This is a genomic window from Paenibacillus sp. EB106-05-06-XG162, assembly GCF_058791655.1.
Window position 1 is genome coordinate 1 of record NZ_JBYTDT010000019.1, and the last position, 98,089, is coordinate 98,089.

Below are 98,089 nucleotides of genomic sequence, written 5' to 3' on the forward strand. Positions count from 1 at the left end.
AAAAAATGCACCCCCTAGAATTTCATCGGATAAACCAGGGGTTTATTCCAATGTCTATTCTAAGGGGTGCACTTCACTATTTGTGGGGGTTTTTGTATTGATGACTATCAGGTTAAAAAAGTACCTTATTCAGATGCGGAAAATTCCAATTTAGGTTCTAGTTTGAACGGCTAGCCCACTAAATGAAATCGGACCAACAACATCAGCTCTGGTATTTGCGGTCTGGTTTTGTGCGGTTACGGTGTAGACATGATTACCTGATCTTACATTTCGATCGATCGCCTGAAATGTGACAGCATAGTTTTGTTCCGAAGCAGCTGATTCAATACCTTGTAGTGTATTGAAGATCTCTACGCCGTCACGGAAGATTTTAAAGAGGATTTGTGCAATACCGGTAACCCCCCGTACACCAACGGTTGCTACTAGTTCAACTCGATTAGGTTGAGCATTCACAGCGGGTATTCTTAATCGAATGGTTGCTAGGCGAGATCTAGCCGGTGAACGTCTGATCGTAAATGACGTTGCTAAGTTGAATTTACGACGCGGTTGGACGGCAGCTTTATCGAGAATACGTACCAAAAAATCATCTCCTCTCGTTTGATATTCTCAAAGTATGTTGGACAAGAGGAGAGTGATTGGACGATTATTAAATAGTTTCGAAATAAGACAGATACATGAGATAAATGTCTTTTTTAATCATGTTAACGATTTGCTCCTCATGTTTCATTTCTCCCATCTCTTCTGTCTCTAGCATGTACTCTATCTATGTAACAATCTCAACTTCTTACATTGTGACATTGAAATAAATAACAGCCGAGGTTCATTCTCCGTTCACACGCGTGTGATATGCTCTCCCGAGAAGTCGAGAGATCACAAATATGCTGAATGGTGGGGACTTATCATGTCATCGTCTATAAGGAACATATCGTGCAAATTGGTTTTACTGGCGTTACTGGTCGTTACGATTGGGGCGAGTTGGATGCAATCCGCTAGAGCGGAGGGAGCGGCGGCGGATCTGAACGATGCAGCTGGGCTAACGGCATTCATGGATGGTATCATGAAAGTGCAAATGGATAATTTCAAAATACCAGGCGCGGTCATCTCGATCGTCAAGGATGGGAAAATTTTGTTCGGTAAAGGGTACGGCCATTCCAACATCGAAAAAGGTGCGTTAGTCGACCCCGAGACCAGCCTGTTCCGGATTGCTTCGACAACGAAGCTGTTTACGTGGACGGCCGTTATGCAATTGGTTGAGCAGGGTAAGATTGATCTCGACGCCGACGTCAATAGCTATTTAAAAACCGTAAAAATACCAAAAACCTATCCGCAGCCCGTTACGATGCGTCATCTGATGACCCATACTGCGGGATTTGAGGAGGGGGGGATCGGCTATCAAATCACCACGGATCCAAAGAAGCTGCCGGTGTCGATCTCAGACACACTCGCCAAGCATATGCCGGCACTGGTTCGGCCACCGGGCGAAATGATGTCTTATTCCAACTATGGCACCGCGCTCGCGGGGCTCATCGTCGAGGAGGTTAGCGGCCTCTCCTACAATGACTATATCCAGAACAACATCTTCGATCCGCTCGATATGAAATATGCTACGGTTCAGGAGCCTGTTCCGGCGTCATTAGAGCCTTATGCGGTGTTAGGCTATGCCAGGGAAAACGGTACATTCGTGGCCCAACCGCCTACCTTCGAGGGAGGCTTTCGCCCTGCGGGGTCTGGTGCCGTGTCAGCGATTGATATGGCCCATTTTATGATCGCACATCTTCAGGATGGACAGTATGGAGATGGGCGAATTCTCAAGGCGGAAACCGCCAGATTCATGCATTCGCCGGCTTTTCAATTTGACGAGCGTCTACCGGCGATGGACCTGGGCTTTATTGAGCAAAGGAAGAATGGGCTGCGCATCCTTTCCCACGGAGGAGCAGACACGCTATTCACGACGGAGCTGTATCTTGTACCCGATCAGAAAATTGGCATTTTTGTATCCCATAGCGGCGGGGATGGAGGAGCAGCAGCGGCAGGATTATTGCAAGCCTTCTTCAATCGTTACTTCCCGGCGCAAGCCATAGAGTCGCCACCCGTATCCGCCGAGCTTGAGAACACCGTGCAGAAATACGCCGGTTCCTATCAATTCACGCGCCGTAACCACACGGACATCGATAAGTTTTTCAGCTTCTTGTCCCAGATCAACGTTACAGCTGAGGGTAACCGACTATCCATAGGGAGCGGGGCCGAACAGCAAGTTTTCGCTCCGATCGGACCGAATTTATTTCAAGAAGTCGGAGGCTCGCATCAGATCGGATTCCGCACGGATGCGTCGGGGAAGGTTACACATCTGCTGCTGGATATTCTTCCTGATATGCCGCTCGAGCCCACGCCGCTGACCGATCAAACCACCTTCTGGTTTACCTTGCTGGGCATCTCGGCCGTGCTGTTCATCACATCATTGACGGGGTTCGCTTATCGCAGACGTGAAATGAAGGCGATGCCGACAGCGCAGAAGTGGGCAATCCGGTTGTCGGCGATTACCGCGGCATGGGCGTTAGCGACCTGTATCGCGACGTTCGTCGTGGTGTTGAACATGGATTTGCTGGATCGACTTAGCCGCATTCCGGTATCGTTACATCTCTATTTATTCATGCCGATAATCCTTGTCGGATTGACAGCAGCCATCGTGGCTTATAGCGTCATGGCATGGAAAAACAACTATTGGACGGTGCTGAAGCGCGTGCATTACACCCTCGTGGCGATCTCGGCGGTCGTGATGAGTCTGTTCTTCTATCACTGGAATCTGCTGGGATGGCAGTTCGGTTGAAGCAACAATCCACCCATTCGGGGGGAATTTCGACAGAGACTGGAGGCGTACATGCGCATGGCTAAAATCCTTATCGCGGATGACGATACGCATATTCGCGAGCTAATCACGTTATTTTTACGGAATGAAGGATTCGAGCTATTGGAGGCAAAGGATGGCGCGGAAGCGCTGGCGATCGTGGAAAATTCGCAAATCGACCTGGTGATCCTGGACATTATGATGCCCCACATCGACGGTTGGGAATTGTGCACGGAGATCAGGCGAATCGATCCAAATATTCCGATCTTGATGGTCACGGCCAAGGGAGAAGCGGGGCATAAGGTAAAAGGATTCCAACTTGGAACGGACGATTACTTAACGAAGCCGTTCAATCCGGTGGAGCTTGTGATGCGAGTCAAAGCATTGCTGAAACGTTATATGATTGTCGCTTCACAGACGATACAGCTAGGCGGCATTGTGCTGAATCGTCGTAACTATCAAGTGATTCGGGGGGATGAGACGCTCAATCTGCCTTTAAAGGAGTTCGAGCTCCTGTTCAAACTGGCTAGTCATCCAGGGCAGATCTTTACCCGGGACCAGTTGATCTTGCATATCTGGGGCAAAAATTATGATGGCGTTGATCGAACCGTCGATGTTCACATTAAACGGCTAAGGGAGAGGTTTGCCGGCGATTCGAAGCATTTCCAAATTGAAACGGCCCGCAGTCTGGGATACCGGCTAGTGATATCATGATCAAAACCTTATACGTCCGCATCATTTGCACGTTTCTTGCGGTCATTATCTTCAGCTTGCTATCCTCTTTCTTGATAGGGATCTTTCTCTTCCAGAAAGAGATAGACCATACAGGTCAGAACGATATGATTGCCGTCGGAGAGGAGATGATACGTCTCTATGAACAAACAAAACCCGATGATCAGGAGGCGTTCATGCAGCACATGGTGAAGATATCCGCTTATCCGATTCATCTGGTTGACGCTTCCGGTAACGTAACGTTCTATGGCTTGGACGATACGAGTAGCGTTGAAATCGCACCGGAAGCGGTCCGGCAGGTGCTCCAGGGACACGATTATCGTTCTCCCGGTGAGGCAGATCAAACGTTTATCGGTCTTCCTTTTTCATTCGCAGGGGAGCGTCATGCGATGTTTATGCAGTTCTCCTCGCAGAACGAAAACCTCATCAATCGGATGATGATGATCGTATTGCTGCTCGGCCTGTTGATTGGAAGCCTATGCATCTTCATTGCGGCCAGGTATTTGGTGAAACCGATCCAGGCCTTGACGCAAGCGACCAGAAGACTTGCGAAGGGCGACTTCGACGTGGTAATCAAGACGAATCGAGCGGACGAGATGGGAGCGCTAACGCAGAGCTTCAATGAGATGGCGAGCGAGCTGAAGCAATTGGAGCAGATGAGGCAGGATTTCGTATCGAACGTCTCGCATGAAATTCAAACCCCGCTCACGTCGATTTCAGGTTTTGCAATGGCGATGAAGCATAGTCATTTGGTCGCAGAAGGCGATCGAAGCTACTACCTCGATATTATTATCGCGGAGAGCGGGCGACTATCTAGGCTTAGCGATAATTTGTTGAAGCTCGCCTCCTTAGATTCGGAGCATCATCCATTCGAGGCGACGACGTATTACATCGACGAGCAAATCAGGCAAATTGTCGTGACTTGCGAGCCGCAATGGTTGGCGAAGAACATTCGCGTCGAGTTAGAACTTGCGGACGCAGTCAACATCACGGCAGATCCGGACCAGCTTAACCAAGTATGGATGAATTTACTCAGCAACAGCATCAAGTTTACCCATGAGGGCGGGTGTATCGAAATACGCATGACCCGCGCGGAGAAAGAAGTCTTCTTCTCCATAACCGATACAGGAGTTGGAATCGCGCCGGAGAAGCTCGAATATGTGTTCGAGCGGTTCTACAAAACGGATCGATCGCGGAACCGCAGCATCGGAGGGAATGGCCTAGGGCTTGCCATCGCGAAGAAAATCGTGACGCTTCATCAAGGGAGCATCGAAATAAAAAGTCAGGTCGGCCAAGGTACGACCGTGGATGTTCATTTGCCTATTTGATAACATTTCGAAAATGGTAAAGGAAAATACGGTTACGATCTGCCGAATTTGTGGTAGAATAACGAAGGACAATAACCCGTACACATTCAATTGGAGAAGTAGGGAACGTATGAGAGCCCTGCTTCTTTTTCATTTGAAGATGGTGGATACTGGATATAATAATAAGGAGAACAGGAATGCCAACGATTATTGCAAAGCCATTTGATCATGAAATGCAGAGATATCTAAGTGAAATCACATCTGCTTATCATGCAGGGGAATTGAGCACGAAGGAGCTATCTGAATTACCGGAAGAGATTTATATCATTGAGGCGGAAGATACGATGGTTGGGTACGGGGTCGTGTGGGAATACGATAACGGGAAACAGCTTATTCAGAAAGCCGAACAAGATTATTTTAGCGCCGATGAGCGGTATTTGGAGAAGGACTTCTATATTGATATCAAGAGCAAGAAGGACTTTATCTTCATCGAAGCCTTGGATGTGCTCAAAGAATTTGAAAACAAAGGGTACGCGGCTTCCTTCATGAACTGGCTCAAAGCGAAGTATCCAAGCAAAAGAATGTACGTCTATACCCTGGATAAATCACGGAATTTCTGGTTCAAGCAAAATTTCGAGGTTCTGGGAAGCACGGCATGGATGACCTTTAATTAAGGCATTCTGTGAGATCAAATTTAATCGAGGAGTGATCGTCTGAGAAAGCATAAGCCTATGTCGTTTGACGACCTGTTGAAAGAATTACAAGGACAAAAGTCGGTAGAAGAAGAGCAGAAGGAGGCGTCGCTTGAAGCATTGTTCAATGACGCTTTCATGAAAGAACATACCCGTTGCGAGAGCTTTGGGGAGTTTCTTGCGAAAGGGAACTTTCAAGAAGTAAGTACGCGGGAAGATATCGATAATCTGCCTGAAGAGCTGTTCGATCGGCATGTTGCTAGGGAGACGGATTTCCCGAATTGGACGTCCATGCTGAATGCAGCGAACTCGGAGCATCACGGTAAGTAGGATAAGGTCAGCCAGATATTTCTGGTTGGCTTTTTTCGTTATCATCGTTCATCTAGGTCTAACGTAGGGCACCTTCCGCAGGTGTCCTTTTTGCATTCGCTAAAATACATCATAAATCTACGACATTCGACGACAATCCAGAATATTTACTTAGTTCTTACAGCCGATGGTACGAAATATGCCTTGTGTGGCAAAGTATAACCAATCACATTCATGAAACCGCATTCATAAATCTAGTATTTCATCCAAATCGGGAGGGAAATGAATGAAACGAAACAGGAGACAAGGGATTGCCGCAGCAGTTGCACTACTGATGGTACTGTTATGGCTGCCGACGGCCGAGGCTGCCAAAGACCAGCCGGAATTACGAAATCTCGCAGCAGGCACCGGGTATACGTGGTCGGAGCAGCCGGAGCCGAGCTATGGGGATGCCGGCAATAAATTAACGGACGGGAAGTACGGTACGACGGTCTTCACGGATCCGGCATGGGCAGGACATCTACGTAAGTCAACGCGAAGTGTCGTATTTGACCTCGGGGAGAAGAAATCTATCGCACGAATTAGTGCGAACTTCCTGCAAGATTCATCGGTCGGTATCGCATTTCCGAATACGGTGTCCATGTACGCGTCGAATGATGGCATACAGTGGGGCAACCTGGCACATATTCCGAGCCGAGAAGTCAGATGGGCCGATATTCCTGCGAGCACCCAAGATTATGTCTGGGATGGCAGCAAGGATGGTTTAGCCAAGCATCATCCGAACGCCACGATGGCTTATGCCCAGTATGTGAAGGTTACGTTTACGACCGATGTGTTTGTGTTCGTGGATGAGATCGAGATCTGGGGGACGGACGGCAAATTGAACAAAGCCAAGCAGGTATCTGCGGATCGGCTTGCATTTCAAGAACCAGGGAAAGCAACTGGCGGCATGCGCAATCTCGTACTGCTGAATAACGGGAACGGTCCGAGCGGTTCCGGCAGCTGGACGAAGGATACCCTGATGCCGTATATCAGCTACATAAATAAACAAGGCGAACCGCAGGATTGGTTGTTCGACGGGGTACTGTTCCATAGTGTTCAGTCGCCGAGCGGGAAGGATTTCACGAAGGGCACCGCTACCCTTAGCGATTGGATAGGGTATCTGGACAAGATGTTCGCGGATCAAGGGGATCTGCAGCAGTTGAACGAAGCGGTGACCGAAGCGGGTACGAAGCTCGGTGAACGAGGACATAAGGAGAATGTCGTGTTGATGATACCAAATCCGGGCGATACATTAACGGATTTCGGCGATTTGGACGGCGATGGCGTGACGGAGAATTTCAACTCCGCTGCGATTGGCGTGGAAGCAGCTTACACGAACAAGCAAAAGGCGGTCACCTGGTGGATTCAGCAGATCAAGCAGCGGTGGAAAGAGGAGAAATATTCGAAATTAAAGCTGAACGGCATCTATTGGACCGGCAAAAGCATCAGCACCTCCGATTTACTGGAACCGGATCTGATTCAAGCGACGAGCAAGCAAGCGCATAAGAAGGATCTGAACTTCTACTGGATGCCGAGCTTCCAAGGCAACCGAAATTACGATGGGGAGGCGCTTGGCTTCGATGCAGCGCTGCTAGATTCGGGTGCATACAACGCTTCATCGGTGACACAGCGCTTGGAAGATGCCTCAGGTCTAGCGAAGCAGTATCAGATGGGGCTTGAGCTGGCGTTCGATGAGCAGATCAACACCGACACCGATCGACGTGAGCGGTATATCGATACACTGAACGGCGGTATCGACTATGGCTATATGGGTAACGCTTTTAAGGCCTATGATCAAGGCAAGGCGACATTACTCAGCAGCGCCAAGAGCTCGGACGCGATGGCACGGCAGAATTATGATCTTATGTATCAATTCGTGACAGGGACGTATGCGAAGCCAAGGCCTTGCATGAAGAATCCTGAAGGTCCAGTGGCGCCTAATGCGGCACAATATGTCGTGAAGTGCGGCACTGAAATTACGATTGCTCACAAATACAATGATCAGAGCGACATGTGGATCGTATTCGACCGGTTCGGCGCGAACAAGTTGGAGGGGCTCAAGGAATGGCGGATCGCACAAAATTCGGGAGCGAACGTCAATCCCGATATGTCGCGACCATCTACACTTCTCCAGGCGGATGTATCGGACTGGATCGGGCCTTACGTCGTGAGAGCGAATGCGAACGGCAACGGCAATCCGTGGGATTTCACGGGAGGCAATCACAATTATGATGGCGGCAGCACCAGCTCGCATACGGGCACGACGGAATCGTTCCGCGTGTGGGCGGACGGCGTGGAAGTCCAGGACGGCAGCGTGACGGCGAGCGTCTACACGAAGATCGAAGTGGTTAATTTGATCCAAGCCTATAACACGAAGGTAGCAGATGGTTCCGGAAGACCTGTGCTGAGGGAAACCGTCACGTATGAAATTTCGAACGGTCATGTGCAAGTCCATAACGAGATCGAAGCGCTGGAAGACATCACGTTCGACACGTATTACGGACTTCAGTCAGTGAATGGTGCATGGAACGATACGGTTCGCTACTTCGCAGGCGAGCAGGAGGTCGCTTCCAGCCCAGCAGGCATGTATAGCGATTCGGGCACCAAAGCCGTGAATCCGAACGTAGACAGCTACTTGCTCAGCTCCGCCGATCAGGGCGGATTCAAACATATGCTGCGCGTAAGGCTCGATCGGCAGTATGGTCTAGGCGCGTTAGCGAACCTCGCTGACCATATGCCTGTCATCTTCACACAAGAATACGGCAAAACCTATTTCTTGCAGATCAAAGGAACGACACCGGAGCTTAAGCAAGGGGAGAAGTTCGCATGGCGAGGCAGCTATGACTTCTATTCCAAGAATCTCTCCGCGTTACAATAATACGAAGCGCACGGCTCTCATGAGGAGCCGTGCGTTTTTTCATGTCTTACTGACCAAGTCTCTCTTCAACGCCTGCACGCATCCGCTCCTTCCTCCGTTCCGTAATCGGCTCGAACATGCGCTTACTCCATCGTGCGAGCACAGCAAGCGTGGTCGCATCCACCCATCGATAGAATAGATGGGCGCAAGCGAAGATGACGGGCGTCGTGATCAATACCGTAAGGACTACGCTAAAGGAATAAGGGAGCAGAGGCTGAAGCTGAAGGAATAGAAAGCTGCCGAAGGAGCAGAGGATCGTAAAATGGACGAGGTAGAGCGAAAAGGATATTTTGCCGAGATAAGAGAATAGTGTGCGGCTGAAGAGTTCTTTCAACCAGGGGGAATTTAGTAGAGCGATTAAGATCAGGAAGGAGCCGATGACATGATAGAACGGAAAGTATGCGAACCCCGACCCCGGCTGCCACACGAGTAGGGCATAGATCGTCCCTTCAACACCTAGATACGGGAAGGAGCCCAAGTAAAGCCCTGCAATGAGGAGCAAGAAGTTCACCCAAGGACGACGAATCAAATCCAACCAATTCCGACCGCTGTATACCAGATCACTCAGCAGCATGCCGAGCACGAATCCTAGATAATAGGAATCGATGAACAGCCAGCCGAGAACCAGATAGACGAGAAAACGCAGCTTAAGTCTACCGACGAGCAGCAGAAATGCGAAGATGAGGAAGGAACCGAACAGTTCATAGGTCATGGTCCATAGCACGGGATTATACGTCATGCCATACGTGAAGAAGGTATGATAGAAAGCTTCTTGGATCATGACGAGAAAGTTAGCATTGGCGATAAAGGGATCAGGCATCGAAGATAGGGTCATGCCGCGAATGTCATCATAGTATCCGAATCCGAAGACGATCACGAGATAGGCGAGTACAACGGAGAGCACGGCAGGTACAGCCAATCGAAAATATCTTCGTAAGGCGGAGGAGTAGACGGTAAGCGAATCCTTCGTACGAAAATACCGATAACTGAGCACGAACCCACTTAAGACGAAGAATAGGCAGACCGAGAAGTTGCCGTTGAACATCAAATTGATCGGTGTTATCGCAGCGAAGCGCTCGAAGGCGAAATGCTCAATCTCGGCTCTGCCTTCAAAGACAGACGGAGCAAATACTTGAAAATAGTGAGAGACAACGACGACACATGCTGCCAATCCTCGTAAACCGTCTAAATAAGCGATTTTGGATGTCATAGCAAGCTCAGCTCCTTTCGTAGGAATACGATGTTCTGCATATACATGGAATAGACTGTACACATTGTGAGTGTTGTATAGGATAATTATGGGAAGAGAAAGAAATGAATGACTTCGAAATTTCGATAAGGGGGTTCATCGCGCCTATGAGATCGATAGATATAGAGGAATTGACGCACTCTGGTGTTATTTATTTCAACTCGAGGCTCGAGATGCTGGAGGATCTGCATTGCAAGATGTACAAATTGGACAGGCTTCATAACCTGTCGACCCATTTCCATGATTACTTTCAGATTTGGTATGTGTCCAAAGGCGAATTCATCCATACGGTGGACAACCGACCCTATACGATCAGGAAAGGGGATCTATTCGTCGTAGCCCCTTTTACTTTACATAGCATCCATGTCGAGAGCGATCGAGAGATGGAGATCATCGGCTGCGAATTTATGCCGGGCTTCGTGAATGAACGGTTTGATGATCAGACGGCGGATCAGGCGTTTTTCGATGCCGGCTATTTGGAGCACTTCTGGCATAACGACTGTACCGCGCAATCGCAAATGACATTAGACGGCGTAACGGAAGGAAGAATTCGAAATCTGATGCTAGAAATGCTGAGCGAGTATGAGAGACGCACGCCTTTTTTTCAAATGGTGCTGAAATCGAATCTATTGGTTATGCTCTCGATCATTATTCGGCAAGTGAATGGCGACGTGGTCCGAGCAGGCTTCGAGAAATCCGAGAAGTATCGGGACATCATGACCCGCGTCGTAGACTATATTCATACGAACGTGCATGAAGATATTAAGCTGGAGCATGTCTGCACCATAGCGAACATGTCGAAGTCGACCTTCTGCAGCTTGTTCAAAGAGTGGACAGGCAAGACGTTCAACCGCTATCTGATTGATCTACGGATTCTAAATGCGATGACGTTGTTGCAGCGGCCGACCTTATCGGTCACGGATGTGTGTTATGCGACGGGGTTTAATGAGCTGTCTTACTTCTGCAGAATCTTCAAAAAGTACACGGGAATCTCTCCCAATCACTTTCGCAAGCAGGCGATTCGAAAATCGTGAGATCATACGATAATCCTATTTTTGAAGACGATAGTGAAATGAACTAAAACGCTTACATGATAACATGTGGGATATTGATAGCTTGTAGCGGATACGAGTCAGGTCGTTGCTATCAACCAAATGATGGGGTGAGGTTTCTACGGTTTTGCACGAAATTAGCAAGAATCAAAGGAGGAACGGGCATGCAAAGAAAACCATGGCTGTGGGGTCTAGTTCTTGTTCTTATGATTTCGGTTGCATCAGGCTGTACGGGAAAAGAAACTCAGAATGCTAACAATCAGACAGACGGTTCCAAGGGTGGTGAATCAACCAAAGGCGCTGTAGAACTCAGCTTCTGGTACGGCTGGACGGGGCCGGAAGCGGCGGCGCTCGAGAAGATCATTGCGAAGTGGAATGCGGCGAATCCGGACATCAAGGTCAAGGGGCTGTCACAGAGTGACTATCAGAAGCAGCTCACCGCGATTACGGGAGGCAATCCGCCGGACATTGCTTCGAATTTCGGGCAGGATGTTGTGCCTTGGGGCGAGCGCGGGGCGATGATGCCGCTCGACGATTACATCAAGAAGGACGGTGTCGATCTCAGCGATTATATTACAGCCGCACTCAGCACGTCACAAGGGAATGGCAAGACGTACGCACTGCCGATTGCGATGCACACCACGATGTTGTTCTACAACAAAGATATTTTGGCAAAAGCAGGATTCGATGGTCCGCCACAGACGATCAGCCAGTTGAAGGAGTATATCACGAAGCTCAGCGTCAAGCAGGACGGAGGACGGTTGCAACAGCTTGGATTGTGGCCTGGGGTAGATGCATTTACCTTCACGAATGCATTCGGGGGTTCTTATTATGATGCTGATGCGAAGCAAGTGACGCCTGACAATGCAGGTGTGAAATCCGCAATCCAGCTGGCCAAAGGCATATGGGATCAATTCGGATCGGAGGAGCTGGATCGCTTCGCATCCGGGCTTGGACAGTATATGTCCGCTCAGAACCCGTTCTTCACGGGCAAATATGCGATGACGATCGACGGGGAATGGCTGCCGACCTTTATCAAGCAATTCGCCCCGAACTTGAACTATGGCATTGCTCCGATTCCGTATGATGACAACAATCCGAATCTCAAGAATCCAGGCAACGTCACGACAAGCGTATTCTACATTCCGAAAGGCGTGAAGAACCCCGATGCATCTTGGAAATTCCTGAAGTGGCTGACCGAGCCGGAGCAGATGGGGGAATTCACTGCAGCGCTTGGGAACCTGCCAACGAGAGCATCGTTATTGGATGATCCGATCTATGCGAATGTCCCAGGGTTCAAAGAATTCCTAGCCTATTCGCAAAGCCCGAACCTGCACTCGTTCCCGGCCACAGCATTCGCGAATGAATATATGACGGAGTTCACGGACCAATATAACGCAATCCTGAGAGGAAAGATCGGTATCGATGAAGGGCTCAAGAAGGTGAAGGATAAGATACAGCCTTTGGTCAAATAGGAGCTTGTAAACCAGGCGGATCTAATTCAGCCGATCCATGTTGGTCGGAGTGCTGGATTAGATCCGAGACCTAAGAAAGGAGTACAAGTCGATGAGTGACTCCGCATCCATGAAGCTGTCTGCGAAGCGAAAGGGTTGGACGAGAAGGGAATGGCGCTACTTCTGGCTGGGACTCCTCTTTGCTTCCCCGTGGATTATCGGATTTCTGGTCTTTACGGTGTATCCCTTCTTCAGCTCCCTGTACTTCAGCTTGACGACATACGATTTGTTCAATCCGCCGCAGTGGGTAGGGCTGGATAATTACAAGCAAATTATGACCGATGAAAGGTTCTACAAATCGATCAATAACACCTTGTTTATGGCTTTCATCTCGGTGCCGATCTCGCTCGCCAGCTCCTTAATCATTGCGCTTATGCTGAACTTCAAGGTGAAGGGCATTAATTATTACCGTACGATTTTCTATCTTCCCGCCGTTATTCCCGTCGTGGCAAGTGCGCTGCTCTGGACATGGATGCTGAACCCGGATTTTGGCCTGATCAATATGTTCCTTCGGGCGGTAGGCCTTCCCGATCCGGCATGGCTGATGGACCCGCGATACACCAAGCCTTCCTTGGTTCTCATGGGGTTATGGGGTTCCGGAGCGGGAGCGTTGATATTCCTCGCAGCACTTCAGGGCGTGCCGCAGCAATATTACGAAGCCGCTCAGGTGGACGGTGCGAACGGGTGGCATCGCTTCTGGAGGATTACGATCCCGGCGCTATCGCCAATCATCTTATTTCAGCTCATCATGGGTCTTATTGGGGCATTTCAGATTTTTACGGAGTCTTATATTCTTGCCGGGGGCAAGTCGGTGAGCGGTTCGATCGGCGGGCCTGATCAATCGCTGCTGTTCTATGCGGTCAATCTATACCAAGAAGCGTTCATGAATCTGAAGATGGGTTACGCTTCCGCACTGGCTTGGATTCTATTTATCATCGTGATGGCCATTACCCTCGTGCTTCTGAAAACGTCCAGGCGATGGGTCTACTATGGAGGTGAATAGCGGATGACAGCTAAGCTGGTGCGAACTAAAATCCTGCCGCATATGGTGCTGATCTTGTTCTCCATTTTCTTTCTGTTTCCTTTCGTATGGCTCGTATTCACTTCGCTGAAGACGTCGAATGAAATCTTTGCTATGCCTCCGCGCATTTTGCCTGAGGCGTTCCACTTTGAGAATTACCGAGCGGCCTTAGAGACGGTGCCGTTCCCACGCTATATGTTGAATACGCTCGTCATCTGCGTGATCTGCATCGTGGGGCAATTGTTCGCCGCACCACTCGTTGCGTATTCGATCTCACGCATTCCATGGGTGGGGAGCAAAATTATTTTTGCGATCGTCCTCGCGACGATGATTCTACCATCTCAGGTGCAATTGATTCCACAGTATATTATTTTTACGAAGCTGGGCTGGGTCAATACGATTCTGCCGCTCACGATTGGGGCTTTCTTCGGGGCACCGTTCTATATTTTCCTGCTGCGGCAGTTCCTATTAGGCGTTCCGAAAGAGTTGTCGGAGGCGGCCAAAATTGATGGAGCATCCGAGTTTCGCATCTACAGGCAGATCATCCTGCCGACCTTAAAGCCTGCACTGGCCACAGTAGCGCTGTTCACCTTCGTCGGATCGTATACCGATTTCATGGGACCACTCATTTACCTGAATGATGCGGCGAAATGGACGATCACGGTCGGCTTGCAGGGCTTCCAGCAGGATCACGGCGCACAGTGGGAGCAGCTCATGGCGGCGTCGACGATTATGGCGATTCCTATGATTCTATTGTACTTTTTCGGACAAAAATATTTCATGCAATCCGGTTCGGCTTTCACTGGGTTCAAATAATTGGAGGGACGATTCAATGAGCAAGACCATTGTAGCAATTATCGGCTGTGGAACGATCGCGAATAGCGCGCATATTCCTGCGTATCTGGCGAATCCGGACGCGGAGATCAAATATTTCTGCGATATCCGCAAAGAAATGGCAGAGAAGGCGGTCGAGAAGCATGGCTGCGGCGAGGCGATCGAAGATTACCATATCATTCTGGAAGATCCGGAGGTCGAGGCGGTCTCGATCTGTACGCCAAACCATGTCCATGCATCCATTGCGATCGACTGCTTGCGTGCAGGGAAGCATGTCCTCTGCGAGAAGCCGGCTGCGAGAACATATGCGGAAGCGCTAGAAATGCAGAAGGTGCAGCATGAGACAGGGAAGACGCTGAACATCGGCGTCGTGAATCGGTTCAATAAAGGCGTCAATCTGATCAAGAACATGATCGACGATGGAGAATTAGGTGAGCTGTATCATGTGTACGCTAGTTTCCGTGCGCACCGTTCGATCCCTGGGCTCGGCGGAGACTTCACCACCAAAGCCGTTGCTGGCGGCGGAGCGTTGATCGATTGGGGCGTACATTTCCTTGATATCGTCATGTATTGTGCAGGCGATCCGCAGCCAAAGACAGTGACGGGGCAGGCATATTCCAAGCTCGGCAAAGACATGCAGAATTACGCGTACCTCAATATGTGGGCAGGACCTCCGAATTTCTCAGGAACCTATGATGTCGATGATTTCGTCACGGCGATGATTCGCACGGAAGGGCCTTCGATTACGATGAATGGCGCATGGGCACAAAATATCGGCGTCGATGAGATGTATATCGATTTCCTCGGCGACAAAGCAGGCATCCGGCTGCAGTACGGTTCAGACTTCACGATCTACAGCGCGAAGCATGGCGCTTTAATCGAGAGCACGCCGAAGTTCACGAAGAGCGATATGTTCCAGAACGAAATTGATAGCTTCCTGGCGTGCGTTAAGTCGGGTGAGAAATTGCCGGCGCACATTGACTATGTGATCCAATCCTCCAAGATTATTGAGGCGATCTATCAATCCTCCGACCAAGGGGAGGAAATCTCCTTCGTGAAGCAAGGAGTCGTCCAATGAAGAAGATCGGATTCATCGATTATTATCTGGATGAGTGGCATGCGAATAACTACCCGGAATGGATTCGGAGCGCCTCAGGTGGAAGCATGGAGGTCGCTTACGCCTACGGCATGAAGAATGCCGAGGGCGGTCTCAGCAATGCAGCGTGGTGTGAGCGCCATGGTGTGACGTTGCTGCCGACGATTGCAGAGGTCGTGGAGCATAGCGATTATCTGATCGTGTTGTCTCCCGATCACCCGGAGCAGCACGAAGCGCTCGCCCAGCTGCCGTTGGCCTCCGGGAAGCCGACGTATATCGATAAGACGTTTGCCCCGGATCGGGCGACGGCACTCCGATTGTTCGAACGTGCTACGCAGCATGACACGCCGCTCTATTCCTCATCGGCGCTTCGGTTCGCAACGGAGTATGTCGAAGCGGAACGTCAGGGAATCCGAGTTGTCTCCAGCTGGGGGCCCGGGACCTTCGACAACTATTCGATCCATCAGCTGGAGCCGATCGCATCTCTCATGGGAACGGATGCGAAGCGCTTGATGTTCATCGGAACAGAGGCCGTACCAGCCTTGATGATCGAATTCTCTGATGGTCGGCAGGCGACGATTCAGCATCCGGGACCCGGGTGTCCTTTTACGATGGCGGTGAATTATGATTCGGGGGATTGCAGCGTGCTGCGGCCAAAGTCGGATTTCTTCCAATTGTTCATCCGTGATTTAGTGGCTTTCTTCGAGACAGGACGTGCGACAGTTCCTTCGGTTGAGACGATTGCGATTGTGACATGGATTGAATACGGCCGCATCGCGGCGCAGCGCCCTTATCAGTGGATTGAGCTGCCGTGTTGAGCTGATCGGATAAATAGTAGGGAAGTTGAAAGTCTATCATGACTTTCGACTTCCTTTTTTTGTATTTCACTTTCCTTTACATATACTCCATATGGGGATGACCTAGATTTTACAATGGAGGGTTAGACTACAGGTGCGATACATCCATCATTTGGAATAGATTAAAAGGAGAGAGAAATAATCACATGCTAAGACGCAGAAAATGGTTGTCTCTGGCACTGCTCGGGAGTATGCTGCTCGGCGTGCTGCAGCCCGCATTGGTACAAGCCGCAGCTGGATTCGATTATACCAAAGTACCGAAGCTATTAATTACAGAGCTTGTGCCGGATACCTCGAACATACCAGAATTGAATCCGGACGGAACACCGAAAGGGCCGAAGGATACGGTCGATGGTTATGAGTCTATCGAGATTTACAACAACACAAGTCAAGATATTGATTTCAGAGATTATAAGATTGTTTATAATAATGGCTCTGATGTCGATTGGCTATTAAACAAGAAAGATGAACCTGTCATCATTCATTCACGGGAGTCGATTGTCCTGTGGGTTCTGAATGGAAGTAACAATAATGAGCCTGTGAATAATTTTAACGCAAACTACACGGCAAATGGCTACGTCTCCAACTTAGTTGAAGGAACGAATTTGTTCCGTATCAACGGCGGCGGAGGGATGGCGAATACGGGAACACGCAGTGTAGCTATTAAATCAATGAGCAACGTGGAGATTATTAAGGCTTCATACACGGTCAGCAAGTCTAATCCTAATTATGGCATCCACTACAGCTATCCTACGGATGCAAGCAAGAATATGGCCATGGTAGGCGCGCCGGAATCGCAGCCGGCTTCACCAGGGACAGTCGAAGCGATTCAAGTACCGGATTATCCTTCTGATTACGTTACACCGCCTGCGGATACGAATCTGAAGTTCCAACATTCGGCTGCGGTATCCGTATCCGTTTATCAAGATGTGCCAATTAACGTTACGATTACGGGGAACTTGAATACAGTAACAGCTTCTGTCTACTACAAAACGGATACACAAGCTAACTATTCCCCAATCCCTATGAATTCATTAGATGGTAGCAGCTATACAGCTTCCATTCCGAGCCAAGCACTGGTCGGGGGCAGACTACTGCAATACTACATCGAAGCTGCTGATGGGAATATGCCGTCTGAGAAATCGAGTACATACGTGGTTGCAATTGATTCGAAACCACCGGTACAAGACAATAAGCTTCAAATCGAGCACATGCCGGCGAAGCAAGTCGATCCGAAGGATCTGCTCATTACCGCAAAGCTGAACAATCCGGATAAAGTCAAGATCGATAAGGTTGAATTGCTGTACAAGTCGCCTTCGCAGGCGAAATACACCGTTCTGACGATGAAGCAGCTGCAAACGGATGGCAATGATTATAGCGTCACGATTCCAGCGAGTGCGTTCGTTGAACCGACGCTCGATTACGTCATTCGTGTAAAAGACGTTGAGAAGAGCTATACGGTAAGTGTGAATATTCCATCATTCAACGCGGCGAAGGTACCTATCTTGCTCGTGACGAAGATCGTGCCGAACACGACAAACGTGCCGAACACGTCATCGGACGCCTTCGAAATGATCGAAGTGTACAACAACACGGATGCACCGATCAATTTCAAGAACTACAAGGTCAACTATCGCTACCCTGATGATGGGCCGGAAGCGGATTTGAAATGGCCGGCGACCAAAGAGGATTTCATGATTCCGTCCAAGCAGTCCGTCGTGTTCTGGATTAAGAACGGCGTGAACAATAGCTATACGGCCGCGGATTTCAACAGCTTCTATAAGACGAACTTGATTGAGGACACGAACTTGTTCGTGATCAAGAGCGATGGTATGGCGAATTCCGGTCGTCGCGGGATCGTGATTAAGACGAATGCTGGCAAAGAAATCTCTTATGCCAATTATGACGCAACCACCGTGTATGAGGGCGGTGTGAGCGACGAGACCAAGGAAGACAAAGCAATTCTCTTCAAATATCCAATGGATGGCAGCATCACGATGATCAAAGCAAGCTCCGGTATCGTGACGCCTGTTCCTGGTGCGATTGACTCAGCGCTTGTACCTTCCGTGCCGGTCCATGTCGTGCAGGACGTGGCTCCGCCGAAAGCAGAAGACCGTTCTGGCATTTTGTCGATTGATCAGTCGCAGAACCTTGAACTGAAGGCATTTGCAGATGATGAGACGCAAGTGGCGACGGTGAAAGTCTTTATCCGTACGGACAAAGAATCGGAGTATACCGGTTACGCACTGACGCAGAATTTCAGCGATTCGCTGTATCATTATCTGATGCCGGCAGCCACGTTGATCGGCAGCAAGTACATTGAATATTACTTCATGGTGTCTGACGGTACGAATGAGGTCGAGACGACGAAGGTGAAGGTGGACATCACTGGCAAACCTGGCCACGATCCGCTTCGCCTCAACGTTAAGAACGGGGATATTGTGAACGGTACGAAGACGTTGAAAGGGACGTCGGAGACTGCTTCCGCGAATACATTGAAGTTAAGCGTGGACGGTCAAGCGATCACACAAAATACGTTCGATGCGTTAGAGCATGATGCGTACTTCGTCTTCGAAGCGAAGGGTGTCGATTATTACTTCAAGAACGCCGTAACGATGGGGCCGGAGAGCGAGAAGGATAAGACGATCCTCTATACGTTCATGGATCCGATTCCGACGTATACGACATTGACGTATAAGATCGATGCAAGCCGCCTTCACATCGGCGCGGATAACGTGATCTATATCCGTGCAGGGTCGAAGACGAGTCCATTCGATGACCGCAAGGAAGAGAATAAGGACGATTTCGAAGTGCGCAACGTACGCCTGATGCTGGCGGACGGCACTGAGATTTGGGATCCGCTCTATGCGAAGGACAACGAAATCAAGATCGGCGACAGCCCAGGCAAAAAGGAAGGGATCGGCTTCAGTTTCAATCTGGATGCGAAGTACTTCCAGTCGCACGCATATGCATGGGATACGACCACAGCAGCTGACGGCGCGCATCAGGTGAAGGTGACCGACAGCAAGAATGTTGTAGTGACGGCGAATGTCACGGTTGACAATACGCCACCTTCGATCAAACCGAATATTGAAGAAGGCAAGCAGTACCGCGGCAGCTTCAAGCTGGATGCGGAGATCAAAGACCAGCTTGCCGGCGTTGACAAAGTGATCGTTAAGCTGGATAACCAAGATATTAAGCTTCCATATGCATTATCTTCCGGCAGTATGAAGGCAGGCAATCACACGCTGACGATTACGGCATCCGATAAGGTTGGCAATCAAGCAGAGAGAACGGTAGCGTTCACGACGCCGGAGGAGAATCCACTGAAGCCGGAATTGATCGCGCCAACGCAAGGACAATCGGAATTGGGCGGCAGCGTGGGTCTGAAGGTGAAGGTACAGGATCCGACGAATGATCCGATGAACGTGACATTCTACAGAGGCTTCCAATATGACGGTAATCGTGCGGAAGGGTTCAAGGGCTTCAAGAATTCATCCGATACCGAGCCGCCGAAATCGATGATTCCGAAAGGCGAGGAGGCGCTATCGGTTGAGGAATATCGCAAGATCAGCGCGGAAGACGGCGACTACTTAGTCAATGATGCAGTAGAGAAATTCCCGTACCAACGTTATGAAATTCAACTTGACCCGGCGGTTCAGAAGACAGACCGTGTCGATATTGTCTGGAAGGGCAAATCGATCGAAGGACGTAAAGTTAGCTTGTATGCTTGGAACGAGAAGAAGGAGAAATGGGTTCAGCTCGTTACCCGTATAGCAGGCGCAGAGGATTTCGAATTGAAGTCCACGGTGCAGGTCGAAGACTATGCGATGGGACAGATGATCCAGATCATCGTACAGGACGAGATCGCGGAGTTGAAGGATGAACAGAAGTCCGATAAGGCCCAAGATCCGTACGATTTCTCCTTCGTATGGATGTCGGATACACAGTACTATTCGCAAAGTTATCCAAAGATTTATCAGAAAATCGTCAATTGGGTAAAGGATAATAAAGAAAGCAACAAGATCAAGTATGTCATCCATACGGGGGACATCGTCGATAAATCCTATCAAGAGTATCAATGGCAGGAAGCCGATCTGGATATGAAGGTGCTGGAAGATGCGAAGATTCCTTATGGCGTTCTTGCAGGTAACCATGACGTGGGTCACCAAGACAACGATTATACGAAGTATTGGCAGTATTTTGGTGAAAACCGATTCAAGGATATGCCGACGTACGGCGAATCCTATCAGAACAATCGCGGACACTATGATCTTGTCTCGGCCGGCGGCAACGATTTTATTATCGTCTACATGGGCTGGGGCCTTGGAGACAAGGAAATCGACTGGATGAATGAAGTCGTGGCGAAATATCCGGAGCGTAAGGCGATCTTGTGCTTGCATGAATACATGCTGGTATCCAATAACCGTGCTCCAATCGCCGATAAGATTTTCGAGAAAGTCATCAAGCCGAACAAGAATGTTATCGCGGCGTTGTCCGGACATTATCACGATGCACAGCTGAAGATTGATGAGCTGGACGACAACGGCGTAAAGCGTAAAGTCTATCAGATGTTAGCGGACTATCAAGGTGCGCCGGAAGGCGGTCTCGGTTATATCCGTTTGATGCAGTTCGATATGAAGAACAACAAGCTTCACATCAAGACGTATTCGCCATATTTGGATGATTACAACTATTATGATCCTGAGTTCTATCCAGGCAAAGACGAGTTCTCGCTGGATCTGGACTTGCAGCCGGCAACCAAACGCGTCGCAACCGACTACATTGGCGTGAAGGTTTATAGCGATCTACCGATTGGGAAAGTGAACAACGTGCAGAGCGGCCAGCAGGCGGCTTATACTTGGAATAGCCTCCAAGGCAATAGCTACTACCAATGGTACACGAAGGTAGAAGATGGCAACAGCGGACAAGTGCTATCGGATATTTGGGGCTTCTATACGGGTAAAGTGGCTGATCCGAAGCCAGAACCAGAACCAAAGCCTGATCCAAAACCACAGCCAAAGCCGGAGCCTTCTTCGGATAAAGGGGTTGTGAATATCAAACCGGGTGCGGACGGCGCTTATACGGCAGATCGTGCTGCACTTGAAAAAGCGGTAAACGAAGCAGAGAACGGCAAAGTTGCGATCAAGCTCGAGGGAACAGCTTCGGAACAAGCGGCCCAGCTCACGTTGGATGCAGCTGGTGTACAGAAAGCGAAGGATCGCAAGCTCAGCCTTGAAATTGTAGCTTCTGGATTTACCGTGACGATTCCGGCAGCTTCCCTGCCAAATGGCATAGCAGATGCGGATCGCATCGTGCTTCAGATCGATCCGACGATGAACTCTACGATTCAGACGGCCGTCAAGGATGCGCTCCGTTCGAACGGTGAGCTGAAGTCGACAGGTGTGGTATTCACACTCAAGCTCGTAACGGTCAAAGGGAAAACGGAGACAGTGGTTCCACAGTTCAGCGGTCCGATTACCGTGAAGCGAACGCTAACAGCAGAGCAAATGAAGCAGTTGCAGAAAGATTATGCGAATATGTACCGTCTCGTTGGCGGCCAAGCAGAGCTAATCCAGAGCAGATTCGATGGCAGCACAATTAGCTTTACGACGGATCAACTGGCGCAATTCGCGGCGCTCGAGCTGCACAAGCAGTTCGCAGACTTAACAGGCGGATGGGCAGACGAGTATATTCTCAAGCTGGCTGCGAAGAACATCATTACAGGTATGGACGATAACCATTTCAGACCGAATCTGAAGGTGTCGCGAGCAGACTTTACGACGCTAGTCATTCGTGCACTGGAAATCCAGACGGCCGAGAACAATCCGGCGTTTGCGGACGTAGCAGCAGATGCTTATTATGCAGGCTATGTCAGCAAAGCGGCCGAGCTTGGTCTTGTGCAAGGTAACGACGGCAAGTTCCGTCCGAAAGATCAGATTACACGGGAAGAAGCGGCTCTCGTACTTGTCAAAATGGCACAGTACATGAAGAAGCCAATGATTGAGACCACGTCCGGAGCGGCATTCACCGACATGAACAGCATTTCTGGCTGGGCTAAGGATGCGGTTAGTAAGCTGCAAGCAGCGGGTATCATTAACGGGAAAGACGATAACCGTTTTGATCCGCGCGGCTCAGTGACGCGAGCTGAGATTGCGAAGATGTTGTATATGATTTTAAATAAGTAACGTATGCGCGCTAAACCTAAAAGACCGTCAGGGTGATCTTCCCCGACGGTCTTTTCATGAAAGCATAAGGAGTCCTCGCAAGTGGTTTGAATCGTCAGGAGCATCTACATTGGAGTTCATGCATTGTAGATGCTCTTTTACGTCCTCATTCCGGCTCTATGTTGGAGTTCATACAGGATAGAAGACCAAATCTTACTCTATATCGAACCCGAGCCCGAGAGTTAATGCAAAAATCCATCATAGGTCTCTTATTGGCGTTATTTCGGCGCTCTATCCTGCTAATTTCCACGATAGGAATCGTGGCTGCAAAATCATTTCACTCCTTAAGATATATGATATATTTTAAATATCGGTAGATTTTCTTGTTTTTTCTAGTAGAGAACGAATGAACGATTCGAAAGGGTGTAATTGGATGTTGGATCTAATCCGCAGCGTAAATTGGCAGGACAAGAACAAAAAGCTGGACGAGCTGTTAGAGCAAGCCCATTCCTTAACTGTGTATCCCTTGGATCAGGGATTCGAAGCCGAAGTCGTAAGGATTACCATCGCTGAACAGAGCTTCGTCTTGAAAGTATGGAGCAAGCACTCCAAACCGGATATCAGGTCCCAATATCATTTGCTGCATGTCCTCTCTGAGCGTGGATTGTCCGTCTCGAAGCCGCTCGGCTGGGGGATCAATCCGAATGGCGATCCGGTGCTGTTAACAACGTTCGACGGATCTCCAATAACAAGCGTAAATAAGAAGAAAATGACCCAATTTGCTCGCATGCTGCGTGACATCCATAAGACCGATGCGAAGGAAATGGGTGATTTCCACCTTCCGAAGTTTGATTTCATCGGCTACTTTTTCCCGGGCGTGAGGGAGCATCCCGATGTTTCGCAAGCGTTAACGCATGTTACCGAAGTGACCACAATTCAACAGGACCAGATTATTCACGGCGATTTCCACTTAGGCAACATTCTAGAGAACAATGACCGATACACCGTCATCGATTGGACGAATGGGCAATTAGGGGATGCAAGATATGATTTCGCATGGTCGTTTACCTTGTTGCAAATACATATATCCGATCGGCACGCCGAGATGTTCCGTTCCGCATATTTAGCGAAAAATAGCATCACACAGGAAGAGCTTGAACGGTTCGAAGCGCTGGCCTGTCTGCGGTGGGTGCTACTGCATCGATACGGCAGTGTACCGATTGGACCAGATACCATGGAGAGAGCGGAAAGCTTCATGCGGAGTAATCCATTTCTTGGCCCGTATGCACAGGATTTTCTTTACAGAAAAATTTGATTCTACCCCGAAAACAAGCTATTCTAAGGAAATGGTGATAAGAAGACAAGCGAAGGGGATTAAATCCATTGAATAATCAAGATATACACCAAGAATTGCCTGAAAATTTCGAGGCATTAAAAGCATCTGCGAAGCGTTCCGCGAATTGGAGAGAACGTCTTCAAGCGGTTGAAGAATTAGGCCAGGTTGATCATCCACAGTCGATTGCGATCCTATCGCGGATAATGACGCATGATCTCGTATACCCTGTGCAAGAGGCGGCATATAAACAGCTTAAGGCGATGGGGGAGAACGTTCAACAGCCTTCCCGTAACAAGCCGGAGCTGTTCAAAGGAATCTCGAAAATTATGATGCGCATTAAGAAGAGCCTACCGAAAGACCATACGTACGAGCAGTTCAAAGAAAAAGTGCAGAAGATGCGCATTGATATCTACGACGCGTACGAAGGTGAGAAGGGGGCGGACTTCGATCCGTGGCTCGAGAAAATGTGGAAGTCCTTGGAGACGTATAAGAAGTAACAGATTTACCCGAACACTAGGGTAGTTGGAGTGATGGCATGAGCAAGGCAAAAGGTAAAGGCGGGACAGGCCGCGGAACGGGCAAAAAAGGCTGGAACCGCTGGCAAGCTGCTGAGAAGCGGGCAATGAACACGCCCAAACCTTATAAGAGCAAGGGAACGAAGAAGCCGTCCGAATCTCCAGATCCATTGGATTTGAAGAAGGGCGACAAATTATAAATTCCTGATGATGAAAGACTGTTGAGAACCTTCGACAGTCTTTTTTTGCAACAGCACAGAACCCTTACTTCGGAACTTGACGATAAACCGGCGTATAACCATCTGACGGTCCAAATAGGGATCGTAGCTCCGGGTATCCGCATCCTATCTGGCATTTGCTCCCCTATATAGCAATACTCATCACTTCAATCTCTTTGGAAGAGTGGTATAATTTTAATGTTACAGCATTAAGGTCAAGCGCGGACCTTGACCAGACTGAATACAGCCAAAAGAGATGATATAGTGAATTTTATTAGTCCTAATTTAAAACATAAAACGAACGTCCTGTTAAATAAATATTTCACGGGAGACACGCTTGATTACAAACAGATTATCGCGATCATCATTCCGATATTTGTGGATCAAGCTTTTATTATTTTGATGAGCTTGGTGAATACGGCCATGATCAGCTCCTCCGGGGTGGCTGCGGTCAGTGCGGTGAGTATGGTCGATTCGCTGAATATTTTCCTGATCAATGTGTTCGTCGCCGTAGCGACGGGGGGAACCGTCATTGTCGCCCAGTACCGGGGAAGCGGGAATCAGGAGATGGTCGCAAAGGCTGCGGCCCAGGCCATATCGGCGGTTGCGATTCTATCGGTCTTGATCAGTGCGATCGTCATTATTTTTCACAATCCTACGTTGGATTTGTTATTCGGTCAGGCGGATGCAGATGTCTTTCATAATGCGAGGCTATTCTTGATTGGTAGTTGCATTTCGTACCCCTTCATTGCGATATTTCAAGCGGTAACAGGCGCGCTGCGCGGGGTAGCAGAGACGAAGGCATGCCTCGGCTTGTCGCTCATTATGAATTTGACGTATCTAGGTTTGAATATTTTGTTCATCTCGGTGCTCGACATGGGGGTTACCGGGTTAATTATCTCGTTAATCACAGCCAGGGTACTCGGGATGGCGGTGTCACTCATCTATCTGCTCAAGTACAATCAGACGCTGCGATTCCGGATTAGAAATGCTTTGAAGATTGATTTCTCGATTCTCAAGAAAGTCATGATCATTGGCGTACCGTTCGCTGCGGAGCAGATGTTCTTCAATGGCGGGAAGCTGTTAACGCAGACGTTCATTGTGCAGCTCGGGACGATGGCGATCACGGTGAATGCGATTGGGAACTCGATTGCGCTCGTCTTCCAGATTGGGGCCAGTGCGCTCAGTATTGCGGTCGTGACCGTGGTCGGTCAATGTATCGGGCGGCGGAACATTCAGGATGCGCGGAAGTTCATTAAGTCGTTCATCGGCTTGTCCACCGTGATCTTCCTGGTCGCAGCTGCCATTCTGATGCCATTGATGCCATGGATCGTGAATCTGTTCTCTCCACCAGCGGAAATCGTGTCTTCGATCTACGGGCTTATGGTCTTGATCGCCGTGACTCAGCCGCTGCTATGGTCAATCAGCTTCATATTGCCTTCTGCGTTACGTGCAGCGGGAGACTCTAATTTCACATCGATCTCATCCTTGATTACCATGTGGGTGTTCCGCGTGATTTTCGGCTATGTGCTCGGGATTACGCTTGGCCTCGGCATCATGGGCGTCTGGATTGCGATGGTCAGTGAATGGGGGATCCGCGGTGTGATCTTCTGGTGGAGGTTCAGAGGTGAGAAGTGGTATAGCCGGAAGTTGATATAGTATTGTAAGAAGCACCCTTTATGGGGCTGATCATGGAATGCGTCGCGGAGAGTTTGCAGTCCTATTTGTCTGCGGTGAAATAGTTCATTTAATTAACGTCATTCTCACTCTTTATTTTGGAGTGTAATGGCGTTTTTTTGAAGAGATAAGAATGTATAAGTTATCAAGGTTATTTTCTTTTCTTGCGGTTTTATTCCCTGACACCCTGTTGTCCAATTTGATCCGTTATACTAGAAAAAACATGTTAAGCAGGAGGGGACAGCATTGGCTGAGCCATTAAAATTAGTCTATCATGAAGCGTTTCTACGCGGTTTTGGTGAGAAAGTGCAATCTGCGTATGGCGCATTTCAACTGGAGCAATTTATTACGGATGTCATCGACGAGACGTGGGACGAGCTAGCGCTCAAAGAACGGATGCGGAAAATATCGGTGACGCTCGGACGGTATTTGCCGCCTAGTTATGAAGAAGCAATCAAGGTACTGTTCGCAATCGATGAGACTTGTACGGGCTTTCCGTACCTCTTCTTGCCCGACTTCGTCGAGGTCTATGGACAAGCTGAGGAGCACTGGGAGCTGTCGATGCAGGCGCTGGAGCGGTTCACACGAGGATCTTCTTCTGAGTTTGCGATACGTCCATTCTTGCTGCGGGATCCCGTGCGGGCGATGCGCCAGATGGCGATTTGGGCAGAGCATCCGAGTGAGCATGTACGACGGCTTGCCAGTGAAGGGTGTCGTCCAAGGCTGCCTTGGGGCGTAGCGTTATCGATGTTCAAGCGCGACCCCGCGCCGATTCTACCGATTCTGGAGAAGCTGAAAGCCGATACGTCCCTCTATGTGCGCAAAAGCGTTGCGAACAACTTGAATGATATTGCGAAGGATCATCCGTCGATCGTGATCGAGACAGCGCGGCGTTGGCAGGGAAAACACCCGGATACGGATTGGATCATTCGCCACGCATGCAGGACATTGATTCGCCGAGCCGACCCGGAGATCATGCAAATTTTCGGATATGCAGAGGATGCATCTTCGCTAACGACATCAGCCTCCATGGATGTAGAGCCTAATGCGCTCACGATTGGCGAGCGCTGCGAGCTTCAATATGCGCTGCGCGTGCGAGAAGGGGAAGAGGTACGCGTTCGGATCGAATATGGGATTTACTTTGTAAAAGCAAAGGGGCAGACGTCTCGCAAATTATTCCTGCTAACGGATAAAACCGTCCCGGGAGGTACCGTACTGAACGGGCGACGAAGCCATAATTGGGCAGACTTAACCACGCGCCGCCATTATCCAGGGGAACATCGGATTGTCCTGGTGGTGAATGGGGTGGAAGTGGCGGAGACGACGGTGGAGTTGAGGGAATAGTTGAGAGTGATATTAAAAGACGAATCCTACCTTGTTAGATAGGATTCGTCTTTGGATTAGAAAAGAATTATATTCGTTGTACAGAATTACCTTGGATTAACTTGACATAGATCCGTTCCTGATCTACTTCTTCCGAAGCGATAAGTTTTAATAGTTGTTCCGAAGCGACCGCACCCCATTTGTGCTTGGAATAATCGATGGTAGCGATTCGAGGTTGTGTATATTGCGTTAGCTCCATGTTATCGAATCCGATCAGGTGAATATGTTCGCCGATGCGGAATTCACTTTGTTGCACGGCATCATACACACCGAGGGCCATTTCATCATTGAGACAGAAGACAGCAACCGGTTCCGTATAATCTTCCATAATTTTGTGCGCCGCTTGTACTCCTGATGATTTATTGAAATTTCCTTGAATGTGAATGCATTCAATAGGTTGATTTCTATCGATCGTTTGTTTTACGGCTTGTAGTCGTTGAACCGAATCGAAAGAATCAGGAGGTCCTGTAACAATATATATTTTACGATGCCCTTGTTCAATTAAGTATTCAACGGCAAGCCCGGCCCCTGCTTTATTATCGAGTAATACTTGGTTGATATTAGGGTGCTTTAATTCTCTGTCGAGCACAACCAGTTTATGACCTCGATCTGCATGGAGCAGCAATTCCTCACTAGAGAAAAAGGCATCTAGAACGATGGCGCCATCGATCATTTTCTCCGGCAACAAACGATGCGACTGTTTTCCGCTGCAGACGATTAGATCATAGTCATTTTTGTTCAGAATTTCCTTCATTCCTTGCAATAAATCACCATAAAAAGCGCCATTAAAATCCGTTAAGAATGCACCAATAATTTTAGTTTCTCGTCTTTTTAAATTTCGAGCCGCTGCATTGGGTGTGTATTTTAATTCTTTTGCAATAGCTAATATCTTGGATGCAGTTTCCTCGTTGACTTTGGGATTTCCGTTTAGCGCATAAGAAACGGTCGAGATCGAAACCCCGGCTTTTTTAGCGACATCTTTTATACTGACCACGATATACGCTCCTAACGTTCACTCACTCATAATGTTCTATTATACCAAATGTGATGATGATCCTAATAGAGTGCTAAGTAGCTTTTACATATAAATGTTGATTTCATTCATCGTATCGTTCATCAAATCGCTTAGTTGTTGCTCGTCGATCCGAATGCCGCCTTTACGATAACGGTTTGTTGTTTCGGTTGTAGCAGCATCTTTTCCATTTACAGTTATACGGCTAATCGCTTGGCCGGTAATATGGTAGACAAAACGTGTCTTAGATCCACGGATTGTGAAGTCAAATTGCATACCATCGCATGTTGTTGGTAGGATAGGATCCAGAATAAGATCGCCGCCTTCATGACGAATACCCAAGCAGTTGGAGATCAATTGATTCATGTAGATCCCAGGACCGCTGGAATAGATTCTCCAACCGCCTTTAACCGCGACATCGCCCGTACGTAATTCGTTGAATCGTTCCTGTGCTTCATAACGGTCATTGAACTTCCCATCGGAGCTGCTAAAGTAAGCGTTGCTCTGACGTAATTCAGCATTTGGCACGACGTCCCGAATGCCTACTGGATTAATCATGGCAAGACCTTTCCATGTTTCATCGGCTTTTCCGAGTTTCGCCATCGCTTCTACAAAGCGGATGTGAGCGTGGACGTATTGCAGACCGATTTCACGACCAAAATTGGATGCTTGTTCAGCACGCTTGAAGTTTGTGCTCACACCACCGACATATTGAGCTGGACGGTTCATCAAGCGTACACCATCCGGACAGTAGAGTTCTTTCTTAATAAGCTCATAGTGAGCTGCTGCTTGCTCTTCGGTTAGTAATTCACCGATCATACTGCGAGTCATCGGGAGGAGGCGATATTGAATGCCTGTCTTCGTATCTGTTGGATGTAGCATCAATTCAGCTTGACCTGGCTTTTCCATGTATACAAAACCTGGAATCACATCCGTCTGCAGCATATAGCGATTGAAGTCAGCTTGAATAGCAGCAGCATGTTCGCTTAATTCTACAGCCATCGCTTCGTCAACTTGGGATAGCGCCGTAGCTAGTTGGTTGAACACTTGGTATGTTAATGCAACCGTCCAACTGCTGATCATATATTGTTTCAACTGTGCATTTGCTGGTTGAAGCGTATCATCCCAGTCGCCATCACCATAAGAAGATAAGTGTGTATCATGCAAGAAATGATTTTTAATATATTCGATTTCTTTTTTAGTATGATCATAGATCGTTGCTTTCTTCTCTGTCAGCTCACCTGTATGACGGATGGAATAAGGTACTTCTTCTTGAAGGATGCTGTAATCCTTGGTGAAGTTCAGATAGTCGCTCAAAACTTTGAGTGGCCATACAATAATATCGCCATGGCTTTCTTCTTGTTGTATATGAGAGTACTGATCGAACATGAACCATTGCGGCCAGTTGCCTTCATCTTCATATTGATGAGTGAACACCACTTTGATGATGTCCCGTACCTCATTATACTTTTGAGTTGCCATAAAATATTCTGTTGGTCCTTGGCATACATCACGCGTACCCCATGCTGCACCACCGTATTGTTCTAATCCGTGAGGGACAGAATAGTGCACTAACATATTGTGTGTATACCACCATGCCAGGGCGTTTACTTTTTGAATTTCATCGGTAAGACCTTCTGGATGATTCAGATTAAAGCCGTTCATAACTTGCTCATAAAATGCACGGTAGCTAGCAATTTCCGTGTCTACATCCGGAGTTCCAAATGGTAAGTCTCCACCAGCAATTAACCCTTGTGCCGTCATATTCCATTCGTTTGTAGCAGATAGTTCAAGGACTACAAGTGAAGCCGATCCAGCATCCACCTGTTTAGACATCGCCGTTTCATCTTGTATTGACATAGCTGTACCTGTAAACTTCATGCGATAGCAAAGGTCAGGCAACGTGTTTGCACTATCGGATGCTGCATCCGCACGGAATGTAAGTACAGAATCAGACTGCTCCATGTGATATGGGGCAACGTATTCATTATTGTTCATCGATACTTGATTCGTTACGAGATAACGATAAGCTTTGCCGGAAGCAGAGCGAACTTGTAAGTGCAATTCCGGTGTGTTTAGTGTTGTGAAGTTCGTAATGACGAGCATATCATCTGCCATTTTGTAATACCAGCGAGCATAGTTAAAGCCCATTTCGAACATCGAAGGCATGGTAAGCAGGTGATACGCACCCTGAATTTCGATATAAATCCGTTGACCGGATGTTTTCATCACATTCAGAGCATTACGAGCATTCGTTAACATTTTATTGCAAGACGTATTTCCAACAACCAATTGGGAGTTGAATATACCATACATATATGAAGTTGTTGTTAAGATTTGATCGTTCAAGTGCGCGTTATCACCAGTCATTAGAATGTGACCGTGTGGGCGCTCAACAAGCAATTCCTTAGCCTTCAATACGATATGTTCGTGCGTATCGGTAAAGAAGGATAACAATTCTTCACCTTGCCACTCTTCTTGGTGTCGGTTAGGGAAGAGATTCTTCACTTCTTCTAATGTCATGGATTCGGTTGTTAGTGGTGATCCGATATGTGATGCAAGGTTTACCTTCGTTACAGGTGTGCTTGTTGTAGTTTGAAGTTTGGATACTTGCGCCCATGCTTCTTCAATCTCTTTGTTGAATGCAAGAGATGTGATGGCTGCCTTATGATCCGGGCTGAAGAGGCCGTAAAATACAAACCGTGCAGTCCCATTCACTGTAACGCGCTCTGATTGCAATGCAGTATAGGCAAATTCATATTGATACACTTCATTATTTAATTGTGCTTGTTGAAGTGCAGCGATCTGATTCGTAGCTTTATAAGATAGGCCGAAGAATTGGAATCCATCTGTTGAGAAGCCTACAGCCTTCGTCAATGAACCTTGTTGGATATAAGGGAATGCACCAGCTTGCGGCATGTTCTGACGCGAGCATACGACATAACCTTTCTCTGCATCTTCAAACATAGTATGGTCAATATATTGAGATAGGTAAGCTTCGTTGGAGCGTACAGCCCCTTGATCTGCTAGACCGATATCTTGTCCGTAGATGACATCAACAACCTCACCTTGCCCTTCAACCTGAACATCCCAGAACCAAATATTCATCGGTGTTAAAGTGAACGTAACAAGGTAGCGAAGGGATTCGAATGTACCCTTAAATATTACTTGTGTATCCGTATGGCTTACTTCGCTTGGGGATTGAACGCCAAGGAGTGGCACGCAGTTCATACCGGATTCATGGTGTACACGAAGATATAGATTGTTCAGAGATCCATCTAATGGATTTGCGATCCATTGATTAATCATCATTTGATTCATTCGTATTTCACGAATATCTCCGCTATTCATAAATGTGAATGCTAAGTTATTACTTTTTATTTGAAAATTTGAAGGGTTAATTGTTGTCATTTTTCCCACTCGCCTTCCTTACTTCGTTAAAGTGAATTTTAGTTCGGCAACGTCTCGACTGTTGCCACCGATAAAGGCGAAGAAGTCACCGGAATCGCTATTGAATTCTAAGTTAGAATGATGATAGCGAAGCTGTTCTTCCGCTAATGTAAAGGTAACTTCTTGACTTTCTCCTGGCTCTAGTAAGATTCTGCTGAATGCTTTCAATTCTTTGACTGGACGCACCACTTCTCCGGATAGGTCACGAACATACAATTGGACAAGCTCTTCACCGGGCCGATCTCCCGTGTTGGTGACAAGTACCTTAATGGTCAAAGACTGTTCCATGGTTATCGTTGATGAAGAAAGGGTTGCCTCGCTATATTCAAAGGTTGTATAGCTAAGACCAAATCCGAAAGGTAATAACGGTTCATTAGGCATGTCCAAGTACTGCGATACATAACGTATCTGTGCATCCGGTGCACCTTGTGGACGGCCTGTATTGAAATGATTGTAGTAGACAGGCACTTGACCCAATGCATATGGGAATGACATGGTTAACCGAGCTGTTGGATTCTGTCTGCCATATAATAAATCAGCGATGGCTGCTCCGCCTTCGGTTCCTGGATACCAAGCTTCAAGCAGGGCGTCCACTTTGTCGTAGACTCCGTGTAAGTCTAGGGGGCGACCGTTAAAAAGAACCGCAACCATAGGCTTATTCAACGACTTTAACGCAGTGATCAGTTCTAGCTGAACCTTAGGTAGAGTAATATCTCCACGGCAACCAGCCTCGCCACTCATATCGGAGTTTTCACCTAAAGCGAGCACAATGACATCGGCATCTTGAGCGGTTACTAATGCTTCTGCCAATTGAGCTCCCGTCATCGTCTCGATTGAACAACCTTGTGCGGTCTTGATATGCGTAGAGCCTACGAGATTGACCATACCGGTATACAACTGAACAGCTTCTTCTTTAGATCCCAACCAAGACCATGGGCCGAGAATATCTCCACTTTGAGAGAACGGACCAATCAAAGCGACTTTTTGCTCTTCTTTTAAAGGTAAAACGTTGTCATTCTTCAATAACACAGTAGATTTAGCGGCTGCATCTCGAGCAGCTTGACGATGTGCATCGGATAAGATGAGTTTTTCTTCAAGCTCGATGCTTGCGCCACGATACGGATTATCGAACAGACCTAATTTGTGTTTCAGTGTCAAAATACGCAGGACGGCTTCATCAATGAGTGATTCATTAACTTGGCCGTTTTCAATCCATGCTTTTAGATGATTTTCATAGCAAAGCGTCATCATTTCAATATCAACACCAGCTTGGATCGCTTTATAAGCTGCTTCTGCTTCATTCACTGCAATGCCGTGAGGAATCATCTCTTTAACTGCGCCCCAATCGGAAATTAAGACACCGTCAAATCCCCATTCGTCTCGAAGCAGGTCTCTCATTAAGCGGCGATTTCCAGAAGCCGGAATTCCATCGACCGTATTAAATGCGGTCATTACCATCTCGCAACCTTCATCTAACGCAGCTCGGTAAGCGGGGAGGTAATATTCACGCATTTGGCGTTCGGACATATCCACCGTATTGTAGTCACGACCGGCTTCTGCTGCACCGTAAGCGGCAAAGTGTTTCACACAAGCTGCTACACGAGAAAGATCATGCGTTAAATCCGTTCCTTGGAAACCTCTTACGAAGGCTCGTGCAAATTCACTATTAAGGAAAGGGTCTTCTCCGGTAGATTCCATGACTCTCCCCCAACGTGGATCACGTACGAGGTCAACCATAGGTGCGAACGTAACATGTACACCAGCGACTGAAGCCTCTTTGGCGGCTATTGCTGCGGTGTTCTCCGCCATATCCATATCCCAGGAGCAGCCGATCGCAAGAGGGACAGGGAAGATCGTTTTGTACCCATGAACAATGTCTGCCATGAATAATAGTGGAATACCTAGTCGATTATTTTTTAAATGGGCCTCTTGTACTTGAATGACTTCTTTAGCTCCTGTCAAACCTAATACGGATCCCGAATTTCGAACCGAATCATCTGATACTCCCATAGCTGCCATAGGTCCTGTTATTTCGCCTTGGCTCTCTGAGCCTTCAAAGAATGGCCCAGCTAACTGAAGTAGCTGACTGATTTTTTCTTCTATAGTCATTTGGCTTATTAATGAAATTAACTGTTGTTCCGACATATGTTTTCCTCCATCTTGTTAAGCCTCAAAAGCGATGTTCAAGGACATCCAAATATTATAGAAACGTTTCTATCGTTACACAAAAACCATTATAAACACCTTTAATAGCGACGTCAACCTAGGTTCTTATAACTTTTGAAAGAGGAGAATCGTTTTAAATATCACGAATTAATCACTTGAATACGATTACAGCATGTTATATAATGACTATCGAAACGTTTTAAATTCTGTGTTTTCGATTTTGATGCGGAGTAATATACTAAATTGAAACGTTTCGCAAATTACTATCATGATTAGAGAGGAAGTTAAATATGCGTAAAAAAACAGCAGCAACCGTACTAGCATCTACTTTACTTGTTATGGGTATCCTTTCAGGATGCGGTTCAAAATCAGCAGAAACAACAGATAGCTCCGGCAATAAAGTAACAACAATTAGTGTATGGGGGATGGGGGAGGAAGCGAAGTCACTTCCCAAAATGGCTGAACTTTTCGAAGCAGAGAATCCAAACATTAAAGTTGAAGTACAAGCGTTACCGTGGGATTCAGCACACGACAAATTGCTAACAGCTGTTGCATCGAAAAAAGGTCCTGACGTTGTACAAATGGGTACAACTTGGATTCCAGAATTTGCGAACGCAAAAGCCTTGATGGATTTAACTCCGTATTTAGATAAATATCCTGGATTGAAACAAGATAACTTCTACCCTGGATCAGTTCAAACTGGAACATTCGAAGGTGCTTATGTAGGTGTACCTTGGTACATCGATACACGCGTTCTTTACTACCGTACAGATTTACTCAAAGAAGTTGGCTACGATCAAGCACCAAAAACTTGGACAGAAATGCAAGATGCAGCGAAGAAACTTGCTGATCGCGGTCAAGGGAAATACGGTTTCGCCCTTGACGTTAAAGAACAATCTCTTTCCTTTATGCTAGCTCGCCAAAATGGTTCTGAATTGTTCGATGCAGCAGGTAAACCATTATTTAACCAACCGGCTTTCGTAGATACTGTGAAATATATGAATAGCTTCGTTGAGAATGGCTCTGCTCCAGTGGATCTGGGTATCGATGCGATTCAAGGCTTCCGTGGCGATGGTGTTGCACCAATGTTTATCAGCGGACCTTGGATGGTTCAATTGATTAAAGATCAAGCGCCTGATATTGATGGTAAGTGGGCAACAGCGGTATTGCCTGCGGGTAAAGATAACAACTTCTCCTCTCTTGGTGGATCGAACATGTCCGTATTCCAATACACAGAGAATGCAGAAGCATCACTGAAATTCGTTGAGTTCATGGCGAAACCTGAGACACAATTGAAATGGATGGAGTTAACTAAATCCCTTCCTTCTTCAAAAGAAGCTTGGAACAACCCAGTTCTTCAAGAAGATGCGAACTATAAAGTATTTGGTGAACAATTAAAAACGGCGATTCCAATGCCTTCTACAAAACAATTTGAAGAAATTGCCCAAAACTTCTTGAGTAGCTTTGAAAAAGTGTACCGTACAAAAGGTGCTGACGTACAAAAGGAAATGGACGATTTCAACAAAAAAGCTGAATCGATTATTAATAAGTAATAATATAGACCAATGAAGCTAACCGGCTACAATAGCCGGTTAGCTCTCTCATTATCTGTGTATAGGAACCTGAGTAAAGGAAGTGACTAGGGTATGAAAGGTTTCACCTCGAGGAAGGCACCATATTTTTTCATTGCGCCAGCGATCATATTGCTCCTTGTGTTTTCGTTATTGCCAATCTTCGTGGCCCTGTTCATTAGTTTTACGAATATGGACTTGGCTGGACTAGCAGACTATTCAAATTTGAGCTTTATTGGCTTTAAAAACTACATCAATGTGCTTTCGGACCCCGTTTTTTTAAAAGCCATTTTTAATACATTGTTTTACGTTATTATTGGGGTTCCTCTCGTAATTGTAACTTCACTTGGTGTGGCTTTATTGATTAACTTAGGTACTTCTAAAATCTTCAAAGTGTTTCGTGTTGTCTATTATTTGCCTTCAGTTACGAACGTTGTAGCGGTAGCGGTAGTCTGGACTTATTTGTACAACCCTGCATTTGGTCTGTTCAATTACATTCTAGAATCTATGAACTTATCTGCAATTCCGTGGTTGACCGAGCCTACAGTAGCCAAATTATCATTGATTCTTATGGCACTCTGGAGAGCGGTAGGTTTAAATATGATCATTTTCATTGCTGCATTACAAGGTATTCCAAAGTCTTATTATGAAGCTGCGCAATTGGATGGTGCTAATACGTGGCAACAAGTTACGAAAATTACGATTCCGATGCTGAAATTTGCGATTTTCTTCGTATCGATTACGACGATGATCGGATGGCTTCAGTTCTTCGAAGAACCGTTCATTATGACCAAGGGTGGACCACTGGATGGCACGATGTCAGCTGCATTGTTTATTTATAAAAATGGTTTCCAATTGAGTAACTTTGGATATGCTGCGGCTGGATCATTTATTTTATTCATCGCTGTCATCGCGGTAACGTTGGTTCAATATAGAGTGCAAGCGAAAGAATCAGATTATTAAAAGAGTGGAGGTGAACCGATGAAAGGTGCAAATAAAGATAAATTATTTCAATGGGTGGCCGGGATTGTATTAACAATTGGAGGTATTCTGTTTGTGCTTCCTTTTATTTGGATGATCTTATCATCCTTTAAGATGGAAAGTGAAGTTATTCTGATTCCACCAACATTGTGGCCGAAAGATTTTACTTTGGATAACTACACCAATTTATTTCAAAATATGAACTTTGCCGTGTATTTGAAAAATACAATGATCATCGTTCTTTTCTCATTCTTTGGAATGTTCTTAAATGCGATGGCTGGTTTTGGTTTTGCCAAGTACGATTTTAAGGGGAAAGAAAGTACATTCCTTATGGTATTGGCGACGATGATGATTCCAAGTCAAGTAACGATGATCCCGGTTTATTTGATCTTAAACAAAATGAATTTGACCGACACGATGCTGGGGATTGTATTGCCTAGTCTCGTGGGGGCGTTCGGAATTTTCTTGTTCCGTCAGTTTATGACGACCATTCCAGATGAAATACTGGAAGCGACACGACTCGATGGAGCTAGTGAGTTCAGAATTTTCATGCAGATTATTATTCCGTGTTCGAAGCCAATTCTTGCTGTACAGGCCATTCTTGCCTTTATCGGTGGTTGGAACAGCTTCCTATGGCCGTTAATCATGGCGAACAATGAAAGATTATATACCTTGTCCGTCGGTCTCTCATTACTGAAAAGTCAGTATGGCGGGAATTTTGCCCTGCAGATGGCGGGCGCAACCTTCATGGTCATGCCGGTTATTATCATCTTTATTATTTTCCAGAAAAATATTATTGAGAATTACACGACTTCCAGTTCGAAATAATGTGAGCGCCGAAGCGTGTTTAAGAAACCTTTCTCTACAAATAGATGTAACACAAAGAGCTGTTCCGACGTAGCGAATGATACGTGTGGGACAGCTTTTCGTGTTTGATGCGGATTCTTTCCGCTTCCTACTTCGCCACCCCCATCACATCCGCCACAACTTCCTTCATCTTATACCCCCCAGCCTTCCGATAGAACCAAATGCTAAGCAGGGCCGTAATCGCAATCGCGCCGAACATCGCTTGCCCGTTATAGTGCACCAAGAGAGCACTCCACAGCCAAGGGCCAATAAAGTTGCCTAAGCCATGAAGGGAGAAGGCACCGAAATACGTTCCTCTTACCGCTTCAGGTGTTATCTGATTCAGCAGCGTATATTGCGAAGGAAGAATGAGAATCTCTCCGATCGTAAAGATGACCATAAACCCGATGAACATCGCCCAGTTGAAGGAAAAAGCATACCCCACTTCGGCAATGGCGAATAGTAGACTTCCTATTGAAATGGCATAAAGTGGCGTTCGGGTTTGGGTCCATTTGGCGATCAAAGGCTGAAGCAGAATAACGAGTGTCGAGTTTACCGTGAGCAGCACGGCTAGCAGTTTCTCGCCATCCATAAATTGCGTGGGCAAATAATTGGCGAATGATACGGACCATAACCCTTCAACAGCGGTGGTCAGGACACTCGCGAACACGAAGAACAGCAGTGCGAAATCTTTTCGCAGCACATGCCAGGTGGTCCTTAATGTCAAGGGAGAGGAGGCTGACGATACGGGCACACTTCTTTCCTTAAGACGATTTAATGATACGAACATGACGACCGCATAAGCAATATAGCAAATCGCCATCAGGACAAAAGGCACCGGACTCCCGGTTAGCCCAAGGGCAAGACCGATCAAGGGGCCTACGGCAAATCCGATATTCGCTGCCATGTAACGCAAGGAATACACGGCCGAACGTTGATGCTCCGGCGTTAGATCCGCTAGGTACGCGTTGGATACAGGGGTGAAAAAGGCACTGCCGAATCCGCCGACGATGACAAGGACGAAGATCAGTACAGGATGCGGAACCATGGCATATCCGGTATAGGTTAGGCTTGAGACGATCAGCGACAGGAGCATTAGTTTCTTTCTACCTACCCGATCTGATAGATACCCTCCGATAAATCCGCCAACCGTCCCCGCCAGAGCCCCGGCACCGATCATAAATCCGATGGTTCCCACGCCAAGACTTGTGTTCTTCGAGAGGAAGATAACAAGAAAGGGGGAGCACATCGATAAGAACATATTCGTAATTAATGTACCCGCCAGCAGGATGCGAATCACGGGATGCAGCTGAGATGGAATGAATTTACGTTTCATAATGGATTTCCTCCGCTACCCATTGGATCGATGAATGAAATCAACAATGTCCGATTCTAGATGATTCAAATGTTCGATATGGGAGCTATAGGATTCGACTTTGTCCTTCACGTAGTGCGATCGCAGCAGCCCCGATAGACGCAGAGCCGTCAAATGATAATGCACATTGCTTTTGACAAGACCGATATAGGCGGCAATTTCTTTGAACGATCGGGGACCTTGGGCCACGTATTGCAAGATGCGAAGCCGATTCTCATCGGATAGCGCCTTAAGGGTGTTCAACATCTTCGATGACGGGATAGTTGGGTCGGAAACAGGCATCTCCACCGGATATTGGCAGACGATCATCCCCTCGTAGTTATCGATGACAGTATACGGATTACAGTGCATTTGGGGGACGAGCAGCACCTTGTCGATCGGAGTCACGGGTTCAACACGAATCCCATTCGTACACAACTCGATCAATTCTACCGACGGGGTAGAAGGGAGGAGCTGCGTTACTTGGTCGCTGCTTTTCTGCAAAGTACGAAGGATCGTAGGGTCGATATGACGGAAATATTGCTCGTTCCAGTCGTGCAGCACAGATACAATGAGTTCCCGAACCGTGTTCATATCTTCTTTGAAAGAAGACACCCAGGGCACGAGTCGCTCATAAATTTCGCCTACCGGCATTTGCTCCAACCAGCTGAGGAATGTCTCAGGGGTACGCTCTCCTGGACACTGCCACACCAATAAATTCAGCCGGTGAAGTACTTCTAATCGCCGATCCTCCAGCCTCTGCGATAGGGAATTGCTAAGGTTTTGACGAACGTCGATTTCCCATTCTTTTCCGAATGCATGGTGTTTGGATGTCGGATGATCAATGTAACGATATAGACTGACAATCAATTCGTAGACGGGTGACGAGTCGACCTGGACAAGATAACTCAATATGCTCCACTCCAATAGAATATTAATTATGTTCTAATTTTATAGAACAAAAAGAAAATGTCAAGATCAGGCTCCACTCTGTGAAGTATCCGTGGACAAGAAGGGATGTTTCCATTATTTTCACAAAATTTCCTTAATAAATGTGCGTAGAATCACACTGTATTGTGTGGAAATAGTTATAATTTAAGTATGTTAATTTTTTCACAAAGTGGTGATGGAGGCGTGTTCAATGAAAAAAAAGTTGGTCATGATCGGCAATGGGATGGCGGGTGCACGTTGTATGGAAGAGATTCTAAAAAGAAATGCTGACATGTTCGACATCACCATGATTGGAGATGAGCCGTATCCGAACTATAACCGGATCATGCTGTCGAATGTCTTACAAGGCAAAACAACATTTAGCGAGATTAATATAAATGATTGGGATTGGTACAAGGAGAACCACATTCAACTTATCTCCAATGAACGAGTAACCGAAATTCAGCGAGAACAGCAGCAAGTCGTTACGAATCAAGGGAAGGTCATTCCTTACGACGAGTTGATTATTGCGACAGGGTCGAGCGCGTTCATTCTGCCTGTACCAGGGCATGAGCTGGAAGGTGTCGTCGGTTTCCGTACGATTGAAGATACAGAGCGGATGATGGATGCTGCGAAACAGTACCGAAAAGCCGTCGTGATTGGTGGTGGCTTACTCGGACTAGAAGCGGCACGCGGTCTGATCGATCGCGGGATGGAAGTACATGTCGTTCATTTGCTGCCGAATTTGATGGAGATGCAGCTTGACCGTGAAGCGGCGAAGCTGCTCCAGAAGGACCTCGAGAAGCAAGGCATGAAGTTCCTGATGGAGAAGAAGACGACGGAAATCTATGGCGATCAGCGGGTTGAAGGACTTAGATTCGATGACGGCACAAGTGTCGAATGTGATCTTGTCGTGATGGCGGTAGGGATCAGACCGAATGCTGCGATTGGGCGGGAAGCGGGGCTTGCTGTTGGTCGCGCGATTCAAGTTGATGATTTCATGCAGACGTCGGATCCTAACATTTATGCGGTTGGCGAATGTGCAGAGCATCGTGGGATCGCTTATGGGCTCGTCGCACCACTCTATGAACAAGGCGTTGTCCTCGCGGATGTGCTAACTGGCAAGGAGACAGCGGGTTACCAGGGCAGCGTTCTATCAACACAGCTAAAGGTAGCAGGGTGTGATCTATTCTCGGGCGGTGAAATCCATGAGAGCGATGATACGAAGGCGATTGTGGTGCAGGACCAACTGAAGGGTGTCTATAAAAAAGTGCTCGTCCGTGACAATAAAGTGGTCGGTGTCGTGCTCTATGGCGATGCATCGGACGGTACGCGGTTATTCAGCATGCTGAAGAAAGAAGCCGGTATTCAAGAGTATACGAGTGCATCGGTCCTTCACAAAGCCGGGGAAGAGTCAGGAATCGACGTGGCATCGATGAGTGCCAATGAGACGGTATGTGGATGTAACGGGGTAACGAAAGGCACGATCGTCGGTGCGATTCTGGAACACGGACTGACAACCTTCAATGAAGTGAAAGCCGTGACGAAGGCAGGCGGATCTTGCGGTAAATGCCGCGGGGTCGTAGAAGCGATTCTTGCTCATACCTTGGGCGACAAATTCGACGCATCGGCAGAAGTCACCGGCATGTGCAGTTGTACGACATTATCTCGAGATGAGGTAGTTGAAGCGATTCGTGAGAAAGGCATGCATACGCCAAAAGAAGTCCGTATCGTGCTCGGCTTCAAGCATGAGGAGGGCTGCTCGAAATGTCGTCCTGCCTTGAACTACTATTTGCGCATGCTGCGTCCGGATGAATATGAAGATGACAAAGCATCACGGTTCGTGAACGAACGGATGGACGGCAATATCCAGAATGATGGTACGTTCTCGGTGGTTCCTCGGATGTACGGAGGGACGACGACGCCGGAAGACTTGATTCGTATTGGTGAAGTGGCGAAGAAGTACAATGTGCCGCTTGTGAAAATCACGGGTGCGGCCCGTGTAGGCCTCTTTGGCGTCAAGAAAGAGGATGTCCCGAAGGTATGGGCCGAGCTGGAGATGCGTTCGGGTTACGCCTACTCCAAGTCGCTGCGCAATGTGAAAACTTGTGTTGGTTCGCAGTTCTGCCGCTTCGGTACGCAAGATTCGCTAGCGCTCGGCATTCGCTTAGAGCAAGAGATTGAGATGGTGGATACGCCGCACAAGATGAAGATGGGTGTTACGGGATGTCCGCGGAACTGTGCTGAAGTGTTAACGAAGGATTTCGGTGTTGTCTGTGTAGAGAATGGATACCAGCTGTATTTTGGCGGAAATGGCGGAACGGAAGTCCGTGAATGCGATAGCTTGACGACGGTCGCGACGGAAGATGAAGTGATGCAAATGGCGAAGGCTTACGTTCAATTGTATCGGGAGACGGGAATTTATGGAGAGCGTACAGCTCCTTGGGTTGACCGCGTTGGCGTAGACAAAGTGCGTATGGTCCTGGAGAATCAGGATCAGGTCGAGAAGCTAGCTGCTAGATTTGAACTCGCCCGAGACACGTACCGTGAGGCATGGAGTGCAACACTCGAAGATGAACAACGCCGGAATATGTACACCATTGAACAACAATAGAAGGGATGATCGCGATGAGTACAACGATGAATATGATCAAAGTTATCAAGCTCGAAGATCTTGCGATACAGATCGGCAAAGAAGTGCATGTGAAGGAGAAGTCGATCGCCATCTTTCGTCTATCGAATGGTGATGTCCGTGCGGTAAGTAATCGTTGTCCGCATAAGAATGGTCCGCTTGCCGAAGGGATCGTCTCCGGGGAATTCGTGTTCTGTCCGCTGCATGACTGGAAAATCTCGCTTGTCACAGGTGAAGTCCAGAAGCCGGATGATGGATGCATCGAAGTATATCCGACGGAAATTCGCGACGGTTACGTGTATCTAGGGGGGCTGTGATCGATGAAGGAACTCATTAACGTTATTAACAACGCAGGCGTGAGTAAAGTCGCATTGCTTAAGCGAAGCAAGGGGAAGTACTTGACTTCCTCGATGCTCGCAGGATTGTTCGTAGGTCTTGGCATCATTCTCATCTTCACGATTGGCGGGCTGTTATCGCCGGCGCATGTGCCGAGCACGAAGATTATTATGGGGATCTCCTTCGGTATTGCCTTGAGTCTTGTCATCATGGCAGGCGGCGAATTGTTCACGGGCAATAACTTCATTCTCACGGTCAGTACGTTAGAGAAGAAGACCACTTGGCTTGAGACGATGAAAATATGGTTCTATAGTTATATCGGTAACTTCGCAGGATCCATGCTCGTTGCGGCCATCTTCGTTGGTACGGGGCTCGCAAAGGGCGGCGTTGCTGATTTCATCAACACGGTAGCAGGAGCCAAAATGAATGCACCGTTCCTCGAGTTGTTCATGCGCGGCATCTTGTGTAATACGCTCGTCTGTCTGGCGATCTGGTGCTCGATGAAATTGAAAGAAGAGACCGCCAAGCTTATCATGATCTTCTGGTGTCTGTTCGCCTTCATCACTTCAGGTTTCGAGCATAGTGTAGCGAATATGACGTTGTTGTCGATCTCGTTATTCATCCCGCATCCGGAGACAGTATCGTGGGCGGGTATGGCGGCGAACCTCGTTCCTGTTACGCTAGGGAATATCGTCGGTGGTATGCTGTTCGTGGGCATTGCATATTGGTATATTGCGAAGGAGAAATAAAAGCAGGGCTGTACAGAGAGGCAATCCGATAATGGATCCTCTGTGCAGCCCTTTTGTTGTTTGGTAGATGATGCGAATTGCTGTTGCGGATGAATGTAGCAGTAGCTGTAGCCATTGTCTGAACTATCTCTATCATGGATTCTTGCACTAACTTTGGCTTAAATTCGATCGAAGTGGCATCTATCCTGTATATTTGCACGGTAGAGTAGGGTTTTGAGCTCGAATGGTATAAATTCGAGTCTCTACGATGCTAGGATCCATGATAGAGCATGGTAGTGGGCTCTGATGGCACTCTATCATGCAGAGATCCAACATAGGCGCAGTGGAACAGGAGTGGGGGAGATGTGTGTTCAAAAGACTTAACTAGTGGAGGAGAAGAGTTGCATATTCCGCATATGTTTCGTTCGCCCGCATTGCTCGCCCGCATCGCTCGCCTACACCGCAATCCGCGCCACATGCCAAGGCCTGCAACGAACATCTGCACCCGCATTACCCCACACCAGAGTCCGCCGTCTCACACCTGCGTCTCACTCACACTCCCTTGCTCCGGTCCAGCACCGCCCCGATTGCCCCGGTAAGCCGTTGGCGACATGCCCGTGTACTTCTTGAACATCTTGTAGAAGTACCCCGGCTCCAAGTACCCGACGCTGCGCGAAATATCGCTCGTCTTCATGTTGGTCGTCTTCAGCAGCTTCTGCGCTTTCTTAATGCGGAAGGCGTTCAGATAATCCGAGAAGCTCTCACCCGTCTCCTTCTGGAACAGCTGCCCGAGATAGAAGGGGTGGATATGCAGTGTGTGGCTCAGCGTCTTGAGCGACAGCTCCTCTGCATAATTCGTCTGAATCTGATGCAGCACTTGCTTCACGACCGAGCTAAATTCGTCGTCCTCGGTCGACAGGTAGTCGATGGCCGAATCCGCGATGAACTTGACATGCGCCGTCAGCTGACCGATCGTATGCGCGCGGAACATGGCCGTGAACAGCTGCTTATAGCCGCTCGTCGCCAGCTCATGATTCAATTTATTGTCTCGCACGACCTGCTTCGTACATAGGATCAGTTCCACAGCACGATTATGAATATGTGCTGGCGTAATGGATGCAGTCGATTGCAGCTCCTGGAACAGTTTATCGATATAGGCATGAACGGCCGACTTGTCTTTGCCGAGCAGGAGGCGCTCATATTCGAAGGCATCCATCGAAGGCAGCTCCAGCTCCTCGTCGACCGCAACGATCCGATCGTAAGAGATAATGGCATTATCCGTATTCGTGAGGAAATATTCCTGCAGCCGTTTGGCATGCGCATAGCTCTGGGACATATCCAGATAGCTCAGCTCCATACTACCAAGCGTAATGAATACATGCATGCCAAGCCGCTGCTTCAATTCCAGCCGAATCTGCTCAAGCAGGGGCAGCGTCGCCGCTAGTCCTGCCTCCGCACTCGCGCCAGTAATGAGAATAATCGTGTCGCCATCATTATCGCAATAACTATAACTGCCCTCCATTGCACGCGCGAGCGTCTGGCAGATGCGGTAAGCTTCGCTATTCTGCTGTTGTTCCCATATCGAGGCATCGCTGCCATTCTCTGCAGCGGAATCCTGTACCGTTTTCACCGTCGCAGCGGCATAGAAGGGGCGATCCACCGGGATCTCCAGGAACTCTAACCGATTCCGCAGTTCCGCGGGGTCGATGTTCCCTGTAGCCCAACGCGCCATCACATTGTCACGCAAGATATCCAGTTGGTTCTGCACGATGGAGGCTTGCCGATCGGCTTGCTCGAGCTTCTGAACCGTGCTCATAACCGTCTCCGTTAACTCCTTGATGTTCACCGGCTTGAGCAGATAATTCTCAATCCCAAGGCGCATCCCTTCCTTGACGTAGCTGAATTCGTTATAGCCGCTGAGCACGACGAACTTCATATGCGGATAGAGCGGCTTCAGCCGTTCGATCAATGCCAAGCCGTTCATATCGCGCATCATGATATCGGTGATCAGAATATCGACCTCAGAGCCCATATGCTGCAGCGCTTCAAAGGCTTCCGAACCGTCATAAGCTTTGCCCGCCAAATGAAGGCCGAACTCTTCCCAGTCGATCACCGTCGTTAGACCTTGCAGAATGAATCGCTCATCATCAACGATAAATACTTTACGCATACAGTTCTCCTCCTTGGCTTGCTGGTATTTTCATCGTAACCGTCGTGCCTTGCCCCGGAACAGACTCCACGTGAAGTCCATACGCAGGACCGAAGCAAATTTTAATCCGTTCATGGGTATTCATCAGTCCAATCGATTGACTCTGCGCCTCGTCTGACACCACAGTATTCAGCTTCTGCCTTATGAACTCCAGCTTCTCTGGCGCAATGCCGCTGCCATTATCCTTGATCGTAATGACCAGCACATCCACTTCGAGCACGGCCTGAATCCAGATCCGATTATCCGTACGAGACATAATCAGTCCGTGCACGATGTAATTCTCAATGATGGGTTGGATGGATAATTTCAACACCCGAAGACTCATGAGCTCCGGCTCGATATCAATTTCATACGAGAAGTTCTGCATGTAGCGAATGCGGAACAAGTCCAGGTAAAGGCTGCAGTATTCGATCTCATTTTCGAGCGGGGCGATGGTATCGCGCCGAACGGAATACCGGAACAGCGTGGACAGAATATAGATCATTTCCCCGACGTCTTCGGCTTGGTAGGAGAGGGCTCGCATCCGAATCGCTTCTAGGGTGTTATAGAGGAAATGCGGCTTAATCTGAGCTTGAAAAGCAACTAATTCCGCTTGCTTCTGCCTGATCTCCGAGACATAGACGCGGTCGATATAGCGAGTCAAATCTTCACACATATGGTTGAACCGATCCGCGATCTGGAAGAGCTCATCTTCCTTCTCCATCGTGATCCGCACTGATAAATCCCCATTCCTCAACTTCTCCATCGCACGTACAACGGTCCTCGTACGCCTTGAGAAATTGACGATCGTAAAGTACGTGAGCGCCATCGCAGCCACGATGACGAGACTGGTTACGAGCAGCAGCGTATTCCGAAGACCGACCATGCTCGCCGACATCTCGCTTTTCGGAATCACCCCGACAATCCAATACCCGAATCGGTTCGTCGTCTGCACGTTCACATAAGACGGTTCCTCGAATTGCTGGATGGATGCGGGTACATTTAGCTGTGACATGTATGGATATTTGGCGCCATAATAGCGGTTCGAGGAATCGAATACGACATTGCCGCTGGGCGTCAAGACGAGCACATAGCCTTTCATTTCGCTCCAATTGTTCTGGAATGCGCGGTAGATGCCATCGGAGTTATAGTCGATAATGAGATTCCCGTCGGTCTCGAGCGTCGTCAAATTCGTAATGTTGCTGATGGTCGTGATGCTCTTGGGCGTAATGACATATTGGTTGAGCACCGTCTGAAGATCGCTGTTCACTTGATAATAATTTTGAGTATCCTTCGTGAGAAGCAAGGTGAATTTCTTCTTCGAGCTGTAGAGTCCGATGGTCCGAATGTCGGAGAACGTATTTAATTGGATACGGAGAAAAGATAATACGTCTCGCCGCCGAATGCCAGTATCGCTAAACCGTGTCAGACGGTCATCCAAATAGTCCGAGAAGTTATTCTTCAGAAAAGACAACGCATCATCCAGCAGGGTGGAGGAGCCGTCTTGATAAATTTGCTGAATGATCTGCTGCGAAGCCGCATGGCGCGTATCGAAGTAGCTGCCGATGCTCGACAGCACATGGTTGTTCGAATCGAGCTCTTTCTTAACTTGATTATTGCTGAAATACGTAAAGACGAAGACGGATAACGTGGCCAGCGACACGATGGTGATGAGGGAGTAGATCATCAAAATCTTATTGAACAACTTTTGCTTGAAGTGCTTCTGGTAGAAATCGATCATCAAACGCATTGCTGTCGTACTCCTTTTTGTATACGCTTTCATGAAGAAGAATTCCTTCCTCTTAATATTCAGGAATCCCATCACTTATTGTACTGTCTTCGGAAAAAGAAAGGAATATGATCTTTGTTTTATCCACCTCGACTTTTGATTTGTTCACTTTAGAGAACGCTTACATTGCTGTAGAGTTAGGCATATCAACAAATGACGAGCTGAGGGGGGACAACATGAAAGGTTTATTGCGCTGGCTGAAGTTGGTTGGCCGTAACAAAGCTTTGCTCCTAATGGTGCTGCCGGGGTTCGTATGGTTTCTGCTCTTCTGTTACTTGCCGATGCCGGGAGCGTTAATTGCATTTAAGGACTATCAGTTCAGCCGAGATGGATTCTTAGCCAGTATGATCGAGAGCAAATGGGTCGGATTCAAAAATTTCGAGTACCTATTCAAGACGGAAGACGCTTATCTCATCGTGCGGAACACGCTGCTCTATAACGCAGCCTTTATCATTCTCGGGACACTCTTCGCCGTTCTTGTCGCGATTGTCATTAGTGAGATTGCGAATAAGAAGCTGGCCAAAATTTATCAGACGGGCATGTTCCTGCCGCATTTTCTATCGTGGGTTATCGTGAGTTATTTCGTATTCAGCTTTCTGAGCGTGGATAAAGGGGTGCTGAACCAGTTCTTAACCTGGATCGGCGCAGATCCAGAATTCTGGTATACGGAGACCAAATTCTGGCCTTACATTCTGATCATCGTGAACTTGTGGAAGGGTGTCGGGTACGGCAGTGTCATCTATTTGGCGGCGATCGTCGGGATCGACAAATCGTATTTCGAAGCGGCGATGATCGATGGAGCTAGCAAATGGCAGCAAATTCGCAACATTACGATTCCAATGATTACACCAATTATCGTGATTATGTTTATCCTTGCGGTAGGGGGCATTTTCCGGGCAGACTTCGGGCTCTTCTATCAAGTACCACGCGATACCGGCGCACTCTACTCCGTTACGAATGTCATCGACACGTTCGTCTATCGTGGACTTAAGGTAACGGGCAATATTGGCATGAGTACCGCGGCCGGATTGTATCAATCTGTTGTTGGCTTCATTCTTGTCTTGGTCACGAACTTTATCGTACGAAAAATCAATAAAGAACAAGCGTTATTCTAAATGGCCATGGTCATCCCGTGGTTTATGGGCCGACATCTTTAGTGAGAGGGGGAACTCCATTTTGGAAAATAGAACGGTCATTGATTCACACCCATCATCGAACAATCCTAGAGCACCGCGAAAGAAGCTGCGGAACATTCATCATCTGTCGCCTTTCTGGAATGCCATGGCGCATCTTGGGATTGGATTATTTTCACTCGCATGTGTCTATCCATTCTTGTTCGTTGTCGTGCTGTCCTTCACGGATGAGCAGTCGTTAGCGAAGAATGGGTATAAAATTATCCCAGAGCAATGGTCTGTGGAGGCTTACACGTACCTGTTTAGGACAGGTGATCAGCTGCTGCGATCCTATGGGGTTACGTTATTCATCACCGTCGTGGGGACGCTACTCACACTCGTGATCGTATCCCTGTATGCTTATGCGATATCCCGAAGCTATTTTCATTTCCGAGGATTTTTCTCCTTCATCGCCTTCTTTACGATGCTGTTCGGGGGCGGACTTGTGCCGTCATATATCGTCGTGACGCAAGTGCTGCATTTGAAGGATACCATGTGGGCGCTAATTCTCCCGATGTGTGTCAGTGCGTTCTCGATTCTCATCATGAGGACCTTCTTCAAGACCATGGTTCCTGACGCCATTATCGAATCGGGCAAAATTGACGGTGCAGGCGAGTTCCGCGTATTCCTATACCTGGTACTGCCGATTTCGTTGCCGGGTCTAGCCACCATTGGGCTGTTCGCCGCCTTAGGTTATTGGAACGACTGGTTTAATGCACTGCTCTATATTGACGATGCGAGATTGCTTCCGCTGCAATCCTTGCTCATGAAGGTGGAGACGAACATTCAGTTCATTCTCCAGAATGCGGGGGTTGGCGGTGCGGCTGATCGAACGGATATGGTCAGAACGTTACCGGCCGAGACGACACGGATGGCGATGGTTGTGCTGGCTACCGTGCCTATTATTTTCGCGTATCCATTCTTCCAGCGTTATTTCGTGCAAGGCTTGACGATTGGCGCGGTGAAGGAATGATTACGAAGATAGATACTAAGATTCGTATAAAAGGGAGGAAGACAGAGATGAGAAAAAGCGTACTACTCGTATTAACCTTCATCATGCTTGCTTCAATCGCACTCGCAGGCTGCTCTAGCAGCAGCAAGGACACAAAGTCCAGTGAGGGCACGAAGGACACAGGAACGACAGATACACAGGTTACGCCAGAGAAGAAAGAAGACCCAGTCACGCTATTATGGTATACCATTGGTGGACCGCAGAAAGACCAAGATAAAGTCTTGACTGAGGTCAACAAATATTTGCAAGAGAAAATCAATGTGAAGCTGGACATGAAAGTAATCGATTGGGGCGATTATTCGCAAAAAATGCAAGTTATCGCTGCTTCGGGTGAACCATTCGATATCGCGTTCACGAGTTCATGGGCCTTCAACTATGTTGAGGGTGCGAGAAAAGGTTATTTCCTCGAGCTGGATGAACTGTTGAACCAATCGGGTCAAGGCATCAAAGAAGTGCTCAATCCAGCATTCCTTGAAGGCTCCAAAGTCAATGGCCATAATTATGCGATCCCGACGAATAAAGAACTTCCTGCACAAGCGGTATGGCGGTTCAACAAGAACCTGGTTGACAAATACAAATTAGACATAACACAAGCAACAACGCTGGAGAGCCTTGCGCCGATGCTGAAGGCTGTTAAAGCAGGTGAGCCGGATGTATATCCGATTCCATCGAACATTGGTATGTACCTTCCGTTTGATTTTGCATTAGAAGGCATTCCGGTTGGAGTACCAATGAACACAACTGATTTCAAAATGGTGAATATTTGGGAATCTGCGGAAGCGAAGCAAGTCTTCAAGACAATGCGTGAATATTACCAAGCTGGCTATTTACCGCCAGATGTCGCAACCAAACAAGGCAATGATTTCGAGAAAACGGGCAAATGGCTCGTGGATAAGCAGCACACGGTACCTTTCGCCGATATTCAATGGACAGAAAGCATGAAGTATCCGATCGTCTCGACGCCAATTCATGAGCCGCTCGTGTTCAACTGGTCCGTAACGGGTTCGATGCAGGCGATTTCGGCCAAAACGAAATATCCGAAGCAGGCGATGGAATTCCTGAACTTGCTGAACACGGATAAATATTTGCGCAACTTGCTCAACAATGGTATTGAAGGCGTGCATTACAAACGTCTGACGGAAGATACGTATGAGCCGATCCCAGACTCCGGTTACAGCATGCCGTCATTCACGCTCGGCAACATGTTCTTGCTTGATAAGTTGAAGGCTGACCCGGCAGATAAGTGGGAGCAATACAAGAAATTCAATGATTCTGCGAAAAATGCACCGCTGCTTGGGTTCCAATTCGACCCAACGAGTGTCATGACAGAAATCGCGAACGTGAAGAATGCGGTCGATGAATTTGGTCCATCCTTCAACACAGGATCCGTGGATCCAGAGAAAATGCTGCCAAAAGCGATTGAGAAGCTGAAGGCGCAAGGCATCGACAAGATCATTGCAGAAGCACAGAAGCAGCTTGACGCTTGGCGCGCAAGCAAATAATACGATCATCAGCAGGCCTTCTGCTGCGAGGGAAACAATATCCTTCGCGGCAGAAGGTTTTTCTCTTCTTATCTGGGCACAATTGGGAAATAGGCCCCCGTTTATATGATATTTGTCATACTCGTCACCTGACGTTCATGACTACTCGGCCAACACGACATTTTCTATACTGAAGATAGAATAGACCTGCTGGGTAGGTTTCCCCATGCATGAGCCCAAGGAGGAAATGACACGATGACACATTCCCATGTCGCCCATTTGAAGAAAGAAATGGTTCCCTATGAGAAGAGCAATATCAAGACGAGTATGAAGCAGATTTTAAATACAATTTTACCTTTAGTCCTGCTATGGATCGCGGCTTATGCCAGCCTGTCCGTATCGTACTGGCTCACGCTGCCGCTCACGATCGTCGCATCGGGCTTTGTCATTCGGACGTTTATTATTTTTCATGACTGTTGTCATCAATCCTTCTTCAAGAGCCGTCGTGCAAATGATATCCTCGGCACGATTACAGGCGTTCTGACGTTAGTCCCTTATCAGCAATGGAAGAACAGCCATTCCATTCATCATGCGACAAGCAGTAACCTCGATAAACGGGGCGTCGGCGATATGTGGGTGATGACGGTGGATGAATATGTGGCAGCACCGCTGATGCAGCGCATTGCTTATCGAATCTATCGCAATCCGATTGTTATGCTCGGTCTCGGACCGATTTTTATATTTGTATTGACCTACCGTTTCAACCGTAAGGGCGCGAAGCGCAAGGAACGAATGAACACGTACCTGACGAATGTCCTTATCGTAGCGGTATACGCATTGCTGTGCTGGGCGATTGGCTGGCAGGCATTCCTCTTGGTTCAGGTTCCGATTATTTTCGTATCTGGTATGCTCGGGATTTGGTTGTTTTATGTGCAGCATCAATTCGAAGACTCATATTTCGAGCATGAAGACGAGTGGAGTTATGTACTAGCGGCTGTAGAGGGGAGCTCGTATTATAAGCTGCCGAAGCTGCTGCAGTGGATGACGGGCAACATTGGCTTCCATCATGTACACCATTTGAGCCCGAAGGTGCCGAATTACCTGCTGGAGCAAGCGCACAATGATACGCCGCCATTACAGCATGCAACGACGATTACGCTTCGTACGAGCTTGCAGTCGCTGCGGTTCCGTCTGTGGGATGAGGAGCGCAAGACATTCGTAAGCTTCAAGCAGATCAAGCATTTGCTGGGAGGACCCGCAAGAAAGGCAGCGGCCACGGTCAAGAATCGCCGTCCAAGTGTTCAAGGCAAATAACTACGCCGCCATCGTTTGTGATAAGATACTAGTAAAGTATCTCGTGAACCTTAGGGAGGGGCAGCCTTGCAGAAATGGTATCAAATTTTTCACCGGAGTACGGGGCTTAGTCCTTATGTATGGGTCGTCTTTTACATTCTCCCTTTCTACTTCATATTCCGCTCCTCGTCTCCGTATGAGGTGGCGATTGGTATTATTATGATCATGGCCTTTTTTGGCTGCTATGTGCTGTCCTTTGTCTCCAAAGGATGGCTTGTCTATTTCTGGACGTCAATCCAGATTCTGATTTCGGTTACGATGACAGTGCTGTTCGGTTATGTATACTTTGGGTTGTTCCTGGCGTTCTTCATCGGGAATATTCATCATCGGGCCGGCTTTATTACACTCTATACGATCCACCTTATTACGACGCTTGTGACGATTAACTATGGATTCGCAACGAAAAATCCGATCATGATCACGCAAATTCCGTTTGTGTTGGTTAGTCTGATCGCCGTCATTCTCTTGCCTGTAACGACGTATTTCCGGAACAAAAGAGAGTTGCTCGAAGTGCAGCTGGAGGACGCCAACAAGCGGATATCGGAGCTGGTGAAGCTTGAAGAACGTCAACGGATTGCACGGGATTTGCATGATACGCTAGGGCAGAAACTCTCATTAATTGGGTTAAAGAGTGATCTGGCGGGAAAACTTATCGACAAAGACCCAGCAGGTGCGCACGCCGAGATTCAAGATGTACGGCAGACGGCGAGGCATGCGCTCAAGGAAGTGCGGGAAATGGTGACGCAAATGCGCGGGACGAGTCTCGAGGATGAGATGTTCCGCGTGAAGCAAATTCTGAAGGCGGCCTTCATTGAATGTCATGTTGAAGGGGACCTGAAACTCACCAATACATCACTCCTTGTTGAAAATGTGATCAGCATGTGCCTCAAGGAAGCCGTGACGAATGTGGTCAAGCATAGCAGCGCGACGCTCTGCAGCATTTGCATCATTCCTTCGCGAACAGAGCTCACGGTAAAAGTCATGGACAATGGCGTGGGGCTAACGAATGAAGCGATGTGCAAGCGAGGCAATGGACTGCGTGGGATGAAGGAACGGCTTGAATTCGTGAACGGTAGTATGGAGATTCGTTCTGAATCCGGGACGACCCTGATCATTCGCGTGCCGAATATCGTGAATCAACCGGAGAAGGAGGTGGTCGTATGATTCGAATTGTGATCGCAGAGGATCAGCGGATGCTGCTCGGCGCACTCGCTTCATTGCTCGATTTGGAAGAGGACATGGAAGTAGTCGGCCGGGCGAGCAATGGCGAAGATGCCGTGAAGCTGGCTCACCAATATCGGCCGGATATCGTCGTGATGGATATTGAGATGCCGGGCAAGAACGGACTCGAAGCGGCAGAAGAGCTCAAAGGCAGCGGCTGTAAAGTCATGATCTTGACCACCTTCGCGAGATCGGGGTATTTCGAACGGGCGATTAAGGCAGGAGCGCACGGTTACTTGTTGAAGGACAGCCCAAGTGAAGAGTTAGCAGATTCCATTCGCAGCATTATGGCAGGTCGTCGGATCTACGCATCGGAGCTCGTCGATGACGCGTATGGCGAGGAGAACCCACTGACGCAGCGGGAGAAGGAAGTGCTCGGCTTAATCGCGGACGGGAAGAATACGAAAGAAATCGCGACCCAGTTGTACATTACGCAAGGAACGGTACGCAATTATATATCCGTCATTCTCGATAAGCTGCAGGTAACGAATCGGATCGAAGCGATCACGCGGTTCAAAGAGAAGGGCTGGTTCAAATGAGGAAAGCAGGCATAATGCCTGCTTTTTTTATTGCCTTAGAATCAGGAAGTAGAAAAGGTTTGTCTGAATTTTCCTGCTCTTATCCCTTGCCCTGCAAGGGATAATCCATCTCACATACCGAGAAGACGATTCACACATTTACGCTTGGGTACCCGATCGCTATATTTTTTGTGTATGATGGGTGTTATCGAAGGCAAACATTTGTAAGCGTTAACATTAAGAAATGGAGAGATGGACCAGTGCTGCGTAATTTGCCGTTAGTCTATAAATATTTGCTTTCATATATCATCATTTTAATCATTCCTCTGCTGGTCATCGGCCTGTTCGTCTATCAGCACTTCGTAGATATCGTCAAAGAGGATATCACGGTCAGCCACCAACATATGCTGAAGCAAATTCGCGATGGATTCGATGTCAAGATCAAAGAGATGAACAAGATCGCGAATGAGATCACATCGAAACCCGAACTAACCCCGTATCAATTAACGAAAAACATGTACAACGCCATGACAGCGAGGTCGCAGCTCAACTACACGGTCGCGAATGATTTCATCCATAATGTCATTCTGTATATCCATGGCGGCAAATACTTGTATTCTGCGGGCAGTACCCATACGCCGAAGCGATTCATTGAACAGATCTATCCATACCCGAATTGGTCGGAGAGTCAGTTCCTTTATGATATTAACCATCTCAAGGCGCCGCTGCTGCGACCTGCCGAAGATGTGTATTCGAATGATTTGAAGAATAATCGCGCCTTAACCTATATCGTGCCGATCCCGCAGAATTCGGTTGCTGCGTATGGAACGGTGCTCTTTATGATTGACGAACAATCGGTGAAGCGATTATTGGAAGGTGTTCTGGAGGCACCGAATGGCAATACTCTGATCTACAATCAAGAAGGCAAGCTGATCACTTCGCTACATGATGAACCTTACCTAAATACGATCCCATTCAAAAAGGCGGTTCGCACTTTGCAGGAGAACGGTTCGAAGACGATGGAGATCGAAGACCGTCCCTACATGTTCTCAACGGTCAAATCAGAGATGACTGGTTGGTCGTACGTGACGTTGATTCCGGAAGATGATTATTTGGCACGTGTATACGAGGTGAAGAATCGCTCGCTGATCGCGTTGCTATTTATCTTCTGTCTAGGAAGTGCGGCGATCTACATGCTGATGCATGTGAATTATGTGCCAATTCGTAGACTTTTCAATTATACAGGTCACCACTTCGGGCAGAAGATAAGTAATTTTAACGAAGTGACGCAGATGTTCGATCATATGACGGCTGAATCAGAGCTGTTGGATCGAAAGCTGCAGACTAATAAATCGGCGATGCGCGAATATTGGCTCGTGAACCTGTTGAAAGGGCGTGTTGATGATACAGAGGATTTCTTCATCAGAGCGGGCGAGTCTGGTCTTATTTTTTCCAAAGAGATGTTCTTCGTGATGCGGATTTATGTGCGGGACCGTGCGGAGGATTCATATCCAGCGAAATCGTTGGCAGCATTTATTGAGCAGCATTGGCCGAGTACGATGGATGGGTATCGTGTGGAGCTGGTGGATGAAGAGGCGATGAGCATTATCTGCGCGATGGACCGTGGTGAGACACAGTTCAAGGAGAAGATGATTACGCTGCATCATCAATTGCAGACCGTCGTCCGTGATGGCGTGACCATCGGTATTGGACAACCCTATGAAGAAATCAATCAAGTCGGCAAATCGTATATCGAAGCGTCGACAGCACTGGACTATAAGCTGATTAAAGGGCATAATCGGGTCATCTTTTTCGATGAGACTTCATTCGATGATCGATTTCCTCATTGGTATCCGCGGCAAGAAATCGAAATGATGGGCGTCCTCATCACGCAAGGCAACACCAAGAAGATGGAGGAGCTCGTTCAGGACATTCTACGCTATATCGAAGATCATGAGACACCGCTGCATATGGTGCGATGTATTTGCTACGACATGATCAACTGCATTATTAAGGCTGCGTATGGGATGGGTATGCGAGCGGAGCATCTGGAGGTCGATTATCCGGACGTCGTCGCACTAACGGCATTTGATACAATTCAAGATCTGGCAGCGATCGTGAATGATATGAGCACGAGACTGTGCACCAAGATCCAAGCACATGAAGAGGATACGGCGAGCTCGCTCAAGGAACAGATGATTGGCTTTATTCAAGCTAATTACCATGATTATCATTTCTCCGTGCAGACGATGGCGGATCATTTTTCCTTGTCCTCGTCCTATTTGAAACGGATTTTCAAAGAGCAGACAGGGGAGACGATCTCCTATTATTTGAACCACTATCGCCTGGAGACGGCTAAGCGTTTGCTCCAGACGAGCGATATTCAATTGAAGGACCTGGTACAACGAATCGGCTATTATGACGTGTCTAGTTTTATTCGCAAGTTTAAGCAGGCGGTGAACATGACCCCGGGGGAGTACCGGAGAATGTTCGATGAGAAGCAGCCAGAAGCTAGATCCGAATAATCTTTGTTCAAAAAGTTAGCTTTTCAGCACCGATAAGGTTGCGAGAATCCGAAGGGCTATGCTTCCGGAGGAAACATACTACGTAAGCATAGGCTCTTCGAGGGTGAACGCAAGATTCGATGTTGATTTCTCTACTTGGAACACTGCGTGATCAAAAGATGACTTTTTGATCAACCTCTAGTAGAATATGCGATTCGTCTTAGTGATCAGCGAATGGTCTACGAGTCACGTTTGACGGATTCCTAAGCCATTCTGCTTATTTACCGTTACCCCTCCATTTCGATATAGTGACCCTGTCACAGCTGGACAACAACATTTGAAATGGGGGGGTGACGCGAATGCACAAGCGTTCAACCACGATGTACAAGGTCATGAAAAATTATCAGCTCTATTTGTTTCTCATTCCCACGCTCTTGTATTTTATTATTTTTCAGTATGGACCGATGTACGGTCTGCAGATTGCCTTCAAGAACTTCATTGCGGTCAAAGGAATTACTGGGAGCACTTGGGTGGGGTTCGAGCATTTTGAACGGTTTTTTAATTCTGCTCAGTTTGTAACCGTTATCAAGAACACGCTTGGGATCAGTATCTACGAGCTTCTCGTGTCGTTCCCTATCCCGATCTGCCTTGCACTGCTGATCAATCAATTGACGAGCGAACGGTTCAAGAAACTCGTTCAGACGGTTACTTATGCACCGCATTTCATCTCGACGGTCGTCATTGTCGGGATGATGTATTTGTTCCTATCGCCGCGCAACGGCCTCGTGAATCAATTGCTAGAGTTTATCGGCGCGAAGGCGTTCTTTTTCATGGGAAGCCCGGAATGGTTCAAGACGATCTTCGTCTTCTCCGGGGTCTGGCAGAATGCTGGATGGTCGACCATTATTTATCTGGCTGCGTTAACAGCCGTAAGCCCAGATCTGCATGAAGCAGCGATTATGGATGGGGCGAACAAGTTCCAGCGCATTTGGCATATTGATATTCCTTCGATTATGCCGACTATTATGATCTTGCTCATTCTATCGGTGGGAAACATTATGTCCGTCGGGTTCGAGAAAGTCTATTTAATGCAGAATTCGCTCAATGTCGATAGTTCGGAAGTGATCGGTACGTATGTGTACAAAACAGGGCTGCTCAGTGCACAGTACAGCTACTCGACTGCCATTGGGTTATTTAATGCTGTTATTAATTTCATCTTGCTCATCTCGATCAATCAGTTCTCCAAACGAATGAAGCAAGCAAGTCTATGGTAGGAAGGAGGCGTTCAATATGCATGTTGGAAGAATTAGTAGAGTGGATCGCGTATTCGATATTTTCAACGTCGTTCTGCTCAGCATGGTACTCTTGCTCATTATTTATCCGCTATATGTCATTATCATCTCGTCCGTCAGTGATCCGAATGCGGTGAATACCGGCAACGTCTGGATTATCCCGCAAGGCTTTACCTTAGAGGGGTATCAGCGCATATTCGCGGACAGCGACATTTGGCTCGGCTATCGTAACTCCTTGATGTATGCCGTGATTGGCACGGCGATCAACGTGACGTTAACGCTCACGGCGGGATATGCGTTATCACGGACGGATCTTGTCGGCCGAAATGTGTTCATGTTTATCATCGTGTTTACGATGTTTTTCGGGGGTGGATTGATCCCAACGTATTTGCTCGTCAAAAATCTCGGTATGGTTAATACGATCTGGGCGCTTGTCATCCCGAATGCCGTATCGGCGTTCAATATCATTATCGTTCGGACGTTCTTCCAATCGACCATTCCAGGCGAAGTGCTCGAAGCGGCGGAGATGGATGGCTGCTCGAATGCCAGATTTTTTGTCTCGATTGTGCTTCCGTTATCCGTTCCGATTATTGCCGTGATGGTGCTATTCAGCGCGGTCGGGCACTGGAATGCATATTTCCAAGCCTTAATCTATTTGCGCGACGAGAGTCTATATCCGCTTCAGATTATTTTGCGTGAAATCTTAATAACGAATGAGAGTCAGGACCAGATGCTGCAAGGCTTAACGGACGACTCGAATCAACAATACATTGCGGATCTGATGAAGTACGGCGTCATTATTGTCGGCAGCTTGCCGGTACTTGTCCTGTATCCATTCTTGCAGCGGTATTTCGTTAAAGGTGTGATGATTGGTTCGATTAAAGGTTAATGCGGTGAATAAATTTGTCAGAGAGGGGTTCACATTCGATGAAAATAAAACGGTTAAGTATGGTTTTGTTAACGTTCATGATGGTCGGTTCGATGATGCTGGCAGGTTGCTCGAGCAAGGAGGGAGGCAGTGCAGCAGGTGGCGATTCCGCAGCAGGAACGGAGAATGTAAATGCAACAGGCCTTCCGATCGTGAAGGAGCCGATCACCTTGAAATTCGTAACAACGAAGTCCGCCCAGCAGACTAAGCCGCATGAGGAGCTTGCGGTGGTGAAGAGCTTCGAAGAGAAGACGAAGATCCATATTGAATGGGATGCGACAGGCCAAGGGTACGACGAGAAGAAGAATCTGATGTTTGCGAGCGGTGATTTGCCGGATGTATTCTTCGGAAGCGAGAGCTTGAATGATAGCGACATTATTAACTATGGATCGCAAGGGATGCTGATTCCGCTAGAGGATCTTATCGATCAATATGCACCGAATATGAAGAAGATCATGACGGACCGACCGGACATTAAGCAGAAAATGACGGCGCCAGATGGGCATATCTATTCGATTCCGACATTACAGGAAGGGGAGGACCAAGAGCTCTACGATATTCTATATATCAACAAAAAATGGCTGGATCAGCTCGGCCTGAGCATTCCGACGACAACGGATGAATTCGAGCAGGTGCTGACGGCGTTCAAAACGAAGGATCCGAATGGCAATAATAAAGCAGATGAGCTGCCGTTTGGCTTTATGTATGGGAATGCGTTACTTGGGATCTTCTCCATGTATGGACCGTTCGGGGTGATGGATACGGGGAATCACATGATGGTCGAGGATGGGAAGGTCAGCTTCGTGCCGGCCAAACAGGAGTACCGTGATGCGACGGCGTATTTCCACCGTCTATACAAAGCCGGACTCATTGATCAAGAGAGCTTCACGCAAGACCGCAAAACGTATTTCTCCAAAGGGAAAAATCCGGACGCACTGCTCTACGGTGCATTCGTCGGATATAGTGCTGCGAATGTTGTAGGCGTCGAACGCGCAAAGGATTACGTCCCGATTCTTCCTCTGAAAGGCCCGGATGGCAAGCAAATGTGGAATGAATACGACCCAGGATATTTCACGCGGTCCGGCTTCGCGATTACGTCTTCGAATAAGAACCTCGAAGCATCGATGCGTTGGATTGATGAACTTTATACCGAGCGCAATTCATTAGAATGGAATTCAGGTCCGATCGGGGTCACGTTAAAAGAAGTCGGTGATGGTACCTTCGATAAAATGCCTGTGCCCGAAGGGATGACAGTCGATGATTTCCGACATGCGGAAGCGCCGGGGAATACGTCGGCACGTGCCGTTCTGATTGATACGGCGAAGAAAATCAGAGCTCTCGATGTGGAGAAAGAACGGATCGATATCTGGAAGCAGTACAAACCGTTCATGAAGGCGATTAACTATCCGAACGTCTTGTTTACGTTAGAGGATACACAGCGCAGATCCATCCTGGAAGCCGATATCTTTAACCACGTGAAGAAAATGCAGCCGCAATGGATCATTAACGGCAATGTCGAGGGCGATTGGGATAGCTATATCAATCAACTGAAGAAAATGGGGCTCGATGAGCTTGTAACAATTTACCAGACGAACTATGATCGTATTATGGCGTTGCAATAACATCCATAGGAGGTCAACATGGCAAAGAAAAGACCGAATATCTTGTTGATTACGAGTGACCAGCAGCATTGGAACACGATTGGAGCATTCAACCCGGAAATCTCGACACCGCATTTGGATCGATTAGTTGCAGAAGGAACGACATTCACTCGGGCTTATTGCCCGAACCCGACATGTACACCATCCCGTTCTTCCATTATTACGGGGATGTACCCGAGCCAGCATGGCGCATGGACACTTGGCACGAAGCTGCCGGAAGAAGCGCATACAGTAGGGGAAGATCTGCAGCAGGCAGGTTATCGGACGGCATTGATTGGGAAGGCGCATTTCCAACCCGCGTATACTTCCGATGCTTATCCGTCCATTGAGTCGCAGCCTCTGCTACAAGATCTGGAATACTGGAAGAAGTTCAAAGGCCCGTACTATGGCTTCGAGCAGATCGAGATGCTGCGCAATCATGCGCACGAGCATCTGGTGGGCCAGCATTATGCAATCTGGTTGGAAGAGAAGGGCTGCGAGAACTGGCGGGATTACTATGCACAGCCGACTGGCAAATTGACGTATGATGTGCAGCACAAGTGGGACATTCCCGAGGAATACCACTATAGCACGTGGATTGCAGAGCGTACGAATGCGCTCTTGGAGGACTACCAACAGAACGATGAGAATTTCTTCTTATGGGCAAGCTTCCCGGATCCGCATCCGCCATATCTCGTGCCTGAGCCATGGTGCAGCATGTATGACCCAGATCAGCTTACGATTACTTCTGTCGTAGCGGGCGAGCATGACAACAATCCGCCGCATTTCAAGCTATCGCAAGAGCAAGGTCCGGACTTTTCCCCGTATTACGAGTCAGGGTATGGGGTTCATGGATTCCATAGCCATCTACATACGACAGAGCAGCTGAAGAAGGATATTGCCGTGTATTATGGCATGGTGAGCCTGATGGACAAATACATCGGTTCGATTCTGGATAAGCTCGATGAGCTGGGGCTTGCTGAGGATACGATCGTCGTATTCACGACGGATCACGGTCACTTTATCGGTCAGCACGGTTTAATTGCCAAAGGTGCGTTCCATTATGAAGATTTATTGAAATTGCCATTCATCGTCCGTTATCCGAAGGAAGTTGCTGCAGGCGCGACAAGTCATGCGATGCAATCACTTGTAGATTTGGCGCCGACGTTCTTGAAGTTCGTGGGGGTGCCGATTCCTGGCGCCATGACGGGGAAAGACCAGTCGGGAGTATGGCTTGGGAATCAGGAGAAGGCTCGCAACAACATAATATGCGAGTTCCATCATGAACCGACGACTGTTAACCTGCGAACCTATGTGAATGAACGCTATAAAATAACCGTCTATTGCAATCAAGAGTACGGCGAGATGTTTGATTTAGTCGAGGACCCGAATGAAATTCGCAATCTCTGGGATAGCTCGGAACACCGAGATTTGAAATCCAGACTGCTCATGGAGTTCATGTGGGCTGAGCTGGACAAAGATCCGATGTGGATGCCGCGGATTGCGGGGGCGTAATTGAAAATATAAATAAAGCGGTGCAGATCCCTTGGGATCTGCACCATTTTATTTATACGGGATACGTATACCGTCCGCCGCTGGCTACTTGTCTAAAAATATTGTCTTTCTGTTGTAATATCTTAGTGTTCAGCCCTTCAGAGCCCCATCCTTCAATGGCGAGTGAATAACCGCTCTTCGATTGGGAGACGAACAACACCTTGAACCAGCTCGGCTTGATCTCCCCACCGTCTTCAATACGCCAAGTGGACATCGGATCATTGGTCCCTGGCATGTCATGGAATACCAGTCCTTTGGGCGTCGTAAGCACGATGCTTGCGAGGGGAAGCTGGCCTTTGCCTCGTTTGAATTCAATAAGTCCGATCTGCACCTCTTTTGAAACCTCGCCAATGAGCCCTTGTTTCGCAATTTTCCGCTTTTTAATTTTTTCTATGGTACGAATCGTCGTCTTCGTGAAGCCGCCTTTCGTGAGTGCCGTGTACTTCAGGAACGTATGTCCTTCAAATGCTCCATTTGATGCGAGGATAACGGTCTCATTTTCGGTCAGTTTCCCTTTTGCAAGTTGGTAGAGTTCACCTTCATTATTGTCGAAGTTCCAAGCCGTCTGCCTGCCGTTATCTTGTTCCGTCCGATTCTGATGCTTCACATAGGTGATGGACGTTTGCAGTCCGGGGGCGTAGAGGGCTTGCGTGAAGCGCTTGGGATTTTCGCTGTTCTCGCTCAGTATGCGGGTACCAGATAAGTCCATGTAGGCAAAAGCAAAATTTGCATCGGCTAGTTGATCGCTAGGATTGGTTTTGTTTGACGTTGCTGCTGCGGAGGCGGTTTGTACCAAGCTGAGGGAGACGAGGAGGGATAAGAACAGATAAAATCCTTTTTTCATAAAACAGCTCCTATGGATTGGATATGATTTTATACACTATACCATATTTTAACATTATTTAACGTAAAGACCAATATTGGTAGAGGTTCTAGGAAATATTATTTTTTCGTATAAAAGCAAGGAGAATTACGTCGATAAATTGGTATAATAATGTCAAACTATATCGAACGTGATAGAAAGAGGTTGAAACTGCATGATACTCGTAAGTTCTTGTCTCGCTGGTGTAGAATGCCGGTATAATGCAACGCATCGCCTGGTAGACAAAATTCATGAACTTGTAGAACAGGGACGAGCCAAGATGGTGTGTCCGGAATTGCTCGGAGGATTCCAGACGCCGCGTGAACCTGCAGAGATTGTGAACGGCACAGGCGAAGATGTGCTGGATGGCCGTGCGAAGATCGTAGAGAAGTCGGGAAGCGATGTGACTGAGCTCTATCTCCTTGGGGCGCAGCGTACCCTCGAACTCGCACGTGAGCTGCAGGCGACGATCATTGTACTAAAGGAATACAGTCCATCCTGTGGTGGGAAAATGGTCTATGATGGCAGCTTCTCGAATACGCGGATGTTGGGTGCTGGGGTTACGACCGCGCTGCTAAGACGTGAAGGGTTCAAAGTCATTTCGGAGGAAGAATTTGTTGAGATGATGGTGTGAAAAGAAACATAACTTAAGTAGAGGAGTGAATGGAATGTCAGAGCTCGGAACGAAGGACAATCCTTGGCAATTGAAGACGCCGCCATTAACATCGGAGTATCAGATGTACAAGGATGAGAAGGATGGACGAGAAATTATCGTCTGTACGGTTGGGAAAACTGTGCTGCATTATGATGCTCGTTGTATTGCAGATTTACATGAAATGCTGAAAGCTCATGGAGATTGGATGGAGCTCGGAAGCGCTGACGAACAAAAGCCGGCGAAGGATGGTACGGTGGAAGCTTGGGGGCGTTCTCTCGAGAATCCAGTCGGAGGCTGGTATGGGCTGAAAAAAGGACTCCGCGGTCGCTTCGGCATGTATGTTCCGCCGTTGATGGAAGCCCTAGGACTTGCAGAAGTTGAGCATAACCCAAGAAATAATCGGATGCGGGCGCTATAAGACAATCATGATGCGACAGAGAACACGACGACCACGCTAAGCACGAACTTGCCAAAACCTTCGAATGAAGAAATTCTACGTGTCTTCGAAGATAAGAATCAAGTCAATGCTTGGGCAGTGAACGGCATTATGCTTGAACGACTTCTTCAGAAGTCTGAACTCATCTAAAAATGGGGGTTATCCTTTGAGCGTTAAGCGCAAAGGGTAACCTTTTTTCTATGTACAGGAAAAATAAGGCTAGCTGACCTATCACTGCATCAACGAATGCATAAGTGAGGGAATATTAGTCAAACTTTTCGTAATTTCTCGAAAACGTAGTACAATAGTGTCATACATACATCAATCACGATGAGGAGGATTTCAATTCCCATGAGTTACGAGACATATTTCCAAACCAATAGAGAAAAGCATCTGAGCCAACTGCAAGAGTGGCTCTCGATTCCGAGTATTTCCGCATTATCCGCGCATAAAGAAGATGTGAACCGCGCAGCCGAATGGCTTGCCAACCACCTGAAAGAAATCGGACTTGAGCATGTAGAGGTTCATCAGACGAACGGTCATCCGATCATTACAGCCGATCATCTGCATGCGCCGGGCAAACCAACCATTCTGGTCTATGGCCACTATGACGTTCAACCGGTCGATCCTCTGAACTTGTGGACAACACCACCATTCGAGCCAGCTATTCGTGACGGCAAGTTATATGCACGTGGTGCAACGGATGATAAAGGGCAGTTGTTCTTACATGTGAAGGCAATTGAAGCAATTCTGAATCAAGAGAAGCAACTTCCAGTTAACATTAAGCTCTGTATCGAAGGGGAAGAGGAGATTTCGAGCGCAAGTCTGCCGCCTTTCTTGGAAGCGAATCGGGAGAAGCTGGCTGCGGATGCGATCCTCATCTCGGATACATCCTTGATGGAACCGGGCAAACCAGCGATCAGCACAGGACTTCGCGGTCTTTGTTCCCTAGAAGTTGCTGTGAATACGGCGAATACGGATCTTCATTCCGGTACTTATGGTGGCGGCGTGCCGAACGCACTTCACGCGATCGTGTCATTGCTGGCAACCCTGCATGATGAGCAAGGCCGCGTCGCGGTAGAAGGCTTCTACGAAGATGTGCCAGAGCTATCGGCAATGATGCGCGAGGAGTTCGCGAAGCAAGGGCTGAATGAAGATGCACTTACGAAATCGCTCGGTCTCGATACGCTATATGGTGAAGAAGGCTACACGTTCGTGGAGCGCGTTGGCGCTAGACCGACGCTTGAGCTGAATGGTGTCTATGGCGGATTCCAAGGGGAGGGGACGAAGACCGTCATTCCGAAGGAAGCGCATGCGAAGATTACTTGCCGCTTGGTGGGCGATCAAGACCCTCAGGACATGCTCAACAAAATTAGAAAACATCTGAACGCACACATTCAACCGGGTGCAACACTAACGATTACAGATGGTGAGAAAGCTCGCGCATTTAACATCGATCCGACGGATCGCGTGCTGCAGGTTGCTGCGGATGCCTACGGTACAATCTATGGAACTCGCGCGTTGTTCACAAAGGATGGGGGATCCATCCCAATTGTGGAGACATTCTCCCGTGTGCTCGAGGCACCCGTCGTGATGATGGGCTTTGGCTTGCCGGATGAGAACCTGCATGCACCGAATGAACATTTTAACCTTGAGAATTTCGATAAAGGTCTACTCACCATTGTTGAATTTTTAAAAACCGTATAAGAATGATGAAGCCGCCTTGGAGAAATCCGGGCGGTTTTTTGCAGGCTCAACAAGAGCGAAGTTACAAGATTACATTCCATCCAACCAATGTTATAATTAGAACATACATTCGAGTCGGTTGACGACCTTTGAGGTGTTCAAATTCTAATGACGAATCACAATCATGAAGTGAAATTTGCAGAAATAGAGATCGGCCAAGGGGAGACGCAGAGCTCGGGGCTTTCAATACCGGCGCGCCCACAGACATCTGCGATCGAACAAGGATCGAAGAATCAGGAAACCGCGGCACCAGCAGCGATCCAAGAAGTGAAGAATTACCCTACGGGGGAGCAGCGATTTCTGGAGCGGGCGAGACAGATGGAGCACCATGTTGAAGCGGAAGTGCCGTTCGTTCCTTTTATGACGTACTGGCCGACATATGCCAACATGAATGAATCGCAGGCCAAGTGGTACTATTATTGGCGGAACGAGGTGCGAAGCGGGAGATATCCTGAGTCGGATTTATCGTATATTTTTCTCCACATCTATGAATTGATTAATGGCGTAGGCTGGCAGGAGCCCATGGAAGGGTACCGGGCATTGCTTGCGTTATGGGATGCATACCGAGCCCAATATGCGAAGCTTAACTTCTATATCGTGGACTGGGTGGCGGACTTCGTGCTCGTACATCGGCTGGATGTTTCTTTTCAAGACATCATGCGTCGCTCGACGTACGGATTGAATGGGGAGCTGCTCGATCTGGAATTGATGCGCGGACTGCATGTGGAACCGGTTGACGTTTCCTGGGATATGCTGCAGAAGCTGTCCAATTATAATGTACAGCAGAGCAAGTTCTATTTGGGCGACGGTCAGGTTCATATGGAAGCTTATGTTCCGCGCGTGGTCGCCCTTGTTGACGCTTATTATCGGAAGACACAGGGACGTAGACTGATTGAGATGTTCCAGCCGGGCAAAGAAGTGCAGCGTGAGCGATATCTATTCGGTAGTGCGGTGTATGATACGTCGTTATATGGCCGAACGTTCACGGTCCATGCCGTTCAGATCAGCGAACATAAGCTTTTTCGTGATTTCGTAAGCCAGTTGATTCGTTATTGCGAGAATCAGCTGCGTGATTTATGCGGCTATAAAGGGAAGTTGAGAGGCGTAAGAATCGACGCTGCGCTAGAACCTTTGATTACTCGGGCGCTACAGACGGAATTCGAACGGCAGGCTGCCCTGGAGCGAGTGGAGTCGGAGGTGCAGATCGATACGGATCGATTGCTGCAATTGCAGCGCGATTCCGATCATGTGCGTGAATTGCTGACGGTAGAGGAGAAGACGGTTCAGGAATCTGATCGCGTATCGGTGAGTGAGACGAACATGGCGATCGAACCGGTGAACGCCGATACATCGCTGCGTGAGGTTTCTAACCGTGTTGAGCCGCCGGCTCAGATTTCAACCTCAACCTCTGAACCAGCGGGCAGTGAGCACCTGGATGATAGCTGGCGAGCTTTCCAAGCAGCATTGACTCCTGCTTATCGAGCGACCTTATCGGCCTTGGTTCAAGGGGTGTGGGATACGGAAATGTTCAGCATCGCACGTGAATATAGCACAATGCCGGCCCTCTTGATCGATGGCATGAATGATTTGGCGATGGAGACGATTGGGGATTTGATCGTGGATGGTGATATCCTCGTTGATGAATATATTGATATGCTTAACAATCTATTAGGGTAAGGTGATGAAATGCAAGAGATTAGAATCCCGAGGCGTGTCACAACAGCGCTGGTCAATTCCTTAACGGCGGGTGTCGTGCCGCGTATTGGACTAGAGCACGTAGCGGTCGGACGCAAACCGGAGATCGAGGCGATTCTATCGGATCTGGATAATATCGCGGAGGGCGGGGCGGCGTTCCGCATTATCTCAGGCCGTTACGGAAGCGGCAAGAGCTTCCTGCTGCAGACGATCCGTAACTATGCGATGGATCGTAACTTCGTGGTCGCGGACGGTGATTTATCCCCGGAGCGGCGGCTCGTCGGTACGAAAGGCCAAGGTCTGGCTACGTATCGTGAGCTCATGATGAACTTGTCCACGCGTACGAGACCTGACGGCGGGGCACTCGAGACGGTGCTGCAACGATGGTTCGGCGCACTTCAACAGCAAGTCATGCAGGAGAAAGGTCTCGCGATGGATGATCCTGCCTTGAATGCTGAAGTGGAGCAACGCATTGTCCATGTCACGAACGAGATGCAGAATATGGTGCACGGGTTTGATTTTGCTCGCGTGCTATCGGCGTATTGGAATGGATATCGCATGAGTGACGATGAGCGGAAACAATCGGCTATGCGCTGGCTGCGCGGCGAATACCCTACGAAGACGGAGGCGAAGCAGGCGCTTGGCGTGGGTGTTATTATCGATGACGACAATTGGTATGATTATATGAAGTTATGGTCGGAGTTCACCGCGAAAATCGGTTATGCAGGATTGCTCCTATTCATCGATGAGGGCGTCAATTTGTACAAAATATCGAATAGCATTTCCCGTACGAGCAACTACGAGAAATTGCTGACGATGTTCAACGATACAATGCAGGGCAAAGCAGAGCATCTCGGCATCTATCTGGGCGGCACGCCGCAGTTCGTGGAGGATCAGCGCCGGGGCTTGTACAGCTATGAAGCATTGCGTTCCCGCCTGATTGAAGGTCGATATGCGAAAGACAAATTACGTAATTACGCGGGGCCGATTCTGAAGCTGGATATGCTGTCCTATGAGGAAATCCTGATTCTCTTGCAGCGATTAAGACAAATTCATGCCCTGCATTTCGGTTACACGCCGTCAGTCACCGATGATCAGATGATCGCCTTCATGAAGCTAGCCGTCGGCAGACTCGGGGCAGACGAGCTGTTAACGACGCGTGAGATCGTGCGCGATTTCTTAGATCTGCTGCATACGCTGCATCAGCATCCGGATAGCAACTTTGAAGTATTGCTAGGTGAACGTCATGTGCAGCCGGCCGCAGCGAATCCCGATGAAGTTGATGATTTCTTGGCGGAGTTCGAGCTATGAGTGATCATCCATTCTATCGGCTGGCGCCGTTCATTCAAGAATATATTTATCGGAAAAGATGGGACACGCTTCGCGAAGCACAAGTCGAAGCGTGCCGGGTGTTATTCGATACGCCGAATCATCTGCTCATCGCATCTGGGACCGCATCCGGGAAGACGGAAGCGGCGTTCTTCCCGGCACTAACGGAACTGCATAATCAGCCGTCACAATCGGTCGGCATTCTCTATATCGGGCCACTCAAAGCGCTCATTAACGATCAATTCGAACGGCTGAAGGAACTGCTTCAAGAAGCACACATCCCGGTCTGGCATTGGCATGGCGATGTTCCACAGTCTGAGAAGACCAAGCTTGTGCGGGATCCTTCAGGTGTTCTTCAGATTACGCCGGAATCGCTCGAAGGGCTCTTAATGAATAAGCCGAACGCCATTCCAGCCTTATTCCATGATCTGCGATACATCATCATCGATGAAGTCCATGCCTTCATGGGCGCAGATCGCGGGATGCAGGTGCTTAGCGAGATCGCTCGGATTGAACGTATGGCAGGCTGCAGACCAAGGCGAATCGGACTGTCCGCCACCCTGAGTGATTATGCTACGGCATCTGAATGGCTTCGCGCGGGCTCAGCAGATGGGGTTGAAGTGGTTGCCCCCCAAGGAGGACGTAAGCTTCGCCTATCCATTGAGCATTTCTCATTCCCAAGCGCAAGGGATGAAGAGCAAGCGGAACAGCTTGCGAATGCAAGCCGTGCTTACTTCGATTACATTTACGATCATACGCGGCTGAAGAAAGCGCTGGTCTTCACGAACAGCCGCTCTGACGCAGAGGTCGCAACCCTAGAACTGCGGCGCACGGCGGCAAGGCGGCAGGAGCCGGATGTGTTCCATGTGCATCACGGCAGCATCTCTGCCATGCTGCGAGAAGAAGCGGAAGCAGCGCTGCGGACAGGCCATGGGCCAGCCGTAGCGATGGCGACGGTGACGCTCGAACTCGGGATTGACCTTGGCGAGCTCGAGCGGGTGGTGCAGCTGGAGTCGCCGAGCAGCTGCTCAAGCTTCGTGCAGAGGCTCGGTCGATCCGGGCGGCGCGGCGATATGCCTTCGGAGATGATGTTCGTGATTCCCGAAGAGGAGGACGAGCAGGCACAGCTGCCCGCACGGATGCCTTGGACGCTGATGCGAGCCATTGCCATTATCGAGTTGTATGTACGGCACAAGTGGGTGGAGCCGCTCAGCCTTCGAAAGAAGCCGGTCGGACTGCTGTATCATCAGACGATGAGCGTCTTGAAGAGCATGGGGGAAGCGGAGCCGAAGGACCTCGCGCGAATGATTTTGTCGTTGCCCCCATTCCAGCATATTTCGCCGGATGAATATCAGCAGTTTCTGCAATATTTGCTACAGACCGATCACTTGCAGCGGACCGAAGTGGGTGGCCTGATTATCGGGCTGACGGGGGAGAAGACCGTAAATAACTACAGATTCTATGCGGTCTTCCAAGATGACGAAGAGTATGTCGTCTATAACGGCTCGGAAGAGATCGGCTCCATTACGACGGTGCCACCGCCCGAATATTGCTTCTCGCTTGCCGGCAAGCTGTGGAAGGTAATCGAGATTGATCGCAAACACAAGGCAGTCTATGTGAAGCCATCGCTGGGCAAAGTAGATACGTTATGGCTCGGAGGCAGAGGGGACATTCATACGGAAGTGATGCGCAAAATGAAAGATGTGCTAGCGGACGATACGATCTATCCGTATCTTGCTCCGCGTGCCGTGAATCGTCTGCAACGTGCACGGCGACTCGCTCGTGAGAGCGGCTTGCTGGAGAAGACCGTCATCCCTGCAGGCGGAGACTCGATGTTCATCCTGCCATGGATCGGTACGAAGCCATTCCGTACGTTGGAGAGGCTGGTGAAGCATAGACTGGCAGATCGGCTTTCGCTACGTTCGATCGTACCGATGGAGCCGTATTATATGGTCATCTCGGGGCGAGCCGATGCAGAGAATCTTCTGGCAGAAATTCAGGCCGAATGTACGCACGATGTGGACCCGATGGGACTGCTGAAACCCGATGAGTCGCCTTATCTAGGCAAATATGATGAATTTGTCTTACCTGAACTGGTTCGCTTGGCATTTGCTGAGGATGGACTGGATGTGGAAGGACTGCGCGCGGCACTGCGCGCGCAAGAATAGGTAGTCATAGCATTAGAACAATAAAGGAGCTCCAACCTATTGGTCGGAGCTCCTTTTCGTATAACATACGATGGAATTAGTTCATACTATCACTTGCGAGCACTTGCTTCGTGCTTGCATCGATACCTTCAGTCTTCGCTTGCCCGTCACCTGCAGCAGGTGCGGGTGTTGAATTGGAAGTACGAAGCGGGATTTCTTTCAAGAAGAAGACCAAGCCAAGCGCAAGGACTAGCACAATCGTACCTGTTAAGAATACCGTTGACAAAGTGGAGCTTAGTGCATCGCGGATCATATCCAGCATTTTGGTGAACAACGGTTGAATATCAGTTGGCAATTTCGCCATCGTCGCATCAATCAGTGGTTTGTTCATCAAGGTCTGCGGATTTGCGAATCCTGCTAATTGCTTTGCAATATTCGGATCCATTTTCGTCATATCGACGCCATGGGCTGCAGCGGACTGCATTTTGTCTGTAATATTATGCTTCAGGCTCGTCGCCATAACGGAACCCATAACAGCAATCCCGATTGTACCACCTAAGTTACGGAACAATTGCGATGATGCTGTTGCAACACCGATTTCCTTGTGCGGTACGGCATTTTGCGTTGCGAGAGAGAAGACCGGCATCCCGAGTCCAAGACCAATACCGAAGACGATCATACTGATTACAGCCGTCGTTACATTTGTCATGAAGACCATGATGGCCATACCAGCGATCATGATCGGTATGCCAAGCATAGCGAAGCGTTTATATTTCCCGATCTTCGAGATCTTTTGACCTGTGATGGCAGCGGTAATGACCATGAAGATGGACATTGGCATTGTGACATAACCTGCATAAGTCGGCGAAATTTGAAGAACCCCTTGCACGAAGAAGGACAAGTAGATCAAGGCGCCCATCATTCCGAAGTTCATCATGAAGCCAATTAAGTTGGATACGGTAACGATACCGTTTTTAAATAAAGACAGCGGAAGCACAGGGCTTTTCGCGTGTTTCTCGACAAAGATAAATATGATGGCAGATATAATCGTAGCTGCGAGTAATCCTAGGATTTGCGGTGATCCCCATTTATATTCGGTGCCCGCCCAAGAGAAGGCAAGAAGTAATGGAACGAGTGACGTTGTCAGGAAAATCGAACCCAAGTAGTCAATCGATTCTGATTTTTTGCGATCCACTTTCGGGAACAAGAAAATAATCATGAAGAATGCGACAACACCAAGTGGTAAGAAGATCCAGAAGATCCAATGCCAATCCATGTTATCGATCATATAACCACCGAGCGTAGGCCCGATGACACTCGAGAATCCGAATACGGCCGTCATGAGTCCAGTCCATTTACCACGTTCACGCGGCGGGAACAAGTCACCTACAGCGGTAAAGGAAGTCGCCATAATAATCCCTGCGCCGATCCCTTGAATCCCTCGATACGTAATAAATTGATAGACATCGGATGATGTCCCGGTCAAGAAGGCCCCGACCATGAAGAATAAGATCCCGGCTAGCAGGAATGGTTTACGTCCATAAATATCGGACAATTTACCGACCAATACGGTCGCGATCGTCGACGTCAACAAATAAATGTTAATCGTCCATGTGTATAGATCCATACCGTCCAGTATGGAAATAATGCGCGGCATGGCGGTACTGCCAATCGTCTGATTGATCGCCGCGAAGAACATGGCTGCCATGATGGCGACCATGATCGTAATTTTACGTTTCAAGGATAAATGCTCCATGATGTTTTCTTCTACTCCTTTTACTCTATTTATCTATCTTCGCAAGCACTGTCGTCAAAATGCGCTTCAAGTGCTTGATATCTTCGTCCGGTAATGAACCGAAGAACATCGCGATGGTTTCTTTTTGGTCTTCCATCACTTGATGTGTGATCTGTCTGCCCTCCTCCGTAATCTGAATGTAGACGACGCGCCGGTCATCTTCTGCACGTGTGCGTTCAATGTAGCCTTCCGACAATAGTCGGTCGGCTGCGCCAGTCACGGCACCTGAAGTAATGCACAAGGCTTCTGCAAGCTGCGACACTTTCTGCGGACCATGCTGCTCCAGTTTGAAGAGCATTTTGAATTGAGGGAGGGTCAATTGATGAACCATACGTTTGTTCCAATTCTGAGACATGCTCTTGATTAGCGTCTTAAATAAGGTAGATACTTCAACCAATTCTGTGTTGATCGGCATGTTGATTCTCCTCGAATGGCTTCGGGGTATGCACGATTCAGCATGTTCAACAGCAGCTAGCAGCAGCCCACCCCAATGCTCAGTTTATTTGCGGCACATATTTTTTATGACTAAAACAATTCACTATCGAATATTTAGACAGTATAAATCTTTTGATTTAAAACGTCAATAGGTAAAGGAAAAGTGTACCAACAGGGAAAAACGTAAATAATAGGGTGGCAGAAAAGGCTTCAAATGATATTCTAATAGAAGAAAAAGATGCAGAATGAGGATGGAAGATATGAAATGGATTGACGTAGCAGCCGCTATTATTGAGAATAAAGCAGGTTCGATTCTGATCGCGAGACGGAAGGCAGGGAAATCGCAGGCAGGACTTTGGGAGTTTCCCGGCGGCAAAATAGAGCCCGGTGAATCCATCGAAGCTTGTATTCGCCGTGAGCTGATGGAAGAGCTTCAGATCGAAGTAGCGATAAAATCGTATTTCGGCACGCACGAACATCCATATGAGACGGCGAATATCCGGTTAATTGCCTATAAAGTGATCTACCTCCGAGGGTATATCCGGCTCATCGACCATGATGCGTATCGCTGGGTACGGCGTGAGGAACTTACTGAGATCGCTTTTGCGCCAGCGGATGTATTGTTTGTTCAGATGCTGCAAGCAGAATTGGAGGAGAAGTGAATGCCAACCTATACCTATAACAAGCTCGTTCGTGACTTGATTCCACACATCATTGAGGCACGAGGCAAAAGAGCGAATATGAGAGTATTAGAAGATTCCGATTATAAGGAAGCGTTGAAAGTCAAATATCGCGAGGAATCCCAGGAATATTTTGAAGCGGAGAATGATGGAGAGGCACTTGAAGAACTGGCTGATACCCTAGAGGTCATCCGAGCGTTAGCGGCTGTACATGGGGCCTCTTGGGACGAGCTCGAACAAATCCGTGCGAAGAAGGCTGCAGAGCGCGGGGGTTTTCAAGATCGTATTTATTTGATCGATGTGGTGGAGGATTGAATAAATTCTCCATTTCCAGTAATATGAGGGTGATTTAGGGGAGGAGAAGTTCGCTTATGGAATTCATTCTAACCGTTCATGACATCTTACAACGTCCTCTTTTTCAGAATGCGAAGGTGGTCGCGGGTGTTGGCGGATTAGCCCGTCGCGTGCGTTGGGTTCATATCCTTGAAGTATCGAATTTCGACCAATTGATCAATGGAGAAGAATTAATTCTGACGACAGGTATTAGCTTTCATTCCGATCCGTCTTATGCCGTGAGTTATGTAGAGGAATTAGCGAAGCAGAATGCTTCTTGTCTATGTATTGAGCTGGGCAAATTTTTTGACAAAGTACCTGAGGCGATGATTGAGGCGGCCAATAGACATCAGCTGCCACTCATTATTTTCCCGCATACCGTTCGGTTTGTGGATATTACGCAAGATCTACATTCGATGATCATTAATAGTCACCATCGCATTCTGCAAGAATTAGAGAGTGTGTCAAGGGAATTCCATCGACTTACTTTAACTTCGCAAGGGGTTACTAATGTCCTTAAGCTGCTACATACGAGTACCAAAGCGCAAGTTATCTACGTCCCGACACAGGGGCAACCAACCTTCAACCCAGCGCTGCCGATCCAGAAACAGAAGAGTTTTTTGGAAGCGCTATCGAACCGAATTCCGGAAATGCCAGAGAATAAACCCAATGTCGTGCCAATGGAGTGGGAGTTCGATAACAAGACCATGATCCTGCAATCTGTAGGTGCCTTAGGGAAGACATGGGCCTACATCGTCATGGTGCTCGAACATCCGCCGCAGGAGTATGATTACCTCATTCTTGATTCCGCTTCGTTATCCATTGCGCAGGATTTGCTGCGCAAACGTTATATGGAAGAACGTAAATTGTATACAGAGAACCTATGGGTGGACGACCTGCTGCATGTCCGGATTAAGGACGAGGATCAGATTAAGTCGCTGATGGGTACAGATTTCAAACGCTTGAACGAGGCGAACTATCGCGTGTGCTTGATTGAATTCGATCAGCATGGCGACCAGTCTGTTCATGCGGTGGAAGAGGGGACCGAGTCGATTGGGATTCATCTATCGATGGTACTCCGTTCGATCTTCGAGCAGCATTCCTTCCTGCCTCTCATTACGCTGAAGAATAACCGCCTTATCCTTGTTGCGATTGATCTGAATCCGAAGCGTCCGTCGAAGATTCGATTACAGCAGGTATTTGAGTCGCTACAACAAATTCAGATGGATGAGAAAATCGGCGGTATCGATCTGCTCATCGGTGTTGGCCGTTCTTATGTTAAATTAATGAATGCTCATCACAGTTACCAAGAGGCAATTCGGGCGATCTCGCTCTATCCTTGCTTCAAGAAGCCCGTGATGTTCTTCGAAGAGTTGGGTGTCTTCCAGCTGCTATTTAATATCGATAACAGAGAGATGCTAGAATCCTTTGTTCATAGCTATCTGGGCCCGCTAATCGAGCATGATGTAACGAGAGGCAGCGAATTGATTCGCACGTTAAAAGTCTATCTAGACCATGATGGATCGAAGCAAGTGGCCGCGCAAAAGCTGTTCATTGTCAGACAATCACTCTATTACCGCCTTGAGAAGATCGCAGAATTGCTCGGTGCAGACTTTATCCAGCCAGAGAACCGCATCGCCCTGCAGGTCGCGCTTCGCGGCTATCAGATGCTGAATCCGGAACGGCTATCGAATCAGGATTAGGTTCATTACGATATGGATATGTACCGAAACGCTTACCAGCCGAATGCGGATGTGGTAGGCGTTTTGTCGTATGACACGACACATTTTCGACATTTTTGTCAAAAAAGTGAAAGATTCTACTTAACACTCTGTCTAATGCAATGAACCTAAAACAATTTATACTTAATTTCGTAGCACATTAAAATTGTTGTAATCGCTTTCAAATACCTCTTGCACAACGACTCAGGAAGGTGGTCAAAGGGATGCTATGGGATTTCCAATTTAATGTACCGACACGTATTGCGTTTGGTATGGGTAAGATCAACGAGTTAGGTCATCGCGTTAAAGAGTTCGGAGGGAGCAAAGTGCTTGTCGTGACCGACAAGGGATTAATCCAGTACGGCGTTGCTCAGAAAGTATTCGATGTGCTTGAGCAGGCAGGCGTGGATTATGTAGTGTATGACAAGACGAAACCGAATCCACGCGACACGGATTGTATGGAAGCTTATCATTTCGCGCGTCAAGAAGGCGTTGATCTGCTGATCGGTCTTGGCGGGGGCAGTTCAATGGATACGGCAAAAGCGGTAGGCACGCTGCTCAGTCATGGCGGTTCGATTCAAGATTGGTATGGGCTCAACACATTGCAGCATGCAATAACACCGACGATATGTATTCCAACTACGGCAGGGACAGGCAGTGAAGTCACATTTTTCTCTGTCATTACAGACACTTCTACCAATTTGAAAATGAATATTCTGGACGTTCACGTGGCTCCTGTACTCGCACTGCTCGATCCAGAATTGACCCTCACTTTGCCTCCATCTGTCACAGCCTCGACAGGCATGGATGCATTGACACATGCCATTGAAGCCTATACATGCAATATTGCTGAGCCAATAACCGATGCACTTGCTTTATATGCCATGGATATGATTATTACCAACCTCCCGAAGGCTGTACATGACGGCACAGATCTAGAAGCGCGCAAGAATATGCTTATGGGAAGTCTGATTGCCGGCATCGCTTTTGGCAATTCCGACGTAGGCGGTGTTCATTGCATGGCAGAAGCCCTCGGCGGACTGTATGATACCCCGCATGGCGTGGCTAATTCAATCCTCTTACCTTATGTGTTCGAATATAACATCCCTTCGAACCCTGCGAAGCATGCCGTTGTAGCAGAGCGCCTAGGCGCAATTCGCCAAGGTCAGTCGGATGAGGAGCTTGCTGCGGAGGGAGTCGCTAGACTCATGCAGCTGGCTGAAACCGTGGGGATCCCCAAAATGAGGGATTTACATAACATCAATCCAGCTGATTTCCCGTATCTGGCCGAAGGTGCCACCAAGAATGTATCTGCCCCTAGTAATCCGCGTCCAGCGACACAAGAGGATTATCTTCAATTATTTCACAAAGCTTATGGTCAAATCGGAGTACAAGCTTAACGGTGTGAATCGGTGTTCTCATTCGAGGAGGAAGATAAATGAGTGGAGTCAAGTTAAATCGGACATTGGGTTTCTGGGCAGCTTATTCGGCGTCAGTAGGGCTGGTCGTCTCCGGTACAGCGATGGTTTCCTTAGGAAACGGTTATGGTGTTGGAGGGCCTGCATTTAGTATTATTGCCTTTTTCGCTCTTATCGTTATTTTATGTGTAGCTTTATCATACTCTGAGCTAGCTGCCATGATCCCGGGAGCGGGGATGATTGGCGAGTATACGACACCTGCGTTAGGAAAGTTAGCAGCGATGTTCGCGGTACTCGCGGGATATATCGTCCTCGTCGGAACGGATGGCGGTACGAACATGATTGTCGGAGGTCAGAGTATTGAGACATTGACCGGCATCCCATGGGTTCTGGCCGTCGTGGTCATCCTGGCTGCCTTAGTCGCTGTCAATATGGCGGGTGTTGGCGTATTCGGCAAAGTGCAGACGATACTGGCGCTGGGCATGATGGGCTTGCTAGGTCTGATTGGTCTATGGGGAATGACAGGCATTGGGCTGCACAGTCAATTGCCTGTACAGCCGCCGTTTTCGACGATGTCCTGGGGAGATCAATTCAAGACCCTCGGTGCAGCGATCTGGCTCTTTATCGGGATGGAATTCGTCGCCCCGCTTGCCGAGGAAGTGAAGAGACCGGGTAGAACGATCCCAATGGCGATGATATTCGGTTGTTTGACGATTTGGCTCGTAGACTTATTCTTTGGTCTCGGCATTACGAAATATATCAAGCTCGATGAACTAGCGGCTTCGACGATTCCTCACGTCGCAGGAGCTGAAGCCATGCTAGGCCGAGCAGGATTGATCCTGATGGGGGTCGTATCAATCCTTGCTGCGATTACAACCTGCGATACGTATCTTATGGCGATTCCAAGAATGTTGTACGGCTTGTCCAAAGAGGGCTTGATGCCGAAATTCTTCTCTTATTTGCACCCAAGAACAAGAACGCCATGGTATGGCATTCTTTTCGTCACGGCATTAATCTCGATCGTTCTTGTTTATGCGGGTCTGAATAATGCCAATATCGGCTTCATTACGACGATGATTAATGTGGCTTGTGCAACATGGCTCATGTCCTACATCATTGCCCAAGTTAACGTGATCGTGCTGCGCCGGAAGTATCCGAATCAACATCGTCCATTCCGTACGCCGCTGTATCCGCTTCCACAAATCGTAGGCATTCTTGCATGCATCTACATGATCTATACCTTATATGTGAATCCAACCGTATTGAAAATTTCGCTTGTGACCATTGCTTTGATTTTGATATTCGCGATCAGCTACTTGAAAATGACAGGGCAGAAGCTTTTTACACCGGTGCCGCTCGATCAAGTCTATCGCGGCATTCAATCACGCAGCGAGTCCGATGATTTAGCTGTGACGGGCAGCGAGCAAGATCCGAATTCACAAATTACAGCGTAGAAGGGGGAAACCGATATGGGCGTATATAGCATCGTGGATCGACGTGCGAACCAGGCATTGAACCAGATCGTGAAGAAATTCCAAGCTATGATTCCGATTTTACATGTGGAAGATAATGCGATCGAATTAGACGGTTCGCAATATGGCATGGAATCGATGAAGGCTTACCACAACATTATTAATAAATGGATGGGACGCGTCTATATTTATACCTGGGAGTTCACACTTCCGGGTATTTCCCTTGCCTCCGATGCACGAATCAAATTGCAGTACCGAGGTTCGAACCGGGGGCAGAATCAGGCACAATTCTTGCTCGTATCTGGAGATAGTGTCCTTGCCGAATTGTTGAATGGGGATCCAGAGTTGATCCAGCTATGCAATAAGATGGACGTTGATCAGATGGAGCTGAAGTATAATCGCACTTCGCAGAGGTGGACCGTCCGGATCGCGCCGAATTATGGCGATTTCATCTGGGTACTTATTCCGCCGATGTCCTATGCAAGGAAACCATCAGCGGAGGAAGCAAGCAATACGGTACGATGTATGGAATTAATTGCGGTACATATTGAACATCAACAATTACTTATGAGAGGATGACCATCATGTTAAATAAAGAACCAATGGCAATCGAGAATATGTATATTAACGGGAAATGGGTATCGGCGATAAGCGGAGAGACGCGAGAAATTGTGAATCCGGCGAATGGCGAAGTTATCGCTGTTGTGACGGAAGGTAGCAATGCAGCTGCGGCAGCTGCGATTCAAGCGGCGAGAACAGCATTTGATCAAGGGGTTTGGCCAGAGATGCATGCTAGAGAACGTGCAGATTTGCTCCATAAAATTGCAGATCGCCTTGAACAACGGGTAGAAGAATTCGCGAAGCTCGAGACGCTAAATAATGGGAAGCCGCTGCGTGAAGCGGAGTACGATATTACCGATTCGATTAATCAGTTCCGTTACTATGCGGGTCTCGCGTCCAAACCGCATGGTGTGACCTACGATGTACCGGATCAGATCCAAGCGATGGTTGTACGCGAACCAGTAGGCGTTGTCGGTCAGATCATTCCGTGGAACTATCCGCTCGTGATGGCAACGCAGAAGATTGCGCCTGCTATAGCAGCGGGATGTACCGTCATCATTAAACCAGCGGAGCAGACACCGCTTACGCTGATTCGTCTCTTCGAGATCATTGACGAAGTGGGATGTCCTCCGGGCGTATTGAACTTGGTGCTTGGCTTAGGGGCAACGGTCGGACATGAGCTGGCGAGCAGCCCGCTTGTAGACAAGGTAGCTTTTACAGGCGGGACAGAGACAGGGATTAAGATCATGAAGACCGCTGCCGAGACCATCAAGAAGGTGGGTCTTGAGCTGGGCGGCAAATCGCCGAATATCGTGTTCGCGGATGCGGATTTCGATACGGCGGTGGATTATGCGTTATTCGGGATTTTCGCGAATCAAGGGCAGGTCTGCTCTGCGGGATCACGGTTATTGCTCGAAGAATCGCTTGTCGAGACATTCATTCCGGAATTGGTGCGTCGTGCACAGTTGATTGAAGTCGGCGATGGCATGCAAGAGACAACAGAGATGGGACCGCTCATTAGTGAGCGCCAAATGCAGCGTGTGCTGGACTATATCGAGATTGGGAAGAACGAAGGCGCAACGTTATTGTGTGGAGGTTACCGTATCATGGACAACGGGCTCGACCGCGGTAACTTCGTCGCACCGACGATCTTCGGTGATACCACGCCAGATATGCGAATCGTACAGGAAGAAATTTTTGGGCCGGTATTGGCGATTCAGACCTTCCGAACGGAAGCGGAAGCGATTGCGCTCGCGAATGGAACGAAGTTCGGCTTGGCGGGCGCCGTGTTCACGAATGATGTAGCGAAGGCACATCGCGTCATCCGTAAGCTTCGTGCAGGGATTACGTGGATTAATACGTATCATCCGACCTTCAATGAGGCGCCATGGGGTGGTTACAAGCAGAGCGGTATCGGCCGTGAGCTAGGGACCTATGGATTCGAAGAATATCTAGAGACGAAGCAAATTAATGTGTCTTTGCAGACGGCGCCTTCCGGTTGGTTCAGACATTAAGCAGTAGGAGCATACAATTTCTATTGTGGTAAAAAGTTTGATGTTTCTTCCTAACATCCTGTCTAATGTTTTGCATGAGGGAAGTCCCTATACTAAAGGTAACTTTTACATCAAAAATCGCAGGAGGGTACGCAAATGTCTGAAGTAAAGACGCAAGTCATGACCATAAAGAACTATATTAACGGGGAGTGGATCGAATCCACGAGCGGCCGTTATGATCAAGTGCCTAATCCGGCAACGGGCGAGATCATCGCGCAGGTGCCGCATTCGAGTCGTGCAGAGTTGGATCAAGCAGCGGAAGCAGCGGCGAAGGCGTTTGCCAGCTGGAAGAGTGTTGCCGTTCCGCGCCGAGCACGGATTTTGTTCCGTTATCAGCAATTGCTCGTGGAGCATTGGGAAGAGCTAGCGAAGATCGTGACGATGGAGAACGGCAAGAGCTATCAAGAAGCTTATGGTGAGGTTCAACGCGGAATTGAGTGCGTCGAATTTGCTGCGGGAGCACCGACATTAATGATGGGCAATCAACTGCCAGACATCGCGACAGGCGTAGAATCTGGGATGTATCGCTACCCGATAGGGGTTGTCGGTGGGATTACTCCGTTCAACTTCCCGATGATGGTGCCTTGCTGGATGTTCCCTCTTGCCATTGCGTGCGGGAATACGTTCGTGCTTAAGCCTTCGGAGCGTACACCGATTCTCGCGAATCGTCTAGCGGAATTGTTCGAGGAAGCAGGTCTTCCGAAAGGCGTCCTCAGTATCGTCCATGGTTCCCATGATGTCGTGAACGGAATTCTGGAGAACGAGCATATTAAGGCGGTTTCCTTCGTTGGCTCTCAGCCTGTGGCTGAGTACATCTATAAGACGGCTGCTGCGAACGGCAAACGCGTTCAAGCCTTGGCTGGCGCAAAGAACCATTCGATTGTCATGCCGGATGCGGATTTGGATAACGCGGTGACGAACATTATCGGAGCTGCTTTCGGATCAGCGGGCGAACGCTGCATGGCTTGTGCGGTTGTCGTTGCGGTAGGTGACGTTGCGGATACGTTAGTTGATCGTCTGGTACAAGCGGCGAATGCGATTAAGATCGGTAACGGTATGCAATCGGATGTGTTCTTAGGCCCAGTGATTCGTGAAGATAACAAAGCGCGTACGATGAAATATATAGAGATTGGTCAATCCGAGGGCGCGGTTCTTGCGCGTGATGGCCGATTGGATCAAGCAGTAGATGGTGAGGGCTATTTCGTTGGGCCGACGATCTTCGATGAAGTGAAACCTGGTATGCAAATCTGGAAGGATGAGATTTTCGCGCCTGTCTTATCGATCGTTCGAGCTAAGGATTTGAAAGAGGCAATCGACATTGCGAACCAATCCGAATTTGCGAATGGCGCTTGTCTCTATACGGATAGTGCGAAGGCGATTCGTCAGTTCCGTGAAGATATCGATGCTGGCATGTTAGGCGTGAATTTGGGTGTGCCCGCACCAATGGCATTTTTCCCATTCTCCGGTTATAAGAAGTCGTTCTATGGAGATCTCCATGCGAATGGTCGAGACGGCGTCGAGTTCTATACGCGTAAAAAAATGCTCACAGCTCGTTACTAATCATGCGGAGGTGTTGAAGACATGTCAATCAAAAGTGAAACAATCGATATCAGTGCAAAAGATCGTCAATACTTGTGGCACGCAATGTCTCCCTATAATGAGAACGTTCCGCCGATGGTCGTCACTTCCGGCGAAGGGTCTTGGATTACCGATCTGAACGGCAACCGTTACCTAGATGCCATGTCTGGATTATGGTGTGTGAATGTGGGCTATGGACGCGAGGAGATGGCGAAGGCTGCTTATGATCAGCTCGTTGCAATGCCATATTATCCACTAACACAGAGCCATATTCCTGCTATCGAGCTCGCGGCGAAGCTGAACGAATGGCTCGAAGGGGAGTATGTGGTCTTCTTCTCCAACAGTGGTTCTGAGGCGAATGAGACGGCATTCAAGATTGCGCGTCAGTATCATGATCAATCCGGGTCACCGAATCGTTATAAATTCATTTCCCGTTATCGTGCTTACCATGGTAACTCCATGGGTGCTCTAGCCGCAACAGGACAAGCGCAAAGGAAGTATAAGTATGAGCCGCTTGGCGGGGGATTCGTGCATGTGCATCCGCCAGATAGCTATCGCCGTCCTGCAGGCATGAGCGAAGAGGACTTCAATCTGCAATGTGCGCGCGAGATCGAAGATACGATTGTTTGGGAAGGCCAAGAGACGATTGCAGCGGTCATCATGGAGCCGGCGATCACAGGCGGTGGTGTCATTGTCCCGCATCCGGTCTATATGGAAGAAGTACAGAAAATCTGCAATCGCCACAATGTACTGCTCATTATTGATGAAGTCATCTGCGGATTCGGCCGTTCTGGCCGTAAATTTGGACATATGAACTACGATGTGAAGCCAGATATCGTGACGATGGCCAAAGGGTTAACGAGTGGATATTTGCCATTATCAGCGACGGCTGTGCGCAAAGATATTTATGAAGCATTTAAGGGTAAGGAAGACTATAGTCATTTGCGCCATGTAAATACGTTCGGCGGTACGCCTGCAGCTTGTGCGCTTGCGCTGAAGAATCTGGAGATTATGGAGCGTGAGAATCTCGTTGAGCGTTCCCGGATTCTAGGTGAGAAGCTAGAAGCGGGCATGGCAGAGCTGCTTGAGCATCCGCTCGTAGGCGACATTCGAAGGTTCGGATTCTTAATGGGGGTAGAGGTGGTTCAGAATAAAGAGACCAAAGAGCCATTGCCGCTGCCTGCTGTAGGTAAGATCATTTCCGAATGTAAAGCGAAAGGTTTAATTATAGGGAAGAACGGCGATACGGTTGCGGGCTATAACAACGTGTTAACCTTCTCGCCGCCGTTATCCTGTACGGATGAAGACCTAGAATTCATTGTTAATACATTTAAAGAGGTTATGAACAACCAATAGGGAGTGGGAACAATTATGCTAATCGGTGTGCCAAAAGAGATCAAAAACAATGAGAATCGCGTCGGCATGACTCCAAGTTCTGTTGTAACCTACATCAATGCTGGTCATGAAGTGCTCGTTGAGACGAATGCAGGAGCGGGAATTGGGTTTACAGATCAAGATTATCTTGCAGCAGGCGCGCGCATCGTATCTTCCGCGAAGGAAGCATGGGCGGCGGAGATGGTCGTGAAAGTCAAAGAACCGATCCCATCGGAATATGATTACTTCCATGAAGGATTAATTCTATATACGTATCTGCACCTTGCACCTGAGCCAGAGTTAACGAAAGCACTGGTCGAGAGTAAAGTGACAGCGATTGCTTATGAGACAATCCAATTGGATAATGGCAGCTTGCCATTGCTAACTCCAATGAGTGAAGTGGCAGGACGCATGTCCATTCAGATCGGTGCGAGATTTCTAGAGAAAGCGAACGGGGGTAAAGGTGTATTGCTCAGCGGTGTGCCAGGCGTTGCGCCAGCGAAAGTCGCCATCGTAGGCGGCGGGATCGTCGGTGCGAATGCAGCGAAAATGGCCATAGGACTTGGCGCAGACGTCAGCATCCTAGACATTAGCCCAGATCGCCTGCGTCAGCTCGATGATATGTTCCAAGGTCGCGTGAAGACGATCATGTCCAATCCGTTCAATATCGCGGAGACGGTTCGCAACGCAGACCTCGTCGTAGGCGCTGTATTGATCCCTGGTGCGCGTGCGCCAAGGCTCGTAACGGAGAAAATGGTACAGAGCATGAGCCCAGGCTCCGTCATCGTCGACGTAGCGATTGACCAAGGCGGCTCGATCGAGACGATTGACCGCATTACGACGCATGACAGCCCAACGTATGAGAAACATGGCGTTGTTCACTATGCAGTAGCGAATATGCCGGGTGCGGTAGCACGAACTTCCACGTTAGCTTTGACGAACGTAACCACACCATATGGTGTACAAATCGCAACCAAAGGCTACAAGCAAGCGGCGCTCGACAACAAGGCGCTAGCCAAAGGCATCAACGTTGTTGATGGCCAAGTGACGTACAAAGCGGTCGCAGATGCGCATGGCTATACGTTTACGGATGTGTATACGGTGTTGAATCAAGCAGCGATTCGCGTGTAGTAGGAAGGGGACGTCCTAGTGGGACGTCTTTTTTTGTGCTGATCGCTCGGCATGGAGTGCGAGGCAGGAATAACTGCTCTATTGCAGTTAAATCGTCCCAAGTGGCGCATGAGGCTCCAAATAACTGCAAAAATGCAGTTAAATAACCCAAAGCGGCCCTCGGGGGGGATCTCTATTTTGAGATGGGGGGGGCTTTGTGGAGATCACATAGAATCTATGGAGTAAAATATCAATCGTTCCGATAAAAATATATATTGTAGAATATTGTAGGATTTTGTATAATTATGGAATGTGGTAGGGCGTATGACCCATAACATACTATCAATTCGGGGGGTAAATGATTTAGTTTCGAAGCAAAGTTAATTGATATAACCAAAAAGGAGGTTGGGCGTATCCGTTATTGGATTGCGCTGTTTTTTGTAATAGGTGCGTTAATGCAAGGGTATTTTTTTGAGTTTGGTTATTTATTAACAGTATGTGCGCTATGTATGGCTGCTGGTATTAAGTTAATCCTCCACAAAGAAATACGAATTTCACCCTTAATTGTGCTGGCTTTTGGACTAGTAGTTCTTTATGGGATCTCCATTATTTATGCTGTTGATCGTGAGCATGCTCTGCTAGAAACATTAAGGATAACGTGTCTGCTGCCATTTAGTTTAATCGTTTCTACATTGAAGTTTGAAGAAAAGGTTAGCCTTTTACGACTATGGACTTGGATTGGGGCTTTGCTTGTTATTATTGGTGTCGTTTTTCACTTGGAGAGGAAGGGACGTCTGGAATCTACAATTCAGTATGCAAACTCGCTTGCTATATTGTTGTTGGTTGCATTGATGATATGTCTTTTTTTCTATTTAAAAGAAAGACGCTTCGCGCAAGTATTGGTCCTCGTGATTTTAGGGACAGGGATATTACTTACATTATCACGTGCGGTATGGGTGATATGGGGAATTGCTTTAATCGCTAGTTTCTTTATGTTTCCTGAAATGCGAAATCGAAGAAATAGGGTGACAATTGGTTTCGCTCATTTGGGGAGTTTCCTTATTGCAGCTCTAATTAAACAGGACCTATTGTTTTTTTGGCATAGGGTTAGAAGCATTCAGCCTGATACGGCTGAGTTGCAAATACGTACTGTTTATTGGCGTGACAGTCTTCGGATTATTCGGGATTACTGGTGGGGAGGAACAGGAGGTGGGGGCTGGAGACTCCTGCAGCACGAATATCAATCCACAACGTACTTTGTAAAATATGTCCATAATCATTATCTGCAAATTGCAATGGATATAGGAGTGATAGGGTTAGGGCTCTTCCTTTTCTTCATGATATGGTTCTATATTAAGGCTTGGAAACAACAGGCCGATCCTCATTTAAGTATCGAACGAAAGTATTGGAGCAAATCAACTATCATCTTGGTTTCTGTTCTTCTTTTGCATGCTGGTTTTGATTTTGATCTCAGTTTTCCACTTATTTTTGGGTTTCTCTTATTTATAATTTCTATCGTAATGGATGGAGAATTTTCTAAAGTGTACAAGCTTTCGAGGCTACCTTTAGTATTCATTGCAGGAGTTTTAATTTCCATTACTGGGTTTGCCTTGATTATTTCAATTGGTTACCAACAGAAAGAATTAGGAGTTCGCAGTGCAACTGAGAGTCATTGGGAGGAAGCGCATCAGCATTTCTCTAACGCTAAAAGAATGCTTCCTTGGTCGCATACTACGATGTATGAGCACGCTAAAAGCTATGTGCTGCAAGGAAATCAAAGCAGGAATTTACAAGATTACTATGCTGCGCAAGTAGAACTTGAAGCAGCATTGAATCGGGCACCATTAGAAAAGATATATCAGGAGTTAAAAAAAGATTTAGAAAAAGTAAATCAATCGTGGAAAGAGGAGAAAATTAGAGATGAATAGTAGGACAGTGAAGAGAAAAATAAGTATCGCGGTTCTTATTTGCATGATGGTGGTCATGCTTTCACCAATTATGGCTTATGCCTCTTTTTATTACAATAATACTTCCGGAAAATTAAGTGGTGGGGTTTATGTCAATGATCCATCTAAAGTAAAGGTTACAGCTATCACACAAAACAATTCTGTAACTGAGGTAACTTATATCAGCACCACTTCAAATTTTTCCGGATATGATGATAATAATGTCATAGTTAGAACAGGCGAATTTGGAGCAGACTTACCTGCAAATCAAGCACCTAGTAAAATTATGTTGTCGTACTGTAACCAATCTTACGAATTGTTACCAACAAGACAATATTATTATGGGACTGTCTATGATTTAGCAGAAAAGGATGAATTCCGAAGTGGATATTACAGAGCGACAGGAAATCAATATTTCACAGAAACGGCCGGGAATTCCTACTTACAACCAGGTACAAGGCTGGTTGATTTTACACCGACTGGAACAACGGATATTAATCGATTCCAAATTTATTTTCCTTACGATACTCAGATAGATTTAAAAAATATTGATATTACTGACTTTAAGCTTACAGATGTAACTGTTAGTCAAGATGTGTATTTGCAAAGTATGCAGCAGCTATACAATTCGGTAGTGAGATACCAGGCTCAGCCCAACTTTATTGCTGGACATAAATATGAATTGACCATGTCAAATACCAGTTTAGGTAATGAGGTGAAGTTACCCGTAAGTGGTATATATAATAATTCAAACGTCTTTTTTGACCAAAGCAATATGATAATTTATTTTGACAACATCCAGATCGGAAACGCTGTAGTGGGAGGTACGCCAAGCAGAAATGATGGAGGTGCTCCTTTTGGTGATATGTCCAAGTGTTCAGTTGAAAATCCAGGTGACCCACCATTAACACCGTCAACACCTCCGACATCATCAACATCATCAGCAGTACCAACGCCTTCCCCGGCTCAGACTGAGGATTGGATAACAGCAAATGCAATTGGTGATAAACAGTCTAAAATCGTAGGTAAAGTTACCAAAGAGGCAGATAAAGATGGGCAACATATCACAAAAATTTCACTGGATCAAAATAAATTTAAAGATGCTTTGCAACTTCTGAAAGGTAAAATACCAAAGGAACAAATTCTGCAGATGGCCTTAAAAAGCGATGAAAACAACCTCAATGTGATTATTCCTCTCGAATCGCTAACGGATGCCATACATAATACACCTGACGGTGTTATTTCGATCGGAGCAGGTTCATCCAAATATGATCTTCCGATTCATGCAATAGATCCAGAGAAACTAGCAAAGAAAATGAATGTGGGTGTTAAAGATTTGCAGGTCACCTTTCAAGTTGCTAATCTTGAGGATAAAATTACAGATGCCGTGAGTAGTGAAACGAAGAAGCTGGGTGCGTCAATGCTAGCTAAACCTTACCATGTTTCGGTTACGTTGGATGCACAAGGAAACAAGACTCCTTTGGAATATTTTGAAAATGCATATGTGGTTCGTTCTCTCACGCTTCCATCTACTGTCGATTCATCGAAAGTAACTGGAGTTGGTTATGGCGCAGATGGTAAGTTGTCCTTTGTACCGGTAATCTTTCATAATCAGAATGGCCAAACGGAAGCTAGTTTCAAAAGTAATCGTACAGGCATATTTACTTTAATTGAACTTAAAAAATCATTCAAAGATTTAGATAAGCATTGGGCCCAAGCGGATATCGAACTGTTAGCTACTAAGTTAGTAGTGAATGGTTCATTGGATAATAATTATGTTCCTAACGCCGAAGTTACACGTGCTGAGTTCGCTGCGCTTCTAGCCCGGTCTTTAGGATTACCGGAGGATAGCAGCAAGTCAAATTTTAAGGATGTTTCAAAACTTCATTGGTCAGCTGGAGCTATTGGGGCAGCAGTCAAGGCGGGTCTCGTTGATGGATTTGAAGATGGTACATTTCAACCCAATAGTCCGATTTCTCGTGAACAGATGGCTGCAATGATCACTAAAGCGCAGAATTTTGTGGGCAAGGATACGGATGGTCCATCAACGAATCCTCAAAAGAGTGCGAACTTCACAGATCAAGCTTCGATTAGCCCTTGGGCACAACGGTTTGTAGAACAAGCTATACAAGCGGGACTGATAACAGGCACAGATGAAAATCTGTTTGCTCCAACTAAAAATGCGACACGAGCTGAAGCGGCGACGATCGTAAAGAGGTTCCTGCAAAAGGTAGAATTTATTAATTAGATTACTCTAACATATTACAGATACACATTTACTACAAATAGGCATTAGACCACTTCAAAAGGAGACTACTGAAAAAGTCCCTATGAAGTGAAGAAGGTACAGTTTCTCAATTTTTTGAGGGCTGTACCTTTTTTTTGTATAATTAAAGCATCAAACCGAGTAGGTGTTTGATGCATTTGAATTATTTACACAAGTAAATATGGATAACAAACTTTATTTTTACTTTTACGTGAGTTCCAACAAAATTAAATTCACTAACAACAAACTTACTCAAGTGTTTTCAATTTTTAATCACTTCTTATAACCTACGTAAATACTGAGTTTTCAATAACGATCTTTATTTTCCTGCATCAATGGCCCCAAGCGACGCCTGAGGGCCTAAATAACTGCACTAATGCAGTTAAATAAGTCGAAGTCCGCTCATTTGAAATCCGTGTTAACACCATTAATCATCATTTACATAACACAGGATTTGAATAGCGAGTGGAACCCATACCCATGCCCACCCTATGTGCAAACGTACGAAATTCGAATAACTAACTAGGCATTCGAAGCAAATTTATTGGACCAACCCCGCGTGAGAGAGGGCATAATGGGACTGTGTGCGGGTATGAGACGACGGCTGTCATATCCAATCGGAACTTGAAATTTTAAATGTTGTTGACAAAAATTGGTTACCCGCGTATCATTTCACTAATCGTATGTACAAAGGAGGTTCGATGAACATGCTAACGACAACTAATCCGCTGCAATGGAATCTAAATGAACGATTGGTTCCCGAGCATCTACAATTTCATATGCATTTCATCGTCCTGACCCGTTATGATCATGAGGATGCTTGGCTGTAACTTTTCGAAGTGATCAGTGGAAGCATCGCTTCTGAATACGTAATTTCTGACCATGGGCGGTTTCCGTCTATGGTCTTTTTGATTTTCAGAACAATGAAGGAGGTACAGCAATGTCAGATATGCATGTAAGGATACAGCAGGAGCTTCGTAACATTGAACAAGAGGAGAACGTACGTATTCTATGTGCGTGTGAGTCTGGAAGTCGCGCATGGGGATTTCCTTCCCAGGATAGCGATTATGATGTCCGGTTCATCTACATTCGTCCGGAGGATTGGTATTTGTCCATCTTCGACAAGCGCGATGTGATCGAGCGCCCGATTAACGATCTGTTGGATATCAACGGTTGGGATTTGAAGAAAGCGCTGAATTTGTTCCGTAAGTCGAACCCGCCGCTGCTCGAATGGCTGCAATCGCCAATTCTCTATTTGGAGAAGTACACGATTGCGGAGCAAATACGGCGCATTTCGCCGCTAACGTTTTCACCGAAATCCTGTATGCATCACTACTTGAATATGGCGAAGGGGAATTACCGGGATTACTTGCAAGGCGATCAGGTGAAAATCAAGAAATACTTCTACGTACTTCGTCCGATTCTGGCTTGTGCATGGATCGAGCAATATAACGAAATGCCGCCGATCTCATTCGATACACTCTTTGAACGACTTATTCCTGCGGATGGGGACCTAAGTAAGATGATTCAACAATTGTTAATTCGTAAAAAAGCAGGGGAAGAGCTCAACTTCGAGCCGCGGATTCATCTCATCAACACGTTTATTGAAGAACAGATCGCTTATTTTGAGCAAAAAGCTGCGGAATTTAAGACCGCGGAAGGCGCGCAGGATGCTGAGCTTGACGCATTATTTCGAGCAGCATTAACGGAAGTGTGGAGAGAGGGGAAATGAAATGGCTTATCAGACCATTCAAGGCGTACGTGTCTGGGGGGACCCCGATGACGGAGCATTAGCGCAAGCGAAGACTTGCGCAGGATACGGCAATGTCGTTCAGACGCTGCTCATGGCAGATCATCATAAAGGATACAGTCAGCCGATTGGCGGGATTGTCGTCTATGACGGACAAATCTCACCATCTGGCGTCGGCTATGATATTGCGTGCGGTAATAAAGCAGTACGGACGAACCTAATGGTTGCTGATGTACTGTCGAGAATTTCGAAGATTATGGATCAGATTGCGCGGCATATCTCATTTGGCATTGGTCGGGTCAACAAGGATAAAGTGGATCACGACTTATTTGACGACCCCGATTGGGATGTGTATTTGAACGTGGGGCGTCAGGAGCATGACAAGCTAAAATCACTTGCTCGTGATCAGCTTGGAACGGTCGGCAGCGGCAATCATTATGTGGATCTATTCGAAGAGGAGGCAACCGGTCGACTGTGGATTGGCAATCACTTCGGCAGCCGTGGATTTGGCCATAAGACGGCAAGCGGCTTCATTAATTTAGCTGCGGGGAGAGAATTCTTAGCGAATGCCCCGGGAGAGAAGATGGATCAACCGCCGATTTTGCTGGACCTGCATAGTGAACTTGGTGATATGTATTACCGGGCGATGAAGCTCGCGGGGCGTTATGCCTATGCGGGTCGGAACTATGTGATTCAGCAGGTTCTTGCATTGCTTGGTACAGAATCCGATTTTGAAGTGCACAATCATCATAATTATGCTTGGAAAGAGACGCATAACGGTCGTGACTCGGTCGTCGTTCGTAAAGGAGCTACGCCATCCGCTCCCGGACAGCTGGGTTTTATCGGAGGCAGCATGGGGGATATCTCAGTTATTGTGCAGGGGAAAGATACCGATGAGAATCGAGATGCTTACTATAGCACGGTTCATGGGGCGGGACGCATTATGAGTCGAACCCAAGCGGCAGGTCGCATGAATTGGAAGACACGCACACGTTCTGGCGGACAGATTAGCCCTGAGCAAATGCGAACAGCGGTTGACAGTTATGGGGTAGAGCTGCGCGGCGCTGGTACGGATGAGAGCCCATTCGTCTATCGAAAGCTGCAGGAAGTGCTGGACGCCCATGCGGAGACTGTTGACGTATTGCACGTATTAAAACCGATTGGCGTTTGTATGGCGGGTGCGGATGAATTCGATCCTTATAAAGATTAATTCGCCTTCCGCGACCAACCCCAACAAAGCAGGCATCCCACAGATGCCTGCTTATCAATATTTATATGATTAACCCTTTGTCTTACCCCAGCAAAACATTTCAAGCTCACGAATACGCTGCAGAAGATCGTCGGTACTGGATATCTCTACGTTCGCTGCATTTTGCATATCATAGATATGTTTCTGCATTTCCTTGAAGAGCCTTGCGAATAGTTCGTAATCCTTAATAATCTCATCGAGGTAAGCATCCACTTCCTCTTCATTGTACCCGCGCAAGGAACGGCTGAAATCCTTATTATGAATTTCTTGCGCAGTAAGTTTGATGCCCATTTCTTCGAGGGTTTTCATTTTTCCAAATCCGTTAGCCACGTTATATCACCTTTCTTATCCATATTCGCAAGCACAGCATGGAGAGGTGCTTACAAATGAAATGTTCCTAATTTCCAATGCATGGTTATTCTGTGAACGGGTTAGCCTAATTTTTATGAACCAAATCACATTCTAAACGTTATCGGTCTAACTGCATTGCCAGCTTTTCTTTTGTTATAGTCATTACAGGCTATTCCAATATGGTGCCGTGCTGCCATTTGCGAAGCGCAGGAACTTCTTCGGTCTCCTGACAAATCCGCTCGAGGTGGTTCAGATCTAACACATAAATATATTTCTGCCTAATCTCGATAATTCCTTCATGCTGCAGATCATTGAGTGTCTTCGAGATCGACTCGCGTGTAATTCCTACCATGCTTGCAAGCAGCGAGTGATTGATTTTCATATCAATCTTGTAAGCGATATCATCTTTTTCTTGTTCACCAAAATTATAATAAAGGTCCATGATCAAATTTGCAATTTTGGTGCGGACATCACAGAACGTTAAGTAGCGAATGGTACGATTTAAGACACGGACGCGTGCGAACATAATATCATAAGCTCGACGTAGGATGGGAGGATAACGATCCACAAGGTCAAGGAAATCCTTCTTCGCAATTTGCCATGCCGCAACCGGCTCCAATGCTTCAATGGTCGCAATGCGGTGACTATCACCGGTTAATGCCTCGGCCTCGCCGATGACGTCGCCTGGGAATTGAATACCCATGATGACTTCTTTGCCTTCTTGGCCTCGGTATACTTTAACCTTGCCGGACCTCAGGATAAAGATACTATCGCTCTGGTCATTCTCGAACATGAATACATGATTCTTCTTATATTGACGCTCTCGGAGCAGCGGAATAATCTGTTGCAATTCATCGATTGGAATATCAGAGAAGATCGGGACTTGATTAATTTCGATCATGTGTACCAATCCTTTCACGATGGTCATTCTTCTTTATTGTAACATGATTCGACAAGATTCAAAAATTACTGGCAGCATGGATGGGGGATCATCATTGAACTCAAGATTAGGACGTATATTTCAAATTGATAATCAACAGACCAGTATCCGGACGGAGATGCTCGCGGGGCTGACGTCATTCATTACAATCGCATATATTATTGCCGTCAACGGGGCGATTCTGAGCAATGCGGGCATGCCGTATGAAGCAGCGACGATCGCGACGGTATTCTCCGCGCTTATTGGATGTATGCTGATGGCCTTCTGGGCGAAGTCACCGCTAATTCTGGCGCCGGGGATGGGAGACAACGCATTTTTCGTCTTCACGTTAGTGTTCTCCTTCGGTCTGACCTGGCAGCAGGCGCTTGCCGCCGTTCTGATCGCAGGGATTGTTTTCTTTATTGTCAGTATGACGAAAGGCGCGGTCTATTTATCCAAGAAGATTCCAAGCTCTATGATTCATGCGATGACAGCCGGAATCGGTCTATTTATAGGCTTTCTCGGATTGAAAAATGGAGGCGTGATCGTCGCGAGCGAAGGGACCTTTGTTACACTTGCTAGCTTGCGTGATCCACATGCATTGACGACGCTTCTAACTTTGATCATTGTTGTTCCCTTATTTTTACGTGGCGTTCGTGGAAACTTTCTGATTGGGATTATTGCTGGTACGATCATTGGCATTTTGTTAGGGATCGTGGATTTCTCCCAAATGGGCAGTTTCAAGTTCTCGATGGCTGGGTATGATGAAGTATTCTTTGCATTTGATTTTAGCCAAATCCATTCCTTTCAATTCTGGATTGCTGTGTTCTCTTTATCGATGGTTATTATTTTTGCTAATATGGGTGCACAGCTCGGTATGCTGCCGGACGCGTCGAAGTTCAGACGTTCTTTTCAAGCGAATTCCTTATCGATTATTGCGGCTTCAATGCTCGGCTGCAGTCCAACGACGACAGCGGCAGAAGGGGCTGCAGGGATTGCTGCGGGTGGACGTTCCGGCTTAACGCCGTTCGTAACCGGACTATTGTTCATTCCAGCGTTGTTCCTGATTCCGATTCTGAAAATCATCCCGAGCAGCGCCATTGCACCAGTACTGATTATTGTTGGCTGCTTAATGATTCAAGGGATGAGGCATGTGAAGCTCGATGACTTTACCGATGCTTTCCCTGCCTATCTGATGATCGCGGTCATGCCGTTAACCTTCAGTATCGTGAATGGCATCGCATTTGGCTTTATTGCCTATCCGCTCGTGAAGATTGTGAGTGGGCGACGGGCTGAGGTCTCTGGTGCGATGTATGTGATTGCAGCGTTGTTCTTGGTTTATTTTATATTAGGCGTGTGATCCTCACAGTGAGTGGACGGAAGTACAAACAATACTGTGCAACCTAAGTTAAGTGCTGAATAGATGAAAAAGCTGACCCTGAAAGACAGGTGCCAGCTTTTTTTGATTTATACGTAGAATTATGCCGTGCCCCATACGAGGCCAGTATCTTTCAAGTAGCGACGGTAAGCGATGCTCATCCGGTCGCAAGCGAGTGAGAGCTCTGCTTGGAGATCGAGCGGAAGATCTTCCGGTTTCTGATTCTCTACAACAGGCTTGTCCTGAGCGAAAATAACATCTTGGAACGCCGCGATTTCGTTATCCGACAAGTCCATGGGATAGTTAAAGGACAAGATGCCATAAGCAATCGTCGTCTCTGTATCCTTCGGAGATACGGTCAGAATGATCGACATTTTGTTGCCTTGCTCTTTGTCGCGTTTTGTGAATTTCACCGTCATCGGACGAAGAATTTCGTAGGTGTAATAGACGTTCTTCGCTTGACCGGAACCGTCTGGATCAGGTTGGAACACTTCAATTTCCTCGGAACGAATGGACTGTTCGTCATGAATCACGTGATAGTCTCCGATCACGGTATGTGTAGATACGCCGAGGTAACCTTCGTGCACGACGGCCAAATGACCAACATCAAGGAAGTTCTCGATTACGCGCGGCGGCTTCGCTTCAACCGTCGTTGATCCCCACATCACATTGCGATACGAATCGTCTGCCCATTCTGGGAGGGCGAACATCGGAGCAGCTTGTTCGCTGTCGAGGCATACCCACACCAGACCATATTCTTCTTTACACGCATATTTGTAAGCACGAGCTTTACCTGGAATAGCACGATCAGCTGGAAGCTGTGGGATTTTGACGCAAGCACCATTGCCATCATATTCCCACGCATGGTAAGGGCATACGAGGTTGCCATCACGTACACAGCCGAGAGAGAGCTTCGCTCCGCGGTGAATACACAAGTCTTTGAACGCATGTACGCCTTCCTTATTCCGGAACAACACGACACGTTCTCCCATCAGCATCACGCCAAGTGGCTTCTCCTGCAATTCATCCGTTCGACATGCTACGAGCCACTCACGCCGTAATACCGCATCTTCAATGATCATGATTTCATACTCCTTCGCTCACTCAAAGTTGATAGAATTTAATATTTAATGTCATTATTTCGTGATTAAAACGTTTATATGGTACATATTATCAAAATGAATCAGGTTATTCAACATAAAGACGAACATTAATTTTATGATAAATATTTAATGTACGTATTTAGAGCTGTACAAATCGAAAAGTGTCGCCTATAATCGGAATTGTGATTTTTGTCATATTGTGTCGAGTATCAAAAAAGTTTTGCCATAAAAGAGAGGATGGTATTCGTTGGAACAGCAGCAGCCGAACAAACCGCAGCTTATCGTCGGAGTGAATGAGAAGATTGGCCCCGTCAAAGCGCTCTTGTTAGGATTACAGCACGTATTAGCCATGGATTTGTATATCGCGCCGATCATTATTGCAGGGATTTTATCATTAAGTAACAGCAATGCTTCTTTCTTTATTCAAATGTGTTTCTTTGCGACAGGGATCGCAACATTGATTCAGACGGGGATCGGACTGCGCTTGCCAGTTGTCCAAGGACCATCCTACGTACCGATCGCTGCGATCGGTGCCATTGGCAGTAAACTTGGCATGGGCGCTATGGCTGGGAGCTTGCTTCCAGGCGCATTGATCGTCATGCTGCTCGGCCTTCCACTCAAATGGTTCGCCAAAGCTGTTCGTAAATTCATTCCACCGCTTGTCGGGGGAACGGTTATTCTCATTGTTGGTATTGGCCTGATGCCTGTCGGCTTAGGTAATGTATACGGACATGGGCAGGGAGAACTGGGCACGAATGTTCTAATCGGTGCTGTCTCGGCGACTGTACTTGTTGTTTGTATTCTTCTTGGACGTAAAGCGAAAGGGCTAGGAACATTCTTCCGCCTGATTTCGGTTATCGTTGCGATTGTCGCCGGCATCATCACCGCATCGTTGTTCGGCGTAGTCGATTTCTCACCTGTGAAAGATGCCGCTTGGTTCTCTTTCCCGAAACTGTTCCCGTTTGGAGCACCTGTGTTTGATATTAGTGCCATTCTTACGATGGTATTCGTATATTTCATCGTCTTGATTGAGACGACGGGTACATGGTTCGTTATTTCTTCCGTTACAGGCGAGGATCTGTCGAACGAGCGTCTGAACCGCGCATCTTTTGGTGAAGGCCTTGGATGCTTTGTCGGTTCGTTGTTTGGCGGTACGCCAATGACGGGTTATTCTTCGAATGCTGGCTTGATCGCAATTACTGGTGTAGGCAGCCGGATGGCGATTATGGCGGGCGGCGGTATCCTTGTCTTGCTCGGACTGATGCCGAAATTGTCCGCATTGATTACTTGTATTCCTGAACCCGTGATTAACGGCATCTTCTGTATTGTCTGTGTAGCGATTGTCATTAATGGTCTGAAAGTAATCCAGCATGTCGTGCTTGATGATCGCAATATGATGGTGATTGGTATTCCGGTATTGTTAACGATTGCGATTACAGTGCTTCCGAAAGGCGCAACGGACGGATTGCCTGATTTCGTAAATTATGTTCTATCTTCAGGTCTGACAGTAGGTGCACTTGCGGCAGTATTGTTAAATCTGTTGATTCCGAATCACAAAGAGAAACCAGCAGTTGCATCGAAGCAAGAAGTCGCTTAAATATAGAAAGGCTTGGCGTAGGGGCCAAGCCTTTTTTGTGTTTAGGTGGGTGGGGGAGTGGCGGGAAAGTAGCTCGCGTGTGCGAAATAACTGCAAAAAAGCAGTTAATTGGTGGGGAAGAGGCCCGCGTGTGGTCAAGTCCATATGTGTGTGTAAATTCCTCCATGAGATTGTCTAGATGAATTTCAAAAGTTAAGCAGCAGATTTAA

Annotated in this window: 73 protein-coding genes; 58 read left to right on the top strand and 15 right to left on the bottom strand. The window is 47.6% G+C overall.

Going from position 1 to position 98,089, the window contains the following annotated elements:
- Nucleotides 1–150 precede the first annotated feature (150 nt).
- Nucleotides 151–579 carry an exosporium protein C gene (locus AC3WU2_RS26510; RefSeq protein WP_492457957.1) on the bottom strand — a complete coding sequence of 143 codons (429 nt, stop codon included), beginning with the start codon at nt 577–579 and terminating at the stop codon, nt 151–153.
- 322 nt (nt 580–901) lie between these two features.
- Here AC3WU2_RS26510 and AC3WU2_RS26515 point away from each other — a divergent pair, with 322 nt between their 5' ends.
- The 6 genes from AC3WU2_RS26515 (at nt 902) to AC3WU2_RS26540 (ending at nt 8,805) form a co-directional block, all read left to right on the top strand.
- The gene (locus tag AC3WU2_RS26515; protein ID WP_492457958.1) at nt 902–2,827 is read left to right on the top strand and encodes a serine hydrolase domain-containing protein; all 1,926 of its coding nucleotides are present in this window, start codon (nt 902–904) and stop codon (nt 2,825–2,827) included.
- A 57-nt stretch (nt 2,828–2,884) separates the two neighbouring features.
- Entirely contained in the window at nt 2,885–3,559 is a 675-nt protein-coding gene (locus AC3WU2_RS26520; protein WP_492457959.1) for a response regulator transcription factor, read from the top strand.
- The gene (locus AC3WU2_RS26525) at nt 3,556–4,905 is read left to right on the top strand and encodes a HAMP domain-containing sensor histidine kinase (RefSeq protein ID WP_492457960.1); all 1,350 of its coding nucleotides are present in this window, start codon (nt 3,556–3,558) and stop codon (nt 4,903–4,905) included. The genes AC3WU2_RS26520 and AC3WU2_RS26525 overlap by 4 nt, the downstream gene beginning before the upstream one ends.
- A gap of 176 nt (nt 4,906–5,081) precedes the next feature.
- Nucleotides 5,082–5,558 carry a GNAT family N-acetyltransferase gene (locus AC3WU2_RS26530; RefSeq protein ID WP_492457961.1) on the top strand — a complete coding sequence of 159 codons (477 nt, stop codon included), beginning with the start codon at nt 5,082–5,084 and terminating at the stop codon, nt 5,556–5,558.
- 57 nt (nt 5,559–5,615) lie between these two features.
- The gene (locus AC3WU2_RS26535) at nt 5,616–5,906 is read left to right on the top strand and encodes a hypothetical protein (protein ID WP_492457962.1); all 291 of its coding nucleotides are present in this window, start codon (nt 5,616–5,618) and stop codon (nt 5,904–5,906) included.
- Between the two features lie 265 nt (nt 5,907–6,171).
- Nucleotides 6,172–8,805 carry a DUF4855 domain-containing protein gene (locus AC3WU2_RS26540; RefSeq protein WP_492457963.1) on the top strand — a complete coding sequence of 878 codons (2,634 nt, stop codon included), beginning with the start codon at nt 6,172–6,174 and terminating at the stop codon, nt 8,803–8,805.
- 46 nt (nt 8,806–8,851) lie between these two features.
- Here the strand turns inward: AC3WU2_RS26540 and AC3WU2_RS26545 are convergent, their stop codons facing one another.
- A complete protein-coding gene (locus tag AC3WU2_RS26545) occupies nt 8,852–10,054 on the bottom strand; it encodes an acyltransferase family protein (RefSeq protein WP_492457964.1) in 1,203 nt (400 codons plus the stop codon).
- Nucleotides 10,055–10,200: 146 nt separating this feature from the next.
- On the opposite strand from AC3WU2_RS26545, the gene AC3WU2_RS26550 reads away from it, so the two are divergent.
- From AC3WU2_RS26550 to AC3WU2_RS26605, 12 genes are all read left to right on the top strand, one after another.
- Nucleotides 10,201–11,127, top strand: a complete 927-nt coding sequence (locus AC3WU2_RS26550; RefSeq protein ID WP_492457965.1) for a helix-turn-helix domain-containing protein — start codon at nt 10,201–10,203, stop codon at nt 11,125–11,127.
- Nucleotides 11,128–11,309: 182 nt separating this feature from the next.
- Nucleotides 11,310–12,620 carry an ABC transporter substrate-binding protein gene (locus AC3WU2_RS26555; protein ID WP_492457966.1) on the top strand — a complete coding sequence of 437 codons (1,311 nt, stop codon included), beginning with the start codon at nt 11,310–11,312 and terminating at the stop codon, nt 12,618–12,620.
- A gap of 91 nt (nt 12,621–12,711) precedes the next feature.
- On the top strand, nt 12,712–13,662 hold the full coding sequence (locus tag AC3WU2_RS26560) for a carbohydrate ABC transporter permease (protein ID WP_018758546.1): 951 nt from the start codon (nt 12,712–12,714) through the stop codon (nt 13,660–13,662).
- A 3-nt stretch (nt 13,663–13,665) separates the two neighbouring features.
- On the top strand, nt 13,666–14,496 hold the full coding sequence (locus tag AC3WU2_RS26565) for a carbohydrate ABC transporter permease (protein WP_018758547.1): 831 nt from the start codon (nt 13,666–13,668) through the stop codon (nt 14,494–14,496).
- 16 nt (nt 14,497–14,512) lie between these two features.
- A complete protein-coding gene (locus AC3WU2_RS26570; protein ID WP_492457967.1) occupies nt 14,513–15,592 on the top strand; it encodes a Gfo/Idh/MocA family protein in 1,080 nt (359 codons plus the stop codon).
- A complete protein-coding gene (locus AC3WU2_RS26575; protein WP_492457968.1) occupies nt 15,589–16,428 on the top strand; it encodes a Gfo/Idh/MocA family oxidoreductase in 840 nt (279 codons plus the stop codon). The genes AC3WU2_RS26570 and AC3WU2_RS26575 overlap by 4 nt, the downstream gene beginning before the upstream one ends.
- A 185-nt stretch (nt 16,429–16,613) precedes the next feature.
- On the top strand, nt 16,614–22,655 hold the full coding sequence (locus AC3WU2_RS26580) for an S-layer homology domain-containing protein (RefSeq protein ID WP_492457969.1): 6,042 nt from the start codon (nt 16,614–16,616) through the stop codon (nt 22,653–22,655).
- A 412-nt stretch (nt 22,656–23,067) separates the two neighbouring features.
- Entirely contained in the window at nt 23,068–23,949 is an 882-nt protein-coding gene (locus AC3WU2_RS26585; protein WP_492457970.1) for an aminoglycoside phosphotransferase family protein, read from the top strand.
- 68 nt (nt 23,950–24,017) lie between these two features.
- Nucleotides 24,018–24,467, top strand: coding sequence for a HEAT repeat domain-containing protein (locus tag AC3WU2_RS26590; RefSeq protein ID WP_492457971.1), 450 nt, complete (start codon nt 24,018–24,020; stop codon nt 24,465–24,467).
- A gap of 38 nt (nt 24,468–24,505) precedes the next feature.
- Entirely contained in the window at nt 24,506–24,685 is a 180-nt protein-coding gene (locus AC3WU2_RS26595; RefSeq protein ID WP_018758554.1) for a DUF3934 family protein, read from the top strand.
- Between the two features lie 282 nt (nt 24,686–24,967).
- The gene (locus AC3WU2_RS26600; protein ID WP_492457972.1) at nt 24,968–26,362 is read left to right on the top strand and encodes an MATE family efflux transporter; all 1,395 of its coding nucleotides are present in this window, start codon (nt 24,968–24,970) and stop codon (nt 26,360–26,362) included.
- 264 nt (nt 26,363–26,626) lie between these two features.
- The gene (locus tag AC3WU2_RS26605) at nt 26,627–27,724 is read left to right on the top strand and encodes a DNA alkylation repair protein (protein ID WP_492457973.1); all 1,098 of its coding nucleotides are present in this window, start codon (nt 26,627–26,629) and stop codon (nt 27,722–27,724) included.
- Between the two features lie 67 nt (nt 27,725–27,791).
- On the opposite strand, the gene AC3WU2_RS26610 is transcribed toward AC3WU2_RS26605, so the two are convergent.
- From AC3WU2_RS26610 to AC3WU2_RS26620, 3 genes are all read right to left on the bottom strand, one after another.
- Nucleotides 27,792–28,757 (bottom strand): LacI family DNA-binding transcriptional regulator, encoded by a 966-nt coding sequence (locus AC3WU2_RS26610; RefSeq protein WP_492457974.1) that lies wholly within the window; start codon nt 28,755–28,757, stop codon nt 27,792–27,794.
- 84 nt (nt 28,758–28,841) lie between these two features.
- Complete coding sequence (locus AC3WU2_RS26615) at nt 28,842–32,186, bottom strand: GH36-type glycosyl hydrolase domain-containing protein (RefSeq protein ID WP_492457975.1); 3,345 nt, start codon at nt 32,184–32,186, stop codon at nt 28,842–28,844.
- Between the two features lie 18 nt (nt 32,187–32,204).
- Nucleotides 32,205–34,370 carry a glycoside hydrolase family 3 N-terminal domain-containing protein gene (locus AC3WU2_RS26620; RefSeq protein WP_492457976.1) on the bottom strand — a complete coding sequence of 722 codons (2,166 nt, stop codon included), beginning with the start codon at nt 34,368–34,370 and terminating at the stop codon, nt 32,205–32,207.
- Between the two features lie 311 nt (nt 34,371–34,681).
- On the opposite strand from AC3WU2_RS26620, the gene AC3WU2_RS26625 reads away from it, so the two are divergent.
- The 3 genes from AC3WU2_RS26625 (at nt 34,682) to AC3WU2_RS26635 (ending at nt 37,771) form a co-directional block, all read left to right on the top strand.
- Nucleotides 34,682–35,944: a sugar ABC transporter substrate-binding protein gene (locus tag AC3WU2_RS26625; RefSeq protein ID WP_492457977.1), complete on the top strand. Its 1,263-nt coding sequence runs from the start codon at nt 34,682–34,684 to the stop codon at nt 35,942–35,944.
- Between the two features lie 93 nt (nt 35,945–36,037).
- Nucleotides 36,038–36,925 carry a carbohydrate ABC transporter permease gene (locus AC3WU2_RS26630; protein ID WP_492457978.1) on the top strand — a complete coding sequence of 296 codons (888 nt, stop codon included), beginning with the start codon at nt 36,038–36,040 and terminating at the stop codon, nt 36,923–36,925.
- 18 nt (nt 36,926–36,943) lie between these two features.
- A complete protein-coding gene (locus AC3WU2_RS26635) occupies nt 36,944–37,771 on the top strand; it encodes a carbohydrate ABC transporter permease (protein ID WP_018758563.1) in 828 nt (275 codons plus the stop codon).
- A gap of 127 nt (nt 37,772–37,898) precedes the next feature.
- On the opposite strand, the gene AC3WU2_RS26640 is transcribed toward AC3WU2_RS26635, so the two are convergent.
- Both AC3WU2_RS26640 and AC3WU2_RS26645 read right to left on the bottom strand, forming a co-directional pair.
- Nucleotides 37,899–39,125, bottom strand: coding sequence for an MDR family MFS transporter (locus AC3WU2_RS26640; protein ID WP_492457979.1), 1,227 nt, complete (start codon nt 39,123–39,125; stop codon nt 37,899–37,901).
- A 15-nt stretch (nt 39,126–39,140) separates the two neighbouring features.
- Complete coding sequence (locus AC3WU2_RS26645) at nt 39,141–40,055, bottom strand: ArsR/SmtB family transcription factor (protein WP_492457980.1); 915 nt, start codon at nt 40,053–40,055, stop codon at nt 39,141–39,143.
- A 229-nt stretch (nt 40,056–40,284) separates the two neighbouring features.
- Here AC3WU2_RS26645 and nirB point away from each other — a divergent pair, with 229 nt between their 5' ends.
- The 3 genes from nirB to AC3WU2_RS26660 are packed head-to-tail and all read left to right on the top strand — an operon-like array spanning nt 40,285 to nt 43,790.
- Nucleotides 40,285–42,687: a nitrite reductase large subunit NirB gene (nirB, locus tag AC3WU2_RS26650; protein WP_492457981.1), complete on the top strand. Its 2,403-nt coding sequence runs from the start codon at nt 40,285–40,287 to the stop codon at nt 42,685–42,687.
- 14 nt (nt 42,688–42,701) lie between these two features.
- Nucleotides 42,702–43,022: a nitrite reductase small subunit NirD gene (gene nirD, locus AC3WU2_RS26655; RefSeq protein ID WP_018758565.1), complete on the top strand. Its 321-nt coding sequence runs from the start codon at nt 42,702–42,704 to the stop codon at nt 43,020–43,022.
- A 3-nt stretch (nt 43,023–43,025) separates the two neighbouring features.
- Nucleotides 43,026–43,790 (top strand): formate/nitrite transporter family protein, encoded by a 765-nt coding sequence (locus AC3WU2_RS26660; protein ID WP_492457982.1) that lies wholly within the window; start codon nt 43,026–43,028, stop codon nt 43,788–43,790.
- A gap of 514 nt (nt 43,791–44,304) precedes the next feature.
- On the opposite strand, the gene AC3WU2_RS26665 is transcribed toward AC3WU2_RS26660, so the two are convergent.
- Nucleotides 44,305–45,939: a response regulator gene (locus AC3WU2_RS26665; RefSeq protein ID WP_492457983.1), complete on the bottom strand. Its 1,635-nt coding sequence runs from the start codon at nt 45,937–45,939 to the stop codon at nt 44,305–44,307.
- Nucleotides 45,932–47,707: a sensor histidine kinase gene (locus AC3WU2_RS26670; protein ID WP_492457984.1), complete on the bottom strand. Its 1,776-nt coding sequence runs from the start codon at nt 47,705–47,707 to the stop codon at nt 45,932–45,934. The genes AC3WU2_RS26665 and AC3WU2_RS26670 overlap by 8 nt, the downstream gene beginning before the upstream one ends.
- A 215-nt stretch (nt 47,708–47,922) precedes the next feature.
- On the opposite strand from AC3WU2_RS26670, the gene AC3WU2_RS26675 reads away from it, so the two are divergent.
- The 11 genes from AC3WU2_RS26675 (at nt 47,923) to AC3WU2_RS26725 (ending at nt 62,382) form a co-directional block, all read left to right on the top strand.
- Nucleotides 47,923–48,861 (top strand): ABC transporter permease, encoded by a 939-nt coding sequence (locus AC3WU2_RS26675; RefSeq protein WP_018758569.1) that lies wholly within the window; start codon nt 47,923–47,925, stop codon nt 48,859–48,861.
- Nucleotides 48,862–49,027: 166 nt separating this feature from the next.
- Entirely contained in the window at nt 49,028–49,891 is an 864-nt protein-coding gene (locus AC3WU2_RS26680; RefSeq protein WP_492458018.1) for a carbohydrate ABC transporter permease, read from the top strand.
- Between the two features lie 47 nt (nt 49,892–49,938).
- Nucleotides 49,939–51,432: an ABC transporter substrate-binding protein gene (locus tag AC3WU2_RS26685; protein ID WP_492457985.1), complete on the top strand. Its 1,494-nt coding sequence runs from the start codon at nt 49,939–49,941 to the stop codon at nt 51,430–51,432.
- Nucleotides 51,433–51,666: 234 nt separating this feature from the next.
- Nucleotides 51,667–52,725 carry a Delta(5) desaturase DesA gene (desA, locus tag AC3WU2_RS26690; protein WP_492457986.1) on the top strand — a complete coding sequence of 353 codons (1,059 nt, stop codon included), beginning with the start codon at nt 51,667–51,669 and terminating at the stop codon, nt 52,723–52,725.
- 66 nt (nt 52,726–52,791) lie between these two features.
- Complete coding sequence (locus tag AC3WU2_RS26695; RefSeq protein WP_018758573.1) at nt 52,792–53,928, top strand: sensor histidine kinase; 1,137 nt, start codon at nt 52,792–52,794, stop codon at nt 53,926–53,928.
- Nucleotides 53,925–54,524 carry a response regulator transcription factor gene (locus AC3WU2_RS26700; protein WP_018758574.1) on the top strand — a complete coding sequence of 200 codons (600 nt, stop codon included), beginning with the start codon at nt 53,925–53,927 and terminating at the stop codon, nt 54,522–54,524. Before AC3WU2_RS26695 ends, AC3WU2_RS26700 begins: the two co-directional genes overlap by 4 nt.
- Before the next feature lie 239 nt (nt 54,525–54,763).
- Nucleotides 54,764–57,028, top strand: a complete 2,265-nt coding sequence (locus tag AC3WU2_RS26705; RefSeq protein WP_492457987.1) for a helix-turn-helix domain-containing protein — start codon at nt 54,764–54,766, stop codon at nt 57,026–57,028.
- Nucleotides 57,029–57,366: 338 nt separating this feature from the next.
- Nucleotides 57,367–58,281 carry an ABC transporter permease gene (locus tag AC3WU2_RS26710; RefSeq protein ID WP_492457988.1) on the top strand — a complete coding sequence of 305 codons (915 nt, stop codon included), beginning with the start codon at nt 57,367–57,369 and terminating at the stop codon, nt 58,279–58,281.
- A gap of 16 nt (nt 58,282–58,297) precedes the next feature.
- Complete coding sequence (locus AC3WU2_RS26715; protein WP_492457989.1) at nt 58,298–59,188, top strand: carbohydrate ABC transporter permease; 891 nt, start codon at nt 58,298–58,300, stop codon at nt 59,186–59,188.
- A gap of 38 nt (nt 59,189–59,226) precedes the next feature.
- Nucleotides 59,227–60,849, top strand: coding sequence for an extracellular solute-binding protein (locus AC3WU2_RS26720; protein WP_492457990.1), 1,623 nt, complete (start codon nt 59,227–59,229; stop codon nt 60,847–60,849).
- A gap of 18 nt (nt 60,850–60,867) precedes the next feature.
- The gene (locus AC3WU2_RS26725; protein WP_492457991.1) at nt 60,868–62,382 is read left to right on the top strand and encodes a sulfatase family protein; all 1,515 of its coding nucleotides are present in this window, start codon (nt 60,868–60,870) and stop codon (nt 62,380–62,382) included.
- Between the two features lie 52 nt (nt 62,383–62,434).
- Here AC3WU2_RS26725 and AC3WU2_RS26730 read toward each other — a convergent pair whose 3' ends face one another.
- A complete protein-coding gene (locus AC3WU2_RS26730) occupies nt 62,435–63,265 on the bottom strand; it encodes a hypothetical protein (RefSeq protein ID WP_492457992.1) in 831 nt (276 codons plus the stop codon).
- Nucleotides 63,266–63,458: 193 nt separating this feature from the next.
- Here AC3WU2_RS26730 and AC3WU2_RS26735 point away from each other — a divergent pair, with 193 nt between their 5' ends.
- The 6 genes from AC3WU2_RS26735 to AC3WU2_RS26760 all read left to right on the top strand — a co-directional run bounded on the left by AC3WU2_RS26735 (nt 63,459) and on the right by AC3WU2_RS26760 (nt 71,312).
- Complete coding sequence (locus AC3WU2_RS26735; protein WP_492457993.1) at nt 63,459–63,917, top strand: 2-thiouracil desulfurase family protein; 459 nt, start codon at nt 63,459–63,461, stop codon at nt 63,915–63,917.
- Between the two features lie 34 nt (nt 63,918–63,951).
- On the top strand, nt 63,952–64,356 hold the full coding sequence (locus AC3WU2_RS26740; protein WP_018758578.1) for a DUF6855 family protein: 405 nt from the start codon (nt 63,952–63,954) through the stop codon (nt 64,354–64,356).
- Between the two features lie 369 nt (nt 64,357–64,725).
- Entirely contained in the window at nt 64,726–66,081 is a 1,356-nt protein-coding gene (locus AC3WU2_RS26745; protein WP_492457994.1) for a dipeptidase, read from the top strand.
- A 147-nt stretch (nt 66,082–66,228) separates the two neighbouring features.
- Nucleotides 66,229–67,797, top strand: a complete 1,569-nt coding sequence (locus AC3WU2_RS26750) for a TerB N-terminal domain-containing protein (RefSeq protein WP_492457995.1) — start codon at nt 66,229–66,231, stop codon at nt 67,795–67,797.
- Between the two features lie 9 nt (nt 67,798–67,806).
- Nucleotides 67,807–69,126 carry an ATP-binding protein gene (locus AC3WU2_RS26755; RefSeq protein ID WP_379349300.1) on the top strand — a complete coding sequence of 440 codons (1,320 nt, stop codon included), beginning with the start codon at nt 67,807–67,809 and terminating at the stop codon, nt 69,124–69,126.
- Complete coding sequence (locus AC3WU2_RS26760) at nt 69,123–71,312, top strand: DEAD/DEAH box helicase (protein ID WP_492457996.1); 2,190 nt, start codon at nt 69,123–69,125, stop codon at nt 71,310–71,312. Before AC3WU2_RS26755 ends, AC3WU2_RS26760 begins: the two co-directional genes overlap by 4 nt.
- A gap of 76 nt (nt 71,313–71,388) precedes the next feature.
- Here AC3WU2_RS26760 and AC3WU2_RS26765 read toward each other — a convergent pair whose 3' ends face one another.
- Together AC3WU2_RS26765 and AC3WU2_RS26770 are read right to left on the bottom strand one after the other, a co-directional pair.
- Entirely contained in the window at nt 71,389–73,047 is a 1,659-nt protein-coding gene (locus AC3WU2_RS26765; RefSeq protein WP_492457997.1) for an MFS transporter, read from the bottom strand.
- Between the two features lie 25 nt (nt 73,048–73,072).
- Nucleotides 73,073–73,501 (bottom strand): MarR family winged helix-turn-helix transcriptional regulator, encoded by a 429-nt coding sequence (locus tag AC3WU2_RS26770; RefSeq protein WP_018758585.1) that lies wholly within the window; start codon nt 73,499–73,501, stop codon nt 73,073–73,075.
- Nucleotides 73,502–73,781: 280 nt separating this feature from the next.
- On the opposite strand from AC3WU2_RS26770, the gene mutT reads away from it, so the two are divergent.
- The 15 genes from mutT to AC3WU2_RS26845 all read left to right on the top strand — a co-directional run bounded on the left by mutT (nt 73,782) and on the right by AC3WU2_RS26845 (nt 92,493).
- Nucleotides 73,782–74,183: an 8-oxo-dGTP diphosphatase MutT gene (mutT, locus tag AC3WU2_RS26775; protein ID WP_492457998.1), complete on the top strand. Its 402-nt coding sequence runs from the start codon at nt 73,782–73,784 to the stop codon at nt 74,181–74,183.
- Nucleotides 74,184–74,516: a nucleoside triphosphate pyrophosphohydrolase gene (locus AC3WU2_RS26780; RefSeq protein WP_492457999.1), complete on the top strand. Its 333-nt coding sequence runs from the start codon at nt 74,184–74,186 to the stop codon at nt 74,514–74,516.
- Nucleotides 74,517–74,572: 56 nt separating this feature from the next.
- Nucleotides 74,573–76,237, top strand: a complete 1,665-nt coding sequence (locus tag AC3WU2_RS26785) for a PucR family transcriptional regulator (protein WP_492458000.1) — start codon at nt 74,573–74,575, stop codon at nt 76,235–76,237.
- 242 nt (nt 76,238–76,479) lie between these two features.
- Nucleotides 76,480–77,655, top strand: coding sequence for an iron-containing alcohol dehydrogenase (locus tag AC3WU2_RS26790; RefSeq protein ID WP_492458001.1), 1,176 nt, complete (start codon nt 76,480–76,482; stop codon nt 77,653–77,655).
- Nucleotides 77,656–77,693: 38 nt separating this feature from the next.
- Complete coding sequence (locus AC3WU2_RS26795) at nt 77,694–79,127, top strand: APC family permease (protein ID WP_492458002.1); 1,434 nt, start codon at nt 77,694–77,696, stop codon at nt 79,125–79,127.
- 15 nt (nt 79,128–79,142) lie between these two features.
- Nucleotides 79,143–79,724 carry a DUF3156 family protein gene (locus AC3WU2_RS26800; RefSeq protein WP_492458003.1) on the top strand — a complete coding sequence of 194 codons (582 nt, stop codon included), beginning with the start codon at nt 79,143–79,145 and terminating at the stop codon, nt 79,722–79,724.
- A 5-nt stretch (nt 79,725–79,729) separates the two neighbouring features.
- On the top strand, nt 79,730–81,220 hold the full coding sequence (locus AC3WU2_RS26805; protein WP_492458004.1) for an aldehyde dehydrogenase family protein: 1,491 nt from the start codon (nt 79,730–79,732) through the stop codon (nt 81,218–81,220).
- 135 nt (nt 81,221–81,355) lie between these two features.
- Nucleotides 81,356–82,819 (top strand): CoA-acylating methylmalonate-semialdehyde dehydrogenase, encoded by a 1,464-nt coding sequence (locus AC3WU2_RS26810; RefSeq protein ID WP_492458005.1) that lies wholly within the window; start codon nt 81,356–81,358, stop codon nt 82,817–82,819.
- 21 nt (nt 82,820–82,840) lie between these two features.
- The gene (locus AC3WU2_RS26815) at nt 82,841–84,193 is read left to right on the top strand and encodes an aspartate aminotransferase family protein (RefSeq protein WP_492458006.1); all 1,353 of its coding nucleotides are present in this window, start codon (nt 82,841–82,843) and stop codon (nt 84,191–84,193) included.
- A gap of 15 nt (nt 84,194–84,208) precedes the next feature.
- Nucleotides 84,209–85,342: an alanine dehydrogenase gene (ald, locus tag AC3WU2_RS26820; RefSeq protein ID WP_492458007.1), complete on the top strand. Its 1,134-nt coding sequence runs from the start codon at nt 84,209–84,211 to the stop codon at nt 85,340–85,342.
- Nucleotides 85,343–85,776: 434 nt separating this feature from the next.
- Nucleotides 85,777–87,249 (top strand): O-antigen ligase family protein, encoded by a 1,473-nt coding sequence (locus tag AC3WU2_RS26825; RefSeq protein WP_492458008.1) that lies wholly within the window; start codon nt 85,777–85,779, stop codon nt 87,247–87,249.
- A complete protein-coding gene (locus AC3WU2_RS26830; protein WP_492458009.1) occupies nt 87,242–89,515 on the top strand; it encodes an S-layer homology domain-containing protein in 2,274 nt (757 codons plus the stop codon). The genes AC3WU2_RS26825 and AC3WU2_RS26830 overlap by 8 nt, the downstream gene beginning before the upstream one ends.
- 725 nt (nt 89,516–90,240) lie before the next feature.
- Complete coding sequence (locus AC3WU2_RS26835) at nt 90,241–90,363, top strand: hypothetical protein (RefSeq protein WP_492458010.1); 123 nt, start codon at nt 90,241–90,243, stop codon at nt 90,361–90,363.
- 110 nt (nt 90,364–90,473) lie between these two features.
- Nucleotides 90,474–91,265 (top strand): nucleotidyltransferase domain-containing protein, encoded by a 792-nt coding sequence (locus AC3WU2_RS26840; RefSeq protein ID WP_492458011.1) that lies wholly within the window; start codon nt 90,474–90,476, stop codon nt 91,263–91,265.
- 1 nt (nt 91,266) lies between these two features.
- A complete protein-coding gene (locus tag AC3WU2_RS26845; protein ID WP_492458012.1) occupies nt 91,267–92,493 on the top strand; it encodes an RtcB family protein in 1,227 nt (408 codons plus the stop codon).
- 69 nt (nt 92,494–92,562) lie between these two features.
- On the opposite strand, the gene AC3WU2_RS26850 is transcribed toward AC3WU2_RS26845, so the two are convergent.
- Complete coding sequence (locus tag AC3WU2_RS26850; protein ID WP_492458013.1) at nt 92,563–92,862, bottom strand: DivIVA domain-containing protein; 300 nt, start codon at nt 92,860–92,862, stop codon at nt 92,563–92,565.
- A 190-nt stretch (nt 92,863–93,052) separates the two neighbouring features.
- Nucleotides 93,053–93,784, bottom strand: coding sequence for a Crp/Fnr family transcriptional regulator (locus tag AC3WU2_RS26855; RefSeq protein WP_492458014.1), 732 nt, complete (start codon nt 93,782–93,784; stop codon nt 93,053–93,055).
- Nucleotides 93,785–93,878: 94 nt separating this feature from the next.
- Here AC3WU2_RS26855 and AC3WU2_RS26860 point away from each other — a divergent pair, with 94 nt between their 5' ends.
- Nucleotides 93,879–95,162 (top strand): NCS2 family permease, encoded by a 1,284-nt coding sequence (locus tag AC3WU2_RS26860; protein ID WP_492458015.1) that lies wholly within the window; start codon nt 93,879–93,881, stop codon nt 95,160–95,162.
- Between the two features lie 119 nt (nt 95,163–95,281).
- On the opposite strand, the gene AC3WU2_RS26865 is transcribed toward AC3WU2_RS26860, so the two are convergent.
- Nucleotides 95,282–96,262 (bottom strand): Rieske 2Fe-2S domain-containing protein, encoded by a 981-nt coding sequence (locus tag AC3WU2_RS26865; RefSeq protein WP_492458016.1) that lies wholly within the window; start codon nt 96,260–96,262, stop codon nt 95,282–95,284.
- Between the two features lie 268 nt (nt 96,263–96,530).
- On the opposite strand from AC3WU2_RS26865, the gene AC3WU2_RS26870 reads away from it, so the two are divergent.
- A complete protein-coding gene (locus AC3WU2_RS26870; protein WP_492458017.1) occupies nt 96,531–97,880 on the top strand; it encodes a uracil-xanthine permease family protein in 1,350 nt (449 codons plus the stop codon).
- The last annotated feature ends 209 nt before the right edge of the window (nt 97,881–98,089 follow it).

Coding starts and splice junctions, on each gene's coding strand:
- AC3WU2_RS26515 (WP_492457958.1), top strand. CDS start 902: ATGTCATCGTCTATAAGGAACATATCGTGCAAATTGGTTTTACTGGCG.
- AC3WU2_RS26520 (WP_492457959.1), top strand. CDS start 2,885: ATGGCTAAAATCCTTATCGCGGATGACGATACGCATATTCGCGAGCTA.
- AC3WU2_RS26525 (WP_492457960.1), top strand. CDS start 3,556: ATGATCAAAACCTTATACGTCCGCATCATTTGCACGTTTCTTGCGGTC.
- AC3WU2_RS26530 (WP_492457961.1), top strand. CDS start 5,082: ATGCCAACGATTATTGCAAAGCCATTTGATCATGAAATGCAGAGATAT.
- AC3WU2_RS26535 (WP_492457962.1), top strand. CDS start 5,616: ATGTCGTTTGACGACCTGTTGAAAGAATTACAAGGACAAAAGTCGGTA.
- AC3WU2_RS26540 (WP_492457963.1), top strand. CDS start 6,172: ATGAAACGAAACAGGAGACAAGGGATTGCCGCAGCAGTTGCACTACTG.
- AC3WU2_RS26545 (WP_492457964.1), bottom strand. CDS start 10,054: ATGACATCCAAAATCGCTTATTTAGACGGTTTACGAGGATTGGCAGCA.
- AC3WU2_RS26550 (WP_492457965.1), top strand. CDS start 10,201: ATGAGATCGATAGATATAGAGGAATTGACGCACTCTGGTGTTATTTAT.
- AC3WU2_RS26555 (WP_492457966.1), top strand. CDS start 11,310: ATGCAAAGAAAACCATGGCTGTGGGGTCTAGTTCTTGTTCTTATGATT.
- AC3WU2_RS26560 (WP_018758546.1), top strand. CDS start 12,712: ATGAGTGACTCCGCATCCATGAAGCTGTCTGCGAAGCGAAAGGGTTGG.
- AC3WU2_RS26565 (WP_018758547.1), top strand. CDS start 13,666: ATGACAGCTAAGCTGGTGCGAACTAAAATCCTGCCGCATATGGTGCTG.
- AC3WU2_RS26570 (WP_492457967.1), top strand. CDS start 14,513: ATGAGCAAGACCATTGTAGCAATTATCGGCTGTGGAACGATCGCGAAT.
- AC3WU2_RS26575 (WP_492457968.1), top strand. CDS start 15,589: ATGAAGAAGATCGGATTCATCGATTATTATCTGGATGAGTGGCATGCG.
- AC3WU2_RS26580 (WP_492457969.1), top strand. CDS start 16,614: ATGCTAAGACGCAGAAAATGGTTGTCTCTGGCACTGCTCGGGAGTATG.
- AC3WU2_RS26585 (WP_492457970.1), top strand. CDS start 23,068: ATGTTGGATCTAATCCGCAGCGTAAATTGGCAGGACAAGAACAAAAAG.
- AC3WU2_RS26595 (WP_018758554.1), top strand. CDS start 24,506: ATGAGCAAGGCAAAAGGTAAAGGCGGGACAGGCCGCGGAACGGGCAAA.
- AC3WU2_RS26615 (WP_492457975.1), bottom strand. CDS start 32,186: ATGACAACAATTAACCCTTCAAATTTTCAAATAAAAAGTAATAACTTA.
- AC3WU2_RS26620 (WP_492457976.1), bottom strand. CDS start 34,370: ATGTCGGAACAACAGTTAATTTCATTAATAAGCCAAATGACTATAGAA.
- AC3WU2_RS26625 (WP_492457977.1), top strand. CDS start 34,682: ATGCGTAAAAAAACAGCAGCAACCGTACTAGCATCTACTTTACTTGTT.
- AC3WU2_RS26630 (WP_492457978.1), top strand. CDS start 36,038: ATGAAAGGTTTCACCTCGAGGAAGGCACCATATTTTTTCATTGCGCCA.
- AC3WU2_RS26635 (WP_018758563.1), top strand. CDS start 36,944: ATGAAAGGTGCAAATAAAGATAAATTATTTCAATGGGTGGCCGGGATT.
- AC3WU2_RS26640 (WP_492457979.1), bottom strand. CDS start 39,125: ATGAAACGTAAATTCATTCCATCTCAGCTGCATCCCGTGATTCGCATC.
- nirB (WP_492457981.1), top strand. CDS start 40,285: ATGAAAAAAAAGTTGGTCATGATCGGCAATGGGATGGCGGGTGCACGT.
- nirD (WP_018758565.1), top strand. CDS start 42,702: ATGAGTACAACGATGAATATGATCAAAGTTATCAAGCTCGAAGATCTT.
- AC3WU2_RS26660 (WP_492457982.1), top strand. CDS start 43,026: ATGAAGGAACTCATTAACGTTATTAACAACGCAGGCGTGAGTAAAGTC.
- AC3WU2_RS26665 (WP_492457983.1), bottom strand. CDS start 45,939: ATGCGTAAAGTATTTATCGTTGATGATGAGCGATTCATTCTGCAAGGT.
- AC3WU2_RS26670 (WP_492457984.1), bottom strand. CDS start 47,707: ATGCGTTTGATGATCGATTTCTACCAGAAGCACTTCAAGCAAAAGTTG.
- AC3WU2_RS26675 (WP_018758569.1), top strand. CDS start 47,923: ATGAAAGGTTTATTGCGCTGGCTGAAGTTGGTTGGCCGTAACAAAGCT.
- AC3WU2_RS26680 (WP_492458018.1), top strand. CDS start 49,028: ATGGCGCATCTTGGGATTGGATTATTTTCACTCGCATGTGTCTATCCA.
- AC3WU2_RS26685 (WP_492457985.1), top strand. CDS start 49,939: ATGAGAAAAAGCGTACTACTCGTATTAACCTTCATCATGCTTGCTTCA.
- desA (WP_492457986.1), top strand. CDS start 51,667: ATGACACATTCCCATGTCGCCCATTTGAAGAAAGAAATGGTTCCCTAT.
- AC3WU2_RS26700 (WP_018758574.1), top strand. CDS start 53,925: ATGATTCGAATTGTGATCGCAGAGGATCAGCGGATGCTGCTCGGCGCA.
- AC3WU2_RS26710 (WP_492457988.1), top strand. CDS start 57,367: ATGCACAAGCGTTCAACCACGATGTACAAGGTCATGAAAAATTATCAG.
- AC3WU2_RS26715 (WP_492457989.1), top strand. CDS start 58,298: ATGCATGTTGGAAGAATTAGTAGAGTGGATCGCGTATTCGATATTTTC.
- AC3WU2_RS26720 (WP_492457990.1), top strand. CDS start 59,227: ATGAAAATAAAACGGTTAAGTATGGTTTTGTTAACGTTCATGATGGTC.
- AC3WU2_RS26725 (WP_492457991.1), top strand. CDS start 60,868: ATGGCAAAGAAAAGACCGAATATCTTGTTGATTACGAGTGACCAGCAG.
- AC3WU2_RS26730 (WP_492457992.1), bottom strand. CDS start 63,265: ATGAAAAAAGGATTTTATCTGTTCTTATCCCTCCTCGTCTCCCTCAGC.
- AC3WU2_RS26735 (WP_492457993.1), top strand. CDS start 63,459: ATGATACTCGTAAGTTCTTGTCTCGCTGGTGTAGAATGCCGGTATAAT.
- AC3WU2_RS26740 (WP_018758578.1), top strand. CDS start 63,952: ATGTCAGAGCTCGGAACGAAGGACAATCCTTGGCAATTGAAGACGCCG.
- AC3WU2_RS26745 (WP_492457994.1), top strand. CDS start 64,726: ATGAGTTACGAGACATATTTCCAAACCAATAGAGAAAAGCATCTGAGC.
- AC3WU2_RS26750 (WP_492457995.1), top strand. CDS start 66,229: ATGACGAATCACAATCATGAAGTGAAATTTGCAGAAATAGAGATCGGC.
- AC3WU2_RS26755 (WP_379349300.1), top strand. CDS start 67,807: ATGCAAGAGATTAGAATCCCGAGGCGTGTCACAACAGCGCTGGTCAAT.
- AC3WU2_RS26760 (WP_492457996.1), top strand. CDS start 69,123: ATGAGTGATCATCCATTCTATCGGCTGGCGCCGTTCATTCAAGAATAT.
- AC3WU2_RS26765 (WP_492457997.1), bottom strand. CDS start 73,047: ATGGAGCATTTATCCTTGAAACGTAAAATTACGATCATGGTCGCCATC.
- AC3WU2_RS26770 (WP_018758585.1), bottom strand. CDS start 73,501: ATGCCGATCAACACAGAATTGGTTGAAGTATCTACCTTATTTAAGACG.
- mutT (WP_492457998.1), top strand. CDS start 73,782: ATGAAATGGATTGACGTAGCAGCCGCTATTATTGAGAATAAAGCAGGT.
- AC3WU2_RS26780 (WP_492457999.1), top strand. CDS start 74,184: ATGCCAACCTATACCTATAACAAGCTCGTTCGTGACTTGATTCCACAC.
- AC3WU2_RS26785 (WP_492458000.1), top strand. CDS start 74,573: ATGGAATTCATTCTAACCGTTCATGACATCTTACAACGTCCTCTTTTT.
- AC3WU2_RS26790 (WP_492458001.1), top strand. CDS start 76,480: ATGCTATGGGATTTCCAATTTAATGTACCGACACGTATTGCGTTTGGT.
- AC3WU2_RS26795 (WP_492458002.1), top strand. CDS start 77,694: ATGAGTGGAGTCAAGTTAAATCGGACATTGGGTTTCTGGGCAGCTTAT.
- AC3WU2_RS26800 (WP_492458003.1), top strand. CDS start 79,143: ATGGGCGTATATAGCATCGTGGATCGACGTGCGAACCAGGCATTGAAC.
- AC3WU2_RS26805 (WP_492458004.1), top strand. CDS start 79,730: ATGTTAAATAAAGAACCAATGGCAATCGAGAATATGTATATTAACGGG.
- AC3WU2_RS26810 (WP_492458005.1), top strand. CDS start 81,356: ATGTCTGAAGTAAAGACGCAAGTCATGACCATAAAGAACTATATTAAC.
- AC3WU2_RS26815 (WP_492458006.1), top strand. CDS start 82,841: ATGTCAATCAAAAGTGAAACAATCGATATCAGTGCAAAAGATCGTCAA.
- ald (WP_492458007.1), top strand. CDS start 84,209: ATGCTAATCGGTGTGCCAAAAGAGATCAAAAACAATGAGAATCGCGTC.
- AC3WU2_RS26825 (WP_492458008.1), top strand. CDS start 85,777: ATGCAAGGGTATTTTTTTGAGTTTGGTTATTTATTAACAGTATGTGCG.
- AC3WU2_RS26830 (WP_492458009.1), top strand. CDS start 87,242: ATGAATAGTAGGACAGTGAAGAGAAAAATAAGTATCGCGGTTCTTATT.
- AC3WU2_RS26835 (WP_492458010.1), top strand. CDS start 90,241: ATGCTAACGACAACTAATCCGCTGCAATGGAATCTAAATGAACGATTG.
- AC3WU2_RS26840 (WP_492458011.1), top strand. CDS start 90,474: ATGTCAGATATGCATGTAAGGATACAGCAGGAGCTTCGTAACATTGAA.
- AC3WU2_RS26845 (WP_492458012.1), top strand. CDS start 91,267: ATGGCTTATCAGACCATTCAAGGCGTACGTGTCTGGGGGGACCCCGAT.
- AC3WU2_RS26855 (WP_492458014.1), bottom strand. CDS start 93,784: ATGATCGAAATTAATCAAGTCCCGATCTTCTCTGATATTCCAATCGAT.
- AC3WU2_RS26865 (WP_492458016.1), bottom strand. CDS start 96,262: ATGATCATTGAAGATGCGGTATTACGGCGTGAGTGGCTCGTAGCATGT.